This window comes from Methylovulum sp. (assembly GCF_028687615.1).
Lineage (GTDB): Bacteria > Pseudomonadota > Gammaproteobacteria > Methylococcales > Methylomonadaceae > Methylovulum.
The window spans coordinates 1-107,178 of record NZ_JAQTZU010000012.1 but is presented as its reverse complement, the minus strand read 5'-3'; the positions used below and the strand labels follow the sequence as shown (position 1 = coordinate 107,178).

Sequence of the window (107,178 nt, the reverse complement as noted above, 5' to 3'; positions counted from 1 at the left end):
CAGCGTTTTGTATTTTTTCTCGGACGGCGTGCGTGGTCGTGGCTGTTCCGTGTAGTAGTTGCCCCATAGCTTTTGCTCCTTGAGTTTAGGATATAGTAAACCATTTAAATGCGGGACTAAACAAGTACATGGCTTAAAAGTCCCCCAACTTAAGGATATGGCAAAAAATAACGTCCCTGAAAATGCCATCGTTACAGATACCATCCCTTGAAGGGATGTTATCTGTTTTGAAACACGCACTAAGCAAAATTGAATGCCGTCCAAGTATTGTAAAACGTCATTTGTCCGTTATCTGATTTTTTGTCAAAAACATCGCCTATGGCTTGTGTCAATACTTCCTAAAGCCTTGCAATTGACACTTTAGTTTGTTTAGCCCTGCGATTTATGGATAATGTATTCCATGATTTATGTTTCATAGTTAAATGATAAGGATTAAACGATATGGCTGAATTAATGAGTAGCGGCATTGAATTGATGTTTGCCGGTATGGGTATCGTTTTTTTGTTCCTGACGATGCTGGTGTTTGCAATTAATATGATGTCCGCGTTGGTGCAGCGTTTTTTTCCTGAAGCACCGCCTACCTCCGTCATTGCGCCAACAGCCAGTAGCAACGCTCCCGACAAGGCTACCGTAGCGGCAATTGCAGCCGCCGTGCATCAATACCGCAAACAAAAATAACCGCTAGCTTTGGGCAGGACGCAATTCGTTTTTATCTTTTTGGGACATTCCACGCAAACGCTTCAAACCGGCCCTGGCGGTCAAATGATAAAAGACTCATAAAAGTATTCTAGGAGAAACACAGCATGGTCAAACACAAAACAAAGCCTTTGAAGATTACTGAAGTCGTCCTGCGGGACGCGCATCAGTCAATTCTGGCGACACGGTTGCGTATTGAAGATATGTTGCCGATTTGTGCAAAATTGGATGACATCGGTTATTGGTCCATTGAATCTTGGGGCGGTGCCACTTTTGACGCCTGTATCCGTTATTTGGGTGAAGATCCCTGGGAACGTTTGCGCTTATTGAAAGCGGCAATGCCCAAAACACCGCAACAAATGCTTTTGCGCGGCCAGAATATCTTAGGCTACCGCCATTATGCCGATGATGTGGTCGATAAGTTTGTCGAACGCTGCGCCGCCAATGGCATTGATGTGTTCCGTATTTTTGATGCCATGAACGATATGCGCAATATCGAACATGCCGTAAAAGCCGTGCTGACCACCGATGCCCATGCCCAAGGTACGATTTCTTACACCACCAGCCCCGTCCATACGATGGCTTCATGGGTTGATTTGGGCAAACAAATTGAAGATATGGGTGCACACTCGATTTGTATCAAAGACATGGCGGGCTTGCTGAAACCTTATGAAGCCTTTGAATTGGTCTCACGCCTAAAATCCAGCACCAATATCCCGATTCATCTGCATTCCCACGCCACCACGGGCTTAAGCGTCGCCAGCATCATGAAAGCGGCGGAAGCGGGCATAGACCATGTCGATACCGCCATTTCGTCATTGAGCATGACTTATGGGCATAGCGCGACCGAAACCATCGTCGCCGCGTTGGAAGGCACTGAACGTGATACCGGGCTGGATTTGATCAAGCTGGAAGAAATCGCCCATTATTTTAGGGAAATACGCAAAAAATACGCGCAGTTTGAAGGCAGCCTCAAAGGCGTGGACAGCCGTATTTTGATCGCCCAAGTCCCCGGCGGCATGTTGACCAATATGGAAAGCCAACTGAAAGAACAAGGCGCGTCCGACAAGTTTGACGAGGTGATACACGAAATCCCCCGTGTCCGCGAAGATCTGGGCTTTATCCCGCTGGTCACGCCGACTTCGCAAATCGTCGGCACCCAAGCGGTGATCAACGTCATGCACGGTGAGCGTTATAAGACCATCACCAAAGAAACTGCCGGTGTATTGAAAGGCGAATATGGCGCGACGCCGGCTCCGGTCAATAAAGAATTGCAAGAGCGGGTGTTGAATGGGGCGCAGCCCATCACTTGCCGTCCGGCAGATTTGCTGGAAGCCGAAATGCACAAGCTTATTGCCGAAGTGCAGGAAAAAGCCCGGGCCGAAGGTGTGAAACTGGCTAATAACATCGAAGAAGATGCGTTGATTAACGGTATGTTTGCACAAGTAGGTTGGAAGTTTCTGGCTAACCGTGGTAATCCCGCCGCGTTTGAAGCCGCGCCCGGCTCTGAAGCCACCATTACCGCCAGTGCACCAAAGCCGCAAGTGCAGGCGCAACCGCCAGCAAGCAAAGGCATTGAAACTTATACGGTCAATGTGGACGGCAGAAATTTCAATGTCGCCGTAGGGCCAGGCGGCTCAGCATTGGCTATCCAGGCCCCGGTTGAAGAAATTCCGCCTCAAGAGCTGGCGGCCCATGATGGCCCGGTGATTTACGCGCCAATGGCGGGCAATATCCTGAAAATTTTGGTCAGTGAAGGCAATGTGGTCGCAGAAGGCCAAATTGTTGTGATTATGGAAGCGATGAAAATGGAAACTGAAGTGCGTTCTAAATTTGCCGGCATCGTCAGTGCCGTGCATGTCAAGGAAGGCGGCGCGGTGGCAGGCGGCAACGCGCTGATTTCTTTATAACACTATAAGTGACGGATATTTATGGAAAATCTCATTTCACTTTGGCACAGTACAGGACTGTACAACTTTACCGGCGGCCAGACGTTTATGATGCTGGTTGGATTTTTGCTCCTGTATCTGGCGATTAAAAAAGGCTTTGAGCCGCTATTATTATTGCCGATAGGCTTTGGCGCGATACTCAGCAATATTCCGGTCGCGGGTATCGCCGAAGAAGGCGGGCTTTTGTATTACCTGTATTTCGGCATTAAAGCGGGGATTTTTCCATTGCTCATTTTCATGGGCGTAGGGGCGATGACGGATTTTGGCCCCATGCTCGCCAATCCCAAGACCTTGTTGTTGGGTGCGGCGGCGCAATTTGGGATTTTTGCATCCTTGCTTGGCGCATTGGCTTTGAATATTGTCCCTGGCCTGGAATTTACGCTGAAAGATGCGGCGGCGATAGGCATTATCGGCGGTGCCGATGGCCCTACGGCGATTTATGTCGCGTCAAAACTGGCACCGGATTTACTGGGAGCCATTGCAGTGGCGGCCTATTCTTACATGGCTTTGGTTCCGTTGATCCAGCCGCCGATTATGCGGGCATTAACCACCGAAGATGAACGCAAGATTGAAATGAAGCAAATGCGTAATGTCAGCAAAAGTGAAAAAATCGTGTTTCCGTTGATGTTGTTGTTATTGTCCATTTTGCTGCTGCCGTCAGCAACGCCGTTGATCGGCATGTTTGCCTTGGGCAATTTGATGAACACTTGCGGTGTCGTTGAGCGTTTAAGCCAAACCGCGCAAAACGAGTTGATCAACATCGTCACGATTTTCTTGGGGCTATCTGTCGGTTCCAAACTGAGTGCCCACGCGTTTTTGCAAATAGAAACCTTGGGAATCCTGGCCTTGGGGGCGATTGCCTTTGCAATAGGCACGGCATCCGGCGTGATCATGGCAAAAATCATGAACAAGTTCAGCGATACGCCGATTAACCCGCTGATTGGCGCGGCAGGTGTTTCCGCCGTGCCGATGGCGGCGCGGGTGGCGAACAAGCTGGGCTTGGAAAGCAACCCGCACAACTTCCTGCTGATGCACGCGATGGGGCCTAATGTGGCGGGTGTGATCGGCTCGGCGGTGGCGGCGGGCGTGTTGTTGAGTTTGATCAAGTAAGTTTTATTATTGTTGCTGGAGCAGGTCTAAGGTTCTCTCCGGCAAGATTCCTTCGCTTTTCCCTTCCAAATGCAGCCGCGCTTCTTCATGCAGCGTGCTCATAAAAGTCAACAACTGCATCTCATGGCGCATTTTCTGCTCGAACTCCGAACATTCCCACATCCGGTTTAGCAACTGTTTGGCATGGTGGTGGATGCCAAAAGCCACCGCTTCCGGCAATTGCGGGTAACTGTTTTGGATGCTGGTCTTGAGTTGGTCTAAAGCCGCCAAATAGTGTTGATAGTCTTTGATGTCCTGTTGGCAACGGGTTTTGTAAATGCCCAGTTCGGTGTCATGCCTGGTTTTCAATAAAGCAATGTCGTGCTCCAATTGCACGGTTTTCTTTGATAACGTGGCTTGCAAATCATGCTCGGCAAGCAATTGCGCTTGTCTAAGTTGCGTTTGTTGGGGGTGGGTTTGCGTTTGCCAATGCAGGTTTTCATCTTTGACAGCATGCCAAATCCTGACTAATTGTAGAGTAAGGTTTTTTAGTAAAGTCATGAAGGAATCAGCGCGGCTATTTTTTGCTGTAATTGTAACAAGGCGGCACCATTCTGTTGCTTGCGATAACAATTATTTTCTTGTTGCAATTGCAGGAAAGTGGCTCTAGGCACTTGGTTTTTGATGGTCAGCAAGTCTTGGGCTATGGTGTTGGCAAGGGCGTTAAGGTGTTTGCGCTCATTGGCTTTCAATATCCGTTGGCGATGGGCTTCATGGATCAGGTCGAGCTTGAGTTTTTTAAAATAAAACTGTTGCTTAAGATTTTCTTGCCGGTTCAGGATAAACAGCAATCGACGTAAACTGCGTTGTGGTGCAGAAAAATAATCGCTTAGCGAAGCAAAAATGAGCTGGATGCCCAACAACAAGCCACCTGTGAGGAGCAACCCGAATGCTGCCAATATTATGGCGATGCTTAGTTGGGCAAAAAACTCAGGCAAGCCGGGTACAGATAGCCATAGCAATAACTGGTTTAACAGCAAGGCCAGGAATGCACAGGCAAGCAGCCATAATGAAACTCTAATAATCAACGCTGTATTGGTGTGGGGTCAAAGCAATTAGGATTTGGCTAAAAATAATTTCCTTGAACCATTCTTGAAACCCTAGACCTGACAGGTTTCAAAAACCTGTCAGGTCTTAATATCGGGAAGTTATTAATGGCTAAATCCTAAGTAGGTGCAGTTGCGTAGCTACTTAATCCAAATAACAAAATCAGATCTTTTTAACAAACTCTGATTTCAGTTTCATCGCGCCGATACCGTCGATTTTACAATCAATATCATGGTCGCCGTCTACCAAGCGGATGTTTTTTACTTTGGTGCCAACTTTGACGACCAATGACGAGCCTTTGACTTTCAAATCCTTGATGACGGTGACGCTATCGCCATCTTGTAGCAGATTGCCGTTAGCATCCTTAATGATACGTCCGTCGCTGCTTTCTTCAGTCGCTCCTGAATTTGACCACTCGTGGGCGCATTCAGGGCAAATGTACATGCTGCCGTCTTCGTAGGTGAATTCTGAACCACAAGCGGGGCATGGGGGGAGATTGCTCATTCTTTTTTACCTAAGTCGGGGATTGTCAACCTTGTGGAATACAAGGTTTAGCGAGGCGGCATGATGCCAGATTCAAGTGCCGATTGTCCAATAAACTTAAGGGTGGTGGTTGAATTGAAACCGGTATAAAAGCGACTTAAACCTATGTGTTTTTGTGTATTTTTGGAGTACAAACCTGGGTTTGTATCCCGTTCCCTACATTAAAACAGCACCTTCGCCAATTTGGATTTTGAATTGGATTTAACAAAATCAAATAATGTAGATTGTTATAAAATCAGTGGGTTAAATTTATTCAAAACCCTTGTTTCAACTGAGTTTATACATTTGGCGAAGGTATTGTTAAAATTAAAGAAGTCATATTGTTAATGCGGCAACCCATTCATGGGTTGACCAGCCAAGTAAACGCCGCGCACTCTGTTCAAATTTGCTTTATATCGGCAACTGCCGGGCCAGAATCAGCAAAGGATGCGATACCTTATCCGCATCAACATCAAGAAAAACCGCACACCCGAAATTGCTGCTGACCACCCAATCAGCCTGGGCGGCGGTAATGGCTTGCCGTTTCAGATCGCGTAACTGCGCGGCATTGTCAGGATGGGTGAGCATGTAGCTTCCGCCCGCACCGCAACACAGAGGGTTATTGGCTAAGGCGGCAACTTCCAGTTCAGGAATTTTCGCCAGCAAGTTGTAAACCGTTTGCTGGTTTTTCAAGACATTGCGTTGGGAGCATGGCTCGTGTACCGCGACTTTTTTTGGCAAGGCTTGTAAGCGCTGATCGTCAGGCCAATGCGCCAGCAAAAATGCGTTGATGTCCTGCAAACGTTGTCTGAATAGCCCCGCCGCTTCGGCGTCTTCATGCTGGTATTCGCTTAACATCGCCCCGCAACCAGTGGCGGCGTGCAGCACGGCATCCATTTCCAGCGCGTTGAAAACGGCGATGTTGTTGGCTATCAAACTTGCCGCAGCTTGTCCGTTGTGCTGGTGTATCGCGCCGCAACAGCCTTGTTGGGGCGGCACGGTCACGTCATAGCCTATCGAGTTGAGCAATTTGATGGCGGCTTGCAAAGTCTCTTGGTCAAAATGTTCGGCGATGCAGCCTGTGAACAACGCGACTTGCCCACGTTTTGTAATTTTCGCGGGATAATGCCCTGCCAATCCCTTTAATGCGGGTTTGCCTAACAACGCTTCGGCTTCCGCCACACCCAATTTTTTCAACAAGCCCGTCCGCCGCAATGGTTTTTGCAAGCCCGACTTCAAATACACCGCCAGACCAGGCAACAAGCGCATCCGCCAACGCTTGTTTTCTATCAACCCCAAGGCCAGTTTCCCTAACCAACTAGGCGTGATTTCCAACTTCAACCGGGCCTGGTCGAATAACTCCCCGTAAGCCATCTTGCTAGGGCAAACCGTCTCGCAAGCGCGGCATTGCAGACAGTTATCGAGATGCTGGCGTTCATCGGCGGTAATAGCCACATTTTCGACCAGAATCTTGCTGATAGTGCGGATGCGGCTGCGCGGGGTTTCTTCGTTGGTTTGGAACAGACGGAAAGTCGGGCAGGTGCTGACACACATCCCGCAGCGCAGGCATTCGCCAGCATCGGGGATATACGGGCCTGATACGGGTGCTTCGCTGGCTTGGTCAAAGCCCATGTCCATAAACTCGAACATCTCAGGACTCCATCACCTTGACATAGGCGCGGCGCAGCAGCTCCATTTCCGCTGGCGGCCTGCCGCGCAATTCCGGCAGTGTCCGCAAGCGGCAATCGCGGCTTTGCAGCAGCTTGTGCGGCGGGTCCAGCAACATGAAGCGTGCCATGTGGACGGTGATAATGCCGCCGGGCGCATCGATTTGTTCGCTAAACCCCGCTTCGGCGTGCAGCAAGTCGTTGTCTAAATGCAAAAGCCGATTAATGGCGTTGACCAGCGTGGACGGATGGGTGCTGACCTTGCTGTCTTCAAATTCTTCCTGCTCCAATGCGCTGGATAAGGCGGGCAACGGTGTCGGGAAACAGACGCTGCCATTGCCGTGCTGGGCGAACAGCGTCAAGGCGCTGATGTCGCCTTTGTAATAGAGCAAGAGCCGATGCTTGTTGAAGGCGTTAAAGAGGGCCATGCTTAATTCACGAGGTTGCGGTGTGCGGGGTGACTGTCCCACAAAGGCTTGTAACTGCTGTCCAGCCGCGACAAGCGGGTGTTGACTTGTTCCAATAATTGATAAGCTGGAAAGCGGCGGGCGTTGCCGGCGGCGTACCACAACTCCATTTCAGCACTGAGGCGGTATTTTTCGGCTACACAATCGGCGATTTGTTGTTTCAGCCAAGCCATGCTGGTGGAGGGCGCCAGTTCGGCGATGCGGTAGCGGACGCCGTTGTTGAAAATCCGTACCCCGCCGCCTTGCGCGGCGGTATGGTATAAGGCTTGTGCGTCGGTGATTTCGACACCCGCCAAATAATCAATGCCGAATTCGTGCAATTGCGGCAACCAGGGAACGGTCGGCCCCATTAGGACGGTTTTGGCGTTGCGGCTAAGTTCCGCCAAACGCGGGAAGGTTTTATTGGGGATGGAGCTGGCGGTCAGGAACACCCAGTCGGCATCCGGCAACAGAAATTCACAGGCGGCATCGGGCAAATCCCCGGCACAGGGTTGTTTCTCCAGTACGGTAAGCTGCATCTGCTGTTGATAGCGTTCGATGCCCGGATAATGGCCGATGACGACGACTTTTTGCTTGTAGAGCTGCGGCAAAAAATGCTCGAACACGGCGAGGTTGGCGTGTTCCGGGCCAGGCTCAATAATCACCGAATCAGGCAATGGCCTGCTGTTGATGCAACTGTTGATCGCCGCCATCGCCACCGTGGCTTTGTAAGGCTCCCATTCCAGTATCCACGCGGCAATGTCGGTGACGGGTTTGCCAGTTAAAGTGCCAGACCAAGGCAGAGTGCGGGTGGCTAGGCCCGGGCTCATCGCCAAACCCGTATAACCCTGCTTGCTCTGGCACAAAGTCCACACCACGCCTATCATCAGCTTATCGACCACCACATCGCTGCTACAGTAATCCAGTAGCAGTTCGTAGAGCCGCTTGGGGTGGGTCATGCCTTAGCCTCATATTTCATAGCGCGATAGTACGCCGCTTCATAATTTCGCCATACAATTTTTCGACAACTCCCCTGACTTGGTTTTTTTCCCGTGCATCCAAACGCATGACCGGACAGGAAACACCCTGTTGTTTAAGGTAATTATGGTATTCAATCAAATAAGTCTGGGTATCGTTGTCGTCATAATGGGTGATGGCGACAACGACGGGGTGCTTGGTTAAATAATCGCGGTGACGCTTAAGGAAATAATCAATTTCCGCCAGCGGTTGCTGATGCGCGTTATCTATCATGACAACCATGCCGATGGCGCCTTGGCAGGCAATCGCCGCCATAAAATCAAACCGGCGTTGCCCAGGCGTGCCATAAAGATGCACTTTGGTGTCGTAAATATGCAGCACACCGTATTCTATGCCTACGGTCGTGGTGGCTTTACGGTGTAGCGCGTCTTGCTCGGTGGCTTTAGCTTCTGTGCCCAACACGGGCACTTCACTTACCGATGAAATGGCGGTTGTTTTGCCCGAACCGACCGTGCCGACAAAAACTATTTTCAAGGTGTCGTGCACAGTCGCCAATCTTGGGCTAGTCAAGTATTCTGGTTTCATAGTCGGCCTATAACCTGTCATTTTAGTTTGTCAATCAAGATGCTTGGGCGGCCATGCCCGGACTGGACAGCTTATGCCATCAACCAGCCCGATCAGGCCAGGGTATCGGACCGCATCATCAGGCCGATTTTTTTTGCTCAACAACAAAACCCACGGCGGCCAGCAAGTCTTCAACATCTGCATCGACGATTTCCAAACCGATTTTTTTACAAAACCGCACTTCCTTATCGGTAGGATTTTTGTTCAACACCCACCCTTTTTTCTCCGCCGCACCACTGACAATGTCGCTCATCACCATGCGTTCCGAATCGCGGTTCAGGGGCATACCAATCAATAGGTATTGCTTGCCTTTGCGGTATTCCTTAAGGAAATCGGGGATGGCGAAGCCGCCCATCAGTTCAGTGATGTAATCGACATAATCGGCATCGGAAGCGACAAAATTGGCTTCCGGTTTGGGCGTGCCCATCGGTTTGAATAAGATGGGGAACCGATGGTCGATCTGTTCTTGCGGAATTTCAAAATAACCGCCGCCATCAAAATGATAGATTTTAAAACGGAAATGGCTGGCGCTGATCCGTGCCATGCCGACAATCAGGGTATGTTCTTCGTCGGCATAAGTGTCTTGCAATTGGGTGTCCCGGTTTATGTCAACGACATAAGCGGGTTTCCATTCAGCCAGCCAATCATGGACGGCGGCGCGTGTCCATTGGGTTTCGCCGTAGAGCTTGGTGAGGAACTGGCCCAGAAAATTCCGGCCCCGTTTTAACTCAAGGTTCATCGCGGCACGGGGAAACTCATACATGAGCTTGGGGGCCATGGGCCTGCCGTCATTCATCGCCAGGATCAGGCTATTGCTGTCGGCTGGCATGGACTCGCCAGTCAGTTTGTTTTTGGCATCGAAAAGTACGCCCGGCCCTAAATATGGCACGACTTTATTGTCGTAAAGACCCGCTAATATTTCAGAAAATACAGTGGCAGACATGAAAAACTCCTTTAGGGGTTAAATATCAATCTCCAAGCAAAAATCAATCCATGTTTAAAATTTATTTATGCCTTTGATTATTAATGGGTTGTGCGGCGACAGACGGGGTATGGTTTTGTAAGCTTTATGACAATTGCCCTGCCGCTTGCCAACGATGGGCTTCGTATCCTGCGTGTTGCATTGCTCCGGCTGTTGGGCAAAGATTCCGACCAGCCCGCCTACGCAAGCGGAAGCTATCGAGATCAAGCCTTCGCTGGTTTTGTCATAAGATTGATAAGGCGGTTATCCCTACCACGCTGATAAAAGTGATGCCAACCATTCCCATACGGCGACATGGTAAGTAACCGTGTAGAAGTCTTTAACAGGCAAGCCGGATTATTAGAAGCTTACGGGTATAAAAATGTTAAATGATTTATGAGCGGTTACTTAAGACCTGCACGGGCAAAGATTCCGGTCTGAAGTGTGGATTAAGATTAGGGCCGGCAATGTCCGCCTACTCTTTTTTCATAACTTTCCTCGAAGCCATCGCCCATTTGCCCGCATTATTGTGACTAGGCGTGAATTGGCGGCTTTTGTCCTAAAACCTCCCGCACACACAAAAACCCCACTGTAAGCAAGCTTACACCGACAAAACAAAATGTGGGAAAGCTAACGCGGGCTTTATTCAAAATAAAACAAATAGCGTAATAAATTCAATTGATTAAATCGAATAAATAAGTTGGCATAACCATTGCTTTATTCCTGATGTCATCAACCACAACATCCTAAAAGAGGAAAAGATCATGGCAAAATTACGTCAATGTGCAATATACGGTAAAGGCGGTATCGGTAAATCAACCACTACACAAAATCTGGTTTCTGCTTTGGCGGAACTGGGCAATAAAGTAATGATTGTTGGTTGCGACCCTAAAGCCGATTCCACCCGTTTAATCCTGCACGCAAAAGCGCAAACCACCATTATGAGCTTGGCGGCCGAAGCAGGCAGTGTTGAAGATTTAGAGTTGGAAGACGTGTTGAAAGTCGGTTACGCCGGCATCAAATGCGTTGAATCAGGCGGCCCTGAGCCAGGCGTCGGCTGTGCAGGTCGTGGTGTTATCACGGCGATTAACTTTCTGGAAGAAGAAGGTGCTTACGATGATGAACTTGACTTCGTTTTTTATGATGTTCTTGGGGATGTTGTGTGTGGTGGTTTTGCCATGCCAATCCGTGAAAACAAGGCGCAAGAAATTTACATCGTTTGTTCGGGCGAAATGATGGCGATGTATGCCGCCAACAACATTGCTAAAGGTATCGTGAAATACGCTAACTCAGGCAGTGTGCGTTTGGCTGGTTTGATTTGTAACTCGCGTGAAACAGCTCGTGAAGATGAACTGATTTCTGCACTGGCTGCAAAAATCGGCACCACCATGATCCATTTCGTTCCACGCGACAACGTTGTACAACGCGCTGAAATTCGCCGTATGACGGTTATCGAATACGAACCACAAGCAAAACAAGCGGATGAATACCGCCAGTTGGCTATAAAAATTCGTGATAACAAAAATTTCATCATTCCAACGCCTATCACTATGGACGAACTGGAAGAATTGATGATGGAATTTGGTATTCTTGAACAAGAAGACGAGTCAATCATTGGTAAAACGGCAGCGACTGAAGCAACTGCTTAATTACCAGGAAATGCGTAGAGACCTTGCGCTGCAATGTCTCTACAAAGAACAACCGTAGGGGCGCAAGCCTAAACTTAAGACGTAAAACCTTGCGTCCCTACGGCTTTCCATCCTCAAACCTGTCTATGGGGGATTACCCATGACATCAGCAGGAGATTCATAATGGCAGCTTTAACCAGAGAAGAGACCGAAGCGTTGATTCAGGAAGTTCTGGAAATTTATCCCGAACAAGCCAAAAAAGACCGCGCCAAGCATTTGGCGATCAACGACCAATCTCTCGAAAAATCCAATAAATGTATCACTTCCAACCGTAAATCTTTGCCTGGCGTCATGACCATCCGTGGTTGCGCTTATGCCGGTTCTAAAGGTGTGGTTTGGGGCCCGATCAAGGACATGATCCATATTTCCCACGGCCCGGTCGGCTGCGGACAATACTCCCGCGCCGGTCGCCGTAACTATTACGTCGGCACCACTGGCGTAAACACTTTCGGTACCATGAACTTCACCTCTGATTTCACCGAAAAGGACATCGTGTTCGGCGGCGACAAAAAGTTGGCGAAAATCATCACTGAAATCGAAGCCCTGTTCCCGCTGCACAAAGGCATCAGCATCCAATCCGAATGTCCGATTGGTTTGATTGGTGACGATATTGAAGCGGTCGCCAAGAAAGGCAATAAGGAAATCGGCAAACCCGTTGTGCCTGTCCGTTGCGAAGGCTTCCGTGGCGTATCCCAATCTTTAGGCCACCATATCGCCAATGACGCGATCCGTGACTGGGTTTTGGAAAACCGCGATGGTGACGACAGCTTCCCGACCACCCCTTATGATGTCGCCGTGATTGGTGACTACAACATCGGTGGCGACGCTTGGGCTTCACGTACCCTGCTGGAAGAAATGGGTTTGCGCGTTGTTGCCCAATGGTCTGGCGACGGCACGATTGCAGAAATCGAAAAAACGCCAAAGGTTAAGCTGAACCTGATCCATTGCTACCGTTCGATGAACTACATCGCCCGGCACATGGAAGAAAAGTACAAAATCCCTTGGATTGAGTACAACTTCTTCGGCCCTACCAAAATCGCCGAATCACTGCGCCGTATCGCTTCACACTTTGACGAAACGATCCAAGCAGGTGCCGAGCGCGTGATTGCCCGTTATGAATCTGAATATCAGGCCGTCATCGACAAATACAAACCACGCCTGGAAGGCAAACGTGTGATGTTATACATCGGTGGTTTGCGTCCACGCCATGTGATTGGCGCGTATGAAGATTTGGGCATGGAAGTGGTCGGTACCGGTTACGAATTCGGTCACAACGACGATTATGACCGTACCATCAAAGAAATGGGCAATGCGACCTTGTTGTATGACGATGTCACAGGCTATGAGTTTGAAGAGTTCGTCAAGAAAGTCCAACCTGACCTGGTCGGCTCTGGTGTTAAAGAGAAATACATTTTCCAAAAAATGGGTGTCCCGTTCCGGCAAATGCACTCTTGGGATTATTCCGGCCCCTACCACGGCTATGACGGTTTCGCCATCTTCGCCCGCGATATGGACATGACCATCAATAACCCCTGCTGGAAGCAAGTAAAAGCACCGTGGAAAACGGATGCCAATAGCGAAGCAGTGAAGGTTGCCGCTTAACCCAGCTATCGTTCAGCGTTCCCACGCTCCGGCGTACCCCGCCGGGGTAGTGTGGGAACGCAGCCCCAACCGCTCCGGCGGTACGGGACGCGGAGCGTCCGCAGAAGCATTCCCACGCTAGAGCGTGGGAACGATTAATTCCCCCCATAACGCCGTCCACAGATTAGTGGCGCGTAGGAGATTACCATGAGCCAACAAGTCGATAACATCCAACCTAGCTATCCTTTGTTCAGAACCGATGAATACAAGGCTAACATCACTAACAAACGTGAAGCTTACGAAGAGTGCCATCCTCAAGAAAAAATTGATGAAGTGTTCCAATGGACCACCACCAAGGAATATCAAGAGCTGAACTTCAACCGTGAAGCGTTGACCGTCAACCCTGCCAAAGCTTGCCAACCCTTAGGTGCGGTATTGTGTGCGCTGGGTTTTGAAAAAACCATGCCGTATGTGCATGGATCACAAGGCTGTGTCGCTTATTTCCGTACTTATTTCAACCGTCATTTCAAAGAGCCAATCTCTTGCGTATCCGACTCGATGACTGAAGATGCGGCGGTGTTCGGCGGACAAAAAAATATGTTTGCCGGTTTGGAAAATGCCAAGGCGTTATACCAACCAGAAATCATCGCCGTGTCCACCACCTGTATGGCGGAAGTGATCGGTGACGACTTGAACGCGTTCATCAACAACGCCAAAAAAGCCGGCCATATCGAGCAAGATTACCCAACTCCATTCGCGCATACCCCAAGCTTTGTCGGCAGCCACACCACGGGCTGGGACAATATGTTTGAAGGCATGGCGAAATATTTCACCCTGAACCACATGGAAGACAAAGTCGTTGGCAGCAATGGCAAAATCAACCTAGTGCCTGGCTTTGAAACTTATTTGGGCAATTTCCGCGTCATGCACCGCATGATGAAAGAAATGGGCGTGGATTATTCCTTGTTAAGCGACCCTTCTGAAGTCTTGGACACCCCGGCTGATGGTACTTTCCGCATGTATGCGGGCGGCACCACCCAAGCGGAAGTCAAAGACGCGCCAAATGCAATAGACACTATCTTGTTGCAACCTTGGCAGTTGGAAAAAACCAAAAAGTTCGTGCAAAACATCTGGCATCAACCTGCCACCAGCATCAACATCCCAATGGGCTTGGAATGGACTGACGAATTTTTGATGGCCATCTCTAAACTGACTGGCAAAGAAATCCCTGCCTCATTGGAATTGGAACGTGGCCGCTTGGTGGACATGATCACCGACTCGCACGCTTGGTTGCACGGCAAAAAGTTTGCGTTGTACGGCGATGCCGATTTCGTCATGGGCATGACTAAATTCTTGCTGGAATTAGGTGCAGAACCTTCTGATGTCTTGTGCAACCACGCCAACAAACGCTGGTTGAAAGCGATGGAAAAAATCTGCGCGGATTCACCTTATGGCAAAAACACCCAAATCCACATTGGCAAAGACTTGTGGCATTTCCGCTCCTTGATGTTCACCAACAAACCGGATTTCATGATCGGCAACTCCTATGGTAAATTCATCCAACGCGACACCTTCTATAAAGGCGAAGCGGACGAAGTGCCATTGATACGCATCGGTTTCCCGATTTTCGACCGCCACCATCTGCACCGCATGACCACCTTAGGTTACGAAGGCGCGATTTACATGCTGACCACCTTGGTCAACGCAGTGTTGGAGCAGTTGGATAAGGAAACCAAAGGTATGGCTACAACGGATTACAACTACGATTTAATCCGTTAATCCTAACTTCAAACCTGCCAGGTTTTAAAAACCTGGCAGGTTTTTCCAGCGTACAACGGAGAAACCAAATGCCTAGCGTCATGTTGAAAAAAAACCCGGAAGGCAAATTGGTCTTCTACGTGCCGAAAAAAGACTTGGAAGAAGTGGCGGAGTCCGTCGAATTCGATACCGCCGAGCTTTGGGGCGGTGAAGTTGTTTTAGCCGATGGCTCAAAATATTACTTTGAACCGATAACCCCGCCCGATTTCCCCATTACCTTACGCGCAAAACGCGTAGATTCAGGAGAAGACTAATGGCCCTTTATATTGTTGAAGCAGACTGTATTTCATGTGGCGACTGCGAACCCGTATGTCCGACCCAATCCATCACCGAAGGCGCCATCGTCTTTAAAATTGACAAACGCACTTGCACCGAATGCGAAGGCGATTTTGACGTGCCGCAATGCGTCAAAGTTTGCCCTATCGACAACTGCATCTTGCCATTAGAGGCATAAGGCCATGGGCCAGAACGCGCTATCACGGGAACTGGCTCTACGCATCGGGCTTGCGGCACGCGCCTTGCCCGATACCGATGCCAAATCCTTGCTGAACATACTGGGTCAGTGTGTCGATGCCCCAATGACGGAAAGCAAGGTTGCCGCTATCGAATTGGACACGCTCAAAAATGCCAACAACGGTGAATTTGCCAAGGTAGATGTTGATGTTTTGCAACAAGCGTTAAACATCCTCAAAAATGTCGCCCCCGAAAAAGTGTTGCCAAACGTGCAGGCTTATCAGGACGGGGACATGCCGGGTTCGGTAAGGATAGTCTGCGCCACTGATGACGCCATCCATATCAACGGCCATTTTGGTGCTTGCGCTTGGTTTATGGTTTATCAAGTCAGTGCCGATGAAGCACGGTTGATCGGCATCCGCACCGCCGAAATTCCGCCAGGCTTGGTGGTCGATGACAAAAATGTCTTCCGCGCCGAACAGATACAGGATTGCAAAGTGCTGTATGTGGCCTCGGTTGGTGGCCCGGCGGCGGCAAAAATCGTCAGGCTGGGCATACATCCGATGAAATTGGCTGAGGTGGAAAGCATTGCCGAGGTGATTACCCAACTGCAAAGCGTCATTGCCGGCACACCACCACCGTGGCTGGCAAAAGCGATGGGTATTGAAGCCAGCGGGCGGTTTAGGTTTGAGCGGGAAGCGGTTGGATAACACCCACTACCCAGGCAACGGATCACTACCATTAAGTTAAGCAGCGTCATCCGGTGAGCCACCGATAGAGCGGGGCTACCGAAATGATGCCGCTACCCTTAATCTTAATGGTGGTGACGTGGCGCGTGGGGGCGGTTTAACTTCAAACAAGGAAATAGGATGATAACAGCAGGACAAGTGCAGGAAATCGCCGATAAAATTGAGGGCATGGGCGTTGATGACAGCACGGTTTCAGCCCTCAGGCAACAGTACCAAAACATCCATTTCACTTACTGTATGGATGATGACCTACCCAACAACACCCCCGTGTTGGAATATGAAAAATTCAATGTGTATTTGATAGACGGACGCGAGCATTGCCTGTGCCTGACCAATGATTATGAAGCGGCGACGGGTATTGTCGTTGCCGAAATCATCCCTGAGTGAACGGAACCCTGTATGTCCGGTCGTGAAAGCCCTGTTACAGTGCCTATAGCGGATTGCAGCCTCTGCCTGTTTCGTGGCAAAACCCTGTTGATGGGCCGCTGTATGCCCGGGGACACCTGCTTGACAGTTGAAAGCGGGCGGCAAATCGACCGTTTTTTCCGCGTGAACCCCAGCTTTGCCGAACATTACCTGCACGATGGTTTTTGGGAAAGGCGGGCGATTGCCGTCCGGTATGCACCACAAAAAGCCTTGGTGGGATTGGTCAATGACGATGATGAAGTGGTCAGGCGTGCTGTCGCTTACCGTTTGCCGCAAAGCCAGCTTGAGCTATTGCTTGATGATCCTGACCGCGAAGTGCGTATGACCGTCGCTGACCGTATCGCGCCCGAAGCCTTGGAAAAACTGGCGGAAGATGTGGATTACATTGTCAGGCTGACCGTCGCCAGACGCCTGCCTGAAGGCCGTTTGTTCCGGCTGATCCGCGATAAAGATATGCAAGTCCGCAAAGTGGTGGCTGAACGCTTGCCCAAAGTCAGTTTAGGGCTAATGGCGCATGACGACGCCCCCGAAGTCCGGCGCGTCCTCGCCGGACGCATGGATCCCGAAGATGCCGCGACTCTATTGAATGATCCCGATTGGCTGGTGCGCTACACCGCCGTGCAACGCGTCGCGCCAGAAGCATTGGCCGGTCTGCTGGAAGACCCCGAACCCGATGTCAGGGCGGCGGTACAGAAGCGATTAGCCAAGCAGCCCAATGCCGCACCCAAGAACGAAAAACCGGAAGCCTAATCATGACGGAGCACACTTTTCAACTGGACGGGCAACAGCTTGCAAAAATCTGTAAAAACACGGTGCCCGGGCAGAATGACGATACGTTGTTGGTCAAACTGCAAGCCCTCAACCCTGATTACCCTATCCGTTTAGCCAAGACCGGGGAGGAATGGTACCGCTTGGGCGGTATTGTCGATATGGCGGGCAACCGTATCGCCAACGATTTGGTGGAATGGACGGAGCGGACTTATATCGAATGCGGTAAAAACCTGCAAACTTTGATCGACCATGCCCGCGAACAAAAATTGATTGCCACGCGGCAAACCGGCAACACCTTGCATTTTGTCGTGCAAATAGGCCATCAAGCCGAGCAATTTGTCCAAATCGACATTGATAAAACCCATGAGATGTCAGACCGTTTACTGGTCAGCCCAGACTGTCCGCCCGAAGATTTAGAGGAATTTATAGACCCGCTAGCTCCTGATTGTATAGAAACCTTCTCAATCGGCACCGCCCGTTACTCTTATCGCCGCAAAACGGATGTGGCGATTTTTATGAGCGAAATCAACAAATACCACCTCCAGGAACATCCGGCGCAACGCTTCATGGATGACTGGAACCGTAGCAGTGCCGGGCAAAAAGCGGTGTTTTCCAACGACTGGATCGTCCGCCCCTATCGGCATACCGGTCGTTTCGGCGAACAAATCATCAATGTCGAAATTATCAACACCCCGCAAAAAAACGTGCCGCAACTGGACGATGTCAGCGGCAAAAAAGGGGTTCCATTGCACAACCTGCTAAGCCGGTTTGACCGTCAGGCGGGTTATCCCTTTGCCTGGTTTTTCTACATGGTGAAAGGCAAACGGGTTTCCCCGCATAGCGGGGTTGCGGTGTTTCAAGACATTAGCGGCGATTTTTCGTATTTGCCCGAACGCGATGTCGCCGTCCTCAAAGATTGGGTCAACACGCCCTATAATGTGTAGCAGTATCCCTTTATTTTTATTAACTTTTCAAGGCAAAACAGCCATTTTCAACCTTAGGAGAAAAATCTATGTCAATTGCACAAATCAAAGCCTTCTCAGAGCTATCCAAAACGGATTCTGAACTCAAAGCAAAATTGTTAGAAGTTCAAAAAATCAGGGAACTCATTGCTTTAGGCAAAGAATATAACTTTGAACTGGATGAAGTGGAGCTTTATCCACCCAATGAGCCACAATTCGTCGAAGAGCAGCTTTCTGAGCGGATGGCCAAAGCGTTGTTGCGCGTCTAGGAAAGCTGTCCATCATGCTTGGGTTGGCCTTTTTTATCGTTAAGGGCCAACCCAACAAACAGCAAAATGCCGGGTTAAGAACGTGTTTTAAAAGCGTCGCGAGCGGTTCGATTGCAAGGCGCACGGAGCGGAAAAATCGGAGTGTACTGGAGTACATGAGGATTTTGAGCACCGCGCAACGCCGCAATCGGACTGCGTAGCAGCTTTTAAAACACGTTCTAAGCTAATGCTGCCCCGGCCTAAACACTAACTCCCTCCTCCAATACAAGATTCGCAATTTGTAAAACATTTTGCGTTGACGTTCCTATCTGGACTATCACTTTTATTCACTGCTGTTACGCCCAGGCAACCCAAGGCCATAACGCTAAACCATGACAAGCTTACGCCTTGTCTTATTTACCAGCCTCGTCGAAACTTTTTATAGTCCCCGCGCTCCAACGTCACGGTCATTAAGTTAATATGCAGCTTAAAGATCAATAGATTATGTAAAGACACTAACTAATTTAACGGTGCGTCCGACTTTTCCGCATTATTTCATCCTAAGCCAACAGGTATATTATGATCCAGCTACTACATTCGCCCATCAACCTGGGTGCGTTGCATTTGCCCAACCGCATCATCATGGCCCCCCTTACCCGTATGCGCGCCCCTGGCGGCATTCCAACGGAGATGATGTCCACTTATTATTGCCAACGGGCATCGGCTGGCTTGATCATTTCCGAAGCGACACCGATTTCATCACAAGGCGTGGGTTATCCAGCAACGCCAGGAATTTGGAACGGACAACAAATTGCAGCGTGGCAGAAAATTACCACGGCAGTCCATGATAAAAATGGCCGGATAGTGTTGCAATTATGGCATGTGGGTCGTATCTCGCATCCAGATTTTCATGATGGCGATTTGCCGGTGGCACCGTCGGCAATTGCCCCTAAAGGCCAGGCGATAACAGCCAACGGTATGAAGCCGTTTGTTACGCCACGGGCTTTAGAAACTGACGAAATTGCAGGTATAGTCGAAGATTACCGTCAGGCGGCGAAAAACGCGCTGCTGGCAGGCTTTGACGGCGTGGAAATACACAGTGCCAACGGTTATTTGTTAGACCAATTTTTACGGGATGGCAGTAACGAACGTACCGACCGTTATGGTGGCCCGTTGGAAAACCGCGCCCGATTTTTGCTGGAAGTGGTCACGGCGGTGATTGAAGTTTGTGGGGCCGAACGCGTGGGCATCCGTTTGTCACCCAGCGGCACTTTCAACGATATGGCGGACTCCGATCCAGAAGCCATCTTTATTTATCTATTGACAGAACTGAACCGTTTTAATTTGGCTTACCTGCACATCGTCGATGCCTTGGAAGGCGATATTCGCCACGGTGCCAAAGTCGTTGCCCTGGACTTGCTTCGCAAAGCCTATACCCGTAAGCTGATGGTTTGCGGTGCTTACGACCAAACCCGTGCCGAAGCGGCGCTTGCCAAAAATCTGGCGGACGCCGTCGCGTTCGGGCAATTGTATATCGCCAATCCCGACTTGGTGGAACGTTTCAAGCAAAATGCGCCGTTAAATACACCTGATCCCAAGACCTTTTATGGTGGCGACGGGAAGGGTTATATTGATTATCCGGTTTTATAAATCCACGTCAGCCGTGGGTAGTGATTAGAAGATAAGGATTTTGTAGCCTCGTCATTCCGGCCTTTAGGGTGCAAATGGATCGTCGGAATGACGTGTATTTTGGAGATAACCATGCTTATTGCTTACCGTCATTTTTAGCAAAAGCCCCTAAAACCATATAGAGCCAAAATTTATTGGACCGACGATTTTATCCGGTAAGCCTCAAGCATCGCCTTGCCCGTCTCCGGCATTTTCGACGCCAGATAGATCGTGTCACCGACAATCAGCGGCATCGACAATTGCCGCCCTGTGCCTTGCAAGTTTTGCTTAGCCACCATTGCCCCATCTTGGGCGCGGATTCCATACAGGGTTCCGTGCGCACCGATGTCAACAATCCAGATAATCGCCTCGCCGTTATTGCCTAGATGCGTGGTGAGTACGGGAAATGACGGATGGCTCCTGAACATTTTTAGAGCTTCAGGATGCCGGGCATCAGGGAATTTCCAAAACGGCTTGAATTTGGGTCGGCCCTTTTCCAACACAATTTTTAGGGCGGTCACGCCGGACGCATGGGTTTGGTCGGCACTAAACGCGGGGATGACCACCACCGGATCACCGTCAATTTGGGTTTGCACAGGTTGCGTGACGATCATGCCCGCCCAGCTCAGTTTGCATAAATCGGTCGGCGAGCCACACAAGGGCGCGATTTGCAGACGGTCATATTGCCTGCCCAAATGCTCCGCATCTATCAAATAAGCCCCGCCATCCTTGCTGGTTTGCACCAAAACCGCCTTACCATTCGATAACATGACTTTAACGGGTGTGCTGCCGCCCAAGTCATAATCCATCCAGGCCAGACATTCCCAGAAATCCTTGTCATCACACTCATGATACGGCGGCTTTATCGGTGCGTTACCCGCCGCTAATCGGGGGATAAAAAGATTTTCACAGGAAGCCAAACACGCTTCAGCAGGTTTGAACGGATTGAAATTGGCGCACAAATCCGCATCGCACGCCGCATCAAACTTTAAGCCCGGTTTTACCCGCAACACGGCATTGGCATAATCATGACGCGCCAAATCGACTTGCCCGTTGCCCGTAGGGATAAATAATTCGGCATCATCCTTATTTTCCACCACCAACGGCCCGGTCGGGGCCCAAACACCGCCGCCGCAAATCATTTCCTGGGTACCGTATTCCATTTTCACCGGACAATCGGCTTCGGCGGTCGTCAACAAGACATTGTTTATCGCTTTTGTTAGGCCTTGTTGCTGCCAAGCATCCATGTCTATTTCAAAAACCCAGCCGTGGAAAGGCTGTACATCCGCAGCATTGCCAAACGCGGCGTAGACACATCCCCGCTGGCTTCCGGCGCGGGCCAGATGTTTCAATGCAGCATGGGAATAAGCCGTAGGCGGGTTAAATTTGACCGTCCCCTTGCCATCCGCTGTCGGCAATTCGGCAGCGAAGGTCAACATCGGGAAACTGTCATCCACGCGATTGTTGTTAAGGTCAATAACAAGCAGTTGATGGCGGGTGCGGACACCTTGTTCCAAGCATTGGTAGGACACCACCAACTTATCGCCAATCATGACCGGCGTAGCAATCAATTGCGCTTGCTGGCCTGGTCCGCAGGGGAGTTGGAGCTTCCAGAGCAAAGTGCCCGTTCCGGCATCAAGGGCCGCAATCAAACCATCAGATACCGGTACGATCAATCGCGCTTGGCTGTGGGATAAATCCAGCAACGTAGATGCAATGATGCCGGCATCGAAAGAAAGGGATGGAAGGCTTGCCGTGGGGAATATTTTTTCCAACGTGAAAGCTTCCGGCAGTGTGGATATTGGATGCTTGTGTGTGCTACATGCGGAAAGAATAAAACTGGCAAACAAAATAATGGCAGGGAAACAGCGGCTCAGTGCGGATTTCATGAAAACCAAAAGATAGGGGGGGCAGAAGTGCTTAAAGAGAATTAAAGGATAAGAAAGTTCAACGCAGTTGCGGTGAAACCTAAGGCGGGTTATTGTAGGTTTCGTTTTTGTTGTCCATCAAACTAGGAATTCATTTTGAAATTAAAAAATTGGCTGTTATTGGCCGCGCTTGCCAGCTTGTTACAAGGTTGCCTTTTCACTAAACTGGTGACCGTGCCTATGCGTGTCGGTGGAGCAGTGGTTTCTATCATACCTGCGGCTGGCAACACCGCCCATGATGCGATAGATGAAGCCGCCGAGAAAGTTGACGATTTGCCTTTCTAATTAAAAATATCAGGCGAAGGGAACGGATGTTGGGGCAATCCCAACATCTTCAATTCAACCAACCCTGACCCGCCATTAGCCACAACAACACGCCAGCAAACACGCCCGCCAGCACATCATCCAGCATAATGCCCAACCCGCCGTGGATATTTTTATCTAACCAACAGATAGGCCAGGGTTTGGCAATATCGAAAATGCGGAACAAGACAAATCCCCAAAATACTGCGGCCCAGCTAAACGGCACTAGCCATAGGGTGATCAGGAAACCGGCAATTTCATCCCAAACGATGCCGCCGAAATCATGCTCGCCCAATTTATCCGCCGCCGCTTGGCATATCCAGATACCAAACAGCGTAACCAACAGCGTCAGGATGCTATAAACCAGCCAGTCGGTTTGTGCAATAAGCCAATACAAGGGAATGGCGGCGACCGTGCCAAACGTACCCGGGGCTTTTTTCGCCAAGCCCGAACCGAAACCGAAAGCCAAAAACAACACGGGGTCTGTTAAAACCTGTTTAGGTGTCAGTTTGTTTGCACCGACTGTCTCAAGAAAAATGTTCATAGCCTTTCGTCTTTATGGATTGGATAACGCCGTCTTTATAAATGCGTAAACCACCGGCCGCTTCAATCACGCCAATTTTGTGGCATTCCGGCGGAAGCAAAGCGGCATTTTTGGGATTGATGGTAAAACACAGTTCGTAATCATCACCCGCCACCAAGGGCAGAAGCCAGTCGCCAGTCTCTTGGACATATGCCAATACGTCATCCGATAACGGCAACGCTTCCCAGTCCAGACACGCACCCAGTTGGTTTTCGTTTTTAGGTGGTACCATCGGATTTAGACCTTTCAGGTTTAACAAACCTGAAAGGTCTATAGTTTTCGCTTTCAATTGAGCACCACTACGCTTAAGGATATGCCCCAAATCGCCCGCCAAACCGTCAGACAAATCAATACACGCCGTGGCGATTTGGCGGATTGCCAAACCTGTCGCCACACGCGGCAAGGGGCGGTGGAAGCGGCTTAATGCCGAATCTGGATGCGGGCAAGCATAACCTTGCAGGATTTTTAAACCCAGTCCGGCATCACCTACGTTGCCGCTCAGATAAATTTCATCGCCGATTTGGGCGCCGGAGCGTAACAAGGCTTGTCCACGCGGAACCAAGCCCATCGCTTGCACGGTCAAGGTCAACGCACCGGTTGTGGTGTCACCACCGATCAAATCGACATCAAACTGCGCCGCCAAATCCAAAAAGCCCTGGGCAAATTGCGCCAACCACCCCTCATCGACACCCGGCAAGGTCAACGCCAACGTCACCGACAAAGGCTGTGCGCCCATGCTGGCAAGGTCGCTGAGATTAACCGCCAGCAATTTATGCCCTAAAGCCTGCGGGTCGGTTCCGGCAAAAAAATGCACGTTTTCGACCATCGTATCGGCGGTGACGGCCAATTGATAACCGTCGGGAATGTCCAACAATGCGCAATCATCCCCTATGCCCAAGGCCGTGGAGCGATGGCTTATTTTTTGCCGGGTGAAAAAACGTTCGATTAAACCGAATTCAGACAGCGGCATGGAACGGTTTTATTGCGCCGGCGGCTGCTTGGCCTGCATTTCCACGCCCCGTTTCTGCCGCGCAATCTTGTCGAGTATGCCGTTGACGTATTTATGGCTGCCGTCGGCACCAAAATATTTCGCCAGATTGATGCTCTCGTTCAGCACAACTTTATAAGGCATGTTCAGGCGGTATAGCAATTCATAAGTGCCGATACGCAAGATCGCCCGTTCAACGGGATCAATCAAATCCACTTCACGGTCAACAAACTCGGTCAAGGCTTGGTCGATTTCTTCAAGATGCTCCGGCACACCGTGGAACAATTCCTTAAAATAACTTTTCTGGACATCTTTCAGCCAATCTTCTTCAGCAAACTGCTGTTCGATCAAGTCCAGATTTTGTCCGGTCATTTGCCATTGGTACAAGGCCTGTACGGCGGCTTTGCGTGCATTGGTACGGGTTTGGCTCATTAATTTTCCAGATTTTTAAACAGACTGACCATCTCGATAGCGGACAACGCCGCTTCGGCACCTTTATTTCCGGCTTTCGTTCCGGCGCGTTCTATCGCCTGTTCGATGGTGTCAACGGTCAAGACGCCAAAACTGACCGGCACATCGTACTGCAAAGCCACATGCGCCAAACCTTTCACGCATTCACCGGCGACATATTCAAAATGCGGCGTACCACCGCGTATCACCGCGCCTACGGCGATAATCGCATCGTATTTTTTGCTGGCGGCGATGCGTTGCACCACCATCGGCAGTTCAAACGCACCTGGGGCTTTGACCAGATGGATGTCGTCTTTATCAGCACCGTGACGCACCAGCGCGTCGATTGCGCCAGCTTCCAGTTGCTCAACAATAAAGCTGTTGAAGCGTGAGGCGACGATACAAAATTTGCCGCCTTGTGCGGCAAAAATCCCTTCGAATGTTTTTAGTTTTGACATGATAATTAGCGTGTTACGGTTAAGTTGACAATATTACGCGGTTAGCAAAAGTTTCGCGTAAGCGATTGTGTTGTTGATAATTTTGATCAGTTCGGGTGTCAATTCCACGGTTTCGGCAAACAACTTGCTTAGGCCCTCATCAACGTATTCATGGACGATTTCATTTCTGAGTTCTTTTAATGTCCTGATGACATCCACACTGGCAAACAGTTTGCGCTTGTGCGCGTTGTTGACCACATCAACCAGCGTGCCTTGGTTTTCAAATTCGGCGTCATCAATACTGCGGAAAACGCGGCGCACTAAAAAATCTATGCTTCTGGCAAAACGGCTGCACAGGTTTTCAAAATGGTTGATCTCGTCAATGGTAAGTGCTCTTGCCAAGTCCACCGCTTGGGTTTGCTGATAGGAATAATCCAACCAGAACAATTGTTTTTCCAGCAATGCCAGATTTTGTTCAAGATTTGCCAAGCTCATAATTCGATGGACCGAGGAAAAATCATTTTTACAAAAGGGCTATCGAGATTGCCGGAATCAATCAGCACGTCTAGTTTCTGCTCGCCAAACTGCTCGTAAAAATGCCATTTGACCGGGCGCAATTGCTTGTTGTCGAGCTTACTAGAGAACACCAACAAATCTATATCGCCACCGGTTTTGTGGTCGTCGGTGCGGCTACCGAACAAAAACACCCGCGCCGCCGCATCTAAACGGTGAATGTCATTTTTCAGCAAACTGCGTTGTGCTTCGCTCAGGCGCATGGTTGGTTCCCATCAAGGCGTTGCCTGCATACTACCCGACATGCTCGGCAACTTCCAAATCAAACCCCGATAGGGCGATGTATTTTTTCTGGGTACCCAAGACTTTCAATTTGCGTACACCCAAATCTGCCAGTATCCGTGCGCCAGTGCCTGTGGTGCGCCAATCCGGGTTGTTCGCCCGCCCTGAATGGGCGATGCCATTATCTTCCAATTGGTAACTGTGGATCAGTTCCGCCAGTGCTTTATTGTTTTCGCTTTGGCGGATCACCACCAACACGCCGCGCCCTTCTTCGGCGATTTTTTGCATCGCCAAGCGGATCGGCATATTGCAATCGCTACGCTGGGACGAAAATACATCATCCAACAGATTCCGTGCGTGAACCCTCGCCAAAACTGGCCCGTCACCAGAGAGTTGTCCCATCACCAAGGCCAGATGCAGATTGTCATCATTGCGGTCTTGGTAGGCATACAAGCGGAATTCGCCGAACTCGGTGGGATAAGCGCATTCGCTGATGCGTTCCAGGGTGTTCTCGTGTTGGATGCGGTAATGGATCAAATCGGCAATTGTACCGATTTTTAAGCCGTGTTGCTGGGCGAAGATTTCTAAATCCGGCCGCCGCGCCATTGAGCCGTCTTCGTTAAGGATTTCGACAATCACCGCAGCCGGTTCCACACCCGCCAAGCGCGCCAAATCACAACCCGCTTCGGTATGTCCGGCACGGTTCAACACCCCGCCGGATTTTGCCATCAGCGGGAAAATATGCCCGGGCTGCACCAGATCATCCGGCTTGGCATCAGGCGCGACGGCGGCTTGGATGGTACGGGCGCGGTCGGCGGCGGAAATGCCGGTGGTCACGCCCGTCGCCGCTTCGATGGATACGGTGAAATTGGTCGAATGCGGGGTTTTGTTTTCATTGACCATCAATGGCAAGCGCAGTTGCTGGCAACGTTCCGGCGTCAAGGTCAGGCAGATCAGGCCGCGACCGTACCGCGCCATGAAATTCACGTCTTCGGGGCGGGTGAACGATGCCGCCATCACCAAGTCGCCTTCGTTTTCGCGGTCTTCATCATCCATGATGATGACCATTTTGCCTTGCCGTAAATCTTCGATAATTTCTTCGATAGTGTTCATAATTGTCCAAAATAGTCGTAGGATGCCGCCGACGTAAGATGTACCGTCAGTTTGCCATTATTTGATGCGCTTGTGGATTTAGCCTAAAAATCCGCTGTTTCTCAATAAATCTTCGGTCACACCGCTGCAAGGTTTCGCCACCGCCTCACCGCGCATCAGCCGCTCCATATACCGCGCCAAAATATCCACTTCCAAATTCACCAAACTGCCCACCACCGCGTCATCCAAGGTGGTTTCCTGCAAGGTGTGCGGCACGATGTTGACACCAAAAGTTGCGCCATCCACTTCGTTGACCGTCAAGCTGATGCCGTTGATGCAAATCGAACCTTTTTCAGCAATATATTTCGCCAGTTCGACAGGCACTTGCACGGTAAAGCGCACCGAACGCGCATCAGGTTTCCTGCCAATAATTTTGCCGATCCCGTCAACATGCCCGCTGACAATATGTCCGCCCATGCGCGTGGAAGGCGTCAACGCCAGTTCCAGATTGACCGCTGATCCGACGGCAGCTAAGCGCAACGTGGTGCGCTCCCAGGTTTCATTGGAAACATCGGCGCAAAAATGCCGCGCCCCCAATTCGATGGCGGTCAGGCACACGCCGTTGACGGCGATGCTGTCACCCAGTTGCGCGTCGGCTAAAGGCAATTTGCCCGTGTCGATTTTTAAACGGAAATCGCCGGATTTGCGCTCGATGGCGGAGATTTTGCCTGTGGATTGGATGATGCCTGTGAACATAATGAAGCCTTTTAATCCTTAAATTTTGTATTTAGGTTGATAAATACACATACCGTTTAACGCGCTTGATAAAGCCAGCCTCGTTCTTTAGCCTTTGAAACTAATGCTTTTGCTTTCCTTTCAATTTCTCCCTTACTCATATTAGAAAAGTTCAAATAGGCATGTTCAGGAAAAGGTATACCATCAGGAATAACAGGTATGGACTGTTCATCGCATTGCTCATGGCTGATTGCCATCACACCATCAGATCGGCATTGCGGGTTAGATGTAAAATGTATCCAAGAATTTTCTGGGCTTATCTGGTCGCCGTCATAGACAGATAATTTATTTTCGTCCTTTGGTGTTGGACGAAATGCTTGGGAAGTGACACGTCCATTCTGAATAAAGCTTGGATTGATTTGCCTCAAAAGAAGAGTTTCTGCATTCATGCAATTTCCTCAGAACTCACAGCTTCTAAAGCATTATTGAGAGCTTGCCAAGCATCAGAACCCGAAAAATCCCAACTACACTCTCTGCATTCATGTGTCGCAAAGTTAAGTGCTTGCCATTCAGCACGTTTATTATCTAAATTGACTTCCAATGATGCCTCCCAATTTCCAATTGACCATTCTGCTTGGACACCACCCTCGGCTGTAGGGTAAAGATAAGGCAATGGTAGGAGTGGACTAAAATTCACATCAAACTCTTTTGCTAACCAAAGCAAACCATCCCCGTTGGGCGCAATTCCTTTGCCATCCAGCCAACCATCCTGCAACTCTGCCAACTCTTCTAAACGGCTCTCAACATCCAACGGATCAAGCGGGGAGATATGTTCAACGGATTCGATTGATCTGAAATGATCTTGCCTATCTTTTTTAACCACGCCCTGTACTGCAACCCGCATCCCTTTGCGGAAACCAGTAGATGCTTCCAGCACAATATCTAAATGCTGATTAGTCAGCGGTGCTTTAAGTTTTGTACCATCCTTTAACTCCAATTCAAAACTCATACGAACCTGATCCACTTCAAAAATGCGTCCTTTAAGTGGCATTTCTTCCGTCCATTCTTCAGCCTTTGATGCTAGGATAAGGCGTTTACGGGTTTCAAGCGTTAGCCTTGCTGGCTGATTGTTTTTGCCTGAAAATTCAATGAATTCATTACCTCGTAATCCACGCCCAAAACGATCAAAGTACCCCAACAATTCTGAAGGTAACGGTAATGGCTTACCTTGTTCTGCACATGCAATCGTTTCAATGATAGCATCGCGTGCCTGTTCAAAATAACTGGCTTCAGCAGAAGGAAAAAGCATAGGAAAAACCAACATAATCACTGGAATTGCACTTCCTTCTTCAACTCCTGCAAGGTGCAATTCAAGACCTTTGCCAAACCCTCTGGAAATTCTTTCCCGCTCTGGATGGCTTTCTCGAAATTTCCATTTTGCAACTTCGACAATCATTTCTTCAAGTGCCGAAAAATCCTTTAACAGTTCAAGTGGCAAACTATGTTCATCAAATCGCCCCCCAACTAAACGGGGCTTCAGAAATTCATTATTCATAACTCTCCACCTTATTCCGCAATAAATCGATAATTCTGAAAGTATTATGTAGGTTTGAAAACCAACCGCAAATCCCCACCCACCTGCCGGACATCCAACAGCTTCAATTCTTTCTTATCCGCCATTGCCAGCACTTCCGGCAAATGGAACAAGCCGCGTCCCTGGTCGCCCATGATGGACGGGGCCATGTAGACAATAATTTCATCCAGCAAATTTGCCGCCAGCAACGCGCCATTCAATACCGCGCCTGCTTCGACTAGAACTTCATTTATCTGCTGGGCTGCTAAAAAGCGCAGGGCTTCGGGCAAATCCAAGCGGCCTTTATTATCCGGCAAACGATGCACTTCAAAACCTGCATCCTGCAAATCCCGCTGTTTTGCGGCATCGTCCGAGCAGGTCAGGATTAACGAACGCCCTGGCAGTTTCGCCATTTGCGCGGCGGGTGGCGTTTGTAGCTGGCTATCTAAAATAATCCGTATCGGTTGCAACACAGTGAAATCGACCCGTGCCGTCAAGGCCGGATCATCCGCCAGCACGGTGTTGACGCCGGTCAATATCGCCGAGCTTTCGGCGCGTAACCGATGGACATCGGCGCGGGCTTGCGGCGAGGTGATCCATTGGCTTTCACCGGAAGCCATCGCCGTGCGCCCGTCCAGGCTCATCGCCAGTTTGCTGCGGACGAACGGGCGGTTTTCGGTCATGCGTTTGATGAAGCCACGGTTTAAGGCGTGGGCATCGGCTTCGAGCACACCCACGGCAACCTCGATCCCGGCGGCTTGCAGATTAGCCAAACCTCGACCAGAAACCAAGGGGTTCGGGTCTTGCATGGCGGCAACGACACGGCTAACACCAGCGTTAATCAGCGCGTCACAACACGGTGGCGTTTTGCCGTGATGGCTGCATGGCTCCAGCGTGACATAAGCGGTCGCGCCTCGCGCGTCGGCGACGGTTTTTAAGGCTTCGACTTCAGCATGGCCGTGGCCCGCCTGTTGGTGCCAGCCTTCGCCGATGATGTCGCCAGCCCTGACCAGGACACAGCCGACACGCGGGTTCGGGTCGGTGGTGTAGCGTCCATTGCCGGCCAATTGCAAGGCCCTTGCCATGAACCGTGCATCATCAAAAGCTTCACTCATGGGTTTTTCTGTTGTAGGTCGGCGATCATTTGCGTGAATTCGCTGACATCTTGGAAGCTACGGTACACGGAAGCGAAACGTACAAAAGCGACATGGTCGAGGGTGCTGAGTTCTTTCATGACTTTTTCGCCCAATTCCTGCGCGGAAATTTCCCGCTCGCCGATCACCATCAGGCCTTTTTTGATCCGGTTGACGGCGGCTTCAATGGCATCACCATCGACGGGGCGTTTTTCGAGAGCCTTGAGCATTCCTGAACGGAGTTTTTTTTCATCAAACGGTTCGCGGTTGCCATCGCGCTTGATGACGCGCGGCATCGTCAATTCCGCCACTTCAAAGGTGGTGAATCGCTCTTTGCAAACATTGCATTCCCGGCGGCGACGGACTTGGTCGCCTTCATTCGCCAACCTAGAATCCAGTACGCGGGTATCGTGTGCGCCACAGAAAGGACATCGCATAATTTTTAGCCGTGATTCTTTTATTCTGGACCGGAAAATTCCGGCGTAATTTTCAAACCCCGTTATTTTATAACATTTTTTAAGTCGTTATGGTTTTAGATTACAAATTGTCCACGAAAGCCACGAAAAGCACGAAAAGTTTCAATACATAAAAGACAAAACATTACGGAACGGGCAACAAACCCGTTCCAGCGTGGTAACTTTCCCCCACCCTATTTTCTGCTTTTTTTCGTGGCTTTCGTGGACAAATATTATCTTCAGCGAAAATGCCAATATCGCGCCTCGCTGTGCCGTAAATTTTCCAAAATTCTGCCGTCCTTCTGATATAGCAAAGTGATTGCACCGCTATCCGCCGTATTCAACCACTGAATGCCCATTTCCCGATAGCGTTGCAGGATTTTTGGATGCGGATGCCCGAAGGGATTGTGGAAACCTGCGGGGATCAAAACGGCATTTGGCAAAACGGTTTGCAGGAAAGAATAGGTCGAAGACGTTTTGCTGCCATGATGGGCGGCGATTAGCACATCGGCGCGTAGCTGTTCGCGGTAGGTTTTCAGCAACCAGATTTCCGCTTCGGCTTCGATGTCGCCGGTCAACAATACGGAACCGTAAGCGGAAGCGACTTTCACGACACAAGAATTGTTGTTATCTGAAACAAACGGCGTGGTTGACGGAGATAAGACTGTAAACCTGACACCATCCCAATCCCATGATTGTCCGGCGACACAGGCAATCGGCGCAAAATCGGCGAGTTGCTTCGGTACGCTGGTCAACACGTTATCCGTCGGAATCTCCCGCAACACCGAGGCCGCACCGCCAATATGGTCGTTATCACCGTGGCTAATGATAAGCCTGTCCAAATGGGTAACGCCTTGCTGGTGCAAAAACGGTAGGACAATTTGCTGGCCGCTATCACTTTGCGGGGAGAATTTCGCACCCGTGTCGTAAACCAGGCTATGGTTTGCGGTTTGCACCACCGTTGCCAAGCCTTGCCCGACATCCAGCAAAGTCATTTTCAGTTCACCGTCTTGCAGTTTTTTGCTGTCTGGAAACAACAACGGCAATAGCATCACCAAGCCCAAATATCGCGCTGGCATCCCTCGTGGAGCCAGCAACAGGGCCAGACCGATTAATGCCAAAACCAATGCCAGCCAGGATGGCTGCGGATGGTTGATAGTCGCCAAAGGCAATTGGGCAAACCAGGACAGGACGAGCATCAGGTAGTGCAAGAGTGTGTCCAGCAAGGCCATCAACACGTCTGCCAAGGGTTGGTAAACGAACAACAGCAAGGTGGCGCACAAGGCCAGCGGCACCAGCAATATGCTGATCATAGGCACGGCAAACGCATTTGCCAGCGGCGCACAGACTGACACTTGTTGGAAGAACAACAGCAACAGCGGCGATAATCCCAACGAGGTGTGCCAATTGATGTGGAACATTTCCCGCCAGAAATCCAGCTTGCCCAAACGCCCGCTAACCGCATAAACAATCACGGCGACGGCAAAATACGACAGCCAAAATCCGGGCAACAACACCGCCAATGGGTCATAAACCAGCACGGCGAACAAGGCCAAGGCCAGCGTGTGGAAAGGCCGGACGGGGCGTTGCCAGATAATCGCCAACATCAGCACCGCCAACATTACAACGGCGCGTTGGGTCGGCACCGAAAATCCCGCCAATCCGGCGTAAGCAATCCCAGCCGCCAACGCTACCGCAGCGGCAACCCGTGGCGGCGACCAGCGCAACACACCCGTCCCCGCCCACAGTTTCAAAACCAGCCAATATACCAAGCTTGCAATCAAGGCGATGTGCGAACCGGAAATCACCACCAAATGCGTCGTGCCCGTTTGCCGAAAAATATCCCATTGCGCCGGGGTCAATTCATTGCCAAAGCCAATGGTAAGGGCTTTTAGCAAAGCGATATGGTCGGGCTTGATAGGCAAGGCCGATAATCGGTCATTAATCGCTTGCCGCCAATAACTGATTGAAAGATTTGAGGCTTGCGCCAGCAACATAGGTTTTGGATAGGGGCGGACAAAGCCCGTCGCGCCTATGCCTTCGGTAAATAGCCAGCGTTCGTAATCAAAGCCGCCGGGGTTCAGCGTACCGTGCGGCTGCTTGAGTTTGACGGTGAATGCCCATTGTTGTCCGGCCTTAAGAGTGTGGTCGAAATTTTGCCAACTTAAGCGGATTTTCGCCGGAATCTGCGCCGGTGGATCGTTGACAGCAAGATCAAAACGGACGAGCTTGTCGGTAATTTCTGGCAAATCGGCAATGGTTCCGGTGATTTCGGTATCAATTCCCGCTAACGATGCGGGCAAACGGTCATTTAAGTGCAGATTGGCAAATAGCGTTGCCCAGAGTATGCCTAAGCAGAAAAAAGTGGCGGGATGGTAGCGGTGGTAAGCGGCGACACTAGCGGCTATTGAGCAGAGAATGAGCCAATTAAGTGAAGGTAAAACAGCGAATTGTTGCACCAGCAAAATTCCGGCGAGAAAGGCTGGGGCGATGAGGATCATGGTGCGGTACGCCAAAGGTTTTGTGGTAAGTTGACGGGCTTCCTTAAGCACCCTATGCTGCGGCCATCTTAAAGACTCAAAACATTCTCTTGCTTCTGCAACTTCTTATCAAAATTTAACAAGTTTAAATTTTGACGCATACAGTTTTGTAAAATCAGCGCATCGGCAAAATTAATGTTTGATGAACGATACAATAGACATCTTTCCTAAATAGTTTTTCTCTATTTATTTTAGTGGGCTACAAAACAACAGGAAGATTTAACCTATTGATTTAATGAAGTAAATATTTAATAGGAAAGATGTCTAATTTTAAAGCGGGAGCAAAAATGGTTTCATTTTCTAATGAAAACGCCTGATTGTTCAACGAGTGCAATAGGATGTGCCGACGATAGGAGGCGCATCATTCACGTTCATCTACGCGAACGATACGCTTCGTACCTCAGCGCATCCTATGGTTCTTATTTGCATTCCGAAACCCTAAACGCAGAGAACCGCAATATTGTCCCGCCATGTGCACTGACAAAATAAGTGGCGCGGACATCACCGTTTGCAAAAAGTGCGTCCAATTTATACGCCAAGATAGGCTGGTCATTTTCAGTCCCGAACACGCCCAATCTGAGGTGGGCATTTTCTGCCAACGTGTCCGGTAATTGGCTTGTGATTAACTTTTGTAGACGCGCATCTTCCCGTACTATGGCTAGGATGTCCTGTTTTGATAGGGTGGGGGTTATAGAAATGTCAATGCCGGGCAGATAATTGTTGCCCAACAGATAAATGCCAATGTCTTTGCCTCGGTATTGATGTTCTTCAACTGGCACATCTGCGGTCTTAGGGGCGTAATCAGCCCTTGCTTGGGCCTGCGTGTTTATGCCCAGACCTAATTCCTTTGCCATATTTTCTGACAATGTCGGGGTTGTGCGGCTATAGGGTCTGGACGTAAAGTTGTTTGGCAAATCGGTTATGTCCATGTCTTGGCTTTGGTATCGGGTTTCCTCAACCGGCCTATCAGTGGCAGACCCATTGGCGGGATAAACACCTTGCCTTGTGATCAGGCTTATATCCATGCCCCGGTCAAAAACCGGCAAGCCCTTAAAAGTTTGGCTGATTTTTAGCCAATAAGCGTTAGATTTTTCGCTGCCCGGATCGTCGCCATTGTTGTCATCGCCACCAGTAACCCTTATCTGCAAATCGTGGAGTTCGGTGGGCAATTGGAACAGAACTGCATGGTTTTTTAAAAAAGCCTGGGCGAATTCTTTTAGCGTGAACAATTTTTCATCAGGGGCTGCGAACCAATAGCGGTTATTTGCCGCCATATCAGCAGCTTGTAAAATATCACTTTCCGTAATATCGGTTTTATTGCTGATGCCCTTAATCCCCAAGCCCTTAAGCGCCGTTTTTTGTGCGTTCCAGTCAATAAACCAGCCATCCCCTAGCTCTTGTTGCAGTTTATTTACGGCATTTAATACCTCTGTATTCTGCGCTTGCACAGAATCCGTTAAAGAAAAACTGAGGATTGTGCCTATATAAGCGATTGCCATGAGCCGTATTAGCATTTTTAGTCCCGTTCAAATAGTAAGTGTCAAGTCCCGCCTGGTCATAATCCTTTTTAACAAACAATTCAGGCTTATCTTCTTGCCATTTTTGGACGGCTTGCATGGGTGTTTGATGGTTGATGGCGCGTTGTGGAATATGATGGTTGTAGATAACCAGGTAGCTGAGTAAGGTCTTCTCCAATTCCTCGGCGGAGCTAAACCGGGTTTGCTTGAGCAGTTCGCTGAACCGTCCATTAAAACGCTCCACCACTTGTGCCCCAGAGGGTATGCCGTTGGTTTGCGGATGGCGAGGCGGACTCAAACGGTGTTCAATGCCAAGTCCGGCACAGGCCTGGTCGAAGTTATGCCGCCCCGTAGGCTGCTTGCCTTTGCTGGTGAAACGGTCGGTGAACTGGATGCCATTGTCAGTGAGTAGCTTGACGATTTTCATGGGCGCGGCTTCTGCAACGCGCTTTAGTGCGTGTTTTAAAAGTCTCGATTTAGTAAAAATTGGCCACAATCAACTGGCTTGCTCGAACGTAACATTGGAAAGTTGGATGAGACCACCTTGTTTCAAGATGAATTTGATCTAAAAAACCTCAGTTTTCACCACCGTCGTACTTTTAAAACACGCACTTAAGCACCCTATGCTACGCCCATTTTGAAGACTCAAAACATTCTCTTGTTTTTGCAACTATAACCCTATGTTCATAGGGCTACAGTGTATTTATGGGGTAAATTGTGATCAAGAGACAGGTTACAAACTCCGTCCCGCGCTAAGTTCACTCAACCTTTCAATCCATCCGCAATAATCCTTTCCATTGCAGTGCAATCGGCAAACTGTACGCATTGAATAGCTGCCTGAATATAAGTTTCTGGCGGAATTCCCGAATAATCAATAGAGTGATAGCCGTTATAACGCACCAACATATCGCAAAATAGCCGGGTGATCCGACCATTCAATTCATAAAAAGGATGCAAGGCGATCAACTCACATTTGAAATAAGCCAATTTATGGACAAACTCCGATTTAGAAATAGTCGTCGCCAAATAGTTTTCTTTTGCCAATTCGGTGAACAGTTTATGCGAGCTACTTTCCACATAAGCACCCAGACAAAAGTGCGAACCACCTTTTACCATATTGAAACTACGGTATTTTCCCGCCCAATCGTATAAGCTTTCAAAAGTCCGTTGGTGCAAGGACTTAAAATAAGCTTCATCAAACACCGTGTTTTCATCAAGTTCGGCGTTAAAAACCTGATATGCCTCTTCCAATAATTCGCGCTCGATTTCGTGTAATTCTTCGCTGTCGGTGATACCCGGCTTATTATGAGGAATATCCGTGCCAGCGATATAAACCAGACTATTTTCGAGGTGATACTTGGATGCCATATTGTTGCCGCAATTGCTGAATTTTTTTAACAACTTCCATTGCGGCGGGCTTGTAACCTTCTATCGCCTGCGTTGTTTGGATAATTTTTTTTAATTCAGAAGGGTTAAAGCGGATTTTATCCATAGGTAAATACCTTTTGCCAATATATGAATTGCCTTTAATTTTAAACTGTTCGCCATTACCAACAACAGCCACCTTATCCTATTGATGTGTTTGCTGGGCTATCATTCACCCACAATCACCCCATCCTCCATGTGCAACACCTTGCCCATTTTCGCCGCCAGTTCATGGTCGTGCGTGACCACCAAAAAGCTCACTTGCAGCTCTTGGTTCAGCTCCAGCATCAGTTGATAGACTTGTTCGGCGGTTTTGCTGTCGAGGTTGCCGGTAGGCTCGTCCGCCAGGATGACGGCGGGCTTGTTGATTAAGGCGCGGGCGACGGCGGCGCGTTGGCGTTCGCCGCCGGAGAGTTCGCCGGGTTTGTGGGCGATGCGGTGGCCCAGGCCGACACGCTGCAACAAGGCGGTGGCGCGGCGTTTGGCCTCAGTCACGGATTCACCCGCAATCAACAAGGGCATGGCGACGTTTTCCAAGACGGTGAACTCGCCCAGCAAATGGTGGGATTGGTAAATGAAGCCTAGCGATTTGTTGCGCAGTTTGGCTTGTTGGCGGCTGCCGATTTTGTTCAAATCCAGGCCGTCCAAAACCACATTGCCACCGGTGGGTTTGTCCAATCCGCCTAGCAAATGCAGCAAGGTGCTTTTGCCGGAACCGGATGCGCCCATGATGGCGACCTGTTCGCCGATGCCGATGTGCAGGTTCACGCCTTTTAAGACTTCAACGTCCAACTCGCCTTGGCTATAGCGTTTGGTGAGGTTTTGGCAGGATAAAATGGGTTTATTCATAACGCAGCACCTCCGCCGGATTGACTTTGGACGCTTGCCACGCGGGGTAGATGGTGGCGAGCAAGGACAACAAAAACGCCATGCTGGCGATGACGTACACATCCGTCCAGATCAGTTTCGAGGGCAGATCGCTGATGTAATAGACTTGGGCGGACAGGAATTTGATGCCAAAGGTGTTTTCAACGGTTTTGATGATGTCGGCGATATTCCACGCCAGCAACACACCGCCGATTACGCCCAATGCCGTCCCCACCAGGCCAATCACTGTACCTAGCACCATAAAAATCCCCATAACCGAACCGGCAGTCAAACCCTGGGTTTTTAAGATGGCGATGTCGCCGCGTTTGTCGGTGACGACCATAATCAACGTGGAGACGATGTTGAACGCCGCCACGGCAACCATCATCAGCAAAATGATTGACATGACGCGCTTTTCCATTTTGATGGCTTGGAAGAAATTATCGTGGGCTTGGGTCCAATCGCTGACTTGGTATTCATCGTAAAATTTTTCCGCCAATTCCCGGGTGATTTGCGGGGCGTTGAGCAAGTCGTCCAACCTGATGCGTAAAGCCGATACCGCTGTATCCATGCGGAACAGTTTCGCGGCATCGTCGATATGGATAAACGCCATATTGCGGTCATACTCGAACATGCCGACTTTGAACGTGCCTACGATGGTGAAGCGGCGCATCCGTGGCACGACCCCGGCGGGCGTGGAATTGACTTGTGGGCTGATGACGGTGATTTTGTCGCCGGTCATCACGCCCAAGTAATTGGCAAGCTCTTCACCCAAAACAATGCCGTATTGTCCGGCGATTAAATCGCTTAATTTGCCGGATGTCATTTTTTCGGCGACTTCAGAAACTTTGGCTTCCATTTCCGGCAACACACCCGTCAACACTGTGCCGCTGACACGGCGGTCGGCATTAATCATCACCTGCCCGTTGATGAACGGGGCCGCGCCTTGCACATGGGGTGTGCCGGACAGTTTTTGCTCCAGCTCTTGCCAGTTGTTCAATTGCCCGACTTTGCCGGTCATCGTGGCATGGGCGGTCATGCTGAGCATACGCGCACTGATTTGTTCGACAAAGCCGTTCATGACCGACAACACGGTGATCAGGGCCACGACGCTTAAGGCGATGCCCAGCACCGAGGCCAAGGTGACGAAAGAAATGAATTGGGTGCGCCGTTCCGCCCGCGTGTAACGTAGGCCAATATAAAAGATCAGGGGTTTAAACATGAATGATTTTGGTAGGGGAAAATGGGGATTTAGACCTTTCAGGTTTATTAAACCTGAAAGGTATGACCGTTAAGGTTTTCTGCACTGCGGGCAGAAACCATACAGATACAAACCGTGGTCGGTAAGTTCATAACCTAGCCTGTCGGCGATTTCTTTTTGCCTGGCTTCGATGATATCGTCGCTAAATTCATCGACTTTGCCGCATTTCATGCACATGATGTGGTCGTGATGGTCGGCAGTCGCCAATTCAAACACCGAATTGCCGCCTTCAAAATGATGGCGCGTGACAAGCCCTGCCGCTTCAAACTGGGTCAGCACACGATAAACGGTAGCCAAGCCAATTTCTTCATCTTCGCTTAACAAAATTTTATACACTTTTTCCGCAGTCAAATGGCGTTCATCAACTTGTTTTTCCAAAATTTGCAGAATCTTGACGCGCGGCAAAGTGACCTTTAAGCCAGCATTTTTTAAATCAAGGGATTCCATTGTTAAGCTCCGATAAGCCGCAATGTCGGCAGTAGTTGAAAATTCAGGCCATTGTAGCCTTTTTCAGGGAGGGCGGGGCAGACAGTTTTATAGGATAATCAATTAACATCCTGTATGATTTTGCGTTTTCAATCTTTATTGCTGTTCCAATGAGTAAACCACTGAGTAAACCACTTTTTTCCGTTTGTCTGCTGGTGCTAAACCTTACTGCTTGTTCCACGATTTTGAATCATGTGCCAGGCGTGTATAGCCTGGAAATCCAACAAGGGAACATCATCGACCAGGACATGATAGACCAGCTCAAACCCCGGATGAACAAACGCCAAGTGCTGTACATCATGGGTTCGCCGATGCTGAAAGATGTGTTCCACAAATCCCGCTGGGATTATTTTTATTCCGATAAAGTAAGTGGACAGGACGCAGTGCAAAAAAAGATCACACTGGTTTTTAACGGCGATGAACTGGCTGGAATACAAGGTGATTTGAGACCTAGTGCCGTGCCCATCGTCAAACCGCCACGCGAAACCACCGTCTTCGTACCTAAGCGCGATCTGGACAAGACCTTGTGGGAAAAAATCACCGGATGGTTTGGCTTTGGCGAAAGCAACGCGAATACAGACCCGGACAACCTGAAGCCCAAGCAAGGCGATTCAACTTATTGAGCCTCTTGAGCCTCATGGCTTAAATCTGTTTTTTGGGAGTACAAACCCTCAGTTTGTACTCCGCCTATCAACGGATGCCAGCTATTTAACCGGCCACCTGTTGCTTGGATCCACTTCAGGTGTTAGCCCTTTACATCAAGGTCAAAATCTCAGCCAATACCTTGCCGTTGGTCGCCAAAATCTGCTTGGGGAAAACGCCGGGATTGCCTTGAAAATCCGTCACCGTACCACCCGCTTCCTGCACAATCAACGCGCCAGCGGCGACATCGTACAAATTCAATTCCTGCTCCCAAAACGCATCAACCTGACCATCGGCAACCAGGCATAAATCCATCGCCGCCGAGCCAAACCGCCGCTGTCCGGTGGTGCGTTGGGCAATCCGTCCGAACCGCTCCAAATTGTTATCGGTCAAGTACGAGCGTAAACACGCAAAACCCGTCGCCACCATCGCATCGGCGAGGCTGCTTTCGTTAGACACGGTGATCGCCACGCCATTCTTAAACGCACCCCGGCCTGTTGCCGCCGTGTAATAATCGTCCAAAGCGGGTGCGTACACGGCCCCCGCCATCAATTCGCCATCAATTTCCAAGGCCACGCTGATTGACCAAAAATACTGGCCTCTGGAAAACGAATGGGTGCCGTCTATCGGATCAACCACCCAACGCGCCGACTGATCCGCCGATTGCCCGCTCTCTTCGCCCCAAAAACCATATTGGGGATATGTTTCCGTCAGCGTCGCTTGCAAATAGGCTTCCACGGCAAGATCGGCGGCGGTGACAAAATCACGGGGATTTTTTTTGTGGATCGCCGTGTTTTTTAAATCTTTAAAATACGTCAGGGCGATTTGTCCGGCGGCACGGACAATGGTTTCAAGTTCAACTAGGGAAATGGTCATGGCTTAGGATTATCAAGTGAAAAAATGAATTATACGCGATGGTTTGTTACATGATGGTTGTTACATTTTCGGGGATTAAGACCTCATCATAATGGCAAGCCACCCGGCGTTAAGCATGATGTGTCCGCAAGGTAAATGTCACCGGCCCGTTATTGACCAGCGACACCTGCATATCCGCGCCGAATTGCCCAAATGCGACAGGGGCATGAGTCGCCTGCGCCAACTCTTGCAAATACGCGAACAACTCGCGGCCTTGTTCCGGCGGTGCGGCGGAGGCGAAACCGGGGCGGTTGCCTTTTTGGGTATCGGCAACCAAGGTGAACTGCGGGACCAGCAACAAACCGCCGTTTATGTCACGCAAGCTTAAGTTCATGCGGTCGTTTTCGTCGGCAAAAATCCGGTAATTCAAGATACGCTCCAGCAATTTTTGCACATCTTGGCGGGTGTCCGGTTTTTCCACGCCGACCAAGGCCATAATGCCAATGCCGATGACACCGATGTCTTGCTGGCTGACGGTCACTTTGGCAGAGGTGACGCGTTGGATGATGGTGATCATGTGGGTGAGTTTTTTGCGATGAAATCGGTTATCGTTTGGGCAATTGTTGGAAAGGCATTAAGGACTTTTTTGTCCGCCGTGATAAGTGGGATATTTACCAGTTTTGCCAAAGCGACAAACTCGCAATCATAGGCGGAGCAATTGCTGGCATTGACCAGTTGTAAAATATGCGCAGAAGACACTTCATAATCACTATCAAGCATCAAGCTTTCGGCTTGCTGGACAATTAGCAAAACCTCATCAAACGTTAATAGATTTTTATGTAAATAGTGGCTTAAAACGCTACGAAACTCACTTTTCCATAAACCTGGCGCAATCCATTTCGGTTCCAGCATCAGCAATTGTTCGGCTTGGGCGGATTTGTCGCTGTTTAAGTACAGATACGCGATGGTGTTGGTATCGGCAACAATCATAACCTGCCGTCGAATTTCGCTAGGTCAATCTCATCATCGGTCAGGACATGGTTTGCCGTTTTAGCCCGTAATTGCCTCGCCACTGCCAAATGCTCGGCGACATTGAGCTGATGTGGATTTAACGCCCTTTCCAGACAATAAATGACTTCCCCGTTAATGCTTCTATGATGTAAACGGGCGGATTCCTTTACTTGATTATAAAGCGGGTCTGGAATGTTTTTGAGGGTCAGGGTAGCCATTGTTGCAACACCATAATGAAACCAAAGTGGTTTTATTATGGTTTTTCTTGATAGAAAATCAAGCTAAAAATACGCTTTAGAGGGACATAGCCTTACTCCATCCCCGCAAATTCAAACAACAACTGCTGTTCCTTCTCGTTGATCTCATAAAACGCACCGGTACGTTGCCATTCGGGCAGCACCACCGGCCCGTAGCGGACGCGCATCAGGCGGCTGACGACGACGTTTTGCGATTCCCACAAGCGCCTGACCAAGCGGTTACGGCCTTCGGTGACGATGACGTTATACCATTTGTTCGCACCTTCGCCGCCTGTGGAAAAGATTTGGTCGAATTTTGCCAAGCCGTCTTCCAGTTGCACACCTTCTTTTAAGGTTTCCAAAGTTGCGTCCGAAACATGGCCTAAGATACGCACGGCATATTCGCGCTCGACTTCGGTGGAAGGGTGCATCAAACGGTTTGCCAGTTCGCCGTTGTTGGTCAACAGCAGCAAGCCTGATGTGTTGATGTCCAAGCGTCCGACCGCTATCCAACGGCCTGCTATCAATGGCGGCAAACGGCGGAAGACGATGGGGCGGCCTTCGGGGTCACGGCGGGTGACGACTTCGCCGGTGGGTTTGTGGTACAGCAACACGCGCGTCGGTTGCTCGGTGAATTTTTCCCAGTTGACGATACGGTCGTTAATTTGCAAACGGTCACCGGTGTTTAGGCGTGTGCCCAAGGTGGCCGTGATACCGTTGATTTTCAGACGGCCTTCGGTGATCCAGCGTTCAATTTCGCGGCGTGAACCTACCCCGCCACGGGCGAGGGTTTTTTGGATACGCTCGCCCGATTCGGGATGCGGCGGCGCGGTTTTGGCACTGGCATTCGTACTGATTTTTGCGCTGGGCTTGGCAGCAGCAGCTTGGGTAACGGCAGTGTCCGGGCGCGAACGGCGCGGGACACGGCTTGAGGGTTTGTTATTCACGGTTTACCTGCGGGTTGTATTAGGATTGGGGTCAATCAGACGGAGCAATCAATCCTGGCCCTTCGGCCACGGTCGTTTCCGGTGTTGACAGCTCAAAACCTTGCAATTCTTGCAAGGTCGGTAATTCATTTAAGGTGGAAAGATTAAAATAATCCAGAAATTGTTTGGTCGTGCCGTATAAGGCGGGCCGTCCGGGCACTTCTTTATGGCCCAAAACCCTGACCCATTCACGTTCCAATAAGGTTTGGACCATCCCGGTGCTGACGCTGACCCCTCGAATATCTTCAATATCACCACGGGTGACGGGTTGGCGGTAGGCGATGATCGCCAGTGTCTCCATCAAGGCTTTGGAATATTTCGGCGGTTTTTCTTCAAACAACCTCGAAACCCAGCGCGACAAATCCGAACGCACCTGAAAACGGTAGCCGCTGGCGATTTTTGCCAACTCAATCCCGCGCGGCTGGTAATCAACGGTGATCGCGTCGATGGCGGCTTGAATCTCCGCCAAATCCGGCTGCTCCAATTCGGGAAACACCTGTTGCACTTGTTTGCAAGTCATTGGCCGTTTGGCGGCAAACAAGATGGCTTCGACGATGCGCTGGATTTCCACGTTGACCGGCGGTGAGTCAATGATTGGCGAGGGCGGTTTGGCTGGCTCTAACGCGCAGCTCGGCGAAGGGTTCTGACTGGATAATTTCGATGAGCCCTTCTTTGCCGAGTTCCAGTATAGCAAGAAAGGAGACCACCACGCCGTGCCGGCCTTCGCGGCGGGCGAATAATTCTGTAAATAATCGGCTATCTGGGCCTTTAAGGCTTTCCAATATCGTAGACATGCGTTCACGGACTGATAATGCTTCTTTGGTTATGGCGTGGTGGCTAAGTTGTTCGGCGCGTTTTAACACGGCTTTGAAGGCGAGCAGCAATTCGCCCATTTCAATTTCGGGAAAGCTTTGCTCAACGTCTATTGTGGCGGTGTCCACGTCAACGCAAAAAAAATCGCGTTCCATGCGTGGCAATGCTTCCAACGCCTCGGCGGCGTATTTTATCGTTTCATACTCTTGCAAGCGACGGATTAAGGCCGCCCGTGGGTCGTCTTCCTCGTCTTCGGCTTCTGGCGGGCGCGGCAACAGCATCCTGGATTTGATTTCCGCCAACCACGCCGCCATCACCAGATAATCCGCCGCCAGCTCGATTTTCATATCGCCCATGAGCTGGATGTAGGCCATGTATTGCTGGGTGATCTGCGCTATCGGGATGTTGATGATGTCCAGGTTTTGTTTTCTGATCAGGTACAGCAACAAATCCAAAGGCCCTGCAAACAATTCCAGAAACACTTCCAGCGCGTCGGGCGGAATGTACAAATCATCGGGGAGCAGGTTGAATGGCGTACCGTTGACGATGGCGAATGCAGGGGATTCTGGGGCTATTTCGGTGTCTGCTGGAGTCATGTTTATGTGTTGTGCGTTAGCCTGATAAACCCGATGCCAGAGCGGGATGGGTTACAAACCCATTCCAGCTTGCAGGTTTTTCTGGTTTTTCAAGCCAGAAAGGCGGTTACAACCCAGCCAACGAAAAGAACAAATTATGGGCAAGATACAAAGGATATTGCAGCACGGCACCCAGCACTTCCGTATACAGCATCACCAGTAAAATAATAAAGCCGTAAGGTTCAAGCCGGTTGTATTGCACGCCTAAGCGGTACGGTAGCAGCCCGGTTAAAATGCGGCTGCCGTCAAGGGGCGGGATGGGCAGCAAATTAATCAAAGCCAGCGAGATGTTGATTGAAATACCAGCGACACCGGTATAAATCAAAGGCAGGGAAATCGCTTCCATGCCGATGGTCACCCCCAGCCGCGCCAGCAACGCCCAAGCGATTGCCATCAGCAAATTCGCGCAAGGCCCGGCGGCGGCGACAAAAGCCATATCACGCAAGGGCTTTTTAAAATACCGTCCGTTCACCGGCACGGGTTTTGCCCAACCAAATATAAAGCCCGTGCCGGTCATCAGCAAAAGCCCCGGCAAAATCAAGGTGCCCAGCGGGTCGATGTGTTTCAGGGGGTTCAAGGTCAAACGCCCCAGCATGTAAGCGGTGTTGTCGCCGCATTTTTTCGCCATCCAGCCGTGGGCGGCTTCATGTCCGGTGATTGCAAAAATAACCGGTAAAGCCCAAACGATGATACGTTGGACTAGGGTTAATTCATCCATCATGGTGGTGGTTCCTCTATTGGGTCAGCATAGTGGCAATGCCTTTGCCTTGCCTGACGATGACGGGGCCATTGCTGGTAAATTCGATCATGGTGGTTTGTTCAAAATGTATGATGCCCGCATCGATCACTAAATCCAGTTCATGATCCAGCCTTTCCTTGATGTCATAAGGATCGGTCAGTGCTTCATCTTCGCCAGGCAAACTCAAGGTTGTGCTGAACAGGGCTTCATCCAGTTCCTTGACCAGCATTTGTGCGACCGGATGGTCAGGAATGCGGATGCCAATCGTTTTTTTCTTGGGATGTTGCAAGCGGCGCGGGACTTCTTTGGTGGCATCAAGGATAAACGTGAACGGGCCAGGGGTCAGGGCCTTGATCAAGCGGAACGCATCATTGCCGATTTTGGTGAACATCGAGACTTGCGTCAAATCTTTGCAAACCAGCGTGAAATCATGTTTGTCATCCAATTGCCGGATACGGCGGATGGTGTCCATCGCCTGTTTATCACCAATATGGCAAGCCAGCGCGTAGGATGAATCGGTGGGATACGCGATGACCCCGCCTTGTTGGATTATCGCAACGGCACGTTGGATTAGCCGCAACTGGGGGTTTTCGTGATGAACTTCAATTAACTGGGCCATTGCTTACCGTTGCCTGAATGAATTCGTCACATTATAACGTAGATCAGAAAAAGCTTGCAGGGCGAATAGCACGGCTTGTCGTGCCGATGAAAGGCATCAATTTTGACGGGGTTCTATGCGACGGGCAAAAAGTGCGCTACAGATTTTCCCAAAACCATGACGGTCCTGTTTGATGATTATCTTCCTCGTTGGAACGACCAAGCCTTCCCTAAACATCGCTGATTTAGGGAAGTTATTTTTAGCCAAACCCTGATAAGCAATTTATCCATTTGGCAGGCTAGCTTTGTCCTCCAATCAGACTGTCTGCGCCTTTTGTAAATTTGTGCAACAAAATCTTAATAAAATCAATTGTTGTAGCCGTCTTCACTAGGATCGTAAATGATTTGGTGAACCTTAAAATTGACCCCTCCCATACCTGCGCCAGAATAAACAATGCGCCCCAAACCCTTATACAGGTCTTCCATGCGCATGACATCACTGCCAAAATAAAAGGGGACAAAGGCTTTTCCGGTCGCATGGCTTCCTGTGTCCGTAGGCTCGCCTATCAAATCATGCACTTGTTTGAATGGCATGCCGATTTTAATTTTAGCAAACGGGCTGTTTGACGGAATATTGCCAATGATCTGCTGGGCTTCGTTGTTATTGTTGTTGGAGGATTGCTTGCTGGCTTTGTTCGATGAAGAAGCGCAAGCCGTTATTATTCCGATAAATAAAAACAAGCTGACCCGAAGTAGTTTGGTGCGCATTAGGTTTTCCTTTTTATTTGGTAAGGTTTGGAGTTGTTGATGGTTTAGTTGCTGATGGTTTGGAGTTGTTGAACGCAATGTTAACGGTTAATGTAACTTTGTCAATAAAGCAGGATCGACGCGGCAGCCGCCAATCTCCGGGTGGTCGATGGCATCTTGTTCAAAATCGCGGTAGCTGGGTGATTGGAAGGCAATGCGGTTAATTTTTCCACCCGAAAATTCAAACTCCATCGCCCCTCCTTTGGCACGCGGACTGCCTTCTTTGGTGGCGAACAGCAGTATGCCGGCAGTTGCCGTTGACTTGCCCATCTGCTCAGGGACAACCCGCGCACAACTCAGTTCGTTGAATGCCAAGCCCAAAAACACTTGCACCAACTGGCGGGCAGTGATAATTAAGCCTTCGCCCGGAATAGGGGCGGGTGTGGCAATGGTTGTTGGGGCAATAGCCGGGGCTTTTGGGCTTGCCGTTTGCTCTGCTGCTGGCACGGGTGCAATCGGTGTTGCCGGCTGCAATAATTTTTCCAAACCAAAATCACCTAGGTGGTTTTGCAACAACACCGTGCCATCGCCTTTGGCAAACGTGTTTATCAACGGATAGATTTGGCTTTCCATTTCTGCCTGGTTGGTGTTTTTAAGTACGGTAAGCAGTTGGCGTTCTATGGATTTAAGCGGCATAAAGAACTGTTCTTTTTTCTGGCTGGAATCGCCCATCTGCGCCCAATCGGATTCTGTGTTGACGCTGAGCCCCATAGCTTTCATGGCGGCAAAATCATCGCTGATGAGGCAGTTGCCAAAGTTTTTGCTACGGTAGCTTTGTAGGGTTTTGGCGTTGATGTCATCGGCCCCCACTTTTTGCGCCGGGACATTGTAGTTTTTCCAGTCGGCACTGTTTAAGAGAAAGTAGTAAATATAAGCGTTACGGTCAAATTTGTTGAAGCCCAAGTCTTTCATGACTACTTTTATCTTGCGGCAATTGCTGTGCACGTCTTCGTAATTGTTCCAATCCGGTTGCAAATTGGGTTTTTCTGGATGCTTGGACTGTCCGATCAATTGTTGCAAATTGATGTCGCCCGTTGCCGATTTCATGGCTGACTGGCTGAGTTCCGCCAAGGAAAGGTCACGCGCATCGGGCAGGCCGCCCGCCTTAGTTTTAAGCAACATGGATGCGGTAATTTCTGGATAAACCCTCAGTTCACCTAGCGGCTTGATGTCCGCCCCCAGAATGTTGGCACCGCCTTCGGTGACGGCGTGGACTTTGAACACGGTTTCATAGAGCGCGCCGCTTTTATCTGTGTAGCTAACGAATGCGGGCAAGGAGTGGATTTCCGCGCTGTGGTTAGCGGCGGGCGTTGGTGCTTGGACCGTTTGGTTTTGTTGATTATTGGTGAACCATTGTCCGGCAAACTGCCCCAACACGGCAACGCCCATGCCCACACCGGTAAATGCCAGCAAGCTGCTGGCCGCCGTGGCCTTGTTGACCAGCCCCATCACATCCACATCGCTATTGGCACTGGAATAAACGCTGTAGTCCACTTGGGTTTCCTTGCCGGCATCCAAGCGCATCCAAGGGGTCAAGTTTTGCTTTTTGGCATCAAATTTAAAATTGCACTTCCCGCTTATGGTTTGGTAAGAATAGCCAACGGCTTCGGTGTTAAATTTGAGGATGCTGTTACGGACATTGAAAATCAGCGCGGACGACAAATCATTTTTGCTAAACGACGGCGCCATGCTATCGCAACCGTCTCTTAAGGCGTTGTCGCCTTTAAAATCAAACTCGGCAATCAGCCGCACATAATAATCGTCGCCATCTATGGACTGAAAATCTGGCAAGGCCTGAAACGGGCGCGTTTTAACCGATTGCGCGGACTTGGGGTCGTCCGTCCCGGCGCCGGGATAATCAACGGCAAGTTGCCTTGTGGACGTGCATCCTGCCAATACGGCACCGACGCATAAACTAAGTTTTAAAAAGTGGCTGTACCGGATCGACATGCTTATTAACCTTAAAAGTTACTTTAGTGGAACATTATAATGCATCTACGAATCCGTGTTTTCCGCTTAGGATTTAGTTAAAAATAACGTCCTTGAATTTTGACGGGTATCTTTTTGTAGGGGCGATTTTAATCGCCTAGGGCGGATGAATCCGCCCCTACTGGCTTCCTGTATTCTATTCAAATCGGAACGTTATTTTTTACCGAATCCTTAGAATCAAGCAAATGCCCCATTTTTTATTTGTACCCTGAATAGATTAGCTATGTAGGCCGGAATAAGCCTAGACGAGCGGGAGCGAGGCTAGGTGTTTCCGGCGCAAGCGGCCGGGCTTGCCGGAAACGCCCGCACTCGCTTACGACTTGTGTAGACACTAATGCTACAACGGGCACCGCTTAAAAATAAGCGAGGTGTTAATGCCGCCAAAGGCAAAATTGTTGCTCATCAGATAGTCGCATTCCAGCAAGCGGATAGCACCCATTATGTAATCGAGTCCGGCGCACTGGGGGTCTACATTGTCCAAATTGGCGGTGGGGTGGAACCAGCCTTCGTTCATCATTTGTATCGCCGCCCAGGCTTCAATGGCCCCGCAGGCCCCCAAGGTATGCCCGGTATAGCTTTTCATGGCGCTAATGGGGATGTTTTGCCCCAAAACTGCCGCCGTTGCATGGCTTTCGGCAATGTCGCCCAATTCAGTGGCGGTGCCGTGGGCACTGACATAACCTATGGACGTGGCTTCCAGTCCGGCATCCTGGAGCGCCAGTTTCATGGCGATTTGCATACTGTTGCAATCGGGTTTGGTGATATGCAGGCCGTCGGAGTTGGTGCCAAAGCCGACGATTTCGGCATATATGGTCGCTCCACGGCTAAGCGCGTGGCCCCTTTCTTCTAGGATGATACTTGCGCCGCCTTCGCCAATGACCAGTCCGTCACGGTCTTTATCAAAAGGCCGTGGTGTAAGATGCGGTTCGTCATTGCGCTGTGAGGTGGCGAACAAGGTATCAAAAATAGCCGGTTGGGATGGCGACAATTCATCGCTGCCACCCGCTATCATAATGGTTTGGATGCCGTGCTTAATGGTTTCATACGCATAACCTAGGGCTTGGCTGCTGGAAGTACAGGCGCTGGAGGTGGGTATGATGCGTCCGGTAATGCCAAAATGCAGCCCGATATTGACGGGGCAGGTGTGGCCCATCATGCGGATATAGGAGGTGGCATCCAAACTGCCTTTATCGCAGTTCAGCAACATTTTGGTGAAATCGATCAGGCCGTCAAAGCTACCTGATGAACTGCCGTAAGCTATGCCGGTCCTCCCGCTTTTCAATAGTGGGTCTGTTAATAATCCGGCATCTTGAAGTGCCAGTTCCGTGGCGTAAGTCGCCAGCATGGCGACCCGCCCCATGCCGCGTATTTGTTTGCGTGAATAATGTTCCGGCCTTACAAAGTCTGTCGGGGCGGCCAGTTGGGTGTTAAGACCTTTATATTTGCTCCACCCGTCCATTCTTTGGATGCCGGTGGTCTGGGCTTTGAGTTTTTCAGCAACGCTAGCCCAGTTATTGCCCAATGGCGTAATCGCCCCCATGCCGGTAATGACTACCCGTTTCATTAGCACAATCCTCCATTCACGGAAATGACCTGGCGGGTAATGTAAGCCGCATCTTCCGTCATTAAAAAAGCGACGGCGGCGGCAACTTCTTTGCTTGTGCCTGCCCGCTTTAGGGGAATCAAGCGTTTAATATCGTCAATCGGTAAGTTTTCCACCATGTCGGTATCAATCAAGCCAGGGGCGACACAATTGACGGTGATATTACGTTTTGCCAGTTCTAGGGCCAGTGCCTTGGTGGCACCGATTATACCTGCTTTGGCGGCACTGTAATTGACTTGCCCGCGATTGCCCATCAGCCCGGAAACGGAAGCTAAGGTGACGATGCGCCCTGGTTTCCGGCGTTGGATCATGGGCATCACCAAGGGTTTTAAGACATTATAAAAGCCGTCTAAATTGGTATGGATCACCGAATCCCATTCGGCATCGGTTAGGGCCGGGAAAGCATTGTCGGCGGCGACACCGGCATTGCAGACTACGCCGTAGTAAGCACCGTGCAAGGCAATATCTTGCGTTAGGCAGTCGGCACATTGCTGGCGGTCAGCCAAGTCAAATTGTAAGACGCGGGCAGATTGCCCCAGCGTTTCGATGGTGTTTGCGACCGCGTCTGCCTCAGCCCGGCGGCTACGGCAATGGACCACCACAGAAAAACCTTTGTCGGCCAAGTACAAGGCGATTGCCTTACCAATGCCACGGCTGGAACCTGTCACTAAAATTGTTTCACTCATCTTAAAGTATCCAAGCGTTTATTCGGTAAGCACTCGATTATGTTCCGATTTTGGTTGATAAACATTCAATTTCGCTTCGACCAACACGCCAGGTGCGGTAATTTTGCAATCAAACACGCCTAGCCCTTGCTCTTGCAAAACGATTTTGACATGCACTGTCAATACGGCACCTGTCAAAAAACTGGCTACATTGCTGGTGTACAAGCGCGTCCCCAACAAAAAACCCAAGTAGCTTTGCCGCCCTGCTATTTTATCCATCATGCCGCTATGCGCCGATATGGCCTGGGCCATGTATTCTATACCGACCAAAGCGGGTACGGATTGTTCGTCGCCAAACAGCCCGTTACCATTCACGATCACTTCAGCCACCATCGACTGGTCATCAAAGCGGATAATTTTATCCAATAGCATCATGCCGCCAGCGTGTGGCAATAAGTCAGTCAATGCGTAACCGTTCATACGCGGGCCATGACTATCGAGAGGTTATTGCCACCAAATGCAAAAGAGTTGCTCTGACAAGTCGTGATTTGGCGTCCTAAATATTGCCCTGGCCTGACGAAATTGAGTGCTGGCAGTTTTGTATCCAATTCGTCGTCATTAATATTGGGGGGTAATTCACCTGCGGGGTCATCCGTTGCCAGCAATAGCCAACATAGCCCCAGTTCCAGTGCGGCGGCGGCGCCTAAAGCGTGTCCGGTTAGGCCCTTGGTGGAGCTGACTGCGGGCTGGTTAGTAAAAACTTCAAACACACTTCGGCTTTCCATCGCATCGTTTAAGGGTGTAGCAGTGCCATGTAGGTTGATATAGTCGATGGCGTCCGGTGTTGTTCCGGCTTCTTGCAAAGCCATCTGCATGGCTTTCATGACGGCTGTTCCGGCAGGTGCGGGGGCGGAGAAGTGGTGGGCGTCACTGCTGGCGCCGATACCGGATAATTGCACAGGTCCTGTTTCTTTGCTCATCACAAATAAGGCGGCGGCCTCCGCTATGTTGATGCCATCCCTGTGTAATCCGAAGGGTTTGCATAAGCCCGTCGCAACCGATTCTAAGGCGGCGAAGCCATGCAGGGTATAGCGGCACAAGCTATCGGCGCCGCCGACGATCACCGCGTCACAGATATTGAGTGCGAGTAAGCGGCGGGCGGAGGCAAAAGCCCTGCCGCTGGATGAACAGGCTGTGGAGATGGCGTAAGCAGGGCCTTTAATGCCTAAGGTGGCCGCCAGAAAATCAGCCCCGCCGGCCAATTGCTGTTGCTTATAATGGAAGGATTCGGGTTTATGCCCGGTTTTAGCCACGTCAGCCCATGCCGATTCGGTGTTGCTAAGCCCGGAGGTGCTGGTGCCTATCACCACGCCCACCCGGTCTTCCCCAAAACACCGGATCATGGCATCGACCGTGCCTTTGATTTGGGCCAATGCCGCCAGTAACAGTCGATTGTTCCGGCAGTTATAATAGACGCTGGCGGCATTATCAATCAGCGGCAGGCTGGCTTGGACCTTGCCCACATAAACGGGATTTCCGGCAAGCGGGTCTTCCGCCAACACTAAGCCCGTCCGGTCGCCTGATAAAATACGCTTGAGGCTTGCTGTTTTGGAATCGCCCACAGGCGACACTAGGCCAAGATCATTCAGGTAAAACTTCATCCATCACGCCGGCATGCGGCATAGCTCCACCAAGGTGTTCAAACGGTTGCGCGAGTTTTTGACATAAGGATTGTTCTCGTCCCAGGCATAACCCGCCAAAATGGAGCAGATCATGGCTTTGATATTGGGTTGTTGCTGGTTATAAAAAATCGCGTCCTGCAATCCACCTTCATACCATGACGTGACAAAAGTCCGAAAAGTGTCCACGCCTTTTTGCAAAGGTTCGGCATAATCTTTCTGCCAATTGACCGCTTGCCCGGTAAGCTGGCGATCTAGCACGGCAGTCGCCAAGCTCGCCGATTTCATCGCGATGGTCACGCCTGAAGAAAACACCGGATCCAAAAATTCACCCGCATTGCCCAGTAAAGCATAGCCATTGCCGTACAAGGAACTGACATTGGCACTGTAGCCTTTAATGCTGTTGATGGGCGTGTCGTAGATGGCATTCGGCAACAAAGCCGACAAGGAAGGTTCTTCTGCGATCAAGGCATGGAAAGCGTGTTGATTATCCGCAAAAGCATCAAATACTTTAGGTTCGCCGACGACCCCTAAGCTACAACGGCCATTGCTAAAGGGGATCAGCCAGTACCAGACATCGGCCATGTCGGGATGGATGACGATACGGATTTGCTGGCGGTCATAGTGTCCACAGCTAATCCGGTCTTCAATATGGGTGAACAGGGCTTGCCTGACGGGGAAGTTTGTCGGGCTTTCCAGCTTTAACAAACGCGGCAAAACCCGGCCAAAACCGCTGGCGTCCAGGACAAAATCGGCTTCTATTTGATAGTTTGCGGCGTGTTCGTCAGATGCGGTCAAAACCGGCTTTTCACCCGAAAAATCCGCGTCTAAGACGGTGTGCCGCCAATGGATAATCGCGCCTTGGCGTTGCGCCTCGGAAGCCAGCAAGGCATCAAAACGGTCGCGTTGCACTTGAAAGGTCGTACCAAAGCCTGGGCTAAATTTGTCAGAAAAATAGAATTTGGAATATTTATCGCGGCAGATAAAATCGGCCCCGGTTTTAAACTGGAAACCTGCATCAATGACGGCCGGCAACATGCCGGCCTCGTCAATGAATTCCATGCACTGCGGCAACAGGCTTTCACCAATGCTAAAACGCGGGAACAATTCCCGTTCTAAAATAATGGCCTGATGGCCTTTTTTTTGCAATAAGGCCGCCGCGATGCTGCCCGATGGCCCCGCCCCGATAATTACTATTTTTTTTTGCCCAATCATTGTCTGCGCCGCTTATTTGATTTCCGTTAATATAAAAATATTGCCATTGGCCTGTGTGAAAAGTAAACGGGTATTTTGAACAGCCGAAGATTATAACGTACTTAGGCGATTTCCGGCGAAGAATATCCCCAATTCGCTAGTCTTTTTGCCCATTTTCTGCGTTGTAAAAACAGTTACATAGCCCTCTCTGGCACAAGAAAAAAATAGAGTCCACGAAAGACACGAAAAGCACTACAACACGATGCTTTCAATTGTTTTTTTTCGTGCTTTTCGTGTCTTTCGTGGACAATTCTTTTAGTGGATTTAATACATTTAATCTGTCGTGGTTTATTTTTGCGAGTTACCTCGGTAATAATTGAACGCCTACCTTTTAACTTTTCCGCTTGCGGTATGGCTGATTTGCGTAACCCGTTGTAAGCGTTGCGGCACTTTGTAGGTGGACAGCCGTTGCCGGCAAAATTGCAGCAGCGCTTCCACATCCCAAGTGGCCTGATGCGCCATGACCATTTCTGCACAAACGACTTCCCCCAACAAAGGATGTGTTTGCCCGAAGACACGGCAGGCGGCTATGTCAGGATGTGCGTTCAAGACCGCTTCAATTTCTTCAGGAAAAGCCTTATTGCCCGATACATTAATCATGGCCTTTTCGCGCCCGCAAATAATGATACGGCCATCGTCCCGGCATTGGGCAATATCGCCCGCCATAAACCAGCCGTGTTGCAAGACTTGATCAGCCGTTTGCCAAGGTTTCAGGTAGGCATCGAACAGGCCGGGGCCAGAAATAGCCAGCCGTCCGATTTGTCCTTCCGGCACTGGCAGGTAATCATCGTCCAGCACTGCCACGTTAAAACCAGCGGTCGGGAAGCCTACGCTATGCGGGTCTGCTTGCCCAGTTAGGCTATCCAGCAAGGGTAAGCCGGCCTCAATAATGCCGTAAGCCTGGGCCACAGGAACACTAAAGCGGCGCGTAAAGGCTTCGGCGATGGCTGGCGGAATGGCTGATGACGTGGAAATAGCCACTTTAAGGGCTGGCATCTGCACTCCCGATGTATCCGCCGCCAATAAACGGAAGTGCATAGGAGCGGCATACAGCAGGGTCGCCCCCTCTTGGTTGGCATCCTTAATTAAGGTCGCCGCCAATATGTCTTTGCAGACGATGATTTTTGCCCCGACGCGGATATACACCAGAATGCTGACCAAAAAATGGAAGGCCATCGGCAATATCCACAGCACCGCATCATGGCAATCCAGTTGCAGGGCTGTGCTGGCGTTTTCGACCCGCGCCAAAATACGGCGGTGCGTTAAGACCACGCCTTTGCTGTTGCCTGTCGTGCCAGAGGTGTAACGGATAAAAGCCGCATCGGGCAAAGGTGTCAGTGCTTGCCTGGGAGCGGTGCTTATCCAAGTAAAGCGCAAGGTTTGCTCCGAAAACGGGATAAAGCCACTGTCACCTTGAGTCGGGACGATACCCGATTGGTCATCCAACACCGCGTGTACTCCCGTATCCAGCAAGATTTGGCTTATTTCTGCCAATTTCAGTTGATGGGACAGCGGCACGACCACCGCGCCACAGCCCATGCCCGCCAACATGCCAGCAACAAAGGCGCGGCCATTGCTTCCCATAACCGCCAAACCTAAGCCTTTGCTTAAACCTGTTCGCAACAAGCGGGCCTTTAGGGTTTCAGTTTGCTCAAATAATTCATGGTAAGTCATTGTGCCATAGCCATCCACCAAGGCCGGGCGATCAGGCCAAGTTTTGGCGGCAACTTCAAGCAATTGATAGGCAGAATCCATAGAATGACAAAGTTTCAAATGAGCTAAGAGTAAGGGCTAACGGCACTGTGGGCCGCGATTTGCCGCCGACGGATTTTTGCAATGGCGGTTTGCCAAATCCCCGTATCACTGAATTCAGCCGCCAGACATCCCGCCGCATAGCCCGTGCTTAAACATGTGCCGATGACACGGGCCGAGGCTATCGCCGCTTCTGTCGCCGATAAGCCCCGGCCTGCAAAAAACAGGTTGTCGAGATGGCGGGACACCAGCATTTCCGCCGTTATCCAATACGCGTCATCCATAGCGAAATAGCGCAATTCCGGTTTACGCCCCGCGCCCCAATATTCGATAGGCCAAGCTCCCACCGCCACGCCACTGTCAGGTTTGAGGCAGTTTAGCACATGGTTTTCATCTAATACGGCGATGCCTTGCGATCGTTCGCTAGTGCGGATACCGACTTCGGTCGCCATCGCATTGATGCACAAGTTTACCAATGACGGCTCGTGATGGCTCAGATAATCCACAATGCTGACGCTACGTTCACGCGCTTCCAATTCATATTGGCTTAGGCAGGCGATGGAACCGTCGAACGGCACTGGCATCCCCAATTTCAGCAGTGCCTGGCCTTGGGCGATTGAGCCGGGAATGATGGACAGGCGATCACAATGGGATTCTAAGCTGCCCGATGCTATGCCCCGCTTAAGCCCGCGTATCAACGCCAAGGACAGCGCTTCCGGTGCTATCCGGGGTAAGCCGCTGACCTGAAACACAAAGGCCCCGGCTTGGTAGTTTTCCTGCGTTATCTTGTCTATGCCAGCCAGCAGGGAGACTTGGGCCGTGCCGCTGCAATCGACGACGGCTGCCGGATGTAGGCCCAGTATCTGAGATTGGGTTTGGATGCGTAATTCGTGTATCTGTCTTTGACTGGCTTGGAGGCCGCTGACATGGCTGTGCAAAAATAAACGCACCCCGGCTTGTTGCAACCGTTTTGCCGCTATTTGATGAAAGGCGGCGGGACGGTAAGGCAAAAAATGCAAACCTTCGCCAAAGCGGACAGCGTGGGTTTGGCTTGCCGCTTGCACCGCGTCGGCAAATTCACGCGCAAAACCCTGTACGGCATATCGCGCCGTGCTGGGATGGCGGTAAAACAAGCCGCAAATAGTCCCCACTAAGGCGGTCGTAGCCAAGCCGCCCGTAAAACCGTAACGTTCCACGAGGACGACGTTTGCCCCCGCCTCTGCCGCCGCCACAGCGGCGGCGATACCGGCTGCACCCGCGCCTATCACGGCGACATCACAGCGCATACTCAGCCCTGATTGCCCAGCAAAACGCCACTTACCGTAGCTAGCAATTGTTCCGCTTCCAGTTCGCTGATATCCGCCTGCATATAAGCCAAGGTGATTTGCAATGCACCTTGGCAGCGGCTAAAAATAAAGGTCATGCCAGGCGGGTACATATTGGGCGGATAATGGATGGCGCTCTTAACTGATTGCCCGAAAAGGGCGGTAAAATCCTGCAAGGAATCGCCGGTATCGGAATAAAAGAAACTCGCCATCAAGCCTTTGGTAGGCGCTTTCAACAGGCGACGGTAGAGAAAGCCAGGCAGCCGCCGCAAAAAATCCATCATGATGGTGTAATGCCCAGGGCTTTCGGAACGCATCAATGCCTTCATTTGTGTGATCAATTCGGCGGTCATCGTAGGCACATCTTCTAAGATGGCATTGGGAAGGCGATAAAAAAGGAAGCTGACCTGATTGCCCAGTATCGCACCCGGTGCGCCCCGCTTACGGCGGTCCAAGGGTACGGGGGCCAGCACGTCGCCGTCCAGCAAGCCACGTTGTTTCTGGATTTGCGCCACGGCATAGGTCGTTGCCGCAAGATAAAACGCACTGGCTAAAAAACCCGCATCCCGTTGCCTGGCCTGTTCGTTGATGGCCTGCGTTTGTTCGGGCGTGAACGATAGGACGCGATAACACACCTGGGGTTTGCTAAGGTTTTCTTTATACAGCGACAATATGGGCAAACACGAGGTGTCGTAAAGGAATTGCTTCATGTCCGAGGCAATTTTGCCACGGATTTTTAGCGGTAGCTTAGGCCCGTCAAGCGCAAGCCAGCTAGGTGGTTTTAGCGCGGCTGGCATCCCTAAATAGCGGATAAACAGCTCGCCGCCGTGGGCATCCATTAAGACATGATGCCAAGTGAAAACCAGTACGGATTCTGCCTCGCCTAGCTGTAACAAATCAATCTTAAACGGCGCTTGGCTGTTAATATCCAAAGCCGCCGAAAGCAGGCCGTCGGGTAGAGTGTCAGAATCTGCCAGATGATGTTCGCTAATCGTCGGTAATTCCGCCTTGGCAACATAGACCCATTTTGCGAGGCTAAACGGTAGCCCTGCACGCAAGCGTAAGCGGCAAAGCCATTGATACGCCGGACGTTGGCTTAAGTGCTGCTGTAAATCCGCCAGCGTCAAGCGTTCCGCCAACGTCACCGCCAAGGTGCAGACATTGCGTTTGCCGCTGGCTTGCCACATAAGCCTATCCAACTGCAAACAGAAATAATCGGCCCCATTTAGGGTGATGCTATCAGGTAAGGGGCTGGCGGATTCAAACATGGCGGTTTTGCGTCAACAAGGCCAGGCAATACGCGCTTAAGGTCCTGACACTGGCAATATTGTCGGGCGTTAAGGCTTCCGCCGGCAATTCCAAGCCGAAGCGGCGTTCAATAAACAACACCAATTCCATCAGCGAAAAGGAATCCACGCCAATCAGCACCAATTCAGTATCAGCAGACACAGCCACATCGCCTGCCAGGATATTGGCGTGGAGAAAATCGCACAATTGGCTTTCGATTTCATCTTGGGTCAGGTTGGCGGTCATTTTTGTATGCCTCTTTGCCATTAAACACCTCAGCTATTTTATTTTGTAACGATCAGGGCTTAATCCTATCACCGTGTATTTCACCAAAAACCGTAGCAAATTCAGGCAGAATGGGTTGCTTGCCGCCGCCCCGCTAAAAATCCGGCTCACGCGGGCGCTGACCCAAGCCAGCAACCAGCGGGTGAAGCGGTTGACAGGCATGGTTTGCCCGGCCTTGATGCTGCCCATCAAACGGCCGTCGTAGTAATAGCCGACGATTTCAAACCACGCATGTAAATGCCGACGGGTGAGGGCTTCGTAATCCGCCAAGGGTTTATTTTCCAGCAGGGTGTCCGCCAATTTTTTCGCGCTGTCCAGTGCGATCAATAGGCCACTGGAAAATACCGGATCGACAAAGCCACCCGCATCACCCAGCATGATCCAGTTTTCGCCGCATATCCGGTCCGAGATGGACTGGTAATTGTTGAAGCGCAACACTTCCGTCACCCGCTTGGCTTCAGGAGCCAAACGTTGCAACACCGAATCGGTTTTTAACAATTGTTCATATTGCTCTTGAGGCGTTTCCCCATGTTGCTTGGCATAAGCCTCAGGCACGACAAAGCCAAAAGAAACCCGTCCGGGCAAAGGAATACGCCAGCACCAGCCCTGATCCATCCGGTCATTATGCACATAACCCGGATCAACCAATTCGGTCTTGTCCACATGGGCGAATAGTGCGACATCTTGCCGTGGGCCTTTTTGCATGGGGATGTTGAGCAGCCTGCCAATCAAATTGGCGCGGCCTGCGGCATCAACGATCAAATCCGGTTCTGCCGAATCCCAACAACCCGCCGCCGCTTGTAATGATTCTGCATCCAAGGCGATGCGGTCAGTGTCATCGACACGGCTTAACTGCACCATACGCGCAATCAGTTTTGCGCCTGCGTCCTGTGCGGCGGTGAGTAAGGTCGCATTAAAGCGGTCCCTAGGGACGTTATACGAATAAGACGGCAAATCGCTAGGGGTGTCGGCAAAGCGAAATTCAAAAACTTCATCGGCGTTATAAGTGAAACACGCACCGGGTTTGTAAACGCTATAGCTGGCCACTTCGGCTTCCACACCCAATTCTTGCAAGAGCGGCACAATCATAGGCACAAAGGATTCGCCCACTAAAATCGGTGCGCGTTCCGGCAGGGCGAAAATGACGGCTTTATAACCTTGTCGGCACAAATGTATCGCTAAGGCACTAGATGCGGGGCCGCCGCCGATAATGGCAATATTTTTTTTAGAAGGCATTGTGATTCTCTTGGTGATTCTCTTGTATGTGGGCTTTAGGCCGTTTATATATTGGGCGGTGGTTCAGTTTGAATTTTTTGTAGGCCGGAATAAGACTGTTCGGGCGACAGCGAGAACAGGCGTTTCCGGCATAGTGTCCGAATCTGCCGGAAACGCCCACCCCGCGCGATGCGCGAGGTGATCTTATTCCGGCCTACGAAAGCGTTGTTTTAGTTTCAAACTGAAACACTACCCTATATTTGGAGCCGCTTGACACTATGCGGTTTCAGCTGTTTCAACTAGGCTTTCCAGCTTCTGCCAATGCCAAGTTTGTCTAGGCGTTTTAATCTGTAAGCGGGTATCCGCACCGGATAGGAACTGTATCAATAGCGGAAGCTGTACCGGTTGTTCACCGGCATAGCCACACTGCCCATCACGCTGGAACTGTATGGTTTGCCCATCCCCGTCTTTGCTGATTGCCAACATCAGTGCACATCGGCTATCGGTGCTTAATTGAAAGGGTGCCGCCGGGTAAAAATCGGGCAGCGGTTCGTCATAAAAGACGATCAACACGTCTGCCGCGCCTTCTTGCAGCAAGCCTAATGCCTCTAGGAACGCCGGGCCTATGCCATCTTCCCCAGAGGCTAACACCGTCATTTCAGCCGTGTTGCCGTAAACTATCGAGAACAGCCCGGCAATAGCATTGTGGACGGATAGGCTAAATGCCGTGGGCGAAATTTCCTCGCCTGCTTCGATCAATTTAATCATTTCCAAGGATTTGCCCAATTCACCATGTGTTGAGCTAAACACCACGGGCCAATTGTTTTTCAAGGTGTCTTTCAAGTTGTCTTTTAGGCTATCACATTGGCCCGCCGCGCAAAAAACGGTTTTCGCCAAGGGCGACAAACGCCGTTTCAAGTGATGGGGAATAAATGCCAGCCGGTTTTTTTGCAATGCTTCCAATTCCAAATCACTGGGCGCGGTCAATGGCGGCCAAACGGCCCAGGTCTTTAAGACAAAATCCCAGTGCGTGGGTTTATCATTCAACATCAAAACCACTCTTTCTCCAAGCATCCATGCCGCCATCAAGGTTAGTCATATTACGGTAACCCAATTTATAAAGGGCGTGTGCGGCGGCATTGGCCATCGGCCCGCTTTTGCAATAAAGATAGATGGGGGCGTTTTTGTCGCTGGGGAAACGGTTTTGGTATTTTTCTATTTCGTTGTAGGGGACGAAAATATCCGTGCCTTTAATATGCCGCTGTTCGGGCGTGTGGACATCCACAAGGAATATGTCCCCGTTTTGCATGGTTTTGTTTAATTCAGCCGCCGTTATTGCTTTCAGATATTCCGGGCGTTGAAACAGACAGCCCGCAAGGCTGAAAATAAAGATGAGGATGGAAAATTTAGTTTTCATAGGAAACTCACTGTTTGAGCAAAGGTTTCAATAGGGCGCTGCTTAACAGCGTGGTCAAAAAAGCCGTCAACACCAAGGCCACAAAAATGCGTTGGTCAATCAGATGATATTCCAGGGCGACGGAGGCCAAAATAATTTCGACAGCCCCCCGGCAATTCAGGCCAACGCCAACCGCTAATGCCTCCCGCCAAAGCATCCCTCCCAGCTTTGCACCCAAACCCGCGCCCACAATTTTCCCCACACAAGCGACCACAAAAATCAGCAAACACAATACGCCATCAAACTGGCTGGTGAAATTGGCTTTAAGCCCCACGGACACAAAATACAGCGGGGCAAAAAAGTTGAGGGCAAACGGCTGGATCATTGAATTGATGGTTTTTTCCTGTTCGGGATCGTGGCCTTGGCTGAGCGCCATACCGACCAGAAACGCGCCGAAAATAGCGTGTATGCCAATCTGTTCAGCACCGACCGCGGCCAACATGATCAGCAAGGCGATAAAGGTTAGCAAGCCCCCCGGCCAGTTCTTGAACAACCAGCCACTCTTCAAAATGGGGCGCAGCAGCCAGCGGCCTATCGCTAAAGTCAGCAGTGCGTAGCCAAGCACCAAGGCCAGCGCGGTGAATATGTTTCCGCCTACGGCTTCGCGCCCTAAATGACGCAAGAGAAAGGCAAACAGCACCCAGCCGACCAAGTCGTTAATCATCGCCGATGTCATGATGGTCATACCGACCCGGCTGCCTAGCAAATCCATTTCCATCAGTATCCTGGCGATGACAGGTAGGGCGGAAATGGCTAAAGCGGTGCCCATAAACAGGGCGAGCAGCATGGGGTGCCCAGTTTGCCCCCAAAAGCCGGGCAATAGCAAAACCATGCCGAAACCTAAAGCGAAAGGCAATACGCCACCGAATAGGCTGGTAGAAATAATAGTCCATTTGCTGTCCCGGAAATGGCTTAAGTTGACTTCCAAACCCGCCGCAAACATAAAGAACATCATCCCTACTTTTAGCAGGGTATCCATGCCCGTGACAATCGTTTTATCAGCCGGAAACAAAGCGGCATAAATATCGGGGAAAACAGCACCCAAAAAAGTGGGGCCGAGCAGGATGCCGCCGATAATTTCACCTAGCACGACAGGTTGCCCTAGCCTTTTCATCAAATAACCGAATAGGCAAGCAACCGCCAGCATCAAGCTAATTTGCACGAAGAGAGTATGGAGCTGGGTGTGGTTCATTCGTTACGGCCCGTAATTTTAACGCTTGTTCCCAAGCTCCAGCTTGGGAACGCAGTGGCAGAAGCTCTAGCTTCGCGTATCTAATGACAGGAAGCTAGAGCTTCCTACCCTGTATTCCCAAGCTGGAGCTTGGGAACAAGCCGAATTGTGTAGGTTGGGTTAGCGATAGCGTAACCCAACATTTACCGCTCCGATGTTGTCGGGTTACGCTATCGCTAACCCGACCTACATAAGACATATCCAATTGATAATAAAAATAAAAAACTTTAACTTAAGGCAGTGAAGCTGGAGCTTAGGAACAAGCCGAACTTGTTTTATGCCCATGCCTAAATCATGTTGCGGACGGACGCTTGGGCTTGATAATAATCGGGCAAAGCAAATACCCCAATACCACACCCATCACGACAACCCCTGACAAAATCTTCAGCGAGGTGCTTTCTGACACCATCAGGCAGGCAAACGCCAAGGCACTGGTCAGCATCGCCGCGCCCATCGCTTGGTAAGTCAAGACACTATCTCCGCCACGGTTTTCTTGATAAAAAATACCGTAATCGACACAGATGGCGACCACCAGCAAAAAACCCACCAAATGCAGGAAACTAATGGCGACACCGGTGGATGACCAAAAGCCTAAAACAATGACTGCGGACAATACGGCGGGCAATAAAGTCTGCGCCGTTTTAAGCGGGCTTTTGTAGCGGGCCATCAGCAAGAGGATGATGAGGACTAGCCCTGCGGACAACAGTTGTTGCGCCCGCTCGGTAAAATCCCGTGTCATGGTGTTGAGCACGTCACGCTGGCTAAAATACTGGACGCCTTCCATCTTCACCAAAGCCGCTTTGACCGCTTCGGGATGGTGTCCTGCCAGCCAGATCATAATCAGAGTTTGGTCTTTGCTTTGGATGACGCGGTTATCAAGCAGTTTTTTTACCGGTGCCGCCAGCACTTGCTCAAAGGTCATGGCTGAGCTTTGCGGATAATTAAAATGCCCCAGTTTTTCTACGGACAAGCCTTGTTGCGTCAAAGCCTGTCGCCAACGCACTAAGTTTTCAGGGTTTAGATAACCCTGCAATACCGTTTGATTAAGTTGTTGTTGCCGTTGTGACAAGACCCAAGGGTAAAGCGGGTAATATCCGTCCAAATGGTGTGAGTGCTTGAGCTGGTCCAACACCTTATAAACCGCTTCGCTACGCTGCAAGGCCGCTTCGATGGTTTTATCGGCAACCAGCACGAAGCGTCCTGGTTCGATGCTGGTCATGCGCCCACGAATGCGTTGGTCATTTTGTTTGAGATAATTCAATTCAGGGGTCAATTCCTGCATATCCGTCATCCAATGCAGTGATGAGAGTCCAAACAGGGATGCCACCGAAATCACAGCCAACACCCCCAATAATACCGGCCTAAAACGTTGGCAAAATACGGCCCACTGTCCTACAAACGGCACATTCAACGGTTTGTTGGTTTGGTTTTTCACTAAGCCAGGCAACACAAAACGGGTCAGCAATAAGCTGGCAATAATGCCGCTAGCCGCAAACACCGCCACCTGTTTAAAGCCTGGATAGCCTGACGCGCCCAAGGCCATGTACCCGATCAACGTGGTGATCCCGCCCAATACCATACTGGGCCATATTTTGGCTATCGTAGGCAACCTGTGTTCGGGCTTAACCGTTTGGGCATGGGCGATGGCATGTATAGGGTAGTCGATACAAATCCCGACGAGGGTTGAGCCTATCGCAACCGTCATGCCATGCACATAGCCAAACACCGCTTGGGTGGCGAGTATCGCCGTCAAAATGGCAACAAACAAAATGCCGGACACTTGCAACAACGCATGGGATGAACGGAAAACCAACAAAAACAAGGCCAGTAGGCCGATAGTGGATAAGAGGCTGACTACTTGAATGTCCCCTTGGATCAGGGTTTGCGTGGTGACGGCAAATACCGGCACGCCCGTCATGGACAATTGATAATGGGCTGCTAAGACTTGATTGGTGTGGTTAATCCGGTTAAATGCCTTGTTAATCGCGGTTTGGATACGCTTTTGTTGCGGTGCATCCAAGCCTGGCATGGCGGTTTCCAAAATCAAATTGCGGTAAGCACCAGACGCTTTCCCCGCCTGTTGCATGGCAAGGCCCTGGGTTTTAAAAGCGGCTAGGGACAACAATAAGGGATCTTGCGCCGCTATTTTTTTGACTAGCGTGCTTTGCGGTGACAGCAAGGCTTTTTTCAGTAGTTCGGCGCGTCCTTGCAATCCTTGTCCAGAAAATAGCCCGGCTAAATCGTGTTTCGGGTCAAGGCTATACCAGGCACTGGCATGGGGGCCGTATAAAGCCAGCAAGGTTTCGGATGTCTCGGCATGGTCTTCCGGCGACCAAACGTCGGTCACGCCATCAATGGCTTTAAGCTGGCTTTTCAGCGTTTGCATAAAGGCTTCCGGTATGGCGGCTTGCGGCGGTTTGGCATCAACCGCAATCAGGTAACGCCGTGACAACGCGCCGGATTGCATTTCACTGGCAAGCAAAATTTCTTCGGCGTTGTCACCGGCAACAATAAACGCGGAAATATCGGTTTTGAAACGGACACCCGCCATCACCGCCACTGCCAATAGCAGCGGCAGGACATAAAACCCTATTGTGCGCCAGTTAAACACCTTATTCTCCAACCAATTCCTGATACAGGGAGCTTATGTTGCCGCTGTTTTTGGCATTACCGGACTCTTTTTGTAAGGTAAATTCGCTGTTGTCGCCATCTTCTTGCAGGACAGTGATTTTATCGACTTCCTGGCCCGTCCGGCCTGATACATAAATCCGGTTGACTGCGCCACCTTTTTGTTTTGGCGTTAGTTCCATCAGCCAGTCCTTTGAATGGCTAGTGAAAATAATATTGTAGACACTGCGTAACAAGGCTTCATCGGCGGTCACGATGGCTTTGAAGACGGTCAGCGGGGCATTTAGCTCATTATCGTCATGCAAATCCACTTGATGCCGTTCATTTTTACCTGCGTCAAAATACAAGGCTTGGTCGCCTTTCACTCCCATCAGCACACGCTCCGGTACTAGCTGTTCCCGAATCATCAACTCCGGTGGCAGTGCGTACAAATAACCGCTGCCGTGCCAAGCTTGGGCCAGCATTTTCAGGTTTCGGGTTTCCTGATAGGCCACTTTGGACATCGGCTCGGACTTCAGCTTTTGCATTAATTTCAGCAGGGAATCTTCGGCATAAGCACTGCCCGTAGCCAGCCAAAATAAGCCTATCACGCTAAAAATAGCCATTTTTGTTGTTTGCATTTAACGTTCCTTCATTTCCAGAAAAACCTTTCGGCCATTAATAAACAGAGCTTTAATTGTTGTCATCGGATCGGGTATGCCTTGGTGCAGGACACTGAGATCGGCAAAATGGATGCGGCGGTAGATATATTCGCCAATGCCCAACACACCCATTAAGACGTAGATAAGCACCCCGTTGTAAAAAGCCCACCCATACCCAGTCCCGTAAATCGCCAGCAGGGTGCATACCAACGCATTGCCTGCAAAAAAAACCGTCCAAATCAGGCTAAGCTGGCGGCAATAGATACTGACTGCGGGCGGGGATTCGGGAAATTGCAAGCGGACAACGCGCTCGATAAACGTCAGTTCTTTGTCGCCGAACAAGCCACGGCCAAAAAAAACCATCAGCGTCAACTGCACCAATACGGGCAAGATTTTCGCCGTGAGGGTTTGCACATAATAAGCCCCCAACAATAAGGCAATAGCAAAAACCAGGTTTAATACACGCCTGCGAAATTCTTGTGCAAGCCACGCCCGGTATAAAAAAATGCCCGAAAAAACCAGTGGTGCCAACCAGTTCATGCCGCTTTCCATGCCTCTGTAAACTAGGTAAGGATACGTTATGAACAAGCTGGCAAAGGCGAAGCCTTTCAGTATGCCGAACGCCTTTTGCTGCATATTTAACGAAACCCTATTTATCGACAACTTCTGATACCTTGCAATTTACCATGAAGATTACCAGAGTTAGCGCTGATACTGGTTTCGATAAGCCAGCTTTATGTTGTAAGCCACAAGCTTCTGAAGTAACTGGACGGCGTTATTTCCTTTTACAGCGTAGTCATAACTATATAAAAGCTTTCCAGTTTGGCAATCTTCCAACCTAAGTGACGTGCTAATGTTGATTACTTGCTTTGTGTCCTGAGTCACCCCGAAGAAGAGGGGTCTCGCCCGCTGGTTTTGACTCATCGAAATTGCAGTTATATCTTGTGTGATTTTCATTACCTTCAGACCGCATGTATCAACTGGATTCATGTCGCCTTGCTTCACAAGCTCAGCTTGTGTGATCGAGACAGTTCTATTGCGAACGGTCTCTACAAAGTCCTTCGGCAGTTCAGGGGGGACGGTGATGACGTTATCAGCCTTTATGACGAGATTCGCGCTGTTGAAGAGCTTTGGTGTGCTGGAACTGGTGGCGCATCCGGCGATGGCGAGCGTCAAAATTACAAACCCAGAAGCGAGTGCGTGAGTTGACTTCATAGATATTCCGTTGTTGGAGTTGCTGTACATTGTCGATTTTTCGGGGGAGTGGTGTAGCACCGACATTACCCTCTTGGCTTTTAGCGTTTCTTGCCGCACACAATTTACGGCCTCGCTGTTCTGTATGAGAATATGCCCGCTTACTACTGCAAGTATTTTTAGTTTTTTCATTTTTTGCCTTTAATCAAAAAGTAGTAAGAAATAACGTGTCAATATTTTTATTTGTCAGCTCATGCCGCTTTCCATGCTAGGCAAGGGTAACTTAACTTAATGGACTCTTTTCACCGTCCTGAAGCCTTATGCTGAGTATCGCCCAATTAATCAACAATGTCGGATACTTTGCCGCCTTTGAAATTAACCATGAAGGTATTATAGCGGTTACGCCAGAACACCCAAGAGTTGCCATTGATATCGGGTGTCCGGGTGATGGGCGGATAGCCAATGGCGGTTGTCACGGCTTTTTTGCCCATGCCTACAGCTACCGTGCCGCTATCAATGTGTTCCTTTTCCAAAGCACTAAACTGGACCAAGTTGACCTTTTGGCGGGCAAATAATTTGCTGAAGGCCTGTTGGATAGTGTCACCCGTATGATTTTCGATGTTTTTGACCACTATTTTTTGGCCTGGGTTGCCCACTTCAATATCAATGGTTTTACTGCCCATCTCCAGTAATTTAATTTGGGTATTGACAGGGATGCGAATGCCGACCTGGTAATTGGTCGTGGGGTAGACATTCTTTTGGTAATGCATTCCGACTTGAGTGTAATAAATGCCGCCCTCTGCAACATTGGCGGACAAACTGGTTGCATCTAATTTTTTATTGCAGGCCGCCAATGGCAAGCACAGCATGATAAAAAGTATGCCACGAAAACTTATACACATTGCTTATTCCTCTGTAGTTAAAAAAATATCAGTATCAACAGAATCTTGGCCTTAGGATTCGACCAATATTAACTTCCTGATTTAAGACCTGGCAGGTTTCAAAAACCTGCCAGGTCTCTACGGTTTCGGCAATGACAGTTCGGGAAGTTATTTTTAGCCAAATCCTTACCATGCAGGGGGGCAAGCTGTTGGGGTTATTTCACACGTCTTGCTGAGTTGTTGGAAGAAGTGCTTGCCATAATTCCGATGGCTTTTTCAGACCTAAAATTTGTTGCGCGGCCTGCATCCCTGAAATGCTCACGCCATACACACCGCTGCCTGGGGAACACCAATGTCCGGCAAAATATAAGCCCGGCACTGGCGAGGCATTTTTGATGCGGATAGGGTCGATCTGGCTGGGTATCACGTCCCAACCATAAGCCGCGCCTTGGTAATTCTGTGTGTAACGGTGCAAGGTGGCGGGTGAACCGCCTTCAATAAAGTTAATATGCTGCTTTAAGTTAGGGATGTAGTGTGCGGCAATAGCCACTAGCTTGTCCATATACGCGGGTTTGGCGGCTTGCCAGGACTCATTGACGCTATAGGGTAGCAACGCCGTGAGCACCAGCAAATGTTCACCCGCAGGCGCAAGTCCTGGATCTATCAAAGTCGGCACCGTCATGCCCATCCAGTCCACATCGCCAGCCAGAGTCCGGGCAAAATTCCGGTCATGGTCAAAATCCTGGTAATAGAAGGATTCATGCGCCATACCCAACTGCGCCAAATCCAAATCGGTGGCGATATAAACCACGAAGATAGACACGGAATGCTGCATTTTTTTGAGCTTTTGCAGATACCGATCCGAGAAATACTGTGCGCCGACCAAATCATAGACTGTTTGCCGCATGTCGGCATTGGCAACCACCACGGGCGTGTTGAAGCGGGTATCTTTTACCAGAACGCCAGCCACTTGCTGGTCTTCAATGATAATTTTTTCGACAGGCGAGCGCAGTTGTACGCATCCGCCATGCTGACGGATGCCTTTCACCAAGGCATCGGCCAGTTTTTGAAAACCGCCTTTGCAATAATAAGTGCCGTCAGCCATATAGCCCATCAGCATAGCCGACCAATAAATAAACGACAGCTTTGACGGCGGCAAGCCCAGATACGGCCAGTTGCTGGCAAAAACGCCGCATAATTGGGGATCATTGATATATTCCGCCATCACCTCGGCCAAGGTCGCTTTACGGTATCGGCATAAGGCAGGCACTAAGCGGCTGGCGGTGTCGTAGTCCGTCAAGGCCATTTCGCTAGCCAAGGCGATTTCTTCGGTGACTTGCAAACAGAGCTGGACTAAATCCGCCAAGCTCTGACGTTGCCCGGGGTAATGCTTTGCCAGAGTGTCGATAAAGGCTGGCATCGTTTGCGGCAGGGCACTATCGAATCCCGGATAATAGACATGGCTGAACGGGTCAACGTCAATAAATTCAAGTTCATCAGCAACACCTAAAGCGTGAAGCAACTTATAAATTATCTGACCGCCCTGATAGCCTGTGGGGCCGCAGCCGCTGACCAAATGCACACCGCTATCAAATTGGTATTTTTTCCGCTTAAAGCCGTGGGCATAGCCGCCAGGCCGGTCATGGGCCTCCAGCACGAGGACGGATTTCCCGGCTTGGGCAAGCAATGCCGCGCTGGTCAACCCGCCTATCCCGCTGCCAACGACAATGGCATCATAGTGGCTCATGGCTTTTCCAGCCCCAGTTTTTGCCAGATTATCGCGGGGCTTTCATAACACATTTCATGGCTTGCCATGTCAACGGCAACTTGGCAGGTAGTGCCGCGTGATAAACGGACGCCTGTGGCTTTATCGACAATTTGGTAATGGATTTTTAGGCGGTTTTGCCATTCGACCAAGTTTGCTTGGACGATGATTTTTTGCCTGAATATCAGCGGCTTGGCATAGCGGATGTGCAGGTCGATCACGGGCCAGGCATAGCCAGAAGCCCGCATTGCCATGTAACCGTAATCAATTTTATCGAGCAAGTCGCAGCGGGCGATTTCAAAATATTTGGCGTAGTGACCATGCCAGACAATTTCCATTAAATCGACATCAAAAAACGGCACGTCAATTTCAGTCTCTGAGCTGGCGACGCTTTTACTCATACAAGCTCCAGTGCTGGTCGCGTATTAGCCCTATACATAAGCGCAATGCCTGTTCCAATGCCCGGTCATGCTCCAAAAAAGGCACATGCTCCCTGACTTGGGACAGGGTCAGCGTTAAGTTTGGGCTGAGGGCTTGGTTGCCGCACCGCAATTCAACCGCTTGGACAACGGCTATCAAGGTGGCGGCGGCAACTTGCTCGGTTAATTCCAGCACACGCAGGCAATCGCGTGCCGCAATTGTCCCCATGCTCACTTTGTCTTGGTTATGGCATTCGGTGGAGCGGGAAAACACGCTCGCGGGCATGGTCAATTTCAGGGCTTCCGCCGTCCATGCGGAAACGGCGATCTGTACCGCTTTAAAGCCGTGGTTCAACATGGCTTGTTCGGCTTTTGCGCCAGAAAGATTGGCGGGCAAGCCATGATTAAATTTAGGGTCAACCAGTTGCGCCAACTGCCGGTCCATCAAATCCGCCAAATTGGCGACGGCGGTTTTCATGCTGTCCATTGCAAAGGCAATATGGCCGCCGTAAAAATGCCCGCCATGCAATACCCGTCCGTTTTCCGCATCAATAATGGGGTTGTCATTGGCGCTATTCAGTTCATTTTCAATAAATTGCCGGAACCAAGGCAGCGCGTCTTCCAATACGCCAATAATGTGCGGCGCACAGCGCAAAGAATAACGATCCTGCAAACGGGTGTCATTTCGGGTGGGCAGTGCGGCAACCGACAAATCCTCACGGATACGCCCCGCCACTTTGATTTGCCCGGCATGGGGTTTGACACTGAACAGGCGTTCATCAAAATGCCCGGCGTTGCCTTGTAGCGCAACTGACACCAAGCTGGTGATGCGGGTGTTCAACTGTGCCAAATAGGCGGCGCGTTGATGCGCCAAACAGGCAAGGGCGGTCATCGCCGCCGTCCCGTTCATAATCGCCAAACCTTCTTTCGGGTTTAGCGTGAGCGGCGCAATGTTTAAGTTGTTAAAAACACTTATCGTCGCTTGTGTTTGCCCCTGGTAGCAAACTTCCCTTTCACCCGCCAACACCGCCGCCAGATAAGACAAAGGCGTTAAATCACCGCTGGCGCCGACCGAGCCTTCTTGCGGGATTAAAGGCAGTATGTCATGTTCAAGCAAGAGGCTGATCTGCCGCAATAATTGATAACGGACACCAGAAAACCCTTGCGCCAGGCTATTGATCCGCACCGCCATAATCGCACGGGTCTGCGCCAGGTCAAAATGGGCGCCTAAGCCGCAGCCGTGGAAGGTATAGAGGTGGCGCGACAAGTCGGCGACATGCTCTATGGGGATAGGCACGGTGCAAGAGTCGCCATAGCCCGTGGTGACGCCGTAAATAAAGCCTTCTTCCCGCAGTAGCGTAGTGAGAAATTCGGCGCCTTTATTGATCCGGTCTTTAAAAACGGCGGTTTCGCCCAATCGCAAGGTTTTCGTTTGCTGGGCGATCTGGCAAATGTCTTCAATGGTTAAGCTGCTGCCATCAACAAGCACGGCTGGATTAATCATGTCCTTCCTGCCAAAAATCATAGAAATTGAACCATTGCAAGGGGGCTTTCAAGCAATAACGCTGTAGCCGGTCGGCATAATCTTGGGTGTATTTTTGGATGGCGGCTTCGCGGTCTTTGCGCGGGAGGACGATGGCATCGCTAAAATGCTCGAAGTAAATAGTCTGCAACTGTTGGTGCTTTAGGCAAAATAAGGTGTAAACAGGGCATTTGAGCAAGGATGCCAGAATGTAGGGGCCTTGCGGGAAAGGCGCGGGATCCCCCAAAAAAATGGCGCGGGAGACTCGGTTTTGTCCGCTCACGGGCGTCCTGTCCGCCGCAATCACCACCAGCTCCCCGGCATTCACTTTGTCCTGCAATAGCATGGCGGTTGCCGCAGTGATGCTGGTCACTTGGATGAGCTTGACCCGGTTTGACTCTGCGTTGCGGTTTAATAAGGCGTTAAATTTTTCGGCGTGGCGGGTGTGGACCAATACATTCACCGTCACATCTTTGCGTAAGCCCGCAATGGCGCGTAACACCTCTATGTTGCCAAGATGGGAACCAAGCAGCAACAAACCTTGGCCTTTATCAACATGGCTAATAATCGCCTCGCGGCCTTTATAGTCAATCTCTTGGAGAGATAGTGAGCCGCTCAAAGCGGCTAATTTGTCGATAATTGAATTGGCAAAACTGAGAAAATGCCGGTAGCTGTTGTAATTCGCCCTTTGTCCGCCCTGTTCGGGCAAGTATGCCGACAATCTACGCAGATAGTGGCGGCTGGCTTGCCGCCCAGGCTTGTTAATTAGCCAATAATAGCTCACCACAGGATACAAAAAGCATTGCAAAATACGCCGCCCCAATAACAGGTAAACTTTCAGCAACAGTTGCATTCCCCAAATGAAACTGCTTTCTTCAAGCTGCGCCCAGTGGCTCATCGCAAACGCCTCAGCAACAGCATCGGCAGCCGCCACAACATGCCGAAAAATAATTGGGCGTGTTTTTTCGAGATCAAGACATTGTCTTCCAGCATTCTAAAATGGGACACGCCGTCTAAGGGATAGCGCACATCCGTTTCGATATTGATGACTTTTACACCCTGCCAGTGCAAGCGCACGGCAATTTCTATATCAAAATCCATGCGCTGGCCCAGGGTTGTTGACTGGAATAATTTGTCTACAGCGGCTAGCGGGTAGCACCGAAAGCCGCACATGCCGTCAGTTATATCGAAAGACAGGGTGTTAATCCAAATCCACAAATTGGTGAATTGCCGGCCATACAAGCGTTTTTTGGAGATGCCGCCATCATAACGGGGCATGCCTAAAATTAATTTTTCGGGGTTTGCCGCACTGGCGGACAGGAACAGGCCCATGTCAGCCAAGTTGTGTTGCCCGTCGGCATCGATTTGGATGGCATGGCTAAAGCCTTTGTCTATGGCTAACTGTAGGCCGCTGATGACCGCCGCGCCTTTGCCGCCATTTTGTTCCCGCTCATGCAGGATTAGCCAGGTTTTTTCCTGTTCCGCCAGCCGCCTTAATTCTGCCGTGCACTCCTCAGAACTGCCGTCATTAATTAACAAACAAGGCAGATTAAATTGCCGGATGGCATCAACCACATAAGCAATGGCCTCATGATGGTTGTACACGGGGATGACGATACAGGTACTCATTGATCAACTCCATATAAGAGCCTGCCCGAACTGTGTGACTCGATGGCGGAACTAAAGTCGAAATACAATTTGCCGCTGTCCGCATTCCAATTTAATTGCAGGGTCAGCTTGTCGCCAGGGCGGATTATTTTTTTAAATTTAACCACTTCCATACTTGAAAACGGCTGGGTAATGGGGAAAAACAGCTTGCCATAGTTTTCCGCCCAAGCCAGTTGGGTGACACCGGGTAAAATCGGCATTTCGGGAAAATGTCCGGCAAAATACAGCAAACTGGCTTGGGTGCGCAAGGACAATTCCACGCCATCATCCCTTTGGCTTAAGAATTGCAGTTCGGGGTATATCCGGCTATCCAAGGCCAATAAACTGGCTATGCTGTCATGGTCGATTTTGCCTTGGGTTGATAAGGGCAAACGATCCATGAACAGCCATTTCCTCGGTAGGAAAACAGTTTCAAAGCTGTCCAGCAAGTGCATTTTTAGTGCTTTGATTAACGCATTGCGCCCCTTATTGTTCAGGTAGTCCAGTCCCAAGCCCGTTAAAATGATGGCACTGGCGACCCGCACCCGCTTATCGCCCCAGAGCCGGCAATGTGCTTGGCCTACCCAGTCCGACTGCTCTAGCACCTGCTCCATTTCAGTCAGCGACAGACGTTTTTCTTCTATTTTTACGATGCGGTCACTTCGGCCTAACAGACTGAACCTGCCATCTTTGTAAAATTCGATCTTATCATGCAATACATAGGGCGTATCCTTGGGCAAGTAAGGGGATTGTAGTAAGTGCTGGTTGCCTGTGGCTTGCGTTATCCTGATGCCGGAAAAAGCTTGCCAGCGTCCGTCGTTTACGGGTTCCCGCCAAGCAATGCCGCCGGTTTCAGAGCTGCCATAAATATCTATCAGTTTGGGGCCACTACCGTGAACTTCAATTTGCCTAACAGCATCCGCTTCCAAGAAGCCGCCAGAGCTAAATATAGCTTTTAAGCGGCGCATTTCAGACCAAGGTGTCAAGTCATCCAGCCTTTTTAGCTGGGCCGGACTGGCTACCCAATAGGACGGGGCCGAAGACCGCAACGCGGCTTTTAACAGCGACTCTGGATTTAGGTATATTTGGCTATGGAAACAACGCCCGCCCGCCAAAGGCCACAATACTTTGAACAATAACCCATAGATATGCTGATGGCTGACGGTTGCCAACACCTGGGAGTTCGCCAATGCCTCCCCCCATTGTTGTTCTAAAGCGTCCACTTCAGCTTGCAATTGCCACAACTGTTTTTGGATGGCTTGCGGCTGGCCTGTGGAGCCTGACGTAAAGAGCGTTAAGCGCGAGCCTTGCAAATCCAATGCAGATAAAGCTAGCGAACCCGCGCTGCCGGGCAATGATAGGGGTTCACCAGAAGGCCAGTCACCCAATAAAGCGCAACCTTGCTGCATCAGCTTTTCAGCGTTTGCGGGCTTATTGTTGGCGGCAATCCAGACGGCTTTGCCAGCGTGCCACAAGGCAAACAGCATCACGGCAAAGGGATAAGCGGCATCATAATACAAAGCGTAGTCGGTTTGTGGTTGGCGCACTAAAGCCTCCGCTTTAGCTGACACATCGCGACAAAAGTCAGCGTGGCTTATCTGCCGCCCTTGATAAACAGCAACAGGCGCTCCCGAAACTTGTCCTAAAGCGATTTGCGTAAGCGGTGTCTGCTTCAATTTATTGCTCACGCGCTTGCAACCTGATGCGGATTAGATATTCAGTACCCATCAATAAGCCTATCAATAGGTATGATATGAGACCATTGTAAAGCCCCCACCAGAAAAAACTGCCCCATAAGGCAGTACCAGCGGCAATCGAACCATTGATGATAAAAAATACACACCAGACTTGGGTCACTTTTCGGGTATGGCTGACTCCTTGAGCCGATAAATTGGGGTCTTGCAGCCTGGCCAGGCGTTCAATGATGGGCGGGGGGAATATCAAACTAAGGGAAAATAACAGGAAAAAACAGGCATTCACGCCCACCGGATAGAGGCGCAAACTTAACTCGCTATTCTGCCAGATGGCAAAAACGCAATAGAGGACACCAAAGCCAATCAGTACGCCGCCCCATTGCTTATCTGAAGGCGATAAGAAAAAACGGGCCACTAGCACCACCAATAAAGCCAGCGAAATTTTCCACGGTGCCAATGCCCCAATGCCCAGATAGACCGCCAAGGGATATAGCAGCAAGACCAAACCTAAAAGCAAGCGGAACATCAAGGGTTCATAATCCTGAATATAGATTCAACGACATCTCCCACAGTCCGCGCCGTCTTAAAATCCTCAAGTTTCAGTTCCCGTTGTGTGAGTTCTTTCAGTTTCACGATCATATCGACCGCATCAATACTATCAAAATCCAGGTCATCATACAGGCGGGCTTCCAAGGTCACTTGGCCCGCATCAATTTCAAACATTTCCAACATGATTTTATGGACAGCAGCCAAAATCTCATCACGATCATTCATAGCGTATCTTCATTCATAGCGTATCTATAGCCCTTCTGGATTCAAACCTGCTTGGCTTCAAGTGGGCTGGATTCAAGTTTGGAATAAATAAAAGCGGCTAAGTGAGCCACTGACGCGAATATTTTCTCCACATCATCTGTTTCCGCATCAATCTTAACATCATATTTTTTCCTTATAGCCAAACCCAGCTCCAAGGCGTCGATAGAATCCAGTTCATAACCCCCCCCGAACAAAGCTTCCTGACTGTTAAATTCGGCAACACTTAAGTCTTCTAAGGATAGCGTGTCTATAATCATTTGCTTTAATTCATCTTCCAATTCCAAACCGCTACTCATGAATGCTCCGTTGTTGAATAAAATAATTTTGTAAATAGTTGTTGAAGCGACGTACTGCAATACTTTTCGGTTCTATTGCCCTAAAATCATCCAGCACTATATCCTCACCTACCGTCATCGACAAATGAAACCGCCGGCTAGGTATTTGATACCATTTTTCCGCTTTCGTTAAGGTACTGGGGGAGCAATGTAGCGTAACCGGCGTCACCACGGCATTAGCCAACAATGCGATAGTTGCCGCGCCGCGCTGGAAACTATACTCGACACCGGGCACGGTCCGGGTACTTTCAGGAAAAATGATCATGATGCCACCGGACTTTAAATAGTCCACACAGCTATTGATCATCTGTTCTGGATCGCCATTGCTGATATACCCGGCATTGACGATAGACCCTTTCATGCAAGGGTTATGGAATAACTCACTTTTGACAATGCAGCTTGCATAGGGGATTCTGCTGAGTAAAAACACAATATCCACCAAGGTGGGATGGTTGGCTAAAATTAACTGTCCGGGCCGGTTCAGCCTTTCCAAACCATTAATTTCATAAGTCATAATGCCAATCCGGTGCATCAGGCCAATAAAAATATAAAAACTGTAATGCACGCATTTTTGCGCCCGTCGCCTTTTCTTAAGGGGGCTACCAGGAACGACATTTAGTATAGGAAATACCAGTACCCATAATAAAACGCCGCCTATCCCAAAAACACTAAAACTCAGGCCTGTAGCAAACAAACGCCAGTAATAATCCAGCCGTTTTCTCATTGTTATCGTTCCCGATCAAGGCATTTTATTCGGCAAGTTATCGCTAATACCGAGTATTTTGCGAGCCATAAGTACGACGATGCTAACGTAAAATAAACTGCCCAGAAGGATAGCCGCTTAATTTTAAAATTGCAATCCTAGATGTGCCGAGTTATTTGGCTAGGAATTTAGTATATGGATGCCAAAATCAGACGGCATATTAAGAGGGTGTCTATCATAAAAAGGTAGGCCGGGATGAGTGAAAAAAGCGCACGATCCTGTCCGGTACATAAAAAGCGAAAGTGGCGTTGGAGGCGGTGAACGAAATAGCCAGAGGGGTTCGGCGTCCACCCGATGCCAGTGAGTCCATGCAAAACCGGGGGAGGCAGCCATAAAAGTAGATTTCAAGTGGCGTAAATACCCTGCAATTCTTATTATTGAAAGTAGTTTATATTCAATAACATAAAGCTATTTTGTATCTGGCTTTGAGGTTTTCTGTCGCAGACGGCGAACTTAAAATGTAGACACTACGGTCGAAGCCGCATGAATCCTACATTCCGGTAATCGAAATTTTTGATTGGAATGCCTGGTTTTTTCAAAAACGAATGGAGTTTCGCTTTTAATAAAACCAACCCATTGATTTTTATTAAATGACCATAAAAGCTAATCAATTGACCAAAATGTGCCGTCTGGCAGATTTTCTGATGAACCCGTGAGTTGGTGGTCACTTAAGGTGCGTAGCAAAGTGTAGATACGGGCAATCGCTTGTTGTTCATGGCCGCCCCAGTGCTGGATATTGCCTGCACAATAATGCCGGCGCAAGTTGGCTTGGGTTGCTGGGTCATTCGTTTGGGTCAACGGCAAGACATTTTTCCAGGCCGCATCGGAAACGCATAATTGCTTTTTGGCCTGTAAATTGGCGGTTAAGAAATGCTTGACCGCTGGTTTATGCGCCGCTACCCAGCTTTGTTTAAACATGTAACCCAAGGCCGGTTCGTTTCCGTTAATCCCCAACGCATTTAAAATGCCCTTGCCATCAACAATTTGCCGATAAGCTTCGGCTTCCAAGCGGGCGGCGAAATGCCAGTAGGTCAGCACGGCGTCAAGCCGGTTTTGGCGGAGTTTTTCGCTGAGCAACGCCGGTGCGCCCATAATTTTTTCCACCGACGCGCTCAAGTCCACATTTTTTTGTTTCCCCAAGGCTTGCAGCAACAACCAGTTTTTATCCAGCTCGCCACCTGCTATGCCTAGCCGCTTGCCCAGCAAATCCTTAATACTGTGGATAGGGCTGTCTTTAGGTACGACCAAGGCACCTGAGGTAGTGGAATAGGGATAAAACGTATAATCCGCGCCGCTAGCCCGTTGCCGCGCCACCCACAGCCAATCTGAAACAATCATGTCCACTTCTCCCGCCTGCAACGCCGCCTTGCCCGCTTCAGGATTGGCAATCTCGTTGACGAGCACATCAAAATCGGTCTCCAGGGTTAGTAACACCGCCAATTCCCAAGCGACCGTGCCCGTGGTTTGGACACCTATGCGGATGGGCGTTTTTTCTGTGGCAAGGGCAACTCCAGATAGAAGCAAAAGTACAAAAAACAAGCCGTTAAATCTCATAAGATTTTCCTATTTTATAAATTATTGTTGGCGCGTTGGTTTTACACGCTCGTTCCGAAGCTTCGGCTTCACTGCCCACAGTTAAGGAATAAATATTAATATTCATGCGGTTACGATTATGTTTTTGTGGTTACTATCAATTGTAGGTCGGGTTACGCTATCGCTACCAACAGTAGGCGCATTAGGCGACCCGACCTACAAATTCGTAATACATTGTTTTAATTAAATTAAACTCTTAACTGTGGGCAGTGACGCTTCGGCTTGGGAATGCGGGATGGGAAGCTCCAGCTTCCTGTCACGCCACGCGAAGCAGGAGTTTGGGAACGAGCGTAACAACTAAGGAATGTGCATGGAATAAATTCGCGGATCAAGACCTGTCAGGTTTTGAAAACCTGACAGGTCTGACGGGTCGGTGCGGAAATTATTTCATGCACATTCCTAAGCCTTGCCTGTCCTTCATGCGCCGGGTGATTGGCCACGCACAATCCGCACATAGACCAAGACACACAAGCCCAAAGCCAGCATTGCCGCTTGCCAACGCACATCCACGGCAATGGTTTTCTGTACGGCAAAATCCGGGATTTGCAGCGCGGTAGCCAAGTCGTCCAAGGTCGTCAGACGCTGATAATGCAAACCCGCTTCCTCGCTTAAAATTTGCAAATAACTTTCCTGCAAAGCCGACAAATGCTCGCTGCCCGCCGCCGCTTCGCTACCGAAGGGGGCATTGCGGGCGTTATAACCTTGGATATTCTCCGGGTTCAAATCCGCTTCGCCAAAGGTCGAGCGGTGCGGCACGTCATCGGGGCGGTAAAAACCGTCCGGCTCGCCTTTATGGTTGAATTTCGGGATAGGCACGGCTTGCAAACCACCGGCACCGATAACCATGCCTTTGGCCTTGCCTTTGACGGCGGCAAAATCGCTGTGGTAACGCGGGTTGACGGGCGGGGCTTCTTGCCCGTCGGTGATGAACACAACATGGGTGCCGAGTTTTTCCAGCATCTGCAAGGTGTTCAACAAACCGCTGGCGATGCGGCTATCCGCCGCCCAAGCCATACGCCAATCAACTTGCGCCAGGGCCGTATCAATATCATTGAAGCCTTGGCAGACTTCTATCGGCTCGAATAATAAAGTCGAACGCCGTTCTGTGAACAAACCTAAGCCAATTTTCGATTGACAGGGCAATTTCGCCAATAGGCCGCGTAAGCTGTGTTTGACGTAATCCAATCGGCTGACTGCTTGCCCGTCGAGTTGGTAGTCGGCAGCGTTCATGCTGCGGGTGATGTCGATGATGAACGTGTAATTGTAGATAGGGCGCGGCTGGTTTTGGGTAGGGCGGATGAAGGCGGTTAGCATGGCGGTTAGGGCTAGGGTTAATAGCCAGAAGCGGTAGTTTTTGGCGATATTTGGAATCATAGAGCGCTTAAATGGCTGTAAATTGGAATATTATTTTGGGTGGCGTTACACTAAGGCATAGCTTAAAACCCGTAAAATGATTGAAAGTCGCAAGAGGTGTTTTACATGCAAGCAATCCCCCAAACCAACAGCGCCATCAAACTCGATGAATCCCTGCTCACAAGATTGACCGCCTTAAGTACGCTCAAATCCCGAAGCCCACAATGGCTAGTGAATGCCGCCATTGAAGATTACGTCACGCGGGAAGAGACTTACGAGCGCGAAAAAGCTGAGGATATGCTGCGCTGGCAAAATCACCAACAATCAGGCCATGCCGTTCCGCACTCATCGGTAGCTGAGTGGCTGAGTTCATGGGGCAGTGACAACGAATTGCCGTGTCCCAAGTAATTTGGCTACCCGAAGCCCTTGATGACCTTCTCCGGCTGAGACTTTTCCTTGCAGACAAGAATCCAAATGCGGCAACACGCGCAGGCCAAACAATCTTAGAAGCCGCAGATCGACTCGCCCAATTTCCTTTAATTGGGCGACCGATGGACGACGGAACGCCGCGCCGGGAAATGATCGCGCCCTTTGGTACGGGGGCTTATGTTTTGCGTTACCTCTACGGTAACGATGCCGTCTTCATCATCCGCGTTTGGCATAGCAAAGAAAATCGCATTGATGAGAATGCCGAACCGTAAACTCCTTCACTGACCCTTCTTATCCCTCTTTTCCATACTCCGGCTTTCTGAATTTCGTTAGGGAGCTAGAACTTAAGGCAAGCCCCTAGGAAACCCCGGCACCGTCGTCCACAACTGCGATTTCTGATTAACCGGACTTTCCTCTTCGTTACTGACCTTGTCCATTTCCGGCAACAAGCGCATGGCGACTTCCAGGTTATATTTGGCATCCCAAAACTGGCTGTCCAACGCTAAGGCTTGGCGGTAGGCTTGTTTTGCCAAAGCCACTAAAGGCATGGCATCGTTGATTGCCATCGCTTCGGTTTTGACGATAGCTAGATGCAGATAAATATTGCCCAAGTTGTAACGGATTTTCGCCTGCAAGGCTGGATCGGGTGCGTCTAAAATCAAATTCAAAGTCGCCAAAGCTTCGTCATAGCGCTGTTGCTTTTTGAACACCATCGCCCGCGCTAAGCGCACTTGCGGCGCGGCATTGACGATTTTCTCCAGCGGTACGTCTTTGCCTGCTGCCAAGTCCGCAATAGATTGGTTGCTTTGGCTGATGCCGACCAGTTTCCACGCTTGTACCAGTATCGCCGCCGAACCGAGCAACAACACCGTCCATAATACGATTGGTTTCATCATCGTTTCACCTCGAAAAATTTCACCGCCAGCAACACCGCCAATAAAGCGGTCGCCCAGACATAACAATCAGCCGACAAATCGCGTTTGAGGATGCGTTCGCGGTAATGCAGCGGCGCGTGTTCCAAGCGGTTGATGTCGGCGATGGCTTGCTGCATGGCATCGGGGCTTTCGGCTTGGTAGGCTTGATAAGGAATGTTGAGGCTGGAGAAAAACAAATGCAGGTAACGCTCCGGCATCGCTCCGGCGTTATCGTCGCGTGGGTCTTGCGGTTTATCAAAAATCCCAGGGCTGTTGACGGTGCGTAAAAACAGCCAGTACAAACGGATGTTTTGCCTTTTAAAAGCGACACGCAGTTGCAATTCGCTGTCCGGGTCTATCGCCGCCGCGCCATCGGACACCAATAACACAATCCGCGAACCGCTCAAAGGTTGGTCTTTAAACAAATCCAAGGCCATGCTCAAACCTTTGCTGACATGGGTGTACGCCAAGGCGGGCGTGGCGGTGGCGTTGATCGCTGCGTGTATCGCCGCTTTGTTGTCGGTTAGCGGCAACACGAACAACGGCGCGGTACTGTATTCGGCTATGCCCAGCAAATCGTGCGGGCGTTGTCCGACAAAATCGCTTAACAAACGCCGCGCCGCCGTGGCTTTGGACTCGTTCGCGCCATCCGGCGTTTTGCCGGCAAAGGTGTTGTCCATGCTGTTGCTGCGGTCTAACAGCAAAACGATGTTTGCGCCGTAACCGATGCGCTCACGGCTTTGTTCGGTTTGATGCAGGCCTGCCAAACCTAACACCAAGGCGGCAATCGTCGCCATCGCGCAACCCCGCAACACCACCGAAATGGCCTGCGATAGCGGGTCGATGGGCAGCATCTGCAAGTGCGGGTAAGTGCTGGGCTGGATGCCACTATTGAACAAGGGCAACACCGCCAGCAGCAAAGCCGCCAGCCACCACGGCGTATCCACAGCCACTGTCATCGCCAACCCCGTTCTTTATCCAAACAGGCCGCGCAGAGTTTGCGTAAACTGGCGAGTGTTTCGGGCTGGTTTGGCGCAGTATCGCTGAAAAAAAACTGATTCGACGCTTGGAAAAACCACCGCAGTTGCGCGTCAACGGGTTGGTAAGCCGGATGGCGTTGGTAAAAATCCGCCAATTGATGTTGGAACAAGGGCGCACCATTGACGGCATTCAAGGCTTGGTGGAACACGGTCAAGGCTTCCTCCGTTTGCGCGTCTGACAATCCGGCGAGTTTTTTCGCCGCCCGTTTAAACACGCGGCGTTTTGGCAAGCCTGGTAAATAGCCGTAGAGATAAGCCAAACCGCCCGCACTGCCCAACGTGACAGCAATTGCCGCCCACAAACCGTAAACTACGCCCGCATTATCGAGCAACGGCGGCGCGGCATCGGGGCGCATATATTGCCCCGACTCGTCTTTTCTGATCGACAACTCGCGCAACGGCGATAAGGTGAAATGCCAAGCGGGCACGGTTTGGCTGGCGTTATTGCCACCTTGCGCCAAAGGCAGATCAAAGCTGGGGATGGTGAGCATTTTCACTTCCAGCGGCGCGTAAAAGGCTTGGTAGACCAAATCAATTTCATAACGGAAACCGCCGCTGATTTTGGTTTCGTTGACCGCGATAGTGTTTAAATTCAGCCAGCGGTTGACCACGCCGCGCTTGGGCAAGCCACCGCGTTGCAATTGCACGCCGTTGCGGGTTTCGAGAATGATTTTGTGGCGGATTTCATCGCCGTTGAGGTAACCGAACGGGCGCGGGGTTAAAAATTCAAAATCGCTAATCGGTGTGTCGGGCGCATTGCTACACGCCAACAAAATCAGCGACAAACCGAAAATAAGCCACTTGCTCATGCCACCCTCTGTAAAAAATACGCTTGCAGCTGCGCGGCGTTAAAGTCATCTTGCAAAAACAACGGTTCACAGCCATAGCCACGGAAAAAACTTTGCAGATGCCGCCGCCGTAGCTGGAAATTTTGCACAATCGTGCGCCGCAAGGCCGGACGCATAAACACCGTGCGCGTGGCGCGGCTTTCGCTGTCTTGAAAACTGACCAAGCCCCATTCCGGCAGGTTTTCATAATCGGCTGTTTGCCAGACGACTAGCGGGATGACATCGTGCTGGCGCAACTGCGGCAAAATGGGCGCAAGGCTAGCCAAATCAAAATGAAAATCCGACAACAAAAACACCAAGGACGGGCGCTTGGGCAAATGTGGCAGAGCTGATTGCCAATGCGGGTTCTGTGGCGTGAAACGGGCGGCTTGCAATTGTTGGCTAAAGCTACGGAGTGCGCCCTGTTGTTGGCAATGGCTTAGCTGATAACAGTGCTTGCTTTCACTGCCACATCCGATAAAACTAAAACGGTCGCCATAACTGAAAGCCGATTCGGCGATGGCATCCAGACAGGCTAGTAATAAGGTTTTGTTTTGATTCATAGATGCCGACAAATCCGCCAGCAACAGCACATCAATCAGACTGTGTTGCTGGTAAACCCGCACCCAATATTGCCCGAACACATCCAACACACTCGCCCGCAAATCTATGCGCCGAGGATCGGGATGCGCCAGCAGCGGTTCGTGTTGCTTGAACAAATGCCCGCTACTGACCCTGCGCCCGACATGTGCGCCCGGATAAACGCGGTTGCTGGGTGTGTTTAAGCGGTATTGGAATATTTGGGTTGGGTTCATGGTTTTACTCGTTCCCAAGCTCCAGCTTACCCGCTGGGCAGTGTGGGAATGCCGTTACCGAAGCTCTAGCTTCGTATCTTTATAAAGAGTCGGGAAGCAAGAGCTTCCTAGACTGTGTTCCCAAGCAGGAGCTTCACTGCCATTAAGTTAATTAAATTACTTTTAAAATCAAATTGTTAAAAAACCAATAAAGCACCAATTGTAGGGTGCAATAGGCGATAGCCGTATTGCACCGCATGTTGGATTTCAAGCATCCGGCGCATTACGCTATCGCTAATGCGCCCTACGACATTCTTATCTTATTGAAATTAAGGGCATAAATTCTTATCTTAATGACAGTGATGCAGGAGCTTGGGAACAAGCCGAGTTTTTTGTGTCTTTCGGGACGAATTACTCATTGCTGATTAACCACCAAAAACACCACCAAGCCGGTAAACACGCCGTACACAGGCCAAGTGTATTTGCCCAATTTGTCAAACAGCCATTGCAACGCAGCACTGTCCGGTTGCGCCACGGTTTGCGCGGCGCACCACCATAAGCTGTTGAGCAAAGGCAAGAACACTAAAATTAAAAAGCCGGGCGCGTCAAAAAACAAGTTTCCCCATGCGGCGGGATACGCGCCATCCGCCAAGCGCAAGATAATTTGCGCCAATAAAATCCCCCACGCTGTCGCGCCCAAGGTAAACGCCAATAGGAACAATCGGTTATTGATGCGGCATAAATATTTTGCCGGGGTCGATAAGGCTTGATGTCGTCTGGACAGATACGCGGCGGGTAGGCTCAGGCACAGCAGCAATAAGCTGGTGTCGCTGAGCAAATCCCAAAATTTCGGGCTGATGGACTCGTTAACCGCCCCGACATAATAAGCGGCATAGGGCGCGGGTTCTTGGTTGTCCAAGCCTTCGGCGATGAGCACCACGAACAAACCTAAGCCTGCGTATGCGGCGATGGCTAAACGTAAGGCAGTGAGGTCGAATACGGCGTTTAGTTGATTTTTTATAGTGGTGTTCATGATTTACACTCGTGACGCTCGTTCCCAAGCTCCGGCTTCATTGTCATTTAATTGAGCAAGGTAAGCCGTTCGCCTTGAGCCAAGTCGAAAGGTGGACGGTTTACTTTGCGAGGATCGGATTTTTCCGTTCATGCTTCGACTAGGCTCAGCACGAACGGAAAAATCCTTAACTTATTGTCAGTCAAGCTGATACTTGGAAACGAGCCTGTCTACACATTCACGGCGCAGCAATCTGCCCCAAAATCCCTTGTATCAATTGCGGCATCAGCTTCTCTTTCCGGTAAGCGTACAAGGGGCTGAAAAATATCCGGTGCGCCATCGTCACGGCGTAAACGGTCTGTAAATCTTCCGGCAATAGATTGTCGCGGCCTTCCAGCCAAGCGCGGGTTTTCGCGGCGCGGAGAAAAAAGCTCATGCCACGCGGGCTGGCTCCGGCTTGTATCAATTCCGCCATATCGACATCTGCCAAGCGGATGCCGAACTTGGCGGGATTATGCGAGGCTTGCCATAAGGCCAAGGCGTAAGTCTTGAGTTTGTCGCTGCTGTGGATGTGGGCTTGGATGCTGGCGGCGACTTCATTCAGTTGGTAATAGGCGATTTGTCCACCCGGCATTTCTTGTACCAAGCGGTCGGTGTCGTGGTAGCGCGGGTTGAACATCAGTTCTTGCAACACCGCTTCATCGCTAGGCGTGTCGAGGCTGATTTCAAACATAAATCGGTCTTTGGCGGCGGCGGGCAATTCAAAGGTTTCTTCGCGCTCGACGCGGTTGCGGTCGGCGAATACTTGCAGATGCGGCAAGTGGTAGGTTTGGTTAAACGCGCTGACACTGCGTTCCGCCATGGCCCGTAATAATAAGGCATGGACTTGCGGGCGGGCGCGGTTGATTTCGTTAAAAAAGAAGGTCGCCAAGCGTTCGCGGTGGTTGAGCAAGGGGCCGGGATCGACGCGGGGTTTGCCACTCGCATCTAGGTAGGTGTAATAAATCAGATCGGCGGGCATTAGGTCTATCGTGCCTTCGATGCGCTGGTAATCGCCACCCAAACCGTGGGCGATGGCGCGGAGCAAGGTGGTTTTGCCGACACCGACATGGCCTTCTAACAAAACATGTCCACGTGCAAACACTGCCAATAACAAATGGCGCACGGCGGCAGTTTGCCCGATGACGATTTGGTTGAGCTGGTGTTCAAAGCGTAAGGCTTGTTCGCGGCTGGCGTTTAAGTCGGTCATGGTTTTCTGTAAAAAAATCCGGCAAGGGAGGTTTGCCGGAATTGAGGGGGATTAGCCTAAAAACAAATCGTAGGATGTGTTGAACGAAGGGAAGCGCATCATTCACTCGTTCCCAAGCTCCAGCTTCACTGCCATTAAGTTAAGAAATAAGATTATTAAAATCATTAAGTTGTAGATTTTAATAATCCCCCTCAATCCCCCTTTTTCAAAGGGGGAGGATCACTTTTTTACAATTTCAGTGAAAAAGTGGTTAAATTCCCCCCTTTGAAAAAGGGGGGCTAGGGGGGATTTGTTAACCTAACCAATGTTTTATTGACATTTTTTCTTAACTTAATGGCAGTGAAGCTCCAGCTTGGGAATGCGGTAGCCGAAGCTCTAGCTTCGCATTCTCATAATGTCAGGAAACTAGAGCCTACAGCTATTCTCGAAGCTAGAGCTTCTGGGACTTGAGTTCCCAAGCCGGAGCTTGGGAACTAGCGCAACTGACGAACCCAAACTTAATTGGCGATGTCATCCACGTCATAAACAAACTTGCCGGTTTTGACGAAATTCAGGCGGCGTTTCTCGTTACGCGCTTCCATTTCCTTAACCGATTGGGCTTGTTTATTCAGTTCGTTGACATCATGCTTGGGGTCGTATTTGCTGCCTGCGACTTTGTCGGGATAGCCGGGTTTTGGCTCCCAACACACGCCGGGTTCTTTACAGTTGGTGCCATCGTAGGCCAAGGCGGACGCTGACAATACGGCGGCAAGTACCGCCATGCTGAATAATACTAATTTTTTCATACTGTTATCCTCATTATTTAGTTAACCATTTGGCCTTTTTCGGATCACCTGTGTAGATGTCACGAATAAACGCCATGATTTGCAACATTTCATCGGTGTTAAAGTTGACGTACTGCGGCCCCATCATACCGTTGGCACCGCCGAACAAGAGTTCAAACAAACCTTGGTCGGTGGCGTTGCGCGGGTAAGTCCAATAATCGTCCGCTAGACCTGGGCCGAGTTTGCCTTCCGCTTCGTGTCCGTGGCAGCCAGAACAGCCCGTCATGTACAGGCTTTTGCCTTTTTCCACGACTTCTTTGTTGCCGTTGTAGGGGTTTTTGCCGTCTTGCATAAACTGCTTGAAGGCATCGGTGTTGCCGCCTTTTTTTGCGAAACTCAAATCCAAGGTTTCGCCCGTGATGGCGTTATGCAGGGTGATGTCGGCCTGAGCCGCGCTAAAAAACAGCGATAGCGAAGCACACAGGGTGAGTGTTGATAATTTCATGTCCTGATTTTTTCCTTAATGGGTTGCGGCAACGGCGACTTGTTCTGCGTCCAGCAACGGTATGCCTTCGGCTTCCAGCAACTGCCGTATTTCCGGTTGTTTCGCTTTAATAACGTGGTTCAATTGTGCAAGCAAGGCTTCGTTGCCTTTACGCACCGCCATCGACGTGCTGTAGTGATGCCCGACTTTTTCCCCGTCGGCACGGTGGTTGGTGTCGGGGATCACGGTCATGGTTAACGGTGTGCCGGAGGCTTTGACATAACGCCCTGCCGCCGGCCCCCATAACGCCGCTACTTCAGCATGGCCTGAGGCCACTTCGCTGACCAGTTTTGCCGTGTCGTATTTAACGTATTGGTTGCGTTTGGATTTATAACCGATCAGTTCTTGCGAATAATTGAACATATCGTTATAGCGTCCGATGGCGCGTAACATCACTTCCGCAGGCGAACCCGGCACAAAGGCGATACGCCGGGCTTTTTGCAAAGCCTCGCTGTCCCACGAGTTGATCGCCTGTCCGTCTTGGCGGGTGATGAACACATAGCCGGAACGGTAATACGCCACACTGGTGGAGACACGCGGGTCGCCCGTATCCACGCCGATGGCGACATCACACAAGCCTTTGTCCAAGGTGTCGCGCAGGTAATAGCGCGGGTCAGTCCAGTAGACGTACTCGACTTTTTTGTTTAATGCTTGTCCGACTAACTGGGCGAGTTTGTTTTCAAAACCCTCGCCTTTGCTGTTGGAGTACGGCATTTCATCTTCGGCGGCGCAGATTTTGAGGCTGCCGTCGGCGTTTGCCGTGGACAGGCTTAAACCTAAGCACACGAGGGCTAACAGGTGTTTTTTTGTTAATGGCATGTTTGTTCTCGCTTCCAATCAATCTATATGCAAGTTCAGAGAATTCTGCTGGAACGGGTTTGCAACCCGTTCCGTAACGTTTCTAGTGCTCGAGAGGTGTTCCAAAACCTTAAGGACGGGGTTACAAACCCCGTCCTGCATTAAGACATTCCGGCAATCCCTGCCGGAATGACGATATTGCTATCTCGATTGCTCTTTACACATCACAACGCAAACACCATCACGCCGCCGCCCATTTGCGTGTAATGCGCCAATTCTTTAAACGCACCCACCGCACCTAAACCTGCCGTCGGGTCTTTCAGGTCAAACACCAAACCGACACCAGGCCAACCGCCAACCCCGTAATAAATCGCCACATATTGCTTGCCGTCATGCAGATAAGTGATAGGGTGACCGATAACGCCGGAAGGCAGTTTGAATTTCCACAGCTCTTCACCAGTTTTGGAATTCAGAGCTTTGATGTAACCATCCAAAGTGCCGTAGAACACCAAGTCGCCAGCGGTAGCCGTCGTGCCGCCCCACACTGCGAATTTCTCCTTCACTTCCCATTCAAACTCGCCAGTGACGGAGTTCATGGCTTTGACTTGGCCTAAGGTGCCTTTCGGGCCTGGGTACATGTTCAAGGTCGCGCCGACGAAGAACTGGCCGGCACGGTAAGGCAGCATGAACGGCTCCCAATCCATACAAATGTGGTTGATGCCCATGAAGAACAGTTTTTTCGCGGGGTCGTAAGATTCGATGCCTTGGTTGTGGTAGCCCATCGCGGACGGGCAAATGCCTTTGGCTTCGTGATCCATGTGCGTCGAATATTCCGGGTCACGAATCGGCAAGCCGGTTTTCAAATCGACTTTTTTCACCCAGTTGACGGTGTCGTCAATTTTGAAAGCGTTAATCAGATCGCCATTTTCCCTATCCAGCGTGTACACCAAGCCGTTACGGTCAGGATGGGTCAGCAACTTGCGTTTTTTGCCGTCCACCACTTGCTCAGACAAACCCATGTAGTTAACGCCTGCGTAGTCCCATTCGTCATGCGGGGTTTTTTGGTAGCCGAATTTGGCCTCACCTGTGTTGACATCACGCCCCCAGATCGTCATCGTCCATTTGTTATCGCCGGGGCGCATGGTTTCGTTCCACGGCGCCGGGTTGCCAGAACCGTAATAGAGCATGTCCAAATCGGGGTCGAAGGCGTACCAACCCCAGTTGGTGCCGCCGCCGATTTTCCACGCATCGCCTTCCCAGGTTTTCAAACCCAAACCAAACTGCCCGTAATGCGGGTTGGCTTTGTTGAAACCTTTCGCCAACTTGATGTCTTCGTCAGGGCCGGTGGCATAAACGCGCCACGCTTGCTTGCCGTCTTTGATGTTGTAAGCGGTTGCATAGCCGCGCACACCCAATTCCGCACCGGAACTGCCGACGATGACCTTATCTTTCACGACAAACGGCGCAATGGTCAGCGTAGAACCCATCGCAATGTCGGAGTTTTCCATTTTCCAAAGCAGTTCACCGGTTTTGGCGTTCAAGGCGACGATATGGCCGTCCAATTGGTTTTGGAAAATGGTCGCCGGATAACCGTTGCCTTCCGGTGCGTAAGCCAAGCCGCGGTTGACCACGTCACAACAGGCCACGGCGCGGGCAGCAGGGTTTTGTTTGGGTTTGAACTCCCAGAGAATTTTGTCCGGCTCGTTCAAGTCGATGGCGAAAATATTGTTCGGGTACGGCGTGTGCACATACATGATGCCGTTGACCACCAACGGGCCGCCTTCGTGACCGTTCAACACGCCCGTGGAAAATGACCAGACCGGTTTCAGGTTTTTGACGTTGGTGATATTGATGTCGTACAGCTCGCTAAAATGGGTCGCGCTGTAATCTTTGGTCTGCATCACCCAGTTGGTGTTTTGGCGCGACAGTTTTTCCAGTTCTTTGTTGGCGAGCGCAGGTTGCGCCAAAGCCAAGGCAATGCCCGTCGCCAACGCAGTACGTCCGGCACAACGAGCCATTTTCAAAATCCGCATGATTCCTCCAGAATGTTATTGTTTTTTGTTCAATAGGGCCTAGCCAAATGTCCTGATAATAAGTGCTTGGCTTGCTTGATCTGGCAAGGTTGGTTCAGGACACCCGGCTATGCTGGGCGGAAATGATACGGTGGGCGACGGGAAGGCCGTTACGGAATAAGCCTTTAAAACAGCGGGGAAAATGGCAGTAAATTTGGGGGAAATATTCCTGCGATGCTCGTTCCCATTTATGCCCATAAGCTCTGGCTTTGGAACGGCGCGTAAAAAGGAAATCCTCCTATAGCCCCAATAGGCCGAACACGGCATCATGGGCGTTTTATCGGTAAGGAGGATAAGGTGTCACAAAAAATCAATGTCTTGTTGGTCGATGACCATGCGGTGGTCAGGGCGGGTTATAAAACCTATCTGTCCTTATCGGAAAATGTCGGGCAGATTTACGAAGCCGACCGTGGCGAAACCGCCTGCCAGTTGTACAACCAGCATCAGCCCGACTTGGTCGTGCTGGACTTGTCGATGCCCGGCATTGGCGGTTTTGAAACCATCCGGCGGCTCATCAGCCGCGACACCCACGCCAAAATCTTGGTGTTCAGCATCCATAATGAACTGGTCTACGTCACCCGCGCCTTAAAGGCCGGGGCGAAAGGCTATATCACCAAAAACAGCGTCCCCGAAACCCTCATCACGGCAGTCGGTAAAATCGCCCAAGGCGGTACGTTTGTTGAACCCGAACTCGCCCAGCAACTGGCAATTACCATGACTTCAGGCTTGGACGGTTCGGAAAGGATTAAATTATTGTCGCCGCGTGAATTCGACGTGTTTTGCCTATTGGCAAACGGCTACACCACGCATAAGGCGGCGGAGAAATTGTGTTTGAGTTATAAGACCGTGTGCAACCACGGCACGGCGATTAAGGAAAAGTTGGGGGTGGCGACGCTTGCCAAATTGACGTTGTTGGCGACTAGGCAAGGCTTAATCGAAGTGCATAATGCGCTGCAAGATGATGGATAGGCTGGCAATGCGCCCGTCAGGTTTCAAAACCTGACGGGTTTGGGCTGAGAATGGCTATTTCTCCAACTTTTGCTTAAGCCCGTCAAGACCATTCTTAAAAAATGCGTTCATGGCTTTCACCGCCGCCTCGTCATTCAAATTTTCGGGTGGCGTATTGCCCGTGTCGCCGCGATAAAAACGGCTTTTTAACACTACGGTGCTATTGCTGGCATCGCCGCCTGGGATGACTTGTAAGGTCACGGAATAGGAACTCGCCGGAAAGGCCTGGACGTTTTCGGTTTTCAGGCGGTAGCTGTATTCGTGATCTTTATCGCTGTAAAAATCCAATTCTTCAATCAATTGCCCGCCGTTTTGCAGCGTGATGGTGCGCGTGCCGCCGGATTCGTGCTTACCATCGCCCGTGCTGTGTTTGACATCGGGATGCCAATTGGCGATGCCGTCAAATGGTTTTACTGTCTCCCACACCGTGGCGACGGGCGCGTTAATCGTGACGCTTTCTTTGGCTTTTTGAGGTGTTGGCCCGTGGGCTAAAGCAATGAGAGGAAACATCAAGAAACTGGCAAACACAAAAGCGACGGGCTTCATAAACAATAATTCCTAGAAAAAAGGCTTATTATTGATAATCAGCGACGAAACCGCTTGGGGGATATTCCTGATCTTAGCTGGAAGAATTCCCGTTTTACGGATCGCGCCGGATGCTTCATCGCCTGGGCGCAAAGCGTAGCCGAAATCGCCTTAGGATTTGGCTAAAATAACAAGGCTTACAAGTGGCGGCTTAACTCCGTTGGATTTCACTAATAAGGTCAGCCCGCCGCCATAGCTGCTGGTGTAATACTTGTCTTTAAGTTTAGCCGCCCTGTAGTCCGTGTCTTTATTGAGTTTTCGCTGGACAATAAAAAACCCGCTAAGCCAAACAGCTTGCGGGTTTCGAATTTTTTGCGCTTTTTTATTCCGTGGTACCGAGAAAAGGACTTGAACCTTCACGAGCTTACGCCCACTAGCACCTGAAGCTAGCGTGTCTACCAGTTTCACCACCTCGGCAGAGAATGCAGTAAAGCGATTGAGGGCGCACTATACTGATACCGCCGGACTTTGTCAATCTGCTTGCCTGAATATAGCCAACTAAGATTTATTGACGCTTCAATGGCTTATTTTAATCCTTTGCATAAAGCTGGCTGCTACCGTCCATTTCACCTGTCTGCACATACAGCATGGGTTTGCCGTCACGCAGTTTGTTTGCCGCCAGTACTTCGCAGATGGCGATTTTATGGTCGCCTGCATCGGCATAATGGCTGATCCGGCAATCGAAATAGGCCAAACCCGTGGCTAAGATCGGTGCGCCGGTGCAGTCTTGTTGCCAGACAAACCCCGCCATTTTGTCGGCTATATCATTGCGCCCAAAATGGCCGGCGATAGCCAGTTGTTCCTGGCCCAACACGTTTACGGTGCAGATGCCGCCCGCTTGTAGAAGTTGGTAGGAATAATTGTGCGGGTTGATGCTGATTGCCAGCAACGGCGGGTTGAAGGAGACTTGCATCACCCACGCGGCAGTGAAGGCGTGGTGATGCCCACCGTCACTGACACCAATAATATAGACCCCCGTGTTGATATTCTTAAACAGCTCTGGTAATTGTGTCATCATGTTCTTGTACCAATTGGATACGCATTGATAAATCAATAGCTTGCAGGTTTTTGGTCAACGCACCGATGGAAATGTAATCCACGCCTGTTTCGGCGATGCGGCGGATATTTGTGAGATTGATATTGCCGGACGCTTCCAGTTCGACGGTCCCAGCGGTTAGGGCAACGGCGGTTTGCAAATCGTCTACTGTAAAATTGTCGAGCATGACGCGCTCAGGATTGGCAGCCAGTGCTTCGGTCAACTCTTGCAAGGATTCCACTTCGATTTCGACCGGAGCGGTCGGATGCGCCCGCGCCGCTTGCACGGCTTTGGTGATGGAACCGGCGGCGATGATATGGTTTTCTTTGATCAACACGCCATCATACAAGCCCATCCTATGATTGTGGCAACCCCCACAAGCGACAGCATATTTTTGGGCTTTTCTCAGTCCAGGCAAGGTCTTGCGGGTATCCAGCACCTTGCAACCCGTACCTGCCACCGCATCGGCGTATTGTCTGGCAATGGTGGCGGTGGCCGATAAGGTTTGCAGGAGATTTAAGGCGGTGCGCTCACCCGTCAATAAGGCCCGGGCGTTGCCAGCCAGGGTGCATAATAGGGTGTCGGCGTTGACCCTATCGCCCTCCGCCACTTGCCAGATGATCTTGACATTGGCATCCAGCGCGGTAAATACGGCGTTAAACCAGGCTTGTCCACAAACCACCATCGTTTCACGGGTGATGACTTGGGCTTGTGCCGACATGCTTTCAGGAATTATCGTTGCGGTGATGTCGCCGGAACCGATGTCTTCATCGAGAAAAACTTGTATTTCGGCAGTTGCTACAAAATTGGGCATAGTATTTATTTTAAGGTGTTCAAAAAAGTCAAATCAAACGGTCATAAAGCCGTAGAATAACACGGTTAAAAAGCCACTACTAAGCAGAATACATGGGTTCAAAATTATCAGTCAATAACCACCGCTCCGACGTGATCGGCTTAACCTACATCTATCCCGTGCTGTCCAGACGTGCGGGCGGCTTGTCTATCGGCATCAACTTCAACACCAATAATACCTGCAATTGGCGTTGCGTTTATTGCCAAGTGCCTAATTTGACTATCGGCGCGGCTCCGCCCATTGATTTTGACTTGCTGGCTAAGGAATTGCGCCTGTTTCTTGACGATGTGCTACACGGCGATTTCTATGACCGTTTTGGGGTGGATGCAGACAAACGGGTGATTAAGGACATTGCCATCGCCGGCAATGGCGAGCCAACTACGCTAAAAGACTTTGCGCGGGCGGTCGGTTTGATTGGGCAGATTGCTACGGAGGCGGGCGTATTTCCTGCCAGCGATTATGTGTTGATCACGAACGGTAGCTTGATCCATCTACCCAGGGTACAAGAGGGTTTGAAGATATTGAACGATTACCACGGGCAAGTTTGGTTTAAGTTTGACAGTGCAACGGAAGCAGGCCGGAAGCTGGTCAATAACTCCAGCCAAAGCTGCCTGGCGGCGGTGGAAAATTTGCTGATTGCCAGCCAGCTCTGTCCAACCAAACTGCAAACCTGTCTGTTTGATTTTGCAGGCCGTGGTTTGCCCGATAGCGAAAAATTAGCTTATCTGGAAATTTTAAAACAGATTAAAAACCACAGTAATGTACATAGGATTATGCTGTACACCATAGCCAGGCCGTCAGCGCAACCGGAAGCCGGGCAGTTGGCAAAGCTACCCGCAGAAACGATGGAGGCATTTGCCGCTGAAATCAGGGCACTGGGGCTTGACGTTTCGGTGAGCGTTTGAAGCGGTGATCCGCAATGCAGGCAATCCCTATTGATTAAGGGATAAGCTTGTCACAGATAAGGATTTGGCCATTAATAACTTCCCGATATTAAGACCTGACAGGTTTTTGAAACCTGTCAGGTCTAGGGTTTCAAGAATGGTTCAAGGAAGTTATTTTTAGCCAAATCCTAAGCAGGGAAGAATGGGCGAATCCTTGCCCACCAACTTGGTTTAAGCGAAAAACTTAAACTACATCCAAATTTTCATCTTCGTAAATCCGCGTTTTTTTCCAGCCTAAGAATTTTTCGTCATGGAATTCCAAATCATTATCTATGGCGTATTCGTAACAGCTTCTGAACAAACGCGCGGTGCGGAAAGCGTGCAGTTCATCATCGGCGGTAACCCGTTCGACATTGCCCACCTGGAAAGTTTTGTTGCGTGCCTTGCCATTGCAGACCCAGAATACCGTATAGCATAAATAGCTTTTGTCTTTGCGATGGTCAAATTTGATGGTTCTGGATACGCCAGTCAAGCCCGTCGTGGTTTTGTTTTTAGGCGGTTTCAAAAAGCGGGTTTTGCTGCCTTTCAACACCACCAGCATCTGGTCGCGCCAAGTGATGGCGGCCTGCAAGGATTTATTCCGGTTGCCCCAAAGCTTATGCGAAAAATAACGGCTGCTCTCTTTGCCACGCCTGACAATCCGCACTTGATAACCGAATACGTCGGGTTCTGTAATATGTTTGTTTTTTTCCATGGAAATACCCTTCCCCAAGAATAGTATGCCGTTAGCGGCAAGGTTATGCCGCCATCAGCCTGTAGTTTTAAAAAATCGTCAACCAATTTGTAATTTAGCTGTAATAATTATCGCTAAAGACACTGCAAATGCAAGCAAAAAAATAATAGCACTAGACAATTCCTGACTAATCTAGTGTAGAATAAGCGCCACTCCACTGGCATAGTGGCTGATAAAACCCAATAACACTTTATTTTTCAATATCTTGGAGATAGTCAATGAGCGTATTAGTTGGTAAGCAAGCCCCTGATTTTACAGTTCCTGCCGTATTAGGCGATGGTCAAATAGTTGATTCTTTCAGCTTCTCTGAAACGACTAGCGGCAAATATGCCGTAGTATTTTTCTACCCATTAGATTTCACTTTCGTCTGCCCTAGCGAGTTGATCGCATTGGATCACCGCATGGACGAATTCAAAAGCCGTGGCGTGGAAGTGATCGCCGTATCAATTGATTCACACTTTACCCACAACGCATGGCGCAACACCCCTATCAACAAAGGCGGTATCGGCCCCGTCCGTTACACAATGGCGGCTGATTTGTCACATGGCATTTGTAAAGCTTACGATGTCGAAGCCGCCGCTGCCGTTGCTTACCGTGGCACTTTCTTGATTGACCGTAGCGGCGTGGTGCGTTACCAAGTCGTCAACGACCTGCCATTAGGCCGTAACATGGACGAATTGTTACGCATGGTTGACGCATTGCAATTCCACGAAGAACACGGCGAAGTTTGCCCGGCCGGTTGGACTAAAGGCGATGCCGGCATGAACGCCAGCCCAGCCGGAGTCGCTGAGTATCTGGACAAAAACGCTGACAAACTGTAAGCATTTTTAGCTAAACCTAGCTAAAAATAACAAGGCGCGTTGTTTCGGCAACGCGCCTTTTTTATTGGTCTGCGTCAGAATTTCTTTCAATTTTTTCCATTTGCCACATACGCCGGGCGTACACCATGAAACGCCCAATCCGTTGCAAAAATACTAATAACGTCACCTGATTGAATTTCGATTTCGAACTTACTGTTTCCCACTTGGCGTAATGAGTTGACAGAAATGGATGCCCCCCATGGTTCATGCCTTGGTATGTTGATTTGGGAAAGACCATTGAAGACAAGCAGGCAATTTTTCTCAACAAATGTTTCTAATTGGAAAACACAAATCCCCCCTTTCCAATCGACATTTATAGAATTCAGTATTGCATCATGAAGTGGTAGCGAATCAAACATACGGTCATCCTAATTTTTGATCAACTTCAACCCAGGCGGCAAAGCTTCCCCGAAAATCTGCTTTTCGTCCTTCTCATCCAATTCCTTAACTTCCTCAATCAATTCCACCCATGAGGCAGGGGCTTTGCTAAGCCGCAATTTACTGCTGATCTGCACCCGCAAATCCTCATCAATATCACGGCTACGGTCGCCGCTCATCCGCGCAATCAAAGCAGAGGCAAAGCCGATAGGCGGGGATTTTTTCCAATCCTCCTGCATCATGCGCAACAGCCAAATTGAGACCGTTTCTGGCGGGATGACATTGTGGCTGCTACCGTGGCACGGAACCCGTGCGCCGATGCGGCCTACCGCCCACCAGGATTGGTCAGGTTCACCGGCTTTTTGCAGGCGTTGTAACAACCATTCGCCCAATTGGATTTTTTGTGCCACGGGCAAGCGTTCCAACACCGCCGCCAAGCGTACAATCTCTTCATAACCGCGTGTTTTCAGTTGCTTGGCGACATTAGGTTGCCGCGCCGAAGCGGGATTGAGGTATTTGCTGATGTCAGAAAACAACCGCTCTTGCGCGGCGCCGTCCAGGCCGCCTGCAATGCGCCGCCACAGCGTCCACCACTCCGTCCAATTCTGGATTTCGTTGACAAACTGGATGCCTTGCGGATATTGCCTCCACAATTGCCCGACCCGCCAGTCATCCAGCGGATAGCCAAACCCAGGCCGCAGACAAAAACCGATCAAACTCAACCAAATACGCTCGTGATTTTCCGAACGGCGGTGATATTTGCCCCCCTCCAGCAACATCGTAAACAAGGCGCGGAGCAACGGCGTCACCCATTCAGGACGCGGGCTGCCGACAATTTTTTCCAAATCGGCGCGTAGGCTTTTCACGGCTTTGGGATCGACTTGTTTGGATTTTGTACCGTAAATGGTTAGGATTTTTTCTTCCAGCCGCTGCATTTTGTCGCCAGACAAGGCCACATCCGCTTGCGCCGAAGCACGATTGTTTTTGCGGATTTGAAATTCCACATCCCAGCGTTGCAGAGGATTATCGACAGCGACGCATTGGATTTTCAAGGTGCCGACTTCAGTTTGCGTGACCGCCAATTGCACGACCACTTCGCTAGCCGGCGCATCGCCATCATTTTGTAAAGCCACGGCGAGCGGCGGCAACGAATGGAAATCATCGGTGATATTGGCGACATCGCCGGGCTTGAACCCGTTGTCGCCCGTGGTCGAAGCCAAATGGAAACGCACCGGCACACCCAAGCGCAACGCGAATTGGCGGTCTTTTAAAATGACTTCATCGCCTTCCTCGCTGCCTTTCGGCAAGATGCACACGCCTTGTTGCTGGTCATCGGTGTCCACCAGCAAGAAATAACTCCGCGCTGCGCCGCCACCGATTTTCAGTTTTTTCTCGCGTCGGGCCACCGCATAACTGACCGCGCCAAATGCCACGGCGAGTTCAGGATGCTGGTTGTCCAGCAACACGGGGGCTTGTTCGCGCCACGAAGCCAACAGCGCCAATAAACGTTGGGTGATCGGTTGGCTACGGAACACGCCGCCGTTCAGCAATAACGCGTCCGGCACAACACCCGCACCGCCCAGCGCCTCTTGCGCGGCGACTTTATGCTGCTTCAAAAACGCCGCGATATGCTTGCTAACGGCGGGTTCGGCGGCATAAGGCAAGCCAAATTCGACCACGCCGCTACGTCTGCGGTCGGGCAAATCGTGCAAGCCGGAGATCGGGAAAAAACCATCTAGCGCAATCGTCCTGGCTTCCTCGCGGGCCAAGATAGCCGAACGCGAACTGCCAATCAACTTGGAACCGCCGCCCAACAAAGTGACGTTGACTTGCTCTGGAGCGTCTTCCGCCAGCAAACGTTCTTTGGCGATGCGGCATTGCTCGATCAATTGCGAAAAATCCGCCGCCGACAAACGCTTGTCCGCAGAACCCAAACGGCTTTCCGCCAAATGCGCCAAGGCCAGGTCGATATTGTCGCCGCCCAGCATCAGATGATCGCCCACGCCGATGCGGGTCAATTTAGGCTCGTTAGTGCCTTGCTCGACTTTAATCAGGGTCAAATCGGTCGTACCGCCACCGACATCGCAGACCAGCAACAAATGCACATCCGCCAAAATTTGTTGCAGTTTTCCCGCATGGCGGTGCAACCAGTCGTAACACACCGCTTGCGGCTCTTCCAGCAAACGCACTTGATTTAACCCAGCGATTTTCGCCGCTTCCAAAGTCAACGACCGCGCCGCTTCATCGAATGACGCCGGCACGGTGATGACGATGTCTTGTTGCTCCAAAGGTGCGTCAGGGAATTTATGCCGCCAGACCGTGCGGATATGTTGCAAATAACTGGCGCTGGCATCAATCGGCGAGACTTTGGTGATGTCCTCGCCACTGCCCCACGGCAAAATCTCCGCGCTATGGTCCACCGACGGATGCGACAACCAGCTTTTCGCACTGGTGACGAAGCGGCCCTTGGTTTTTGCGCCCAACACCCGCGCCGCCTCGCCTATCACAGCGTCTTCCCCGGCGGGTGAAAAACTGACATCTGCCGCCGACAATTCGCCTTCAGCCGGATGGTAACGCACCGACGGCAGCAACGGCCTGGCCGCCACCTGCCCCGGTGCAATGAGTTGTTCGATGGGAAAAATCTGGATGTCGGCGGTTTTATGGTCGGCTTCGGTGCTGATGCGGGAATAGGCAACCACGGTGTGGGTGGTCCCCAAGTCGATGCCGACTAGATAAGTTGAAGCTGGATTTTGCACAGTTTGTAATGGTTCTAAAAGTGAAGGGGGGCTTTTAGGTTTATTACATAGCAATGGGTATTTTGCAAGTTGGTTTTTGTCGCCAAGCTGGTTCGCCAGCAAAATCATCCGTATTCCGCTATCGCTACATAAGTAGTTGTGCATATATTTTTTAACATTTTAAGAGAAGCTGTCATTCCGGCAATCCCTGCCGGAATGACGATGCTTCCTCAATATTGTAGTGAAAACAGTGGACGTTTGTTCTGTGAAAATCAATGTTAAAAAACTTTTTCACCCTACTTACCTGCGAGATTGCAGGACTAAGGATATGGCAAAAAATAACTTCCGCTAATGATTCCCACGCAGAACGTCCACTGCCCACAGTTAAGGAATAAATATTAATATTCATGCGGTTACGATTACATTTTTTTAATTAAATTAAACTCTTAACTGTGGGCAGTGACGCTCTGCGTGGGAACAATAATTCGGCAGATTATTTTCAACCAAACCCTAAACAACTCATCCAACCTAAAAATAATCTTGCATTTATTTTAAAAATGTGAGTCTTTCATCATCAATGCGTTTTGTGAGGACTATACTTGTTGATATAAGCATTACGAAACAGGGTTGTCTTTAACTTGGGCAGGACGGGGTTTTGCAAGGCCCGTCCTAAAACTTTCAAGATGCCGACAAACCATTAAAGCCTGTGAGGGAGCGCGGTCATCTTGACCGCAACCGGAGCGGGGCGGGGTTTTGCAACTCCGTTCTGAACGTTTCAAGATACCGACAAGCCATTAAAACCTGACGGAACGGGCCGCTTAAGGCGCCTACTGTTGGAACAAACCCGTTCCGGTCTGTTCCAGCCAGCTTGCCCGACCCACGCATTTATTTTGACGGCAATGCCGTCAACCCGTGTGCGGCTACAGATCCGATCCCTCGCGGGACGCCGTTTGCCGCCGCCTTTTTCCGAAGTTTTTTAGTTGATGAGGAAACAAACCATGAAAAAGAACAAGTATTGTCGGCTGCTGCCGATATTGATATTGGCCTTGCTGCCGGGCCTGGGCGAGGCACTGACGGCCTCGCCGCCTGCCGCCGCGCCATCGGCGGTGCGGGTGGAGGGGGCGGTCAGCCGCGCCGTGGGGGTGACGGTGACGCGCACGGGGCAAGGCCTGCACATCAGGACGGCTTGGGTTTCGGCGAAGTGACCGCCTGGGTTTGGCAGGACGAGGACATCAGCGGGGCGTTGCAGGCGGCTCTGGCTGACCACACCGCCGCTATCCAGGAAACGGCGGTTGGCTTTGAGATGGACTGGCGGCAACCGCCGGAGCGGGTGATGGCAAACGGCGACGGTCGCTTGCGGGTCGAGGCTGCCGCCCAAGGCATTAGCGTAGCTTCCACCGCCCCAATCAACTGCCCCGTGCAAACCGTGTTCGGTGCCGCCACCCGCCCCGCGCGGGCGGTGGACGCCGAATGCGACTACAGCGGCCTCACCTGCCTGCAACCCGGGCAACGCCACACCGGCATGAATTTCTCCGGCAGCGGCGAGGCCACCGCCATCGCCCTGGGCATCGTGGTGCGCGTGGAAACCCTGAACCCGCAAGACCACAGCATGGGCAACAACGTCATTCTGCGCCATGTCCTGCCTGGCCCCCACTGCGCCGTTGTCTACAGCAGCTACTCGCACCTCGCCAGCATCGACGCCGCCATCACCGCAGGCACGCAGGTCGCCCAAGGCCAGACCCTGGGCGTCATCGGCGGTTCCGGCAACGGCAATGCCGACACCTTTGCCCCGCACCTGCATCTGGAAATGAAGGCCAAGGCGATCCCCGGCAACCCGTTTGGCTCAGGCAACCAGAGCCAAGACTGTGCCACCGACCCCTTGAACGCCAAAGCCGGGACCTGTTTCCGCTACGTCGGCAATGCCGCATCGCCGCCCACCACCCCCAACAGCCACGGCTACCTGAACCCCGTCGGCTACCTGGACAAGACCCTCACGCTGCCGGTGTATCGGGAGGTCAGCGCAGGCGGAGCCCACATCTGCGCCCTAAAGGCCGACAACACCCTGACCTGCTGGGGAAACAACGAAAAAGGCCAAGCCACCCCGCCCGCCGGGACGTTCCGGCAAGTCAGCGCGGGCGGCACCCACACCTGCGCCCTCAAGGCCGACAATACACTGACCTGCTGGGGCGAAAACAAATATCGCCAAGCTACCCCGCCTGCCGGAAAGTTCCTGCAAGTCAGCGCGGGCGACTTCCACACCTGCGCCCTAAAGGCGGACAACACCGTGGCCTGCTGGGGGCAGCGCCATTACGGCCAATCCACCCCGCCTGCCGGAGCCTTCCAGCAAGTGAGTGCGGGGGGGGCTCACACCTGCGCCGTCAAGGCCGACAACACCGTGGCCTGCTGGGGAAACAACGAAAAAGGCCAAGCCGCCCCGCCTCCAGGGACTTTTCAGCAAGTGGGCGCGGGTGCTTTTCATACCTGCGCTCTCAAGGCGGACAACACTCTGGCCTGCTGGGGCGATAACGCCTACGGCAAAGCCACCACGCCCGCCGGGACGTTCCGGCAAGTCAGCGCGGGCAATGATCACACCTGCGCCCTCAAGGTGGACAGCACCCTGGCCTGCTGGGGTGCTAACGGCTACGGCCAAGCCACCCCACCCACCGGAGCTTTCCGGCAGGTCAGTGCGTATGCCTATCATACTTGCGCCGTGAGGGCGGACAACACTGTGGACTGCTGGGGGGAAGACGCCACCCCGCCCGCCGGGCAGTTCCGGCAAGTGGAAATGGGCATCTTTCACGCCTGCGCCGTCAAGGTGGACAATACCCTGGCCTGCTGGGGCTGGAACTACTACGGTCAAGCCACCCCGCCCACCGGGGTGTTCCGGCAAGTGAGCGCAGGCGGAGCCCATACCTGCGCCGTCAAGGCGGATAGCACCTTGGCCTGTTGGGGAAGGAATAACTACCGCCAAGCCAAGCCACCCGCCGGGAAATTTCTTCAAGTGAGTGCGGGCGGGCATTCGAACAACGAAGGGTCTCACACCTGCGCCGTCAAGGCGGACAAGACCCTGGCCTGCTGGGGCGGGAACTACTACGGCCAAGCCACCCCGCCCGCCGGAAAATTCCTTCAAGTGAGTGCGGGGCAGTCTCACACCTGCGCTCTCAAGGCGGACAAGACCCTGGCCTGCTGGGGCAGGAACCAAGACGGCGAAGCCACCCCGCCCGCTGGAACCTTCCGGCAGGTCAGTGCAGGTGCCTTTCATTCTTGCGCCGTGAAGGCGGACAACACCCTAGCCTGCTGGGGCTGGAACTCCTCCGACGAAGCCCGCCCGCCAGCCGGAGCCTTCCGGCAAGTCAGCGCGGACTGGTATATCACCTGCGCCGTCAAGGCGGACAAGACTCTGGCCTGCTGGGGCAATAACCACGGCCTAGCCGCCCCCCCTCCCGCCGGGAAATTTCTTCAAATGAGTGCGAGCGGCGTTTTCGCTTGCGGCATACGCACCAACGGCTTTATGGCTTGCTGGGGGGGACAAGTCAGGTAACCCGTAAGACGCATATCGTAGGGTGCAATAGGCGGTAGCCGTATTGCACCGCATGTTGGCCTTTGATCATTCGGCTCATTACGCTATCGCTAATGCGCCCTACGCGGGCTAAAAACCGAAAACTTGACCGTTTGAAGCATAAGTGCCTCTTTTGATGGGCCGGACGGGTAATTTGGCCTGTAAATTAGACCGCTTCCAAAAGCTTAGCAGCATTATTCCCCACAACAGGCTGTTGATACTGGGTCATTGAGAAAGCGGATGCCTGGCGATTCATGCGGCAAAGGCACTATGGGGGATTTACCCAACTTCAATTAAAAGCCACGCGCATTGACTCCTGACGATATGCCGTTAAATTAGGTGTATAAGCATTCCATTATGCGGGTACCAATCACGGTAAATTAGCTTTATCACCGCGCAAAGCCGGCCAAAATCTTTGTGATTGCCCAGTTTTGCTGGTTTTTAGCCCAAGCCATTGCTTTAGCCTAGAAAATCGGGAATTACCGTCCTAATGATATGGGAAAGACTTGGGGGCTTTATTGCGTTAAAATAGCAAGTTAGTCAATCTTTCCGTTTACTTTAGCGGCGTTTATTTTCGTCAATCGTGTGTTTTGAGGACATTTTATGCGTAAAAAACTTCTTACCTTTACCGGGGGCGCGGCGTTGCTCCTTAACGCTTCCTTGAGCCAGGCGACCACTGACTTGCCGCCGACGGCCAAAGTTGAGATGGGGCAACCGGAAGAGGTCTGTTCCAATTTTACTGCACCCGAATGGCGCAAAGAACAGGTTATTGACGGCGTAACAATCCAGGCGTCGAATTTGTGTAATCCAGACAACCCTGCCGATATTGCCGCGTTTGTCAAAGGCACGAATGGTGTTTCGATGGACACCTTGATGTCAACCCAGCTTGCCGCCGATGCGATCACGCTGTCAGACGATATGGACGGCGATGGCGATCCTGATAAAATCATCATCAAATTGGAAGTCGTGGAACTGAACGGACATTCCCCCGATGTCAAAACCCCTATCACCACTTTCGATATTGCCCCTGGCATCCAACCGACATTTTGGGTTTATGCGCCGAAAACCCGCGATATGTCCACTTTAAGCCTGTACGAACCGGAAGCCAATGCCTTGTTGCGTGCGCCATCGCCCGTCATTCGCGTCGAGCAGGATGACACGGTCTGGATAGTCCTGGAAAACACCCATTATTTGCCGCATTCCATCCACTTGCACGGTATCGACCATCCGTTTATGGATCATTCCGGCGGCGGCAACGACGGCGTCGGCCAAACCAGCAATATGGACACCATGCCTGGCGAGAGCAAAACCTATGTGATCAAGCCGCGCCAGCCTGGGACGATGTATTACCACTGCCACGTCCAGCCGCACACGCATATCCCTATGGGTTTGCAGGGCATTTTTGTCGTTGAGGAAAACCGTCCGAACAATTGGGTGCAAACGTTGAACGTCGGGGCAGGGCAAGTCCGCCACCCTTCAGTTGCGGTTATGGAAAAATACAGCCGCGAATATGACTTGCATTACCAGAGCGCCGACAAGGAGCTGCATGAAGTGGTCGCCCGTTCGGCGAATGACCCGCGCTTGATCGCCAAGCACATGAACATGGAATACGACGCCACGGATGCGACTGATGATTATTTTATGCTCAACGGGCGTTCTTTCCCGTACACCTTGCGCGAATCCCTGATTGAAATGGAGCAGGATAAAAAAGTGAAACTGCGTGTCCTGAATGGCCACACCGAATCCTTTGCCCTGCACATCCACGGACATAAACCCACCATCACCCATTATGATGGTGTCGACAACGGCCCTTCATCGTATATCCAACGCGATGTGCATGGCATGGAACCCGCGCAACGGATAGATTTGGAATTGAGCGGTGTTGACGATGGCTTGCATAGCTTCGGCCAGGGCATCTGGATGTTCCATGACCATGTCGAAAAATCTTTCACCACTAACGGCAACGGCGAAGGCGGCGATATTAGCCTGGTGGTTTATAAAGACTTTCTTGATGATCGTGGCATACCCAAAGCCCACGGCATGAGCTTGGCCCCTTATTTCACCAAGGCTTTTTGGCAACGCAATTACCCTATCTGGCAAGATTATGATGCCTGGCGTAGCTTAGGTTTGCCGGATCTGAAAGCCGATTACCAACCTTCCAAAGTCGCCGTGCAAGCTACGCCTGTCAAAACCGATGCTAACGGCACAACTGTCGAACAAAGCCCGGCATTTGGCAAATTATTGCAAGGCCTGTTATTAGGTTTGTTAAGCTATGCGGCAATTGTCAAACGTCAGTTGATTATTGATTTTTCCCGAGATTTAGTGAAAAAAGTCAGCGGAAAATAAGCGGCTGCACGGCAGCCAAGGGCTTAAGCCCTTGGCTGCCAATCCTTAAAAACATTTCAAAAACCCTCTTCACCTGCCGGGGCTTTCAACATCAAGGCCACCTATCAAACCACAGCATCCCGCCTGTCTTTATGAGCAACAACAATACCGGATATTCCATACTCAACGGTGATGCCGCCGGCTTGGCCCAAAAAACCGTTTTGGTCCTGGGCATAGGCCGTGGCGGCACGTCTATGGTCGCTGGTGTGTTGTCGAAACTCGGTATTTACATGGGTGATGGCTTGTCTTCACGCTATCAGGATACTGCCTTACTTGATTGCCTAGATCGTAACGATAAAAAGCAAGCCAAAAAAATTATCCAAAAACGCAACAACGCTTATCCGGTCTGGGGCATAAAAAAACTGCGTTTATGGCAATGGCGGCACTTGTTCCGCCAACCCGTATACGTCGTGATACTCCGCGACCTGTATGCGACCGCCAACCGCCGTGTCACCATCTATAACATCTCGCTGCTGACAGAGATGTTCAAGGTGCTGGCCCTAAATTTTAAGTTGCTATTGTTTTTGCGTTTTACCAAACGCCCGATTTTCATTGCTTCGTATGAAAAAGCCCTGTTGTTTCCTGAAGAATTTGTCACCGGATTAGCAGAGTTTTTGGGTTTGGACGATGCCACGCAGATCACCGAGGCGGTGGTGTTCATCAAACCGTCACCGCCAACTTACACCAATACCTTGGTCAATTTCAAAGCCATCAAAAAAAACCAAGATTATGTCGGTTATATTGATGTGCTTGCCGCCAACCACGTCTCCGGCTGGGCATTATCAACCTTACACAAAGATCCCGTAGCGGTGGAATTGTGGGTTAATGGCACACTGACCCAAACTATCACGGCCTGTTTGCCGCGTCCCGATGTGCCTAGCCAAAACAAACGTTTCCATGAACTGTGTGGATTTGCATTCCGGCTTCCCGAAGATGCGCTACTGCAAGCGGGCGATAAAATTGATGTCCGCTTTGCAATCCAACAACAAAGCTTAAATAATTCACCACAAGAATTTGTGTAAATTAGCTTGTAAAAATAAGAACATGGATCATACCCTACCCTGTCCCTGCGGTTCAACTTTAGCTTATGCGCAGTGTTGCGCACCTTTCCATTCCGGCGAAAAAATCCCTGCCACTGCCGAAGCCTTGATGCGTTCACGTTTTGTCGCCTTTTATCTGCAAAACAGTGCCTATTTGTTAGCGACCTGGGACGCCACGACGCGGCCTACCAATATTGATTTCAATCATGATGTTATCCAATGGGTACGGCTGGAGATTGTCGGCAGCCAAAAAGGCTTGGCAACGGATAGCAAAGGCACTGTCAGTTTTAATGCTTATTTTGTCCAGGAGGGTGAAGAAAAGGTGATGGGTGAAACTAGCCGTTTCAGAAAACTCGCGGGGCGTTGGTTTTACTTGGATGGGGAAGTCAAAGGTACGGCACTAAAGCCTCTTGCCCAAAGTAGGAACGGGCTATGCCCCTGTGGTAGCGGCAAAAAATTTAAGCGGTGTTGTATGAAGTAGTTTGTGGTCAATTAAAAAAGTGCTGGGATCACTTGCGTCACCCCAGTACCTTTAAAATGCCAAAACATAACAGAAATATGCCATTAACTCAGGTTAGCGGCATATTTAAGCCGTTAAAATTAACGGACGGCTCCGTTGCCGGTTTCGCCAGCGGCAGGTGCAATTGTTGGAGAACCACAAGCAACAAATTTGCTGGCCTGAGCACCGTACCCGCTACCATAGTACCAAGAAAAACTTGGATATGTGCCTTTTAACATAAAAAAATCAACGCAGGATGAAGTTGATCCTTGTGGTTTAATGGTAGTTATTTCTTGGATATTGTAGTTTTTATCCGATCCGATGATCACATTACTGCCAATCACCGGCCATACCTCACCACTGCATTGCGCCATTACAGCGGTTCCTGTGATGGAATTATGTTTACCGTCTACGGTAAGCGTGTATTGGTTACCATATTGGTCCTGAATGCAACCCGCGATACTGACTTGGGCGGCACCGAATAAACCAATGGCCAATAGAGCTGATAACGCAGTTTTGTTTATTGTCAACATATCAATTACCTCATGTACTTTCAAAGCCACCCTTATTAATAATTCCAGAAAACATGGATGGTGTTGGTATCTTCTGGATGTAATTTCATGTGTAAACGCGACAACGCATTTACGGTATAGAATTTACATCCATTAGTTCAGCTTGTCTTTGTAAATATGTCACAACTATGATCGTATCCGTAACATTTAACATTTAACATTTAACATTTAACATTTAACATTTAACATTTAACATTTAACATTTAACATTTAACATTTAACATTTAACATTTAACATTTAACATTTAACATTTAACATTTAACATT

Annotated in this window: 112 protein-coding genes, 1 tRNA gene and 1 pseudogene; 25 read left to right on the top strand and 89 right to left on the bottom strand. The window is 50.5% G+C overall.

Features of this window, described 5'->3' with window-relative positions; all coding sequences use genetic code 11:
* The first annotated feature begins 441 nt into the window (after nt 1-441).
* From PHH59_RS09455 to PHH59_RS09445, 3 genes are all read left to right on the top strand, one after another.
* Nucleotides 442-678, top strand: coding sequence for an OadG family transporter subunit (locus PHH59_RS09455; protein WP_300014745.1), 237 nt, complete (start codon nt 442-444; stop codon nt 676-678).
* Between the two features lie 125 nt (nt 679-803).
* Nucleotides 804-2,606, top strand: coding sequence for a sodium-extruding oxaloacetate decarboxylase subunit alpha (gene oadA, locus PHH59_RS09450; RefSeq protein WP_300014742.1), 1,803 nt, complete (start codon nt 804-806; stop codon nt 2,604-2,606).
* Between the two features lie 21 nt (nt 2,607-2,627).
* Nucleotides 2,628-3,755 carry a sodium ion-translocating decarboxylase subunit beta gene (locus PHH59_RS09445; protein ID WP_300014738.1) on the top strand — a complete coding sequence of 376 codons (1,128 nt, stop codon included), beginning with the start codon at nt 2,628-2,630 and terminating at the stop codon, nt 3,753-3,755.
* A gap of 6 nt (nt 3,756-3,761) precedes the next feature.
* Here the strand turns inward: PHH59_RS09445 and PHH59_RS09440 are convergent, their stop codons facing one another.
* The 8 genes from PHH59_RS09440 to PHH59_RS09405 all read right to left on the bottom strand — a co-directional run bounded on the left by PHH59_RS09440 (nt 3,762) and on the right by PHH59_RS09405 (nt 10,021).
* Nucleotides 3,762-4,295 carry a hypothetical protein gene (locus PHH59_RS09440; protein WP_300014735.1) on the bottom strand — a complete coding sequence of 178 codons (534 nt, stop codon included), beginning with the start codon at nt 4,293-4,295 and terminating at the stop codon, nt 3,762-3,764.
* Nucleotides 4,292-4,822, bottom strand: coding sequence for a hypothetical protein (locus PHH59_RS09435; protein ID WP_300014732.1), 531 nt, complete (start codon nt 4,820-4,822; stop codon nt 4,292-4,294). The genes PHH59_RS09440 and PHH59_RS09435 overlap by 4 nt, the downstream gene beginning before the upstream one ends.
* A 181-nt stretch (nt 4,823-5,003) precedes the next feature.
* Nucleotides 5,004-5,345, bottom strand: coding sequence for a zinc ribbon domain-containing protein YjdM (locus tag PHH59_RS09430; RefSeq protein WP_300014730.1), 342 nt, complete (start codon nt 5,343-5,345; stop codon nt 5,004-5,006).
* Between the two features lie 429 nt (nt 5,346-5,774).
* Nucleotides 5,775-7,013 (bottom strand): (Fe-S)-binding protein, encoded by a 1,239-nt coding sequence (locus tag PHH59_RS09425; RefSeq protein WP_300014727.1) that lies wholly within the window; start codon nt 7,011-7,013, stop codon nt 5,775-5,777.
* A 1-nt stretch (nt 7,014) separates the two neighbouring features.
* Nucleotides 7,015-7,458, bottom strand: coding sequence for a hypothetical protein (locus PHH59_RS09420; RefSeq protein ID WP_300014724.1), 444 nt, complete (start codon nt 7,456-7,458; stop codon nt 7,015-7,017).
* Nucleotides 7,459-7,460: 2 nt separating this feature from the next.
* Nucleotides 7,461-8,435, bottom strand: a complete 975-nt coding sequence (locus PHH59_RS09415; RefSeq protein WP_300014721.1) for a DUF364 domain-containing protein — start codon at nt 8,433-8,435, stop codon at nt 7,461-7,463.
* A 16-nt stretch (nt 8,436-8,451) separates the two neighbouring features.
* Nucleotides 8,452-9,039 (bottom strand): ATP/GTP-binding protein, encoded by a 588-nt coding sequence (locus tag PHH59_RS09410; RefSeq protein WP_300014717.1) that lies wholly within the window; start codon nt 9,037-9,039, stop codon nt 8,452-8,454.
* A 118-nt stretch (nt 9,040-9,157) separates the two neighbouring features.
* Nucleotides 9,158-10,021: an SIR2 family protein gene (locus tag PHH59_RS09405; RefSeq protein WP_300014714.1), complete on the bottom strand. Its 864-nt coding sequence runs from the start codon at nt 10,019-10,021 to the stop codon at nt 9,158-9,160.
* Nucleotides 10,022-10,803: 782 nt separating this feature from the next.
* Here PHH59_RS09405 and nifH point away from each other — a divergent pair.
* From nifH to PHH59_RS09350, 11 genes are all read left to right on the top strand, one after another.
* On the top strand, nt 10,804-11,688 hold the full coding sequence (gene nifH, locus PHH59_RS09400) for a nitrogenase iron protein (RefSeq protein WP_300014711.1): 885 nt from the start codon (nt 10,804-10,806) through the stop codon (nt 11,686-11,688).
* A 162-nt stretch (nt 11,689-11,850) separates the two neighbouring features.
* On the top strand, nt 11,851-13,329 hold the full coding sequence (nifD, locus tag PHH59_RS09395) for a nitrogenase molybdenum-iron protein alpha chain (protein WP_300014708.1): 1,479 nt from the start codon (nt 11,851-11,853) through the stop codon (nt 13,327-13,329).
* Between the two features lie 186 nt (nt 13,330-13,515).
* Nucleotides 13,516-15,087 (top strand): nitrogenase molybdenum-iron protein subunit beta, encoded by a 1,572-nt coding sequence (gene nifK / locus PHH59_RS09390; RefSeq protein ID WP_300014705.1) that lies wholly within the window; start codon nt 13,516-13,518, stop codon nt 15,085-15,087.
* A gap of 68 nt (nt 15,088-15,155) precedes the next feature.
* Nucleotides 15,156-15,380: a putative nitrogen fixation protein NifT gene (nifT, locus tag PHH59_RS09385; protein WP_300014702.1), complete on the top strand. Its 225-nt coding sequence runs from the start codon at nt 15,156-15,158 to the stop codon at nt 15,378-15,380.
* Nucleotides 15,380-15,580, top strand: coding sequence for a 4Fe-4S dicluster domain-containing protein (locus PHH59_RS09380; protein WP_088617649.1), 201 nt, complete (start codon nt 15,380-15,382; stop codon nt 15,578-15,580). Before nifT ends, PHH59_RS09380 begins: the two co-directional genes overlap by 1 nt.
* A 4-nt stretch (nt 15,581-15,584) precedes the next feature.
* A complete protein-coding gene (locus PHH59_RS09375; RefSeq protein WP_300014693.1) occupies nt 15,585-16,289 on the top strand; it encodes a NifB/NifX family molybdenum-iron cluster-binding protein in 705 nt (234 codons plus the stop codon).
* 159 nt (nt 16,290-16,448) lie between these two features.
* Complete coding sequence (locus PHH59_RS09370; protein ID WP_300014690.1) at nt 16,449-16,715, top strand: DUF6129 family protein; 267 nt, start codon at nt 16,449-16,451, stop codon at nt 16,713-16,715.
* Nucleotides 16,716-16,727: 12 nt separating this feature from the next.
* The gene (locus tag PHH59_RS09365; RefSeq protein WP_300014687.1) at nt 16,728-17,504 is read left to right on the top strand and encodes a 4Fe4S-binding leucine-rich repeat protein; all 777 of its coding nucleotides are present in this window, start codon (nt 16,728-16,730) and stop codon (nt 17,502-17,504) included.
* 2 nt (nt 17,505-17,506) lie between these two features.
* Complete coding sequence (locus PHH59_RS09360) at nt 17,507-18,469, top strand: hypothetical protein (RefSeq protein ID WP_300014684.1); 963 nt, start codon at nt 17,507-17,509, stop codon at nt 18,467-18,469.
* A 68-nt stretch (nt 18,470-18,537) separates the two neighbouring features.
* Nucleotides 18,538-18,756, top strand: a complete 219-nt coding sequence (locus PHH59_RS09355; protein ID WP_300014681.1) for a Nif11-like leader peptide family natural product precursor — start codon at nt 18,538-18,540, stop codon at nt 18,754-18,756.
* A gap of 558 nt (nt 18,757-19,314) precedes the next feature.
* Complete coding sequence (locus PHH59_RS09350) at nt 19,315-20,385, top strand: alkene reductase (RefSeq protein ID WP_300014678.1); 1,071 nt, start codon at nt 19,315-19,317, stop codon at nt 20,383-20,385.
* A gap of 170 nt (nt 20,386-20,555) precedes the next feature.
* Here the strand turns inward: PHH59_RS09350 and PHH59_RS09345 are convergent, their stop codons facing one another.
* Nucleotides 20,556-22,292, bottom strand: a complete 1,737-nt coding sequence (locus PHH59_RS09345; protein ID WP_300014675.1) for a hypothetical protein — start codon at nt 22,290-22,292, stop codon at nt 20,556-20,558.
* 135 nt (nt 22,293-22,427) lie between these two features.
* Here PHH59_RS09345 and PHH59_RS09340 point away from each other — a divergent pair, with 135 nt between their 5' ends.
* Nucleotides 22,428-22,616, top strand: a complete 189-nt coding sequence (locus PHH59_RS09340) for a DUF6726 family protein (RefSeq protein WP_300014672.1) — start codon at nt 22,428-22,430, stop codon at nt 22,614-22,616.
* Between the two features lie 49 nt (nt 22,617-22,665).
* Here the strand turns inward: PHH59_RS09340 and PHH59_RS09335 are convergent, their stop codons facing one another.
* The 20 genes and pseudogenes from PHH59_RS09335 to fur form a co-directional block, all read right to left on the bottom strand.
* A complete protein-coding gene (locus PHH59_RS09335; RefSeq protein WP_300014669.1) occupies nt 22,666-23,178 on the bottom strand; it encodes a phosphatidylglycerophosphatase A in 513 nt (170 codons plus the stop codon).
* A complete protein-coding gene (gene thiL, locus PHH59_RS09330) occupies nt 23,162-24,187 on the bottom strand; it encodes a thiamine-phosphate kinase (protein WP_300014666.1) in 1,026 nt (341 codons plus the stop codon). The genes PHH59_RS09335 and thiL overlap by 17 nt, the downstream gene beginning before the upstream one ends.
* 9 nt (nt 24,188-24,196) lie before the next feature.
* Nucleotides 24,197-24,637 carry a transcription antitermination factor NusB gene (nusB, locus tag PHH59_RS09325; RefSeq protein WP_300014664.1) on the bottom strand — a complete coding sequence of 147 codons (441 nt, stop codon included), beginning with the start codon at nt 24,635-24,637 and terminating at the stop codon, nt 24,197-24,199.
* A complete protein-coding gene (gene ribE / locus PHH59_RS09320) occupies nt 24,637-25,113 on the bottom strand; it encodes a 6,7-dimethyl-8-ribityllumazine synthase (RefSeq protein WP_300014661.1) in 477 nt (158 codons plus the stop codon). Before ribE ends, nusB begins: the two co-directional genes overlap by 1 nt.
* Nucleotides 25,114-25,146: 33 nt before the next feature.
* Entirely contained in the window at nt 25,147-25,587 is a 441-nt protein-coding gene (locus tag PHH59_RS09315) for a hypothetical protein (protein ID WP_300014658.1), read from the bottom strand.
* Nucleotides 25,584-25,868 (bottom strand): nucleotidyltransferase domain-containing protein, encoded by a 285-nt coding sequence (locus PHH59_RS09310; RefSeq protein WP_300014655.1) that lies wholly within the window; start codon nt 25,866-25,868, stop codon nt 25,584-25,586. The genes PHH59_RS09315 and PHH59_RS09310 overlap by 4 nt, the downstream gene beginning before the upstream one ends.
* Nucleotides 25,869-25,899: 31 nt before the next feature.
* Entirely contained in the window at nt 25,900-27,000 is a 1,101-nt protein-coding gene (gene ribBA, locus PHH59_RS09305; protein ID WP_300014653.1) for a bifunctional 3,4-dihydroxy-2-butanone-4-phosphate synthase/GTP cyclohydrolase II, read from the bottom strand.
* Nucleotides 27,001-27,078: 78 nt separating this feature from the next.
* Nucleotides 27,079-27,735 carry a riboflavin synthase gene (locus PHH59_RS09300; protein ID WP_300014650.1) on the bottom strand — a complete coding sequence of 219 codons (657 nt, stop codon included), beginning with the start codon at nt 27,733-27,735 and terminating at the stop codon, nt 27,079-27,081.
* A 56-nt stretch (nt 27,736-27,791) separates the two neighbouring features.
* Nucleotides 27,792-28,163 (bottom strand): hypothetical protein, encoded by a 372-nt coding sequence (locus tag PHH59_RS09295; RefSeq protein ID WP_300014647.1) that lies wholly within the window; start codon nt 28,161-28,163, stop codon nt 27,792-27,794.
* Entirely contained in the window at nt 28,160-29,269 is a 1,110-nt protein-coding gene (locus PHH59_RS09290; protein ID WP_300014644.1) for a hypothetical protein, read from the bottom strand. Before PHH59_RS09290 ends, PHH59_RS09295 begins: the two co-directional genes overlap by 4 nt.
* 44 nt (nt 29,270-29,313) lie before the next feature.
* A complete protein-coding gene (gene ribD / locus PHH59_RS09285; protein WP_300014641.1) occupies nt 29,314-30,402 on the bottom strand; it encodes a bifunctional diaminohydroxyphosphoribosylaminopyrimidine deaminase/5-amino-6-(5-phosphoribosylamino)uracil reductase RibD in 1,089 nt (362 codons plus the stop codon).
* Nucleotides 30,399-30,857 (bottom strand): transcriptional regulator NrdR, encoded by a 459-nt coding sequence (gene nrdR, locus PHH59_RS09280; protein WP_300014638.1) that lies wholly within the window; start codon nt 30,855-30,857, stop codon nt 30,399-30,401. The genes ribD and nrdR overlap by 4 nt, the downstream gene beginning before the upstream one ends.
* A 257-nt stretch (nt 30,858-31,114) precedes the next feature.
* Nucleotides 31,115-33,376, bottom strand: a complete 2,262-nt coding sequence (locus PHH59_RS09275) for a DNA internalization-related competence protein ComEC/Rec2 (RefSeq protein WP_300014634.1) — start codon at nt 33,374-33,376, stop codon at nt 31,115-31,117.
* A 458-nt stretch (nt 33,377-33,834) separates the two neighbouring features.
* A complete protein-coding gene (locus PHH59_RS09270; RefSeq protein ID WP_300014632.1) occupies nt 33,835-34,914 on the bottom strand; it encodes a hypothetical protein in 1,080 nt (359 codons plus the stop codon).
* A gap of 40 nt (nt 34,915-34,954) precedes the next feature.
* Nucleotides 34,955-35,386 (bottom strand): annotated as a pseudogene (locus PHH59_RS09265) (integrase core domain-containing protein); the annotation flags it as partial.
* Nucleotides 35,387-35,694: 308 nt separating this feature from the next.
* Nucleotides 35,695-36,300, bottom strand: a complete 606-nt coding sequence (locus PHH59_RS09260; protein WP_300014629.1) for a Fic family protein — start codon at nt 36,298-36,300, stop codon at nt 35,695-35,697.
* Nucleotides 36,272-36,424 carry a hypothetical protein gene (locus PHH59_RS09255; protein ID WP_300014626.1) on the bottom strand — a complete coding sequence of 51 codons (153 nt, stop codon included), beginning with the start codon at nt 36,422-36,424 and terminating at the stop codon, nt 36,272-36,274. Before PHH59_RS09255 ends, PHH59_RS09260 begins: the two co-directional genes overlap by 29 nt.
* A gap of 101 nt (nt 36,425-36,525) precedes the next feature.
* Nucleotides 36,526-37,206 carry a lipoprotein-releasing ABC transporter ATP-binding protein LolD gene (gene lolD / locus PHH59_RS09250; RefSeq protein WP_300014624.1) on the bottom strand — a complete coding sequence of 227 codons (681 nt, stop codon included), beginning with the start codon at nt 37,204-37,206 and terminating at the stop codon, nt 36,526-36,528.
* Nucleotides 37,199-38,446 carry a lipoprotein-releasing ABC transporter permease subunit gene (locus tag PHH59_RS09245; RefSeq protein WP_300014621.1) on the bottom strand — a complete coding sequence of 416 codons (1,248 nt, stop codon included), beginning with the start codon at nt 38,444-38,446 and terminating at the stop codon, nt 37,199-37,201. The genes lolD and PHH59_RS09245 overlap by 8 nt, the downstream gene beginning before the upstream one ends.
* A gap of 69 nt (nt 38,447-38,515) precedes the next feature.
* Nucleotides 38,516-38,932 (bottom strand): ferric iron uptake transcriptional regulator, encoded by a 417-nt coding sequence (gene fur, locus PHH59_RS09240; RefSeq protein WP_300014618.1) that lies wholly within the window; start codon nt 38,930-38,932, stop codon nt 38,516-38,518.
* 149 nt (nt 38,933-39,081) lie between these two features.
* Here fur and bamE point away from each other — a divergent pair, with 149 nt between their 5' ends.
* Nucleotides 39,082-39,594 (top strand): outer membrane protein assembly factor BamE, encoded by a 513-nt coding sequence (gene bamE, locus PHH59_RS09235; RefSeq protein ID WP_300014615.1) that lies wholly within the window; start codon nt 39,082-39,084, stop codon nt 39,592-39,594.
* Nucleotides 39,595-39,724: 130 nt separating this feature from the next.
* Here bamE and PHH59_RS09230 read toward each other — a convergent pair whose 3' ends face one another.
* The 41 genes from PHH59_RS09230 to PHH59_RS09030 form a co-directional block, all read right to left on the bottom strand.
* A complete protein-coding gene (locus PHH59_RS09230) occupies nt 39,725-40,489 on the bottom strand; it encodes an inositol monophosphatase family protein (RefSeq protein WP_300014612.1) in 765 nt (254 codons plus the stop codon).
* Nucleotides 40,490-40,598: 109 nt separating this feature from the next.
* Nucleotides 40,599-41,045: a D-aminoacyl-tRNA deacylase gene (gene dtd / locus PHH59_RS09225; protein ID WP_300014609.1), complete on the bottom strand. Its 447-nt coding sequence runs from the start codon at nt 41,043-41,045 to the stop codon at nt 40,599-40,601.
* A complete protein-coding gene (locus tag PHH59_RS09220) occupies nt 41,042-41,458 on the bottom strand; it encodes a type II toxin-antitoxin system VapC family toxin (RefSeq protein WP_300014606.1) in 417 nt (138 codons plus the stop codon). The genes dtd and PHH59_RS09220 overlap by 4 nt, the downstream gene beginning before the upstream one ends.
* Nucleotides 41,455-41,697 carry an Arc family DNA-binding protein gene (locus tag PHH59_RS09215; RefSeq protein ID WP_300014603.1) on the bottom strand — a complete coding sequence of 81 codons (243 nt, stop codon included), beginning with the start codon at nt 41,695-41,697 and terminating at the stop codon, nt 41,455-41,457. The genes PHH59_RS09220 and PHH59_RS09215 overlap by 4 nt, the downstream gene beginning before the upstream one ends.
* A gap of 92 nt (nt 41,698-41,789) precedes the next feature.
* Nucleotides 41,790-42,662, bottom strand: coding sequence for a 23S rRNA pseudouridine(2605) synthase RluB (gene rluB, locus PHH59_RS09210; RefSeq protein WP_300014600.1), 873 nt, complete (start codon nt 42,660-42,662; stop codon nt 41,790-41,792).
* 31 nt (nt 42,663-42,693) lie between these two features.
* Nucleotides 42,694-43,272, bottom strand: coding sequence for an SMC-Scp complex subunit ScpB (scpB, locus tag PHH59_RS09205; RefSeq protein ID WP_300014597.1), 579 nt, complete (start codon nt 43,270-43,272; stop codon nt 42,694-42,696).
* 16 nt (nt 43,273-43,288) lie between these two features.
* Complete coding sequence (locus tag PHH59_RS09200) at nt 43,289-44,110, bottom strand: segregation/condensation protein A (RefSeq protein ID WP_300014594.1); 822 nt, start codon at nt 44,108-44,110, stop codon at nt 43,289-43,291.
* A 106-nt stretch (nt 44,111-44,216) separates the two neighbouring features.
* Nucleotides 44,217-44,870: a site-2 protease family protein gene (locus tag PHH59_RS09195; RefSeq protein WP_300014591.1), complete on the bottom strand. Its 654-nt coding sequence runs from the start codon at nt 44,868-44,870 to the stop codon at nt 44,217-44,219.
* Nucleotides 44,871-44,883: 13 nt separating this feature from the next.
* Complete coding sequence (locus PHH59_RS09190; protein ID WP_300014588.1) at nt 44,884-45,507, bottom strand: L-threonylcarbamoyladenylate synthase; 624 nt, start codon at nt 45,505-45,507, stop codon at nt 44,884-44,886.
* A 344-nt stretch (nt 45,508-45,851) separates the two neighbouring features.
* On the bottom strand, nt 45,852-46,253 hold the full coding sequence (locus PHH59_RS09185; RefSeq protein ID WP_300014585.1) for a hypothetical protein: 402 nt from the start codon (nt 46,251-46,253) through the stop codon (nt 45,852-45,854).
* An 87-nt stretch (nt 46,254-46,340) separates the two neighbouring features.
* On the bottom strand, nt 46,341-48,242 hold the full coding sequence (locus PHH59_RS09180; RefSeq protein ID WP_300014582.1) for a hypothetical protein: 1,902 nt from the start codon (nt 48,240-48,242) through the stop codon (nt 46,341-46,343).
* Nucleotides 48,243-48,618: 376 nt separating this feature from the next.
* Nucleotides 48,619-49,845: a beta-ketoacyl-ACP synthase gene (locus PHH59_RS09175; RefSeq protein WP_300014579.1), complete on the bottom strand. Its 1,227-nt coding sequence runs from the start codon at nt 49,843-49,845 to the stop codon at nt 48,619-48,621.
* Entirely contained in the window at nt 49,845-50,570 is a 726-nt protein-coding gene (gene fabG / locus PHH59_RS09170; protein ID WP_300014576.1) for a 3-oxoacyl-ACP reductase FabG, read from the bottom strand. Before fabG ends, PHH59_RS09175 begins: the two co-directional genes overlap by 1 nt.
* Before the next feature lie 18 nt (nt 50,571-50,588).
* The gene (locus PHH59_RS09165; RefSeq protein ID WP_300014573.1) at nt 50,589-51,029 is read right to left on the bottom strand and encodes a 3-hydroxylacyl-ACP dehydratase; all 441 of its coding nucleotides are present in this window, start codon (nt 51,027-51,029) and stop codon (nt 50,589-50,591) included.
* Entirely contained in the window at nt 51,026-52,210 is a 1,185-nt protein-coding gene (locus PHH59_RS09160) for a beta-ketoacyl-ACP synthase (RefSeq protein ID WP_300014570.1), read from the bottom strand. Before PHH59_RS09160 ends, PHH59_RS09165 begins: the two co-directional genes overlap by 4 nt.
* A gap of 3 nt (nt 52,211-52,213) precedes the next feature.
* Entirely contained in the window at nt 52,214-53,443 is a 1,230-nt protein-coding gene (locus tag PHH59_RS09155; RefSeq protein ID WP_300014567.1) for an NAD(P)/FAD-dependent oxidoreductase, read from the bottom strand.
* A 363-nt stretch (nt 53,444-53,806) separates the two neighbouring features.
* Entirely contained in the window at nt 53,807-55,237 is a 1,431-nt protein-coding gene (locus PHH59_RS09150; RefSeq protein ID WP_300014564.1) for an AMP-binding protein, read from the bottom strand.
* Nucleotides 55,238-55,260: 23 nt separating this feature from the next.
* Nucleotides 55,261-56,520 (bottom strand): FAD-dependent oxidoreductase, encoded by a 1,260-nt coding sequence (locus PHH59_RS09145; RefSeq protein WP_300014561.1) that lies wholly within the window; start codon nt 56,518-56,520, stop codon nt 55,261-55,263.
* Between the two features lie 2 nt (nt 56,521-56,522).
* A complete protein-coding gene (locus PHH59_RS09140; RefSeq protein ID WP_300014558.1) occupies nt 56,523-57,827 on the bottom strand; it encodes a hypothetical protein in 1,305 nt (434 codons plus the stop codon).
* Nucleotides 57,820-58,092: an acyl carrier protein gene (locus tag PHH59_RS09135; RefSeq protein ID WP_300014554.1), complete on the bottom strand. Its 273-nt coding sequence runs from the start codon at nt 58,090-58,092 to the stop codon at nt 57,820-57,822. The genes PHH59_RS09140 and PHH59_RS09135 overlap by 8 nt, the downstream gene beginning before the upstream one ends.
* A 33-nt stretch (nt 58,093-58,125) precedes the next feature.
* The gene (locus tag PHH59_RS09130; RefSeq protein ID WP_300014551.1) at nt 58,126-59,367 is read right to left on the bottom strand and encodes an NAD(P)/FAD-dependent oxidoreductase; all 1,242 of its coding nucleotides are present in this window, start codon (nt 59,365-59,367) and stop codon (nt 58,126-58,128) included.
* A 255-nt stretch (nt 59,368-59,622) separates the two neighbouring features.
* Nucleotides 59,623-60,393, bottom strand: a complete 771-nt coding sequence (locus tag PHH59_RS09125; protein ID WP_300014548.1) for a beta-ketoacyl synthase chain length factor — start codon at nt 60,391-60,393, stop codon at nt 59,623-59,625.
* A complete protein-coding gene (locus tag PHH59_RS09120) occupies nt 60,386-60,763 on the bottom strand; it encodes a rhodanese-like domain-containing protein (protein WP_300014545.1) in 378 nt (125 codons plus the stop codon). The genes PHH59_RS09125 and PHH59_RS09120 overlap by 8 nt, the downstream gene beginning before the upstream one ends.
* A gap of 7 nt (nt 60,764-60,770) precedes the next feature.
* Nucleotides 60,771-61,994: a cation:proton antiporter gene (locus tag PHH59_RS09115; RefSeq protein WP_300014542.1), complete on the bottom strand. Its 1,224-nt coding sequence runs from the start codon at nt 61,992-61,994 to the stop codon at nt 60,771-60,773.
* Between the two features lie 331 nt (nt 61,995-62,325).
* Nucleotides 62,326-64,644, bottom strand: coding sequence for an MMPL family transporter (locus PHH59_RS09110; RefSeq protein WP_300014538.1), 2,319 nt, complete (start codon nt 64,642-64,644; stop codon nt 62,326-62,328).
* 1 nt (nt 64,645) lies between these two features.
* The gene (locus tag PHH59_RS09105) at nt 64,646-65,281 is read right to left on the bottom strand and encodes an outer membrane lipoprotein carrier protein LolA (RefSeq protein ID WP_300014535.1); all 636 of its coding nucleotides are present in this window, start codon (nt 65,279-65,281) and stop codon (nt 64,646-64,648) included.
* Nucleotides 65,282-65,938 carry a hypothetical protein gene (locus tag PHH59_RS09100; RefSeq protein WP_300014532.1) on the bottom strand — a complete coding sequence of 219 codons (657 nt, stop codon included), beginning with the start codon at nt 65,936-65,938 and terminating at the stop codon, nt 65,282-65,284.
* 66 nt (nt 65,939-66,004) lie between these two features.
* Entirely contained in the window at nt 66,005-66,688 is a 684-nt protein-coding gene (locus tag PHH59_RS09095; RefSeq protein WP_300014529.1) for a hypothetical protein, read from the bottom strand.
* A gap of 146 nt (nt 66,689-66,834) precedes the next feature.
* On the bottom strand, nt 66,835-67,398 hold the full coding sequence (locus PHH59_RS09090; RefSeq protein WP_300014526.1) for a hypothetical protein: 564 nt from the start codon (nt 67,396-67,398) through the stop codon (nt 66,835-66,837).
* Nucleotides 67,399-67,597: 199 nt separating this feature from the next.
* On the bottom strand, nt 67,598-69,124 hold the full coding sequence (locus PHH59_RS09085; protein WP_300014523.1) for an NAD(P)/FAD-dependent oxidoreductase: 1,527 nt from the start codon (nt 69,122-69,124) through the stop codon (nt 67,598-67,600).
* Entirely contained in the window at nt 69,121-69,543 is a 423-nt protein-coding gene (locus tag PHH59_RS09080) for an acyl-CoA thioesterase (RefSeq protein WP_300014520.1), read from the bottom strand. Before PHH59_RS09080 ends, PHH59_RS09085 begins: the two co-directional genes overlap by 4 nt.
* Nucleotides 69,536-71,065 carry a histidine ammonia-lyase gene (locus tag PHH59_RS09075; RefSeq protein ID WP_300014517.1) on the bottom strand — a complete coding sequence of 510 codons (1,530 nt, stop codon included), beginning with the start codon at nt 71,063-71,065 and terminating at the stop codon, nt 69,536-69,538. The genes PHH59_RS09080 and PHH59_RS09075 overlap by 8 nt, the downstream gene beginning before the upstream one ends.
* A complete protein-coding gene (locus tag PHH59_RS09070) occupies nt 71,058-71,981 on the bottom strand; it encodes a hypothetical protein (RefSeq protein ID WP_300014514.1) in 924 nt (307 codons plus the stop codon). Before PHH59_RS09070 ends, PHH59_RS09075 begins: the two co-directional genes overlap by 8 nt.
* On the bottom strand, nt 71,978-72,712 hold the full coding sequence (locus PHH59_RS09065; RefSeq protein ID WP_300014510.1) for a glycosyltransferase family 2 protein: 735 nt from the start codon (nt 72,710-72,712) through the stop codon (nt 71,978-71,980). Before PHH59_RS09065 ends, PHH59_RS09070 begins: the two co-directional genes overlap by 4 nt.
* A complete protein-coding gene (locus PHH59_RS09060) occupies nt 72,709-74,277 on the bottom strand; it encodes an AMP-binding protein (protein WP_300014507.1) in 1,569 nt (522 codons plus the stop codon). Before PHH59_RS09060 ends, PHH59_RS09065 begins: the two co-directional genes overlap by 4 nt.
* A 130-nt stretch (nt 74,278-74,407) precedes the next feature.
* Nucleotides 74,408-74,950, bottom strand: coding sequence for a hypothetical protein (locus PHH59_RS09055; RefSeq protein ID WP_300014504.1), 543 nt, complete (start codon nt 74,948-74,950; stop codon nt 74,408-74,410).
* Nucleotides 74,950-75,198, bottom strand: coding sequence for an acyl carrier protein (locus PHH59_RS09050; protein WP_300014501.1), 249 nt, complete (start codon nt 75,196-75,198; stop codon nt 74,950-74,952). Before PHH59_RS09050 ends, PHH59_RS09055 begins: the two co-directional genes overlap by 1 nt.
* A gap of 41 nt (nt 75,199-75,239) precedes the next feature.
* Nucleotides 75,240-75,533: a phosphopantetheine-binding protein gene (locus PHH59_RS09045; protein WP_300014498.1), complete on the bottom strand. Its 294-nt coding sequence runs from the start codon at nt 75,531-75,533 to the stop codon at nt 75,240-75,242.
* Nucleotides 75,526-76,086 (bottom strand): lysophospholipid acyltransferase family protein, encoded by a 561-nt coding sequence (locus PHH59_RS09040; RefSeq protein WP_300014495.1) that lies wholly within the window; start codon nt 76,084-76,086, stop codon nt 75,526-75,528. Before PHH59_RS09040 ends, PHH59_RS09045 begins: the two co-directional genes overlap by 8 nt.
* 852 nt (nt 76,087-76,938) lie before the next feature.
* Nucleotides 76,939-77,889 carry an ABC transporter substrate-binding protein gene (locus PHH59_RS09035; protein WP_300014492.1) on the bottom strand — a complete coding sequence of 317 codons (951 nt, stop codon included), beginning with the start codon at nt 77,887-77,889 and terminating at the stop codon, nt 76,939-76,941.
* A 456-nt stretch (nt 77,890-78,345) separates the two neighbouring features.
* Nucleotides 78,346-79,302 carry a vWA domain-containing protein gene (locus PHH59_RS09030; protein WP_300014489.1) on the bottom strand — a complete coding sequence of 319 codons (957 nt, stop codon included), beginning with the start codon at nt 79,300-79,302 and terminating at the stop codon, nt 78,346-78,348.
* A 105-nt stretch (nt 79,303-79,407) separates the two neighbouring features.
* On the opposite strand from PHH59_RS09030, the gene PHH59_RS09025 reads away from it, so the two are divergent.
* Entirely contained in the window at nt 79,408-79,689 is a 282-nt protein-coding gene (locus PHH59_RS09025; RefSeq protein WP_300014486.1) for a CopG family transcriptional regulator, read from the top strand.
* Entirely contained in the window at nt 79,677-79,982 is a 306-nt protein-coding gene (locus PHH59_RS09020) for a type II toxin-antitoxin system RelE/ParE family toxin (RefSeq protein WP_300014483.1), read from the top strand. Before PHH59_RS09025 ends, PHH59_RS09020 begins: the two co-directional genes overlap by 13 nt.
* A gap of 72 nt (nt 79,983-80,054) precedes the next feature.
* On the opposite strand, the gene PHH59_RS09015 is transcribed toward PHH59_RS09020, so the two are convergent.
* The 10 genes from PHH59_RS09015 to PHH59_RS08970 form a co-directional block, all read right to left on the bottom strand.
* Entirely contained in the window at nt 80,055-80,606 is a 552-nt protein-coding gene (locus PHH59_RS09015) for an MxaK protein (protein WP_300014480.1), read from the bottom strand.
* Nucleotides 80,603-81,583, bottom strand: coding sequence for a vWA domain-containing protein (locus PHH59_RS09010; protein ID WP_300014477.1), 981 nt, complete (start codon nt 81,581-81,583; stop codon nt 80,603-80,605). The genes PHH59_RS09015 and PHH59_RS09010 overlap by 4 nt, the downstream gene beginning before the upstream one ends.
* Nucleotides 81,580-82,473, bottom strand: coding sequence for a nonribosomal peptide synthetase MxaA (locus tag PHH59_RS09005; RefSeq protein WP_300014474.1), 894 nt, complete (start codon nt 82,471-82,473; stop codon nt 81,580-81,582). Before PHH59_RS09005 ends, PHH59_RS09010 begins: the two co-directional genes overlap by 4 nt.
* Complete coding sequence (locus PHH59_RS09000; RefSeq protein WP_300014471.1) at nt 82,470-83,306, bottom strand: MxaS protein; 837 nt, start codon at nt 83,304-83,306, stop codon at nt 82,470-82,472. Before PHH59_RS09000 ends, PHH59_RS09005 begins: the two co-directional genes overlap by 4 nt.
* A 394-nt stretch (nt 83,307-83,700) precedes the next feature.
* Entirely contained in the window at nt 83,701-84,318 is a 618-nt protein-coding gene (locus tag PHH59_RS08995) for a hypothetical protein (RefSeq protein ID WP_300014468.1), read from the bottom strand.
* A gap of 217 nt (nt 84,319-84,535) precedes the next feature.
* Nucleotides 84,536-85,546: a MoxR family ATPase gene (locus tag PHH59_RS08990; RefSeq protein WP_300014465.1), complete on the bottom strand. Its 1,011-nt coding sequence runs from the start codon at nt 85,544-85,546 to the stop codon at nt 84,536-84,538.
* 497 nt (nt 85,547-86,043) lie between these two features.
* Nucleotides 86,044-86,331 (bottom strand): methanol dehydrogenase, encoded by a 288-nt coding sequence (locus tag PHH59_RS08985; protein ID WP_300014462.1) that lies wholly within the window; start codon nt 86,329-86,331, stop codon nt 86,044-86,046.
* 13 nt (nt 86,332-86,344) lie between these two features.
* Complete coding sequence (moxG, locus tag PHH59_RS08980; protein WP_300014459.1) at nt 86,345-86,815, bottom strand: cytochrome c(L), periplasmic; 471 nt, start codon at nt 86,813-86,815, stop codon at nt 86,345-86,347.
* Nucleotides 86,816-86,830: 15 nt separating this feature from the next.
* The gene (moxJ, locus tag PHH59_RS08975) at nt 86,831-87,673 is read right to left on the bottom strand and encodes a methanol oxidation system protein MoxJ (RefSeq protein ID WP_300014456.1); all 843 of its coding nucleotides are present in this window, start codon (nt 87,671-87,673) and stop codon (nt 86,831-86,833) included.
* Between the two features lie 203 nt (nt 87,674-87,876).
* Entirely contained in the window at nt 87,877-89,685 is a 1,809-nt protein-coding gene (locus PHH59_RS08970) for a methanol/ethanol family PQQ-dependent dehydrogenase (protein ID WP_300014453.1), read from the bottom strand.
* Nucleotides 89,686-90,021: 336 nt separating this feature from the next.
* Between PHH59_RS08970 and PHH59_RS08965 the strand changes: the two genes are divergently transcribed.
* On the top strand, nt 90,022-90,693 hold the full coding sequence (locus PHH59_RS08965; RefSeq protein ID WP_300014450.1) for a response regulator transcription factor: 672 nt from the start codon (nt 90,022-90,024) through the stop codon (nt 90,691-90,693).
* 54 nt (nt 90,694-90,747) lie between these two features.
* Here PHH59_RS08965 and PHH59_RS08960 read toward each other — a convergent pair whose 3' ends face one another.
* The 5 genes from PHH59_RS08960 to nadC all read right to left on the bottom strand — a co-directional run bounded on the left by PHH59_RS08960 (nt 90,748) and on the right by nadC (nt 93,167).
* Nucleotides 90,748-91,278 (bottom strand): SRPBCC family protein, encoded by a 531-nt coding sequence (locus PHH59_RS08960; RefSeq protein ID WP_300014447.1) that lies wholly within the window; start codon nt 91,276-91,278, stop codon nt 90,748-90,750.
* A gap of 150 nt (nt 91,279-91,428) precedes the next feature.
* Nucleotides 91,429-91,677, bottom strand: a complete 249-nt coding sequence (locus PHH59_RS08955) for a hypothetical protein (RefSeq protein ID WP_300014443.1) — start codon at nt 91,675-91,677, stop codon at nt 91,429-91,431.
* A tRNA-Leu gene (locus PHH59_RS08950) sits at nt 91,648-91,734 on the bottom strand. The genes PHH59_RS08955 and PHH59_RS08950 overlap by 30 nt, the downstream gene beginning before the upstream one ends.
* A 112-nt stretch (nt 91,735-91,846) precedes the next feature.
* A complete protein-coding gene (locus PHH59_RS08945; protein WP_300014440.1) occupies nt 91,847-92,335 on the bottom strand; it encodes a flavin reductase family protein in 489 nt (162 codons plus the stop codon).
* On the bottom strand, nt 92,307-93,167 hold the full coding sequence (nadC, locus tag PHH59_RS08940) for a carboxylating nicotinate-nucleotide diphosphorylase (RefSeq protein ID WP_300014438.1): 861 nt from the start codon (nt 93,165-93,167) through the stop codon (nt 92,307-92,309). The genes PHH59_RS08945 and nadC overlap by 29 nt, the downstream gene beginning before the upstream one ends.
* 92 nt (nt 93,168-93,259) lie before the next feature.
* Between nadC and PHH59_RS08935 the strand changes: the two genes are divergently transcribed.
* Nucleotides 93,260-94,111 carry a radical SAM protein gene (locus PHH59_RS08935; protein ID WP_300014435.1) on the top strand — a complete coding sequence of 284 codons (852 nt, stop codon included), beginning with the start codon at nt 93,260-93,262 and terminating at the stop codon, nt 94,109-94,111.
* A gap of 223 nt (nt 94,112-94,334) precedes the next feature.
* Here PHH59_RS08935 and PHH59_RS08930 read toward each other — a convergent pair whose 3' ends face one another.
* Nucleotides 94,335-94,844, bottom strand: coding sequence for a hypothetical protein (locus tag PHH59_RS08930; protein WP_300014432.1), 510 nt, complete (start codon nt 94,842-94,844; stop codon nt 94,335-94,337).
* Nucleotides 94,845-95,101: 257 nt separating this feature from the next.
* Here PHH59_RS08930 and PHH59_RS08925 point away from each other — a divergent pair, with 257 nt between their 5' ends.
* Nucleotides 95,102-95,704: a peroxiredoxin C gene (locus tag PHH59_RS08925; protein ID WP_300014429.1), complete on the top strand. Its 603-nt coding sequence runs from the start codon at nt 95,102-95,104 to the stop codon at nt 95,702-95,704.
* 86 nt (nt 95,705-95,790) lie between these two features.
* On the opposite strand, the gene PHH59_RS08920 is transcribed toward PHH59_RS08925, so the two are convergent.
* Entirely contained in the window at nt 95,791-96,102 is a 312-nt protein-coding gene (locus tag PHH59_RS08920; RefSeq protein ID WP_300014426.1) for a hypothetical protein, read from the bottom strand.
* Nucleotides 96,103-96,111: 9 nt separating this feature from the next.
* Nucleotides 96,112-98,877: an Hsp70 family protein gene (locus PHH59_RS08915; RefSeq protein ID WP_300014423.1), complete on the bottom strand. Its 2,766-nt coding sequence runs from the start codon at nt 98,875-98,877 to the stop codon at nt 96,112-96,114.
* Nucleotides 98,878-99,724: 847 nt separating this feature from the next.
* On the opposite strand from PHH59_RS08915, the gene PHH59_RS08910 reads away from it, so the two are divergent.
* The 4 genes from PHH59_RS08910 to PHH59_RS08895 all read left to right on the top strand — a co-directional run bounded on the left by PHH59_RS08910 (nt 99,725) and on the right by PHH59_RS08895 (nt 106,321).
* Entirely contained in the window at nt 99,725-102,397 is a 2,673-nt protein-coding gene (locus PHH59_RS08910) for a peptidoglycan DD-metalloendopeptidase family protein (RefSeq protein ID WP_300014419.1), read from the top strand.
* A 621-nt stretch (nt 102,398-103,018) separates the two neighbouring features.
* Nucleotides 103,019-104,761, top strand: a complete 1,743-nt coding sequence (locus PHH59_RS08905; RefSeq protein ID WP_300014416.1) for a multicopper oxidase domain-containing protein — start codon at nt 103,019-103,021, stop codon at nt 104,759-104,761.
* A gap of 131 nt (nt 104,762-104,892) precedes the next feature.
* Nucleotides 104,893-105,822 carry a hypothetical protein gene (locus PHH59_RS08900; protein ID WP_300014414.1) on the top strand — a complete coding sequence of 310 codons (930 nt, stop codon included), beginning with the start codon at nt 104,893-104,895 and terminating at the stop codon, nt 105,820-105,822.
* 22 nt (nt 105,823-105,844) lie between these two features.
* A complete protein-coding gene (locus tag PHH59_RS08895) occupies nt 105,845-106,321 on the top strand; it encodes a YchJ family protein (RefSeq protein WP_300014411.1) in 477 nt (158 codons plus the stop codon).
* 119 nt (nt 106,322-106,440) lie between these two features.
* Here the strand turns inward: PHH59_RS08895 and PHH59_RS08890 are convergent, their stop codons facing one another.
* Nucleotides 106,441-106,872, bottom strand: a complete 432-nt coding sequence (locus PHH59_RS08890; protein WP_300014408.1) for a hypothetical protein — start codon at nt 106,870-106,872, stop codon at nt 106,441-106,443.
* Nucleotides 106,873-107,178: the final 306 nt, after the last annotated feature.

Coding starts and splice junctions, on each gene's coding strand:
- PHH59_RS09360 (WP_300014684.1), top strand. CDS start 17,507: ATGACGGAGCACACTTTTCAACTGGACGGGCAACAGCTTGCAAAAATC.
- PHH59_RS09075 (WP_300014517.1), bottom strand. CDS start 71,065: ATGATTAATCCAGCCGTGCTTGTTGATGGCAGCAGCTTAACCATTGAA.
- PHH59_RS09440 (WP_300014735.1), bottom strand. CDS start 4,295: ATGACTTTACTAAAAAACCTTACTCTACAATTAGTCAGGATTTGGCAT.
- PHH59_RS09055 (WP_300014504.1), bottom strand. CDS start 74,950: ATGTTCCGCTTGCTTTTAGGTTTGGTCTTGCTGCTATATCCCTTGGCG.
- PHH59_RS08905 (WP_300014416.1), top strand. CDS start 103,019: ATGCGTAAAAAACTTCTTACCTTTACCGGGGGCGCGGCGTTGCTCCTT.
- fur (WP_300014618.1), bottom strand. CDS start 38,932: ATGGAATCCCTTGATTTAAAAAATGCTGGCTTAAAGGTCACTTTGCCG.
- PHH59_RS09100 (WP_300014532.1), bottom strand. CDS start 65,938: ATGCAGCAAAAGGCGTTCGGCATACTGAAAGGCTTCGCCTTTGCCAGC.
- PHH59_RS09455 (WP_300014745.1), top strand. CDS start 442: ATGGCTGAATTAATGAGTAGCGGCATTGAATTGATGTTTGCCGGTATG.
- PHH59_RS09000 (WP_300014471.1), bottom strand. CDS start 83,306: ATGAACCCAACCCAAATATTCCAATACCGCTTAAACACACCCAGCAAC.
- PHH59_RS09420 (WP_300014724.1), bottom strand. CDS start 7,458: ATGGCCCTCTTTAACGCCTTCAACAAGCATCGGCTCTTGCTCTATTAC.
- PHH59_RS09290 (WP_300014644.1), bottom strand. CDS start 29,269: ATGAATAATGAATTTCTGAAGCCCCGTTTAGTTGGGGGGCGATTTGAT.
- PHH59_RS09090 (WP_300014526.1), bottom strand. CDS start 67,398: ATGTGTATAAGTTTTCGTGGCATACTTTTTATCATGCTGTGCTTGCCA.
- nifT (WP_300014702.1), top strand. CDS start 15,156: ATGCCTAGCGTCATGTTGAAAAAAAACCCGGAAGGCAAATTGGTCTTC.
- PHH59_RS09375 (WP_300014693.1), top strand. CDS start 15,585: ATGGGCCAGAACGCGCTATCACGGGAACTGGCTCTACGCATCGGGCTT.
- PHH59_RS08900 (WP_300014414.1), top strand. CDS start 104,893: ATGAGCAACAACAATACCGGATATTCCATACTCAACGGTGATGCCGCC.
- PHH59_RS09135 (WP_300014554.1), bottom strand. CDS start 58,092: ATGACCGCCAACCTGACCCAAGATGAAATCGAAAGCCAATTGTGCGAT.
- fabG (WP_300014576.1), bottom strand. CDS start 50,570: ATGAGTGAAACAATTTTAGTGACAGGTTCCAGCCGTGGCATTGGTAAG.
- nifK (WP_300014705.1), top strand. CDS start 13,516: ATGAGCCAACAAGTCGATAACATCCAACCTAGCTATCCTTTGTTCAGA.
- PHH59_RS09130 (WP_300014551.1), bottom strand. CDS start 59,367: ATGCCTTCTAAAAAAAATATTGCCATTATCGGCGGCGGCCCCGCATCT.
- PHH59_RS09410 (WP_300014717.1), bottom strand. CDS start 9,039: ATGAAACCAGAATACTTGACTAGCCCAAGATTGGCGACTGTGCACGAC.
- PHH59_RS09145 (WP_300014561.1), bottom strand. CDS start 56,520: ATGCGCTGTGATGTCGCCGTGATAGGCGCGGGTGCAGCCGGTATCGCC.
- PHH59_RS08990 (WP_300014465.1), bottom strand. CDS start 85,546: ATGACCGACTTAAACGCCAGCCGCGAACAAGCCTTACGCTTTGAACAC.
- PHH59_RS09095 (WP_300014529.1), bottom strand. CDS start 66,688: ATGAAAAAACTAAAAATACTTGCAGTAGTAAGCGGGCATATTCTCATA.
- PHH59_RS09380 (WP_088617649.1), top strand. CDS start 15,380: ATGGCCCTTTATATTGTTGAAGCAGACTGTATTTCATGTGGCGACTGC.
- PHH59_RS09370 (WP_300014690.1), top strand. CDS start 16,449: ATGATAACAGCAGGACAAGTGCAGGAAATCGCCGATAAAATTGAGGGC.
- PHH59_RS09415 (WP_300014721.1), bottom strand. CDS start 8,435: ATGACCCACCCCAAGCGGCTCTACGAACTGCTACTGGATTACTGTAGC.
- PHH59_RS09175 (WP_300014579.1), bottom strand. CDS start 49,845: ATGAAACGGGTAGTCATTACCGGCATGGGGGCGATTACGCCATTGGGC.
- ribBA (WP_300014653.1), bottom strand. CDS start 27,000: ATGAACACTATCGAAGAAATTATCGAAGATTTACGGCAAGGCAAAATG.
- PHH59_RS09270 (WP_300014632.1), bottom strand. CDS start 34,914: ATGGCAATCGCTTATATAGGCACAATCCTCAGTTTTTCTTTAACGGAT.
- nadC (WP_300014438.1), bottom strand. CDS start 93,167: ATGCCCAATTTTGTAGCAACTGCCGAAATACAAGTTTTTCTCGATGAA.
- PHH59_RS09355 (WP_300014681.1), top strand. CDS start 18,538: ATGTCAATTGCACAAATCAAAGCCTTCTCAGAGCTATCCAAAACGGAT.
- PHH59_RS09185 (WP_300014585.1), bottom strand. CDS start 46,253: ATGCGCACCAAACTACTTCGGGTCAGCTTGTTTTTATTTATCGGAATA.
- ribE (WP_300014661.1), bottom strand. CDS start 25,113: ATGTCAAAACTAAAAACATTCGAAGGGATTTTTGCCGCACAAGGCGGC.
- PHH59_RS09220 (WP_300014606.1), bottom strand. CDS start 41,458: ATGATTGTTGCCGATACCAACACCATCGCGTATCTGTACTTAAACAGC.
- nifD (WP_300014708.1), top strand. CDS start 11,851: ATGGCAGCTTTAACCAGAGAAGAGACCGAAGCGTTGATTCAGGAAGTT.
- PHH59_RS08925 (WP_300014429.1), top strand. CDS start 95,102: ATGAGCGTATTAGTTGGTAAGCAAGCCCCTGATTTTACAGTTCCTGCC.
- PHH59_RS08920 (WP_300014426.1), bottom strand. CDS start 96,102: ATGTTTGATTCGCTACCACTTCATGATGCAATACTGAATTCTATAAAT.
- PHH59_RS09165 (WP_300014573.1), bottom strand. CDS start 51,029: ATGAACGGTTACGCATTGACTGACTTATTGCCACACGCTGGCGGCATG.
- PHH59_RS08945 (WP_300014440.1), bottom strand. CDS start 92,335: ATGATGACACAATTACCAGAGCTGTTTAAGAATATCAACACGGGGGTC.
- nusB (WP_300014664.1), bottom strand. CDS start 24,637: ATGAGCCAAACCCGTACCAATGCACGCAAAGCCGCCGTACAGGCCTTG.
- PHH59_RS09190 (WP_300014588.1), bottom strand. CDS start 45,507: ATGGCCCAGTTAATTGAAGTTCATCACGAAAACCCCCAGTTGCGGCTA.
- PHH59_RS08970 (WP_300014453.1), bottom strand. CDS start 89,685: ATGCGGATTTTGAAAATGGCTCGTTGTGCCGGACGTACTGCGTTGGCG.
- PHH59_RS09120 (WP_300014545.1), bottom strand. CDS start 60,763: ATGAAAACTAAATTTTCCATCCTCATCTTTATTTTCAGCCTTGCGGGC.
- nifH (WP_300014711.1), top strand. CDS start 10,804: ATGGCAAAATTACGTCAATGTGCAATATACGGTAAAGGCGGTATCGGT.
- PHH59_RS09045 (WP_300014498.1), bottom strand. CDS start 75,533: ATGAGTAGCGGTTTGGAATTGGAAGATGAATTAAAGCAAATGATTATA.
- PHH59_RS09035 (WP_300014492.1), bottom strand. CDS start 77,889: ATGAGATTTAACGGCTTGTTTTTTGTACTTTTGCTTCTATCTGGAGTT.
- PHH59_RS08930 (WP_300014432.1), bottom strand. CDS start 94,844: ATGGAAAAAAACAAACATATTACAGAACCCGACGTATTCGGTTATCAA.
- PHH59_RS09245 (WP_300014621.1), bottom strand. CDS start 38,446: ATGTTTAAACCCCTGATCTTTTATATTGGCCTACGTTACACGCGGGCG.
- PHH59_RS08985 (WP_300014462.1), bottom strand. CDS start 86,331: ATGAAAAAATTAGTATTATTCAGCATGGCGGTACTTGCCGCCGTATTG.
- PHH59_RS09310 (WP_300014655.1), bottom strand. CDS start 25,868: ATGCGCCTGAGCGAAGCACAACGCAGTTTGCTGAAAAATGACATTCAC.
- PHH59_RS09010 (WP_300014477.1), bottom strand. CDS start 81,583: ATGACAGTGGCTGTGGATACGCCGTGGTGGCTGGCGGCTTTGCTGCTG.
- PHH59_RS09445 (WP_300014738.1), top strand. CDS start 2,628: ATGGAAAATCTCATTTCACTTTGGCACAGTACAGGACTGTACAACTTT.
- PHH59_RS09155 (WP_300014567.1), bottom strand. CDS start 53,443: ATGATTGGGCAAAAAAAAATAGTAATTATCGGGGCGGGGCCATCGGGC.
- PHH59_RS09070 (WP_300014514.1), bottom strand. CDS start 71,981: ATGAGCCACTGGGCGCAGCTTGAAGAAAGCAGTTTCATTTGGGGAATG.
- PHH59_RS09030 (WP_300014489.1), bottom strand. CDS start 79,302: ATGATTCCAAATATCGCCAAAAACTACCGCTTCTGGCTATTAACCCTA.
- PHH59_RS09040 (WP_300014495.1), bottom strand. CDS start 76,086: ATGACTTATGAAATTAATGGTTTGGAAAGGCTGAACCGGCCCGGACAG.
- PHH59_RS09015 (WP_300014480.1), bottom strand. CDS start 80,606: ATGATGAAACCAATCGTATTATGGACGGTGTTGTTGCTCGGTTCGGCG.
- bamE (WP_300014615.1), top strand. CDS start 39,082: ATGAGTAAACCACTGAGTAAACCACTTTTTTCCGTTTGTCTGCTGGTG.
- PHH59_RS08960 (WP_300014447.1), bottom strand. CDS start 91,278: ATGAAGCCCGTCGCTTTTGTGTTTGCCAGTTTCTTGATGTTTCCTCTC.
- PHH59_RS09050 (WP_300014501.1), bottom strand. CDS start 75,198: ATGAATGATCGTGATGAGATTTTGGCTGCTGTCCATAAAATCATGTTG.
- PHH59_RS09300 (WP_300014650.1), bottom strand. CDS start 27,735: ATGTTCACAGGCATCATCCAATCCACAGGCAAAATCTCCGCCATCGAG.
- PHH59_RS09215 (WP_300014603.1), bottom strand. CDS start 41,697: ATGGCTACCCTGACCCTCAAAAACATTCCAGACCCGCTTTATAATCAA.
- PHH59_RS08890 (WP_300014408.1), bottom strand. CDS start 106,872: ATGTTGACAATAAACAAAACTGCGTTATCAGCTCTATTGGCCATTGGT.
- PHH59_RS09255 (WP_300014626.1), bottom strand. CDS start 36,424: ATGGATAAAATCCGCTTTAACCCTTCTGAATTAAAAAAAATTATCCAA.
- PHH59_RS09200 (WP_300014594.1), bottom strand. CDS start 44,110: ATGACTCCAGCAGACACCGAAATAGCCCCAGAATCCCCTGCATTCGCC.
- dtd (WP_300014609.1), bottom strand. CDS start 41,045: ATGATCACCATCATCCAACGCGTCACCTCTGCCAAAGTGACCGTCAGC.
- PHH59_RS09065 (WP_300014510.1), bottom strand. CDS start 72,712: ATGAGTACCTGTATCGTCATCCCCGTGTACAACCATCATGAGGCCATT.
- PHH59_RS08995 (WP_300014468.1), bottom strand. CDS start 84,318: ATGAACACCACTATAAAAAATCAACTAAACGCCGTATTCGACCTCACT.
- PHH59_RS09275 (WP_300014634.1), bottom strand. CDS start 33,376: ATGATCCTCATCGCCCCAGCCTTTCTCGCCGGAATTTTGCTGGTGCAA.
- PHH59_RS09080 (WP_300014520.1), bottom strand. CDS start 69,543: ATGAGTAAAAGCGTCGCCAGCTCAGAGACTGAAATTGACGTGCCGTTT.
- nrdR (WP_300014638.1), bottom strand. CDS start 30,857: ATGCGATGTCCTTTCTGTGGCGCACACGATACCCGCGTACTGGATTCT.
- PHH59_RS09140 (WP_300014558.1), bottom strand. CDS start 57,827: ATGTTTGAATCCGCCAGCCCCTTACCTGATAGCATCACCCTAAATGGG.
- PHH59_RS09230 (WP_300014612.1), bottom strand. CDS start 40,489: ATGACCATTTCCCTAGTTGAACTTGAAACCATTGTCCGTGCCGCCGGA.
- PHH59_RS09405 (WP_300014714.1), bottom strand. CDS start 10,021: ATGTCTGCCACTGTATTTTCTGAAATATTAGCGGGTCTTTACGACAAT.
- PHH59_RS09085 (WP_300014523.1), bottom strand. CDS start 69,124: ATGAGCCACTATGATGCCATTGTCGTTGGCAGCGGGATAGGCGGGTTG.
- PHH59_RS09430 (WP_300014730.1), bottom strand. CDS start 5,345: ATGAGCAATCTCCCCCCATGCCCCGCTTGTGGTTCAGAATTCACCTAC.
- PHH59_RS09195 (WP_300014591.1), bottom strand. CDS start 44,870: ATGATGGATGAATTAACCCTAGTCCAACGTATCATCGTTTGGGCTTTA.
- thiL (WP_300014666.1), bottom strand. CDS start 24,187: ATGCCGCTGTCTGAATTCGGTTTAATCGAACGTTTTTTCACCCGGCAA.
- lolD (WP_300014624.1), bottom strand. CDS start 37,206: ATGAATAAACCCATTTTATCCTGCCAAAACCTCACCAAACGCTATAGC.
- moxJ (WP_300014456.1), bottom strand. CDS start 87,673: ATGCCATTAACAAAAAAACACCTGTTAGCCCTCGTGTGCTTAGGTTTA.
- PHH59_RS09335 (WP_300014669.1), bottom strand. CDS start 23,178: ATGAACATTTTTCTTGAGACAGTCGGTGCAAACAAACTGACACCTAAA.
- moxG (WP_300014459.1), bottom strand. CDS start 86,815: ATGAAATTATCAACACTCACCCTGTGTGCTTCGCTATCGCTGTTTTTT.
- PHH59_RS09180 (WP_300014582.1), bottom strand. CDS start 48,242: ATGTCGATCCGGTACAGCCACTTTTTAAAACTTAGTTTATGCGTCGGT.
- PHH59_RS09425 (WP_300014727.1), bottom strand. CDS start 7,013: ATGTTCGAGTTTATGGACATGGGCTTTGACCAAGCCAGCGAAGCACCC.
- PHH59_RS09365 (WP_300014687.1), top strand. CDS start 16,728: ATGTCCGGTCGTGAAAGCCCTGTTACAGTGCCTATAGCGGATTGCAGC.
- PHH59_RS09315 (WP_300014658.1), bottom strand. CDS start 25,587: ATGAGCTTGGCAAATCTTGAACAAAATCTGGCATTGCTGGAAAAACAA.
- PHH59_RS09105 (WP_300014535.1), bottom strand. CDS start 65,281: ATGCAAACAACAAAAATGGCTATTTTTAGCGTGATAGGCTTATTTTGG.
- PHH59_RS09345 (WP_300014675.1), bottom strand. CDS start 22,292: ATGAAATCCGCACTGAGCCGCTGTTTCCCTGCCATTATTTTGTTTGCC.
- PHH59_RS09005 (WP_300014474.1), bottom strand. CDS start 82,473: ATGAGCAAGTGGCTTATTTTCGGTTTGTCGCTGATTTTGTTGGCGTGT.
- PHH59_RS09025 (WP_300014486.1), top strand. CDS start 79,408: ATGCAAGCAATCCCCCAAACCAACAGCGCCATCAAACTCGATGAATCC.
- ribD (WP_300014641.1), bottom strand. CDS start 30,402: ATGAGTGAAGCTTTTGATGATGCACGGTTCATGGCAAGGGCCTTGCAA.
- PHH59_RS09115 (WP_300014542.1), bottom strand. CDS start 61,994: ATGAACCACACCCAGCTCCATACTCTCTTCGTGCAAATTAGCTTGATG.
- PHH59_RS09350 (WP_300014678.1), top strand. CDS start 19,315: ATGATCCAGCTACTACATTCGCCCATCAACCTGGGTGCGTTGCATTTG.
- PHH59_RS08935 (WP_300014435.1), top strand. CDS start 93,260: ATGGGTTCAAAATTATCAGTCAATAACCACCGCTCCGACGTGATCGGC.
- PHH59_RS09260 (WP_300014629.1), bottom strand. CDS start 36,300: ATGGCATCCAAGTATCACCTCGAAAATAGTCTGGTTTATATCGCTGGC.
- PHH59_RS09160 (WP_300014570.1), bottom strand. CDS start 52,210: ATGAAGTTTTACCTGAATGATCTTGGCCTAGTGTCGCCTGTGGGCGAT.
- oadA (WP_300014742.1), top strand. CDS start 804: ATGGTCAAACACAAAACAAAGCCTTTGAAGATTACTGAAGTCGTCCTG.
- PHH59_RS09150 (WP_300014564.1), bottom strand. CDS start 55,237: ATGGATTCTGCCTATCAATTGCTTGAAGTTGCCGCCAAAACTTGGCCT.
- PHH59_RS09295 (WP_300014647.1), bottom strand. CDS start 28,163: ATGAATGCAGAAACTCTTCTTTTGAGGCAAATCAATCCAAGCTTTATT.
- PHH59_RS08895 (WP_300014411.1), top strand. CDS start 105,845: ATGGATCATACCCTACCCTGTCCCTGCGGTTCAACTTTAGCTTATGCG.